The organism is Sneathiella sp. D3-11 (assembly GCF_055809395.1).
This window is the reverse complement of the sequence record NZ_CM147911.1, coordinates 1,846,567-1,959,259: the sequence shown is the minus strand read 5'-3', so window position 1 is coordinate 1,959,259 and position 112,693 is coordinate 1,846,567. Positions and strand designations below refer to the sequence as shown.

General features: G+C 54.2%; 115 protein-coding genes, 1 tRNA gene and 3 pseudogenes (2 of these 119 running past the window's edge). 57 read left to right on the top strand and 62 right to left on the bottom strand.

The annotated features are described in order from the left end of the window. The 3 genes from AC0L73_RS10065 to AC0L73_RS10055 form a co-directional block, all read left to right on the top strand. Nucleotides 1-143, top strand: partial view of a HugZ family pyridoxamine 5'-phosphate oxidase gene (locus tag AC0L73_RS10065; protein WP_473653672.1) — the final stretch only. 580 nt of this gene lie to the left of the window's left edge; the window shows 143 of its 723 coding nt (coding positions 581-723); its start codon lies off the left edge, out of view; the stop codon is at nucleotides 141-143. A 188-nt stretch (nucleotides 144-331) separates the two neighbouring features. Further along, complete coding sequence (locus tag AC0L73_RS10060) at nucleotides 332-1,939, top strand: phosphoenolpyruvate carboxykinase (protein ID WP_227948353.1); 1,608 nt, start codon at nucleotides 332-334, stop codon at nucleotides 1,937-1,939. 275 nt (nucleotides 1,940-2,214) lie between these two features. Then, nucleotides 2,215-3,147 carry an AEC family transporter gene (locus tag AC0L73_RS10055; RefSeq protein WP_227948354.1) on the top strand — a complete coding sequence of 311 codons (933 nt, stop codon included), beginning with the start codon at nucleotides 2,215-2,217 and terminating at the stop codon, nucleotides 3,145-3,147. On the opposite strand, the gene AC0L73_RS10050 is transcribed toward AC0L73_RS10055, so the two are convergent. From AC0L73_RS10050 to ubiE, 8 genes are all read right to left on the bottom strand, one after another. Further along, a complete protein-coding gene (locus AC0L73_RS10050; RefSeq protein ID WP_473653671.1) occupies nucleotides 3,135-3,935 on the bottom strand; it encodes a HesA/MoeB/ThiF family protein in 801 nt (266 codons plus the stop codon). The genes AC0L73_RS10055 and AC0L73_RS10050 overlap by 13 nt on opposite strands. A 4-nt stretch (nucleotides 3,936-3,939) precedes the next feature. Beyond that, nucleotides 3,940-4,893, bottom strand: coding sequence for a cysteine synthase A (gene cysK / locus AC0L73_RS10045; protein WP_473653670.1), 954 nt, complete (start codon nucleotides 4,891-4,893; stop codon nucleotides 3,940-3,942). Between the two features lie 23 nt (nucleotides 4,894-4,916). Then, complete coding sequence (locus AC0L73_RS10040) at nucleotides 4,917-5,366, bottom strand: RrF2 family transcriptional regulator (protein ID WP_227948357.1); 450 nt, start codon at nucleotides 5,364-5,366, stop codon at nucleotides 4,917-4,919. A gap of 3 nt (nucleotides 5,367-5,369) precedes the next feature. Next, nucleotides 5,370-5,840 carry a dUTP diphosphatase gene (gene dut, locus AC0L73_RS10035; protein ID WP_473653669.1) on the bottom strand — a complete coding sequence of 157 codons (471 nt, stop codon included), beginning with the start codon at nucleotides 5,838-5,840 and terminating at the stop codon, nucleotides 5,370-5,372. Beyond that, complete coding sequence (gene coaBC, locus AC0L73_RS10030) at nucleotides 5,837-7,051, bottom strand: bifunctional phosphopantothenoylcysteine decarboxylase/phosphopantothenate--cysteine ligase CoaBC (RefSeq protein WP_473655440.1); 1,215 nt, start codon at nucleotides 7,049-7,051, stop codon at nucleotides 5,837-5,839. Before coaBC ends, dut begins: the two co-directional genes overlap by 4 nt. Before the next feature lie 123 nt (nucleotides 7,052-7,174). After that, complete coding sequence (locus tag AC0L73_RS10025) at nucleotides 7,175-7,954, bottom strand: AarF/UbiB family protein (protein WP_473655439.1); 780 nt, start codon at nucleotides 7,952-7,954, stop codon at nucleotides 7,175-7,177. Then, complete coding sequence (locus AC0L73_RS10020; RefSeq protein WP_473653668.1) at nucleotides 7,954-8,784, bottom strand: ABC1 kinase family protein; 831 nt, start codon at nucleotides 8,782-8,784, stop codon at nucleotides 7,954-7,956. Before AC0L73_RS10020 ends, AC0L73_RS10025 begins: the two co-directional genes overlap by 1 nt. A 12-nt stretch (nucleotides 8,785-8,796) precedes the next feature. After that, nucleotides 8,797-9,558 (bottom strand): bifunctional demethylmenaquinone methyltransferase/2-methoxy-6-polyprenyl-1,4-benzoquinol methylase UbiE, encoded by a 762-nt coding sequence (ubiE, locus tag AC0L73_RS10015; protein ID WP_227948361.1) that lies wholly within the window; start codon nucleotides 9,556-9,558, stop codon nucleotides 8,797-8,799. Nucleotides 9,559-9,648: 90 nt separating this feature from the next. Here ubiE and mutM point away from each other — a divergent pair, with 90 nt between their 5' ends. The 5 genes from mutM (at nucleotide 9,649) to dnaA (ending at nucleotide 14,093) form a co-directional block, all read left to right on the top strand. Further along, complete coding sequence (gene mutM / locus AC0L73_RS10010; RefSeq protein ID WP_473653667.1) at nucleotides 9,649-10,485, top strand: bifunctional DNA-formamidopyrimidine glycosylase/DNA-(apurinic or apyrimidinic site) lyase; 837 nt, start codon at nucleotides 9,649-9,651, stop codon at nucleotides 10,483-10,485. 70 nt (nucleotides 10,486-10,555) lie between these two features. Further along, complete coding sequence (locus tag AC0L73_RS10005; protein WP_227948363.1) at nucleotides 10,556-11,332, top strand: enoyl-CoA hydratase; 777 nt, start codon at nucleotides 10,556-10,558, stop codon at nucleotides 11,330-11,332. A gap of 156 nt (nucleotides 11,333-11,488) precedes the next feature. After that, the gene (gene rpsT / locus AC0L73_RS10000; RefSeq protein WP_207042404.1) at nucleotides 11,489-11,755 is read left to right on the top strand and encodes a 30S ribosomal protein S20; all 267 of its coding nucleotides are present in this window, start codon (nucleotides 11,489-11,491) and stop codon (nucleotides 11,753-11,755) included. A 479-nt stretch (nucleotides 11,756-12,234) separates the two neighbouring features. Continuing rightward, on the top strand, nucleotides 12,235-12,681 hold the full coding sequence (locus tag AC0L73_RS09995; protein ID WP_227948364.1) for a rhodanese-like domain-containing protein: 447 nt from the start codon (nucleotides 12,235-12,237) through the stop codon (nucleotides 12,679-12,681). After that, the gene (gene dnaA, locus AC0L73_RS09990; protein WP_227948365.1) at nucleotides 12,681-14,093 is read left to right on the top strand and encodes a chromosomal replication initiator protein DnaA; all 1,413 of its coding nucleotides are present in this window, start codon (nucleotides 12,681-12,683) and stop codon (nucleotides 14,091-14,093) included. Before AC0L73_RS09995 ends, dnaA begins: the two co-directional genes overlap by 1 nt. A gap of 16 nt (nucleotides 14,094-14,109) precedes the next feature. On the opposite strand, the gene AC0L73_RS09985 is transcribed toward dnaA, so the two are convergent. Then, nucleotides 14,110-14,736, bottom strand: a complete 627-nt coding sequence (locus AC0L73_RS09985) for a helix-turn-helix transcriptional regulator (RefSeq protein WP_473653666.1) — start codon at nucleotides 14,734-14,736, stop codon at nucleotides 14,110-14,112. A 66-nt stretch (nucleotides 14,737-14,802) separates the two neighbouring features. Between AC0L73_RS09985 and AC0L73_RS09980 the strand changes: the two genes are divergently transcribed. The 6 genes from AC0L73_RS09980 (at nucleotide 14,803) to AC0L73_RS09955 (ending at nucleotide 23,497) form a co-directional block, all read left to right on the top strand. Next, nucleotides 14,803-16,227 carry an MFS transporter gene (locus tag AC0L73_RS09980; RefSeq protein ID WP_473653665.1) on the top strand — a complete coding sequence of 475 codons (1,425 nt, stop codon included), beginning with the start codon at nucleotides 14,803-14,805 and terminating at the stop codon, nucleotides 16,225-16,227. Between the two features lie 251 nt (nucleotides 16,228-16,478). Then, nucleotides 16,479-17,597 (top strand): DNA polymerase III subunit beta, encoded by a 1,119-nt coding sequence (gene dnaN, locus AC0L73_RS09975; RefSeq protein WP_227948368.1) that lies wholly within the window; start codon nucleotides 16,479-16,481, stop codon nucleotides 17,595-17,597. Between the two features lie 21 nt (nucleotides 17,598-17,618). Next, entirely contained in the window at nucleotides 17,619-18,833 is a 1,215-nt protein-coding gene (recF, locus tag AC0L73_RS09970) for a DNA replication/repair protein RecF (protein WP_473653664.1), read from the top strand. A 16-nt stretch (nucleotides 18,834-18,849) separates the two neighbouring features. After that, nucleotides 18,850-21,276: a DNA topoisomerase (ATP-hydrolyzing) subunit B gene (gyrB, locus tag AC0L73_RS09965; RefSeq protein WP_473653663.1), complete on the top strand. Its 2,427-nt coding sequence runs from the start codon at nucleotides 18,850-18,852 to the stop codon at nucleotides 21,274-21,276. A 105-nt stretch (nucleotides 21,277-21,381) separates the two neighbouring features. After that, nucleotides 21,382-21,885 (top strand): transglycosylase domain-containing protein, encoded by a 504-nt coding sequence (locus tag AC0L73_RS09960; RefSeq protein WP_473653662.1) that lies wholly within the window; start codon nucleotides 21,382-21,384, stop codon nucleotides 21,883-21,885. Nucleotides 21,886-21,916: 31 nt separating this feature from the next. Then, nucleotides 21,917-23,497 carry a transglycosylase domain-containing protein gene (locus AC0L73_RS09955; RefSeq protein WP_473655438.1) on the top strand — a complete coding sequence of 527 codons (1,581 nt, stop codon included), beginning with the start codon at nucleotides 21,917-21,919 and terminating at the stop codon, nucleotides 23,495-23,497. A gap of 9 nt (nucleotides 23,498-23,506) precedes the next feature. Here the strand turns inward: AC0L73_RS09955 and AC0L73_RS09950 are convergent, their stop codons facing one another. The 4 genes from AC0L73_RS09950 to phaZ are packed head-to-tail and all read right to left on the bottom strand — an operon-like array spanning nucleotide 23,507 to nucleotide 27,399. After that, nucleotides 23,507-24,718, bottom strand: a complete 1,212-nt coding sequence (locus tag AC0L73_RS09950; RefSeq protein ID WP_473653661.1) for a multidrug effflux MFS transporter — start codon at nucleotides 24,716-24,718, stop codon at nucleotides 23,507-23,509. Nucleotides 24,719-24,746: 28 nt separating this feature from the next. Beyond that, on the bottom strand, nucleotides 24,747-25,493 hold the full coding sequence (locus AC0L73_RS09945; protein ID WP_473653660.1) for a M48 family metallopeptidase: 747 nt from the start codon (nucleotides 25,491-25,493) through the stop codon (nucleotides 24,747-24,749). After that, nucleotides 25,483-25,932 carry a YcgN family cysteine cluster protein gene (locus AC0L73_RS09940; RefSeq protein ID WP_227948373.1) on the bottom strand — a complete coding sequence of 150 codons (450 nt, stop codon included), beginning with the start codon at nucleotides 25,930-25,932 and terminating at the stop codon, nucleotides 25,483-25,485. The genes AC0L73_RS09945 and AC0L73_RS09940 overlap by 11 nt, the downstream gene beginning before the upstream one ends. A gap of 6 nt (nucleotides 25,933-25,938) precedes the next feature. Further along, the gene (gene phaZ / locus AC0L73_RS09935) at nucleotides 25,939-27,399 is read right to left on the bottom strand and encodes a polyhydroxyalkanoate depolymerase (RefSeq protein WP_473655437.1); all 1,461 of its coding nucleotides are present in this window, start codon (nucleotides 27,397-27,399) and stop codon (nucleotides 25,939-25,941) included. A 344-nt stretch (nucleotides 27,400-27,743) separates the two neighbouring features. On the opposite strand from phaZ, the gene AC0L73_RS09930 reads away from it, so the two are divergent. After that, nucleotides 27,744-28,289, top strand: a complete 546-nt coding sequence (locus tag AC0L73_RS09930) for an ankyrin repeat domain-containing protein (RefSeq protein ID WP_473653659.1) — start codon at nucleotides 27,744-27,746, stop codon at nucleotides 28,287-28,289. 11 nt (nucleotides 28,290-28,300) lie between these two features. Here the strand turns inward: AC0L73_RS09930 and AC0L73_RS09925 are convergent, their stop codons facing one another. Beyond that, on the bottom strand, nucleotides 28,301-29,011 hold the full coding sequence (locus AC0L73_RS09925) for a lipid-binding SYLF domain-containing protein (protein WP_473653658.1): 711 nt from the start codon (nucleotides 29,009-29,011) through the stop codon (nucleotides 28,301-28,303). Between the two features lie 125 nt (nucleotides 29,012-29,136). Between AC0L73_RS09925 and AC0L73_RS09920 the strand changes: the two genes are divergently transcribed. The 7 genes from AC0L73_RS09920 (at nucleotide 29,137) to rfaD (ending at nucleotide 36,229) form a co-directional block, all read left to right on the top strand. Next, nucleotides 29,137-30,468 carry an ActS/PrrB/RegB family redox-sensitive histidine kinase gene (locus AC0L73_RS09920; protein WP_473653657.1) on the top strand — a complete coding sequence of 444 codons (1,332 nt, stop codon included), beginning with the start codon at nucleotides 29,137-29,139 and terminating at the stop codon, nucleotides 30,466-30,468. Between the two features lie 59 nt (nucleotides 30,469-30,527). Then, nucleotides 30,528-31,058 (top strand): ActR/PrrA/RegA family redox response regulator transcription factor, encoded by a 531-nt coding sequence (locus AC0L73_RS09915; protein ID WP_227948377.1) that lies wholly within the window; start codon nucleotides 30,528-30,530, stop codon nucleotides 31,056-31,058. A gap of 4 nt (nucleotides 31,059-31,062) precedes the next feature. Further along, complete coding sequence (locus tag AC0L73_RS09910; protein ID WP_473653656.1) at nucleotides 31,063-31,860, top strand: DNA-methyltransferase; 798 nt, start codon at nucleotides 31,063-31,065, stop codon at nucleotides 31,858-31,860. Between the two features lie 5 nt (nucleotides 31,861-31,865). Next, on the top strand, nucleotides 31,866-33,104 hold the full coding sequence (locus AC0L73_RS09905) for a glycosyltransferase (protein ID WP_473653655.1): 1,239 nt from the start codon (nucleotides 31,866-31,868) through the stop codon (nucleotides 33,102-33,104). A gap of 81 nt (nucleotides 33,105-33,185) precedes the next feature. Next, nucleotides 33,186-33,764, top strand: coding sequence for a D-sedoheptulose 7-phosphate isomerase (locus AC0L73_RS09900; protein ID WP_227948380.1), 579 nt, complete (start codon nucleotides 33,186-33,188; stop codon nucleotides 33,762-33,764). A 5-nt stretch (nucleotides 33,765-33,769) separates the two neighbouring features. Then, a complete protein-coding gene (gene rfaE1, locus AC0L73_RS09895) occupies nucleotides 33,770-35,245 on the top strand; it encodes a D-glycero-beta-D-manno-heptose-7-phosphate kinase (protein WP_473653654.1) in 1,476 nt (491 codons plus the stop codon). A gap of 3 nt (nucleotides 35,246-35,248) precedes the next feature. Next, nucleotides 35,249-36,229, top strand: coding sequence for an ADP-glyceromanno-heptose 6-epimerase (gene rfaD, locus AC0L73_RS09890; protein WP_473653653.1), 981 nt, complete (start codon nucleotides 35,249-35,251; stop codon nucleotides 36,227-36,229). 65 nt (nucleotides 36,230-36,294) lie between these two features. Here the strand turns inward: rfaD and AC0L73_RS09885 are convergent, their stop codons facing one another. Then, a complete protein-coding gene (locus tag AC0L73_RS09885; protein WP_473653652.1) occupies nucleotides 36,295-37,044 on the bottom strand; it encodes a tetratricopeptide repeat protein in 750 nt (249 codons plus the stop codon). 248 nt (nucleotides 37,045-37,292) lie between these two features. Here AC0L73_RS09885 and AC0L73_RS09880 point away from each other — a divergent pair, with 248 nt between their 5' ends. Then, the gene (locus tag AC0L73_RS09880) at nucleotides 37,293-37,805 is read left to right on the top strand and encodes a tetratricopeptide repeat protein (RefSeq protein ID WP_473653651.1); all 513 of its coding nucleotides are present in this window, start codon (nucleotides 37,293-37,295) and stop codon (nucleotides 37,803-37,805) included. Nucleotides 37,806-37,826: 21 nt separating this feature from the next. On the opposite strand, the gene AC0L73_RS09875 is transcribed toward AC0L73_RS09880, so the two are convergent. Genes AC0L73_RS09875 through AC0L73_RS09830 form a run of 10 tightly spaced genes read right to left on the bottom strand, consistent with a single transcriptional unit; the run spans nucleotide 37,827 to nucleotide 45,241 of the window. Continuing rightward, nucleotides 37,827-38,150, bottom strand: coding sequence for a cupin domain-containing protein (locus tag AC0L73_RS09875; protein ID WP_473653650.1), 324 nt, complete (start codon nucleotides 38,148-38,150; stop codon nucleotides 37,827-37,829). Then, nucleotides 38,140-38,592 carry an MmcB family DNA repair protein gene (locus AC0L73_RS09870; protein WP_227948384.1) on the bottom strand — a complete coding sequence of 151 codons (453 nt, stop codon included), beginning with the start codon at nucleotides 38,590-38,592 and terminating at the stop codon, nucleotides 38,140-38,142. The genes AC0L73_RS09875 and AC0L73_RS09870 overlap by 11 nt, the downstream gene beginning before the upstream one ends. Beyond that, nucleotides 38,589-38,954: a helix-turn-helix domain-containing protein gene (locus AC0L73_RS09865; protein WP_227948385.1), complete on the bottom strand. Its 366-nt coding sequence runs from the start codon at nucleotides 38,952-38,954 to the stop codon at nucleotides 38,589-38,591. The genes AC0L73_RS09870 and AC0L73_RS09865 overlap by 4 nt, the downstream gene beginning before the upstream one ends. A gap of 24 nt (nucleotides 38,955-38,978) precedes the next feature. Continuing rightward, nucleotides 38,979-39,662, bottom strand: coding sequence for a Smr/MutS family protein (locus AC0L73_RS09860; protein ID WP_227948386.1), 684 nt, complete (start codon nucleotides 39,660-39,662; stop codon nucleotides 38,979-38,981). Next, the gene (locus tag AC0L73_RS09855) at nucleotides 39,646-40,332 is read right to left on the bottom strand and encodes a LutC/YkgG family protein (RefSeq protein ID WP_227948387.1); all 687 of its coding nucleotides are present in this window, start codon (nucleotides 40,330-40,332) and stop codon (nucleotides 39,646-39,648) included. The genes AC0L73_RS09860 and AC0L73_RS09855 overlap by 17 nt, the downstream gene beginning before the upstream one ends. Continuing rightward, nucleotides 40,332-41,756 carry a LutB/LldF family L-lactate oxidation iron-sulfur protein gene (locus AC0L73_RS09850; RefSeq protein ID WP_473653649.1) on the bottom strand — a complete coding sequence of 475 codons (1,425 nt, stop codon included), beginning with the start codon at nucleotides 41,754-41,756 and terminating at the stop codon, nucleotides 40,332-40,334. Before AC0L73_RS09850 ends, AC0L73_RS09855 begins: the two co-directional genes overlap by 1 nt. After that, nucleotides 41,756-42,529, bottom strand: coding sequence for a (Fe-S)-binding protein (locus AC0L73_RS09845; protein ID WP_473653648.1), 774 nt, complete (start codon nucleotides 42,527-42,529; stop codon nucleotides 41,756-41,758). Before AC0L73_RS09845 ends, AC0L73_RS09850 begins: the two co-directional genes overlap by 1 nt. Before the next feature lie 59 nt (nucleotides 42,530-42,588). After that, a complete protein-coding gene (locus AC0L73_RS09840; RefSeq protein WP_227948390.1) occupies nucleotides 42,589-43,302 on the bottom strand; it encodes a TerC family protein in 714 nt (237 codons plus the stop codon). Next, nucleotides 43,302-44,534 (bottom strand): murein transglycosylase A, encoded by a 1,233-nt coding sequence (gene mltA / locus AC0L73_RS09835; protein ID WP_473653647.1) that lies wholly within the window; start codon nucleotides 44,532-44,534, stop codon nucleotides 43,302-43,304. Before mltA ends, AC0L73_RS09840 begins: the two co-directional genes overlap by 1 nt. A 14-nt stretch (nucleotides 44,535-44,548) precedes the next feature. After that, nucleotides 44,549-45,241, bottom strand: a complete 693-nt coding sequence (locus tag AC0L73_RS09830) for a Tim44/TimA family putative adaptor protein (protein WP_227948392.1) — start codon at nucleotides 45,239-45,241, stop codon at nucleotides 44,549-44,551. A 169-nt stretch (nucleotides 45,242-45,410) separates the two neighbouring features. Between AC0L73_RS09830 and AC0L73_RS09825 the strand changes: the two genes are divergently transcribed. Then, nucleotides 45,411-45,908: an FxsA family protein gene (locus tag AC0L73_RS09825; RefSeq protein ID WP_227948393.1), complete on the top strand. Its 498-nt coding sequence runs from the start codon at nucleotides 45,411-45,413 to the stop codon at nucleotides 45,906-45,908. A gap of 96 nt (nucleotides 45,909-46,004) precedes the next feature. Beyond that, nucleotides 46,005-46,496, top strand: a complete 492-nt coding sequence (gene secB / locus AC0L73_RS09820; protein ID WP_227948394.1) for a protein-export chaperone SecB — start codon at nucleotides 46,005-46,007, stop codon at nucleotides 46,494-46,496. Nucleotides 46,497-46,505: 9 nt separating this feature from the next. On the opposite strand, the gene dnaQ is transcribed toward secB, so the two are convergent. From dnaQ to AC0L73_RS09795, 5 genes are read right to left on the bottom strand one after another with little or no spacing between them, the layout of a single operon-like run. Then, on the bottom strand, nucleotides 46,506-47,177 hold the full coding sequence (gene dnaQ / locus AC0L73_RS09815) for a DNA polymerase III subunit epsilon (RefSeq protein WP_227948395.1): 672 nt from the start codon (nucleotides 47,175-47,177) through the stop codon (nucleotides 46,506-46,508). Beyond that, nucleotides 47,170-47,760: a dephospho-CoA kinase gene (coaE, locus tag AC0L73_RS09810; RefSeq protein ID WP_227948396.1), complete on the bottom strand. Its 591-nt coding sequence runs from the start codon at nucleotides 47,758-47,760 to the stop codon at nucleotides 47,170-47,172. Before coaE ends, dnaQ begins: the two co-directional genes overlap by 8 nt. A 1-nt stretch (nucleotide 47,761) precedes the next feature. Beyond that, nucleotides 47,762-48,628 carry a shikimate dehydrogenase gene (locus AC0L73_RS09805; RefSeq protein ID WP_227948397.1) on the bottom strand — a complete coding sequence of 289 codons (867 nt, stop codon included), beginning with the start codon at nucleotides 48,626-48,628 and terminating at the stop codon, nucleotides 47,762-47,764. Then, nucleotides 48,625-49,251, bottom strand: coding sequence for a Maf family protein (locus tag AC0L73_RS09800; protein ID WP_473653646.1), 627 nt, complete (start codon nucleotides 49,249-49,251; stop codon nucleotides 48,625-48,627). Before AC0L73_RS09800 ends, AC0L73_RS09805 begins: the two co-directional genes overlap by 4 nt. After that, nucleotides 49,248-50,081 carry a pyruvate, water dikinase regulatory protein gene (locus AC0L73_RS09795; RefSeq protein WP_227948399.1) on the bottom strand — a complete coding sequence of 278 codons (834 nt, stop codon included), beginning with the start codon at nucleotides 50,079-50,081 and terminating at the stop codon, nucleotides 49,248-49,250. Before AC0L73_RS09795 ends, AC0L73_RS09800 begins: the two co-directional genes overlap by 4 nt. A 395-nt stretch (nucleotides 50,082-50,476) precedes the next feature. On the opposite strand from AC0L73_RS09795, the gene hemE reads away from it, so the two are divergent. The 4 genes and pseudogenes from hemE (at nucleotide 50,477) to rho (ending at nucleotide 54,533) form a co-directional block, all read left to right on the top strand. Continuing rightward, entirely contained in the window at nucleotides 50,477-51,514 is a 1,038-nt protein-coding gene (gene hemE, locus AC0L73_RS09790) for a uroporphyrinogen decarboxylase (protein ID WP_473653645.1), read from the top strand. Between the two features lie 9 nt (nucleotides 51,515-51,523). After that, a complete protein-coding gene (hemH, locus tag AC0L73_RS09785) occupies nucleotides 51,524-52,555 on the top strand; it encodes a ferrochelatase (RefSeq protein WP_473653644.1) in 1,032 nt (343 codons plus the stop codon). A 28-nt stretch (nucleotides 52,556-52,583) separates the two neighbouring features. Next, nucleotides 52,584-53,060: a protoporphyrinogen oxidase HemJ gene (gene hemJ, locus AC0L73_RS09780; RefSeq protein WP_227948402.1), complete on the top strand. Its 477-nt coding sequence runs from the start codon at nucleotides 52,584-52,586 to the stop codon at nucleotides 53,058-53,060. Nucleotides 53,061-53,272: 212 nt separating this feature from the next. Continuing rightward, nucleotides 53,273-54,533 (top strand): annotated as a pseudogene (rho, locus tag AC0L73_RS09775) (transcription termination factor Rho). A gap of 69 nt (nucleotides 54,534-54,602) precedes the next feature. On the opposite strand, the gene AC0L73_RS09770 reads toward rho, so the two are convergent. From AC0L73_RS09770 to AC0L73_RS09760, 3 genes are read right to left on the bottom strand one after another with little or no spacing between them, the layout of a single operon-like run. After that, nucleotides 54,603-55,577 carry a quinone oxidoreductase family protein gene (locus tag AC0L73_RS09770; protein WP_227948404.1) on the bottom strand — a complete coding sequence of 325 codons (975 nt, stop codon included), beginning with the start codon at nucleotides 55,575-55,577 and terminating at the stop codon, nucleotides 54,603-54,605. 37 nt (nucleotides 55,578-55,614) lie between these two features. Further along, nucleotides 55,615-56,094 carry a methylated-DNA--[protein]-cysteine S-methyltransferase gene (locus AC0L73_RS09765; RefSeq protein WP_227948405.1) on the bottom strand — a complete coding sequence of 160 codons (480 nt, stop codon included), beginning with the start codon at nucleotides 56,092-56,094 and terminating at the stop codon, nucleotides 55,615-55,617. Then, nucleotides 56,081-58,123 (bottom strand): thioredoxin domain-containing protein, encoded by a 2,043-nt coding sequence (locus tag AC0L73_RS09760; RefSeq protein WP_227948406.1) that lies wholly within the window; start codon nucleotides 58,121-58,123, stop codon nucleotides 56,081-56,083. Before AC0L73_RS09760 ends, AC0L73_RS09765 begins: the two co-directional genes overlap by 14 nt. Nucleotides 58,124-58,224: 101 nt before the next feature. On the opposite strand from AC0L73_RS09760, the gene AC0L73_RS09755 reads away from it, so the two are divergent. The 8 genes and pseudogenes from AC0L73_RS09755 to AC0L73_RS09720 all read left to right on the top strand — a co-directional run bounded on the left by AC0L73_RS09755 (nucleotide 58,225) and on the right by AC0L73_RS09720 (nucleotide 64,972). Then, nucleotides 58,225-58,470, top strand: a complete 246-nt coding sequence (locus AC0L73_RS09755; RefSeq protein ID WP_227948407.1) for a DUF6489 family protein — start codon at nucleotides 58,225-58,227, stop codon at nucleotides 58,468-58,470. A 27-nt stretch (nucleotides 58,471-58,497) separates the two neighbouring features. After that, nucleotides 58,498-59,829, top strand: coding sequence for a tRNA uridine-5-carboxymethylaminomethyl(34) synthesis GTPase MnmE (gene mnmE, locus AC0L73_RS09750; RefSeq protein WP_473653643.1), 1,332 nt, complete (start codon nucleotides 58,498-58,500; stop codon nucleotides 59,827-59,829). Nucleotides 59,830-59,978: 149 nt separating this feature from the next. Further along, complete coding sequence (gene mnmG / locus AC0L73_RS09745) at nucleotides 59,979-61,841, top strand: tRNA uridine-5-carboxymethylaminomethyl(34) synthesis enzyme MnmG (protein WP_473653642.1); 1,863 nt, start codon at nucleotides 59,979-59,981, stop codon at nucleotides 61,839-61,841. After that, entirely contained in the window at nucleotides 61,834-62,490 is a 657-nt protein-coding gene (gene rsmG, locus AC0L73_RS09740; protein ID WP_473653641.1) for a 16S rRNA (guanine(527)-N(7))-methyltransferase RsmG, read from the top strand. Before mnmG ends, rsmG begins: the two co-directional genes overlap by 8 nt. Next, a complete protein-coding gene (locus AC0L73_RS09735; protein WP_227948411.1) occupies nucleotides 62,483-63,298 on the top strand; it encodes a ParA family protein in 816 nt (271 codons plus the stop codon). The genes rsmG and AC0L73_RS09735 overlap by 8 nt, the downstream gene beginning before the upstream one ends. Nucleotides 63,299-63,320: 22 nt before the next feature. After that, nucleotides 63,321-63,937, top strand: a pseudogene (locus tag AC0L73_RS09730) (ParB/RepB/Spo0J family partition protein); the annotation flags it as partial. 174 nt (nucleotides 63,938-64,111) lie between these two features. Beyond that, the gene (locus AC0L73_RS09725) at nucleotides 64,112-64,447 is read left to right on the top strand and encodes a hypothetical protein (protein ID WP_473655436.1); all 336 of its coding nucleotides are present in this window, start codon (nucleotides 64,112-64,114) and stop codon (nucleotides 64,445-64,447) included. A 48-nt stretch (nucleotides 64,448-64,495) separates the two neighbouring features. Continuing rightward, nucleotides 64,496-64,972, top strand: coding sequence for a VOC family protein (locus AC0L73_RS09720; RefSeq protein ID WP_473653640.1), 477 nt, complete (start codon nucleotides 64,496-64,498; stop codon nucleotides 64,970-64,972). Nucleotides 64,973-65,002: 30 nt separating this feature from the next. On the opposite strand, the gene AC0L73_RS09715 is transcribed toward AC0L73_RS09720, so the two are convergent. Further along, nucleotides 65,003-65,899: a LysR family transcriptional regulator gene (locus AC0L73_RS09715; protein WP_473653639.1), complete on the bottom strand. Its 897-nt coding sequence runs from the start codon at nucleotides 65,897-65,899 to the stop codon at nucleotides 65,003-65,005. Between the two features lie 147 nt (nucleotides 65,900-66,046). On the opposite strand from AC0L73_RS09715, the gene AC0L73_RS09710 reads away from it, so the two are divergent. Next, complete coding sequence (locus AC0L73_RS09710) at nucleotides 66,047-66,292, top strand: hypothetical protein (RefSeq protein ID WP_473653638.1); 246 nt, start codon at nucleotides 66,047-66,049, stop codon at nucleotides 66,290-66,292. Continuing rightward, on the top strand, nucleotides 66,285-66,833 hold the full coding sequence (locus AC0L73_RS09705; RefSeq protein ID WP_473653637.1) for a GNAT family N-acetyltransferase: 549 nt from the start codon (nucleotides 66,285-66,287) through the stop codon (nucleotides 66,831-66,833). The genes AC0L73_RS09710 and AC0L73_RS09705 overlap by 8 nt, the downstream gene beginning before the upstream one ends. 41 nt (nucleotides 66,834-66,874) lie before the next feature. Here AC0L73_RS09705 and AC0L73_RS09700 read toward each other — a convergent pair whose 3' ends face one another. The 7 genes from AC0L73_RS09700 to AC0L73_RS09670 form a co-directional block, all read right to left on the bottom strand. Next, complete coding sequence (locus tag AC0L73_RS09700) at nucleotides 66,875-67,495, bottom strand: pyridoxamine 5'-phosphate oxidase family protein (protein ID WP_473653636.1); 621 nt, start codon at nucleotides 67,493-67,495, stop codon at nucleotides 66,875-66,877. A 17-nt stretch (nucleotides 67,496-67,512) separates the two neighbouring features. Then, the gene (locus tag AC0L73_RS09695; RefSeq protein ID WP_473653635.1) at nucleotides 67,513-68,037 is read right to left on the bottom strand and encodes an HAD-IA family hydrolase; all 525 of its coding nucleotides are present in this window, start codon (nucleotides 68,035-68,037) and stop codon (nucleotides 67,513-67,515) included. After that, the gene (locus tag AC0L73_RS09690; protein WP_473653634.1) at nucleotides 67,950-68,159 is read right to left on the bottom strand and encodes a hypothetical protein; all 210 of its coding nucleotides are present in this window, start codon (nucleotides 68,157-68,159) and stop codon (nucleotides 67,950-67,952) included. Before AC0L73_RS09690 ends, AC0L73_RS09695 begins: the two co-directional genes overlap by 88 nt. A gap of 6 nt (nucleotides 68,160-68,165) precedes the next feature. After that, nucleotides 68,166-69,185, bottom strand: a complete 1,020-nt coding sequence (holA, locus tag AC0L73_RS09685; protein ID WP_473653633.1) for a DNA polymerase III subunit delta — start codon at nucleotides 69,183-69,185, stop codon at nucleotides 68,166-68,168. Between the two features lie 4 nt (nucleotides 69,186-69,189). Further along, complete coding sequence (gene lptE, locus AC0L73_RS09680; protein ID WP_473653632.1) at nucleotides 69,190-69,690, bottom strand: LPS assembly lipoprotein LptE; 501 nt, start codon at nucleotides 69,688-69,690, stop codon at nucleotides 69,190-69,192. Continuing rightward, entirely contained in the window at nucleotides 69,677-72,235 is a 2,559-nt protein-coding gene (leuS, locus tag AC0L73_RS09675) for a leucine--tRNA ligase (protein ID WP_473653631.1), read from the bottom strand. Before leuS ends, lptE begins: the two co-directional genes overlap by 14 nt. 114 nt (nucleotides 72,236-72,349) lie before the next feature. Then, on the bottom strand, nucleotides 72,350-72,895 hold the full coding sequence (locus AC0L73_RS09670) for a DUF3576 domain-containing protein (protein WP_473653630.1): 546 nt from the start codon (nucleotides 72,893-72,895) through the stop codon (nucleotides 72,350-72,352). Between the two features lie 341 nt (nucleotides 72,896-73,236). On the opposite strand from AC0L73_RS09670, the gene AC0L73_RS09665 reads away from it, so the two are divergent. The 5 genes and pseudogenes from AC0L73_RS09665 (at nucleotide 73,237) to AC0L73_RS09645 (ending at nucleotide 78,415) form a co-directional block, all read left to right on the top strand. After that, a complete protein-coding gene (locus AC0L73_RS09665; protein WP_473653629.1) occupies nucleotides 73,237-74,307 on the top strand; it encodes a porin in 1,071 nt (356 codons plus the stop codon). Between the two features lie 414 nt (nucleotides 74,308-74,721). After that, nucleotides 74,722-75,789: a porin gene (locus AC0L73_RS09660; protein ID WP_473653628.1), complete on the top strand. Its 1,068-nt coding sequence runs from the start codon at nucleotides 74,722-74,724 to the stop codon at nucleotides 75,787-75,789. A gap of 111 nt (nucleotides 75,790-75,900) precedes the next feature. Further along, a complete protein-coding gene (locus AC0L73_RS09655) occupies nucleotides 75,901-76,740 on the top strand; it encodes a sulfotransferase domain-containing protein (protein WP_473653627.1) in 840 nt (279 codons plus the stop codon). 36 nt (nucleotides 76,741-76,776) lie between these two features. After that, nucleotides 76,777-77,616 (top strand): sulfotransferase domain-containing protein, encoded by an 840-nt coding sequence (locus AC0L73_RS09650; RefSeq protein WP_473653626.1) that lies wholly within the window; start codon nucleotides 76,777-76,779, stop codon nucleotides 77,614-77,616. A 102-nt stretch (nucleotides 77,617-77,718) separates the two neighbouring features. Then, nucleotides 77,719-78,415: pseudogene (locus tag AC0L73_RS09645) on the top strand (YggS family pyridoxal phosphate-dependent enzyme). Here AC0L73_RS09645 and AC0L73_RS09640 read toward each other — a convergent pair. The 3 genes from AC0L73_RS09640 to ribA all read right to left on the bottom strand — a co-directional run bounded on the left by AC0L73_RS09640 (nucleotide 78,416) and on the right by ribA (nucleotide 81,053). Next, nucleotides 78,416-78,931 carry a L,D-transpeptidase family protein gene (locus AC0L73_RS09640; protein ID WP_473653625.1) on the bottom strand — a complete coding sequence of 172 codons (516 nt, stop codon included), beginning with the start codon at nucleotides 78,929-78,931 and terminating at the stop codon, nucleotides 78,416-78,418. Between the two features lie 47 nt (nucleotides 78,932-78,978). Further along, a complete protein-coding gene (locus AC0L73_RS09635) occupies nucleotides 78,979-79,812 on the bottom strand; it encodes a hypothetical protein (protein ID WP_473653624.1) in 834 nt (277 codons plus the stop codon). A 122-nt stretch (nucleotides 79,813-79,934) separates the two neighbouring features. Continuing rightward, a complete protein-coding gene (gene ribA, locus AC0L73_RS09630; RefSeq protein WP_473653623.1) occupies nucleotides 79,935-81,053 on the bottom strand; it encodes a GTP cyclohydrolase II in 1,119 nt (372 codons plus the stop codon). A gap of 293 nt (nucleotides 81,054-81,346) precedes the next feature. Here ribA and AC0L73_RS09625 point away from each other — a divergent pair, with 293 nt between their 5' ends. Next, entirely contained in the window at nucleotides 81,347-82,036 is a 690-nt protein-coding gene (locus AC0L73_RS09625; protein WP_473653622.1) for a response regulator transcription factor, read from the top strand. A 6-nt stretch (nucleotides 82,037-82,042) separates the two neighbouring features. On the opposite strand, the gene AC0L73_RS09620 is transcribed toward AC0L73_RS09625, so the two are convergent. From AC0L73_RS09620 to aroA, 13 genes are all read right to left on the bottom strand, one after another. Continuing rightward, entirely contained in the window at nucleotides 82,043-83,344 is a 1,302-nt protein-coding gene (locus AC0L73_RS09620) for a bifunctional folylpolyglutamate synthase/dihydrofolate synthase (protein WP_473653621.1), read from the bottom strand. Between the two features lie 12 nt (nucleotides 83,345-83,356). Then, the gene (accD, locus tag AC0L73_RS09615; protein WP_473653620.1) at nucleotides 83,357-84,307 is read right to left on the bottom strand and encodes an acetyl-CoA carboxylase, carboxyltransferase subunit beta; all 951 of its coding nucleotides are present in this window, start codon (nucleotides 84,305-84,307) and stop codon (nucleotides 83,357-83,359) included. 12 nt (nucleotides 84,308-84,319) lie between these two features. Next, nucleotides 84,320-85,138 (bottom strand): tryptophan synthase subunit alpha, encoded by an 819-nt coding sequence (trpA, locus tag AC0L73_RS09610; RefSeq protein ID WP_473653619.1) that lies wholly within the window; start codon nucleotides 85,136-85,138, stop codon nucleotides 84,320-84,322. Continuing rightward, complete coding sequence (gene trpB, locus AC0L73_RS09605) at nucleotides 85,135-86,346, bottom strand: tryptophan synthase subunit beta (protein WP_227948436.1); 1,212 nt, start codon at nucleotides 86,344-86,346, stop codon at nucleotides 85,135-85,137. The genes trpA and trpB overlap by 4 nt, the downstream gene beginning before the upstream one ends. A gap of 23 nt (nucleotides 86,347-86,369) precedes the next feature. After that, nucleotides 86,370-87,026 (bottom strand): phosphoribosylanthranilate isomerase, encoded by a 657-nt coding sequence (locus AC0L73_RS09600; RefSeq protein ID WP_227948437.1) that lies wholly within the window; start codon nucleotides 87,024-87,026, stop codon nucleotides 86,370-86,372. Next, nucleotides 87,027-87,737, bottom strand: coding sequence for an orotidine-5'-phosphate decarboxylase (gene pyrF / locus AC0L73_RS09595; RefSeq protein ID WP_227948438.1), 711 nt, complete (start codon nucleotides 87,735-87,737; stop codon nucleotides 87,027-87,029). 112 nt (nucleotides 87,738-87,849) lie between these two features. After that, nucleotides 87,850-88,788: a bifunctional Delta(1)-pyrroline-2-carboxylate/Delta(1)-piperideine-2-carboxylate reductase gene (gene lhpI, locus AC0L73_RS09590; RefSeq protein WP_473653618.1), complete on the bottom strand. Its 939-nt coding sequence runs from the start codon at nucleotides 88,786-88,788 to the stop codon at nucleotides 87,850-87,852. Nucleotides 88,789-88,793: 5 nt separating this feature from the next. Continuing rightward, nucleotides 88,794-89,174: a lipopolysaccharide assembly protein LapA domain-containing protein gene (locus tag AC0L73_RS09585; RefSeq protein ID WP_473653617.1), complete on the bottom strand. Its 381-nt coding sequence runs from the start codon at nucleotides 89,172-89,174 to the stop codon at nucleotides 88,794-88,796. A gap of 68 nt (nucleotides 89,175-89,242) precedes the next feature. Further along, the gene (ihfB, locus tag AC0L73_RS09580; protein WP_227948441.1) at nucleotides 89,243-89,527 is read right to left on the bottom strand and encodes an integration host factor subunit beta; all 285 of its coding nucleotides are present in this window, start codon (nucleotides 89,525-89,527) and stop codon (nucleotides 89,243-89,245) included. Nucleotides 89,528-89,582: 55 nt separating this feature from the next. Beyond that, a complete protein-coding gene (gene sppA / locus AC0L73_RS09575) occupies nucleotides 89,583-90,488 on the bottom strand; it encodes a signal peptide peptidase SppA (protein WP_473653616.1) in 906 nt (301 codons plus the stop codon). A 55-nt stretch (nucleotides 90,489-90,543) separates the two neighbouring features. Then, entirely contained in the window at nucleotides 90,544-92,283 is a 1,740-nt protein-coding gene (rpsA, locus tag AC0L73_RS09570; RefSeq protein ID WP_473653615.1) for a 30S ribosomal protein S1, read from the bottom strand. Nucleotides 92,284-92,430: 147 nt separating this feature from the next. Then, complete coding sequence (locus tag AC0L73_RS09565) at nucleotides 92,431-93,048, bottom strand: (d)CMP kinase (RefSeq protein ID WP_473653614.1); 618 nt, start codon at nucleotides 93,046-93,048, stop codon at nucleotides 92,431-92,433. Further along, a complete protein-coding gene (aroA, locus tag AC0L73_RS09560) occupies nucleotides 93,045-94,397 on the bottom strand; it encodes a 3-phosphoshikimate 1-carboxyvinyltransferase (RefSeq protein ID WP_473653613.1) in 1,353 nt (450 codons plus the stop codon). The genes AC0L73_RS09565 and aroA overlap by 4 nt, the downstream gene beginning before the upstream one ends. 90 nt (nucleotides 94,398-94,487) lie before the next feature. Here aroA and AC0L73_RS09555 point away from each other — a divergent pair, with 90 nt between their 5' ends. Both AC0L73_RS09555 and AC0L73_RS09550 read left to right on the top strand, forming a co-directional pair. After that, the gene (locus AC0L73_RS09555; protein WP_227948446.1) at nucleotides 94,488-94,946 is read left to right on the top strand and encodes an FYDLN acid domain-containing protein; all 459 of its coding nucleotides are present in this window, start codon (nucleotides 94,488-94,490) and stop codon (nucleotides 94,944-94,946) included. A gap of 84 nt (nucleotides 94,947-95,030) precedes the next feature. After that, a tRNA-Ala gene (locus tag AC0L73_RS09550) sits at nucleotides 95,031-95,106 on the top strand. Nucleotides 95,107-95,293: 187 nt separating this feature from the next. Here AC0L73_RS09550 and AC0L73_RS09545 read toward each other — a convergent pair. The 3 genes from AC0L73_RS09545 to AC0L73_RS09535 form a co-directional block, all read right to left on the bottom strand. Next, the gene (locus AC0L73_RS09545) at nucleotides 95,294-96,643 is read right to left on the bottom strand and encodes a DEAD/DEAH box helicase (protein ID WP_473653612.1); all 1,350 of its coding nucleotides are present in this window, start codon (nucleotides 96,641-96,643) and stop codon (nucleotides 95,294-95,296) included. A gap of 250 nt (nucleotides 96,644-96,893) precedes the next feature. Beyond that, nucleotides 96,894-97,973, bottom strand: a complete 1,080-nt coding sequence (locus AC0L73_RS09540; protein WP_473655435.1) for an NAD(P)H-dependent flavin oxidoreductase — start codon at nucleotides 97,971-97,973, stop codon at nucleotides 96,894-96,896. Nucleotides 97,974-98,078: 105 nt separating this feature from the next. Further along, on the bottom strand, nucleotides 98,079-98,807 hold the full coding sequence (locus tag AC0L73_RS09535) for a TetR/AcrR family transcriptional regulator (RefSeq protein WP_227948448.1): 729 nt from the start codon (nucleotides 98,805-98,807) through the stop codon (nucleotides 98,079-98,081). Between the two features lie 127 nt (nucleotides 98,808-98,934). Here AC0L73_RS09535 and AC0L73_RS09530 point away from each other — a divergent pair, with 127 nt between their 5' ends. Further along, on the top strand, nucleotides 98,935-99,804 hold the full coding sequence (locus AC0L73_RS09530; RefSeq protein WP_227948449.1) for a TauD/TfdA dioxygenase family protein: 870 nt from the start codon (nucleotides 98,935-98,937) through the stop codon (nucleotides 99,802-99,804). A 7-nt stretch (nucleotides 99,805-99,811) separates the two neighbouring features. On the opposite strand, the gene AC0L73_RS09525 is transcribed toward AC0L73_RS09530, so the two are convergent. Next, nucleotides 99,812-100,708 (bottom strand): DMT family transporter, encoded by an 897-nt coding sequence (locus AC0L73_RS09525; RefSeq protein WP_473653611.1) that lies wholly within the window; start codon nucleotides 100,706-100,708, stop codon nucleotides 99,812-99,814. A gap of 322 nt (nucleotides 100,709-101,030) precedes the next feature. Between AC0L73_RS09525 and AC0L73_RS09520 the strand changes: the two genes are divergently transcribed. Both AC0L73_RS09520 and AC0L73_RS09515 read left to right on the top strand, forming a co-directional pair. Then, nucleotides 101,031-101,594: a TMEM165/GDT1 family protein gene (locus tag AC0L73_RS09520; RefSeq protein ID WP_473653610.1), complete on the top strand. Its 564-nt coding sequence runs from the start codon at nucleotides 101,031-101,033 to the stop codon at nucleotides 101,592-101,594. A gap of 105 nt (nucleotides 101,595-101,699) precedes the next feature. Next, the gene (locus tag AC0L73_RS09515) at nucleotides 101,700-102,044 is read left to right on the top strand and encodes a TraR/DksA family transcriptional regulator (RefSeq protein ID WP_473653609.1); all 345 of its coding nucleotides are present in this window, start codon (nucleotides 101,700-101,702) and stop codon (nucleotides 102,042-102,044) included. A gap of 2 nt (nucleotides 102,045-102,046) precedes the next feature. Here the strand turns inward: AC0L73_RS09515 and AC0L73_RS09510 are convergent, their stop codons facing one another. Continuing rightward, complete coding sequence (locus tag AC0L73_RS09510) at nucleotides 102,047-103,051, bottom strand: zinc ABC transporter substrate-binding protein (protein WP_473653608.1); 1,005 nt, start codon at nucleotides 103,049-103,051, stop codon at nucleotides 102,047-102,049. Nucleotides 103,052-103,141: 90 nt separating this feature from the next. Here AC0L73_RS09510 and AC0L73_RS09505 point away from each other — a divergent pair, with 90 nt between their 5' ends. The 7 genes from AC0L73_RS09505 to AC0L73_RS09475 form a co-directional block, all read left to right on the top strand. Then, nucleotides 103,142-103,606, top strand: a complete 465-nt coding sequence (locus AC0L73_RS09505) for a Fur family transcriptional regulator (RefSeq protein ID WP_227948454.1) — start codon at nucleotides 103,142-103,144, stop codon at nucleotides 103,604-103,606. A 3-nt stretch (nucleotides 103,607-103,609) separates the two neighbouring features. After that, on the top strand, nucleotides 103,610-104,395 hold the full coding sequence (locus tag AC0L73_RS09500) for an ATP-binding cassette domain-containing protein (RefSeq protein WP_473653607.1): 786 nt from the start codon (nucleotides 103,610-103,612) through the stop codon (nucleotides 104,393-104,395). Further along, nucleotides 104,388-105,185, top strand: a complete 798-nt coding sequence (locus AC0L73_RS09495) for a metal ABC transporter permease (protein ID WP_227948456.1) — start codon at nucleotides 104,388-104,390, stop codon at nucleotides 105,183-105,185. Before AC0L73_RS09500 ends, AC0L73_RS09495 begins: the two co-directional genes overlap by 8 nt. Before the next feature lie 100 nt (nucleotides 105,186-105,285). Then, on the top strand, nucleotides 105,286-106,977 hold the full coding sequence (locus AC0L73_RS09490) for a thiamine pyrophosphate-binding protein (RefSeq protein WP_473653606.1): 1,692 nt from the start codon (nucleotides 105,286-105,288) through the stop codon (nucleotides 106,975-106,977). A gap of 16 nt (nucleotides 106,978-106,993) precedes the next feature. Beyond that, entirely contained in the window at nucleotides 106,994-107,629 is a 636-nt protein-coding gene (locus AC0L73_RS09485) for a glutathione S-transferase family protein (protein ID WP_473653605.1), read from the top strand. 123 nt (nucleotides 107,630-107,752) lie between these two features. Then, the gene (locus tag AC0L73_RS09480; protein WP_473653604.1) at nucleotides 107,753-112,261 is read left to right on the top strand and encodes a MupA/Atu3671 family FMN-dependent luciferase-like monooxygenase; all 4,509 of its coding nucleotides are present in this window, start codon (nucleotides 107,753-107,755) and stop codon (nucleotides 112,259-112,261) included. Between the two features lie 72 nt (nucleotides 112,262-112,333). Next, nucleotides 112,334-112,693, top strand: partial view of an SDR family NAD(P)-dependent oxidoreductase gene (locus AC0L73_RS09475; RefSeq protein ID WP_473653603.1) — the 5' end (the start) only. The gene runs 4,200 nt beyond the window's last position; the window shows 360 of its 4,560 coding nt (coding positions 1-360); its start codon is at nucleotides 112,334-112,336; its stop codon lies beyond the right edge, outside the window.

The window sequence follows — 112,693 nt, the reverse complement described above, 5'->3', positions numbered from 1 at the left end:
GGGAAATATCCGGCATCGATGTGGAGGGAATGGATCTACGTCAGGGCTGGCAATATGAACGGATTCTTTTCCCGTCGCCCGTCGTGAGCGCAGAGGACGCCCGCAGGGGAATTATCAAGCTTTTACAAAACGCAAGAAATTAACAGAAAATTCAGCGATTCTGTTTTAAGCGGAATAAATTCAAGGGAAAAAAGAAACAGGCGCAAAAATTGATGACCATTAAGTTGCTTTTTTGGTGATACTTGTATTGCGCGCCTTATACATGCGCCCTATTCTGAAATGAAATGCCCGGAACAGGGCAACTCTGAAAAGACAGCACTGGAGAAAGATTGTGGAGCAAATTGGACCCCGTAAGAGTAGTTATGGGCTGGAAAAGAACGGCCTTGGCAACCTGGGCAAGGCATATTGGAATTTATCAACGCCGGCTTTGTACCGCGAATCCCTCCTGCGCGGAGAAGCCTCGCTTGCTGCTGGTGGCCCGATTGTCGCCCTGACCGGCCAGCATACGGGTCGTTCTGCGAATGACAAATTCATCGTGAAAGAGCCCGGCAGCGAAAAGAACATCTGGTGGGGCGCCGTCAACAAGCCGATTGAGGCCGACAAATTCTCCGCTCTGCACGGAAAAATGTGCGATTATCTTTCCGGCAAAGAAGTGTTCGTGCAGGATTGTTATGCCGGTGCTGACGTCAATAATCGACTGCGGGTCCGGATTATTACCGAATGTGCCTGGCACAATCTGTTTGCCCGCAACATGTTTATCCAGCCTGCGCCGAATGAACTTGATAATTTCGAACCTGACTTCACCATATTGCAGGTCCCTTCTTTCGAAGCTGACCCTGCTGTTGACGGTACGCGCTCCGAAGTATTCGTTCTCCCCAATTTTGCCGAGAAACTGGTGATTATCGGCGGTACGTCTTATGCCGGTGAAATCAAGAAGTCGGTATTCTCCATTCTCAACTATCTCCTGCCGGAAAAAAATATCCTGCCGATGCATTGCTCCGTCAATGTCAGCGAGGAAGGTAACCCCAGTGTCTTTTTCGGGCTGTCCGGCACCGGCAAGACCACTCTTTCCGCTGACGCCAGTAAAATGCTGATCGGTGATGACGAGCATGGTTGGTCGGATGATGGCGTTTTCAACTTCGAAGGCGGTTGCTACGCCAAGGTGATTAATCTCTCCAAGGAGGCTGAGCCAGAAATTTACGAGACTACTCGCCGCTTCGGCACAGTTCTCGAAAATGTGGTGATGGACCCGGACACAGGGGAACTTGACCTCGATGATAACAGCCTGACCGAAAACACCCGGGCCTCCTACCCGATCGAGTTTATCCCGAATGCGTCCGAAACGGGCGTTGCGGGCTTTCCGACCAACGTAGTGATGTTGACCGCAGATGCCTTCGGTGTTCTGCCTCCTATTTCCAAAATGACCCCGGAACAGGCGATGTATCATTTCCTCTCCGGTTACACCGCGAAGCTTGCTGGTACAGAAAAAGGCCTCGGCAACGAACCGCAGGCGACCTTCTCCACCTGCTTCGGTGCGCCTTTCATGCCGCGCCACCCGGCCGTATATGCAAAGCTGCTCGGTGAGAAAATCGCCAAGCACGGCGTCAACTGCTGGCTGGTCAACACCGGCTGGACCGGCGGTGAGTACGGCACCGGCCACCGCATGCCGATTGGCCATACGCGCGCACTCGTCAATGCCGCACTTGATGGCACATTGGCAAATGTCGAAACTGTAAAAGATCCGTTCTTCGGTCTCGCCATGCCAACCTCCTGCGCCGGCGTTCCATCGGACATTCTGAACCCGCGCAATACCTGGGCGGACAAGGATGCGTATGACGCGAAGGCGAAAGATCTGGTGACCCGGTTTATCAATAATTTTGAGCAGTTCACAGACTATGTTGAGGATGATGTGCTGCAATCCGCACCAAAAATTGCGTAAAGATCCGCCTTAACAGGAATAAATATCACCGGCCGGGATCAGAGTGTTCCGGCCGGTTTTTTGTTGCCGTCACCAAACTGGCAAATGTTGCATTGACCTTCGTCCCCGGATATTATCCCAACCCCGAGCTTTTGATCCTGACGAGACTATCTTCGTAAGACCAAAGTATACAAAACAATACGACCAGAATTCTTTCTGCTGGCCAAATGGCTCGCTATCGACCACAAAACAGGCTGACCCCGGACCTGTTCCAACAATAAAAAGGATTTTCGAACATGTGGGCGATATCGCTTTCCGTGCTGCCGATCTTCTTGTTGTTGGTGCTGGGAAATTTATTGAGACGGAACGGCTTTCCGGGCGGTGATTTCTGGCACAATGCAGACCGGGTCGTCTATTGGGTCCTGTTCCCGGCCCTGCTTTTCTATAACACCACTACCGCGCCCTTCAGCAACGACCTCGTCGGCAGCTATTCCCTTGCCCTTCTGGGCGGACTTGCGGTAACGGGACTGTTGTCCCTGCTGATTGTCCGGATACTTAAGATTGACCCTCGCATCGGCGGGTCCGTCTTTCAGGGTGCGGCGCGGCATAACACCTTTATCGCCTTCGCAGTTGCCGACTATCTCTACGGAGCGGAGGGGCTTCTTCTTGCTGCTGTCGCCACGGCTGTCCTTGTGCCTGTCACCAATTTATTTTGCGTTTCTGTTCTCGTCGGCTATCAGGGGCGGTCGAACACCCAATCGCTCAAGCGGCGGCTGATAGGGGAAATTGCCCGAAACCCCTTGATTATGGCCATTGCCGTCGGTGCCTTCCTTAATTTTTCCGGGATCGGGCCCCTGCCCGTCATTAACAATTTCGCCGGGCTGCTCTCCAAGGCTGCCCTGCCCTTCGCACTTCTTTGCGTCGGTGCTGGTCTTAAAATTAAGTCCATCCATACCGGCGCGCCCTATGTCCTGATCGCAACAGTGTTGAAACTGGTTCTTTTCCCTCTTGTGATCGCGGGGGCGGCTATCGCCACAGGGTTGGAGGGTGTTGCCGCCATGATCCTGATCATCTACGGAACCATCCCGACGGCGAGTTCCGGCTATGCGCTTGCCAAACTCCTGGGGGCGGACGCCGAGGTGATGGCGGGGATTATCACCGTGCAGACCATGATTTCCATGATCACCCTGCCGCTCTCCCTTACCCTCGCCGCCGCCTATTTCATGTGACGATGGCGGGATAAGTCTGTGATTGTCGGAGTTTCACCGCAAAGAGGGCAAGCAGGATCGCGAGGAACTTTAATTTTGCGAAATTCGGCCGCAAGTGCATCGTAGAGAAGCAACCGGCCCGAGAGTCCCTCCCCGATATCGAGCAGTTCCTTTACCACTTCGACCGCCTGGAGCGTGCCGACCACACCGGCAAGCGCGCCCAGGACCCCTGCCTCGCCGCAGGTCTGCGCCACATCGGGCGGTGGCGGCGCAGGAAACAAGCAACGATAGCAAGGATTCGACCCTTCTTCATAGGGTTTGAAGGTGGTGATTTGCCCATCAAACTGCAAAATTGCTCCCGAAACGAGGGGTTTTTGTGCTAAATAGCAAGCATCATTAAGTAGAAAACGAATCTCAAAATTATCAGTGCCGTCGGCCACAAGATCATAGCCCGTGATAATCTCCTCGATATTGTCCACGGTCAGACGCTCATGATATTGGATTACGTCAATATCCGGGTTGATCTTCGCGACCGCCTCAGCCGCACTTTTCACCTTCGCCGAGCCAATATCGGCGGTACCATGGGCGATTTGCCGCTGCAAATTGGAAAGATCCACCGCATCATCATCGATAATACCGAGGGTGCCGACCCCGGCTGCGGCAAGATAGAGAGCCAAGGGAGAGCCCAGCCCCCCTGCCCCGACAAGCAGGACTTTTGAGCGCAGCAGTTTCTGTTGGCCCGCGCCACCAATTTCCCGCAGGATGATATGGCGAGCATAACGGTCAAGCTGGTCGTCGCTGAGCACCATGACGTCAGAGACCGTCAAACAGAGCGGTTGTGAGATATCTCTCGGCAAAGGACGGAATGATAACGACGATTGTTTTACCGTCCATGTCGGGCCGATCCGCTATCTCCAGCGCCGCTGCCACTGCCGCACCGGAGGAAATACCGACAGGAATCCCCTCAAGCCGGGCCACTTCACGAGCCGTCTCGAACGCTGTTTCATTGCCGATGGTCAGCACTTCGTCAATCAGGCTCTCATCAAGGTTTTTTGGTGAAAAGCCCGCGCCGATGCCCTGAATCTTGTGCGGACCCGGTTGGCCACCGGAAAGAACGGGGCTGTCTTCGGGCTCCACCGCGACAATACGGATATCAGGGTTTTTCGCTTTCAAAACAGTGCCCACGCCGGTCAGGGTGCCGCCAGTGCCGACACCCATTACCACCACATCGACCTTGCCGCCTGTATCCGCGAGTATTTCCTTCGCCGTAGTTGCCTTGTGAACCACAGGATTGGCCGGGTTTTCGAACTGCTGCGGGATGACCGCATCCCCGATTTCGGCCTTCATTTCCTCCGCACGGGCGATGGCGCCATTCATCCCCTTTGCCGCGTCGGTCAGCTCAAGATTGGCACCGAGGAGTTTCAGCATCTTGCGCCGCTCCATCGACATGCTTTCCGGCATCACCAGTGTCAGATGATATCCCTTCGCCGCGCAAACGAAGGCAAGGCCGATGCCGGTATTTCCCGATGTCGGCTCGATAATCGCCGTATTTTCACGGATCAGGCCTGCCTCTTCCATAGATTCAATCATCGCAGCAGCAATGCGATCTTTGACGGACGCCAATGGATTAAAAAATTCAAGCTTGAGCAGGATATCGACCTTACTACGGCAATCTTTTGCAATCCGTCGGGCCCGAACGAGCGGGGTCGATCCGATCGTATCAACTATAGACTCATAGACCTTACCGCGCGGTGCATCATTTTTCATTCTTCAACCTATTATTTTTTATCCTATATTTCGAAATACGATCCGGCGGTCGGTGCCTCAACCTCACCCTTCTCCACGGCCCTCTGACAGAGATCTTCAAGCGTGACGCTGTCCAGCTCCGACAACAGGCAGGCCTGCGCCTCATTCCAAAGCGGCCCGACCACATTTTGCCCGATTTCGGAAGTGAAAATCTGCGCATCCTCTTCCGCTTCGGCCGCACTGATTACCCGGATAACATCACCCGCCGTGATCCGCCGCCGCTCTCGCGCAAGACGATAGCCGCCACGCGGGCCCCGCACCCCTTTCAGGATGCCGCCATGGACAAGCTGTTGCATGACCTGCTCTAGATAACGAAGCGGAATGCCCTGTCGCTTGGTGATTTCCTTCGATTGCACCGGATCGGGACGCGCATTAAACGCGATGTCGACCACCGCTTCCAGCGCATAGAGCATTTTCTTTGGCAGATGTAACATCGCTTAACCCACCTCCTCGACTTCGGCAACGCCTGTGGAGCCGAACCCGCCTTCGCCGCGTGCCGTCTCATCAAGTGTTTCAACCTCTCGCCAGCCGGCCTGTATCACAGGTACGATCACCATCTGTGCAATCCGGTCGCCGCGCTCAATAACAAAGGTTTCCTTGCCCGCATTCATCAGGATAATGCCAACTTCCCCACGATAGTCCGCGTCAATGGTGCCGGGGCTATTGGGTAGGGTGATCCCTTTCTTCAGCGCTAGACCGGAGCGAGGGCGGACTTGTGCCTCATACCCGCGCGGCAGGGCCATTTTAAAGCCCGTCGGTACCAAAGCGCGTCCGCCATGAGGAATTTCCATTGCCGTTTCCACTGCCGCGCGAACATCCATGCCCGCGCTATCCTCAGTTTCATAGGACGGTAGCGGCAGGCTTTCGCCATGGGGCAGGCGAGTGATAGAAATAGTTACGTCGGTCATGCATCAACCTCTTGAAAAAATTTGGCAATTCTGGCCGCCAATGTGCGTGCCACGGATTCCTTGCTTTGCTTTGGCCAGTCCTCGACCGAACTGCTCGTCAACAAGAACACCTGGTTTTCATCGCCGCCGAAGGTACCGGTATCGGTCCCAACGTCATTGGCAATAATCCAGTCGCAGCCCTTTTTGGCGAGCTTCGCCTTGCCATTTTCGATAATTGTTTCCGTCTCTGCGGCGAAACCAACCACCAGCGCGGGCCGACCGGATTGACGCGCGCTGACAGTCGCCAGAATATCCGGGTTTTCGGCCAGCGACAGACTGGGCAGCACGCCGGCGCGTTTCTTGATTTTCTGGTTCGCCTCCGTCTCGACGCGCCAGTCAGCGACAGCGGCGGCAAAAATGGCGCCATCGACGGGAAGGGCACTCTCACAGGCGGTGAGCATGTCTTTCGCGGATTCGACAGATTTACGCGTCACCCCGCGTGGGGCGTCCAACCGGGTCGGGCCGGAGACAAGGGTCACTTCCGCCCCCAAATCGGCAAGCGCACCGGCAATGGCGTAACCCTGCTTGCCGGAAGAACGGTTCGCGATATAACGCACCGGATCGATCGGCTCGTGAGTTGGGCCCGCCGTCACAAGCATTTTTCGCCCCCGGAGGGGCTTTTCGGCGCTATTTTGAAAAAAATCGGTGACCGCGCCGCATATTGCCTCAGGTTCCGCCATTCGGCCCGGACCATATTCACCGCAGGCCATATCGCCCTCATCCGGGCCAATGGTCATTATCCCGTCATTTTTTAGGGTGGCAAGATTACGTTTCGTCGCCGGATGGTCCCACATGCGGACATTCATCGCAGGTGCAATCAACACCGGCTTATCCGTTGCGAGCAGGGCAGTTGTCGCTAGGTCGGTCGCTTGACCTGTCGCCATTTTTGCCATCAAATCTGCCGTTGCCGGGGCAACAACCAGCAGGTCAGCACTGCGCGAAAGCTGGATATGGCCCATCTCAGCCTCTTCAGTGAGGGAGAAGAGCTCATCATAGACTTTCTCGCCCGTAAGGGAGGCAACGGAGAGAGGGGTTACAAACTCTTTTGCCGCCTTGGTCAGGATCGCACGGGTGCGAATGCCCTGCTTCGAGAGCAGCCGAATAAGCTCCAGCGATTTATAAGCGGCGATACCGCCGCCAATGATTAGCAGAACTGATTTATTCATCAAAATTGCGCCCGAATCCACCCATGTTCAATATTTTACTGATCTTTTATGTAAAATATAAATATTCCCCCGGCGTCTCGCAAGTCATTTCTTGCGTGTGCCAGGAATTAGACGGGAATTGCCGGTAGATCAGATCGCAAACGTCAGGAGATAGACTGCAAGGGCACCAAGAAATACACCGCCCACGAGATAACCAGCGCGATAACGGCGCTCAGTTACCGCATTATCGGCTTCGGTTTCCTGCTGCAACGCCCTTTCGCGCGCCTCCATCTCAATGAGCAAATCATCGGCCTTGGTAACGATTGCCGGAATTTTACGAAGAAGCGCGATGCCGTCCTTCACCACATTGGCGGCCTGTGCCTCTACGCCCATATTTTCCCGCATCCAATGCTCAACAGTAGGGGAAGCGGATTCCCAGAAATTAATTTCCGTATTCAGGCTCTGGGCCACACCCTCGGCAGTGACCATTGTCTTCTGCAGCAAGAGAAGCTGCGGCTGGGTTTCCATCTCGAAGGTTTCTGTGATCTGGAAAAGCTGCACCAGCAGCCGCGCAATGGAGATTTCATTGACCGGCCGGCCGAGAATGGGCTCCCCGATAGACCGGCAGGCCTGAGCGAAATTGGCCAGCGACTTGTGCTTTGGCACATAGCCTGCCTCGAAATGGATTTCCGCCGCCCGCAGATAGTTGCGTGTCAGGAAGGCATGCAGCATTTCCGCCATAAACAGCCGGGTCTCGCGGCTCATACGGCCCATAATGCCGAAATCAACAGCGACCAACCGCCCGTCATCTGTCACGAACAGGTTACCATGATGCATATCCGCATGGAAAAAACCATCGCGAAGCACCTGATGCAGGAAAACACGAATGACATTATCTGCAAGCGCATTAAGGTCATGCCCGGCAGCGATCAGTTCGTCTTTTTTGAAATACTGATCCCGACGATACGGCTCTGGGTCATCACCCGCTGGGCGGTACGCTGCCAGTCAATCTCGGGCACATCGAATTCCGGGTCTTCGGCGAAATTCTCCGCCATTTCGGAGGCCGCCGCCGCTTCCAGCCGTAAATCCATCTCCAGTTCGACGGAATCGGCCATAATGTCAACGATCTTGGTCAATCGTAGGCGGCGCATATTCGGCTGATACCGCTCCACCAACTCAGCCAACCAATAAAAAAGACGTAAATCCCGCTCGAACGCATCCTCGATATTGGGGCGCAGGATCTTAACTGCCACATCACGAAGAACCTCTTCGGTCGCCGTGGAGTCTTCTTCCGTCGGGGCAGGGACCGTCTCGCGCACCTTTGCGAAATGCACCTGCGCGATGGAAGCGGCGGCGACAGGCTCAGGGTTAAACTCCGCGAATAATACGTCAAGCGGCGTCTGAAGTTCGTATTCTATGGTTTCACGCGCTTTCTCGAATGAGAAGGGCGGCAAACGATCCCGCAGATTAGCGAGATCCATAACCATGTCTTCGCCGATAAGGTCCGCCCGCACGGACAGAGCCTGACCCAGCTTGATAAAGCTTGGACCGAGCTCCTGCAACGCACCCGCGAGCCGCTCCCCATCCCGCAGACCCTTGTTGCGCTTTGCACCGACGGCAAATAGCGGCATGATCTTGCGGAGCAACACAAGATAAATCGGCAGACGTTCAAAATTATCGAGGAAAAAGAGGGCGTCATGGCGCGCCAGCGTCCGGGCAACGAAGAGTAACCGCAGGGAATTATTGATAATCCGGATCACTGAATGTCGCTCCTAAAGCCGCCAGCCAGAGTGCAATGCCGCGATACCACCGGAAAGGCGGCGATATTTGACCTGACCGAAGCCCGCCTCCCTCAGCATATCGGCGAAACGATCAGCATCCGGAAACTGTCGGATACTTTCCACCAGATATTGGTATGACGGTTTGTCCTTCGCCACAATGCCGCCGATCTCTGGCAACAACTTGAAAGAATAGAAATCGTAAAATTCCTTGAGGACCGGCGCCTCCACCTTGCTGAACTCCAGACAGAGAAACCGCCCACCCGGTTTCAGCACGCGATACGCCTCCCGGAGTGCTTTCGGGATATCCGTCACATTGCGAATACCGAAGGCAATCGTATAGGCATCGACCGATTTATCAGGAAGGGGGAGGGACTGCGCATCACCATTCGTCCAGTCGAGCCCCTTGAGACGCCCCTGATCGATGGCACGGTCCTGCCCAACGCTCAGCATCGCGTGATTGATGTCCAGCACCGTGACCCGACCATCACCCTCCACCGCGTCAAGAAAGCGAAAGGCGATATCGCCAGTGCCGCCCGCCACGTCCAGAAGATGCTGCCCTTTCCGCGGCATCAGCCAGTCAATCATCGCCGATTTCCATAAGCGATGAACCCCGCCGCTCATCAGGTCATTCATCAGGTCGTAATTCCCGGCAACGCTGTCAAAAACGCCGCGCACAAGCCCGGCCTTGTCGTCCGCCGGGACCTCACGAAACCCGAAATGGGTGCTGTCCGATGAATTGTCCGAAACTGCCATCGCACTTTCCGTTTGCTGGATGAGTTGATCGCCTTGTTTGGTCGAAATAAGAGCATAGCGCAAGGCATAAAATAAGGCTACTGTCCCGCCATGCCCGAATTACCCGAAGTCGAAACCGTCTGCCGCGGCCTGGAGCAGGCCCTGATTGGCGATCAGTTCACCTCCGTCACGCTGCGGCGTGCAAACCTGCGCTTCCCCTTTGCCGACGGCTTTGCAAAGACGCTTACGGGCCGGAAGATCGAAGCGATCCGTCGCCGCGCCAAATATATCCTGATGACACTGGAGGGCGGGGAGGTGATGATCGGACACCTTGGCATGTCGGGCAGCTTTCGTATTGAGCTAGAACCTGACCCTGCCAGCCCCTTCGACAAGCATGATCATGTGATTTTCGAAACCGAGCGAGGGCTTCGCGTGCGCTATCACGATCCGCGCCGGTTCGGCTTTATGCTGCTAACAAAAACGGACATGCTGGACACACATCCGCAACTCGCCGGCATCGGGCCGGAACCGCTTGGCAATGAATTCAGCGGTCCGGTGCTGGCCGAACGGCTTAAGGGACGCAAGACACCGATAAAGATTGCGCTGCTTGACCAAAGGGTCGTGGCCGGGGTCGGCAATATATATGCCTGCGAAGCGCTCCACCGGAGCGGGATATCGCCCACGCGCCAAGCCATGAACGTCAAAGGCCAGCGCGCGGACAAACTTGCCGCCGCCATTCGCGCCGTGCTGGAGGAAGCGATTCAATCCGGCGGATCGACTTTACGCAATTACAGCCATACGGACGGGGAGCTTGGCTATTTCCAGCATCGATTCCTCGCCTATGACAAGGAAGGCACTCCCTGCCCGACCGAGGAATGCAGTGGCACCATCAACAGAATCACGCAATCCGGCCGCTCCACATTCTATTGCCCGAAATGTCAGCGCTAGGCTGGACAAAGAATTTTCCATGAAGATAATGGGCGCCAATTACGCAACGCAACAAAAACAGGAAATTCCCATGGCCTACAATAATATTGTCACCGATACAAAAGGCGCCGTCGGCATCATCCGCCTTGACCGGCCGAAAGCGCTCAACGCCCTTTGCGCCGAGCTGTTCGAAGAACTGGCCGACGCCCTTGATAAGTTCGAGGCCGATGAGAATATCGGCGCCGTCGTCCTCACCGGTTCGGATAAGGCGTTCGCCGCAGGTGCGGATATTCTCGAAATGCAGCCCAAAACTTATATGGATGTCTATAAGAGCGACTTCCTGAGCCAGAATTCCGAGCGCCTGTCCACCTTCCGCAAACCCGTGATCGCAGCGGTGGCAGGCTACGCTCTTGGCGGCGGATGTGAACTGGCGATGATGTGCGATTTTATCCTCGCCGCCGACAATGCGCAATTCGGCCAACCCGAAATCAAGCTCGGAACCATTCCCGGTCTTGGCGGCACCCAGCGTTTGACCCGTGCCGTCGGCAAGGCGAAGGCCATGGAAATGTGTCTGACCGGCCGGATGATGGGCGCGGAAGAAGCAGAAAGCTCTGGGCTGGTCAGCCGCATTGTTCCGCTCAACGATCTGATGGATGAGGCGATCAAGGTCGCCGGTGAAATCGCTGATCTCTCGCAGCCCATCGTCATGATGTGCAAGGAAAGCGTCAACAAGGCCTATGAGACGACACTGCGCGAAGGAATCATGTTCGAACGGCGGCTCTTCCATTCAACATTTTCAACAGAAGACCAGAAAGAGGGAATGTCTGCCTTCGCCGAAAAACGCACCCCTGAGTTCAAGAACCGCTAAATCAAGGTGCTTTTCTCCCGGATTTCACGGCGACAACCTCAATATGGGCGGAATTTTACGAATTCCCGCCCATTATCCCCATTCTTCTGTTGACGCCGTATTTCCCGCTGGTTATAACCCGGCTTCCGAATTTCGAAGCTAAAAGACAGGATTGTCATGGCGCATCATAAATCTGCATTGAAACGCATCCGACAGACAGACGTCCGGACCGAACGTAACCGGGCCCGCCGCAGCCGCATCCGCACCTATGTGAAAAAGGTCGAGCTGGCTGTTACGGAAGGGGATCAGGCGAAAGCCAACGAGGCGCTGCGCGCCGCCCAGTCTGAACTTACTCGCGGTGTCGTTAAGGGTGTGTATAAAAAGAACACAGCCTCCCGCAAGATTTCACGTCTGAACGCGAAAGTAAAAGCGCTCTCCGCTTAAGACGAGAATCATCCAAGAATCAAGCCGCGGTCCGGAAATGGATCGCGGCTTTTTTTATGCGTCATTGCGCTTTATAGGCGTGCCACTGATTACGATTTCGCGCGGGTTTTTACCAGTTAACCTCGCTGCTGTGGAACCGTTAACAACATCTTGTAGGTCAAGAATTTGTTCAGTCAATTTGCAAAATAAATATCGAATTTCATGCCAGCCATCCCTTGCGTAGGGGGTGTGGATAAGTTTAGTCTTGCCGATCTTATAAGAGCACTCCCAATCCTTAAATCACATAGATTGTCGAAGTGAGAAAGGGGCTAAATGCCACTTGGGAAGTGCTGTATCTAGTTGCGTGTTAGTTGTAAAGTTCTGCGTTGCGTACCAGTTTGAAAGCGGCTCCTTAGGGGGAACCGCCGGGAAGTCTTTTTAGCTGATGTCCGGACATCTTCGGGCAGTCTTCAGCACAATGGAACGAAGGAAATTTGTGGATGACTAATGGGGGAACACCCGGCACCAACGCAACTTATGCCGGTGACAAGACAGTTCAGGAAACGTGGGAAATACTGGCAAGCGACCCGAATGCGGTCCTGATAGATGTCAGAACAACGGCAGAATGGGCCTATGTAGGGTTACCTGATCTTTCATCCGTTGGCAAAACGGTTCAGCCTGTCTCCTGGGTTATGTTTCCCGATATGGCGAAGAACATGAACTTCATTGACGAGATTTCTGCGATTCAGCCGAACAAGGACGCCCCCATGATTTTTCTCTGCCGTTCGGGCGTTCGCTCTATCGCGGCCGCTGAAGCCGCGACACATGCCGGGTATACTCAGGCGTATAACGTCTTGGAGGGATTCGAAGGGGGACCGGACCAAAGCGGCCATCGGGGGACTGTTGGCGGCTGGAAGGTTGCCGGACTCGACTGGAAACAGAGCTGATGACAGCGCAGACGGAATTTGAGGCTTCTGGAATGACAAGAAATACGCAGTGGGAACAGATTAGAGGAAAGCTTCGCAGCGAATATGGCGAAGCGACCTTTAACTCATGGCTGAAGAATATCGAATTGGAAAAAATTGACGGCAGCAAGGCGTCGATGACGCTGCCAACGCGCTTTTTACGCGACTGGGTCCTTAACAACTATGCCAACCGGATCCGCCAACTATGGAACACGGAAGATAATTCAATCACCACCGTCGATATCCGGGTCAAACCGCTAGACAAGAAAAACACCTCCTCCCACAAGCCAACCTTTGGTCTTGCCGATATGAGCGAGCCGTTCAAAGGGAAAAAGCCGCTTTATGCGGAGACGACCAGCCCGGACCCATCCCTGATGGCGCCTTTGGATCCGCGCTTCACTTTTGAGAATTTCGTTGTCGGCAAATCAAACGAGTTGGCCCACGCCGCCGCCCGCCGTGTGGCGGAGGCAAAAGATTCTGTGCCGTTCAATCCGCTCTATCTCTATGGCGGGGTCGGACTTGGTAAAACCCATTTAATGCACGCCATCGGTCACGGCATTGCCGCGAACAGCCCGGAGAAGAAAGTTCTCTATCTTTCTGCGGAAAAATTCATGTATCGCTTTATCCGGGCGCTGCGTTTCAAGGACACGATGAACTTCAAGGATCAATTCCGCTCCGTTGATGTGCTGATGATTGACGATGTGCAGTTCATCTCCGGGAAAGACAGCACGCAGGAAGAGTTTTTCCATACTTTCAACGCGCTGGTCGATCAGAACCATCAAATTATCATTTCCGGCGACCGATCACCCACTGACCTTGAGGAAATGGAGGAACGGATGCGTTCCCGACTCGGCTGGGGACTGGTGGCTGATATTCATCCAACTGATTATGAGCTCCGCCTTGGCATTCTGCAATCGAAGGTCGAGCAGGGGAAAATTGATATCGATCCGCGTATCCTGGAATTCCTCGCCCACCGCATCACATCGAATGTGCGGGAGCTGGAAGGCGCGCTCAATCGCGTGCTCGCCTATTCCGACCTTGTTGGGCGCGCTGTGACACTGGAAAGCACACAGGAAGTGCTACGTGATCTCCTGCGCGCCAACGATCGGCGGATCACGATCGAGGAAATCCAGAAGAAAGTGGCGGAACATTTCAACATCCGCATGTCGGATATGCATTCCGCCCGCCGCGCCCGCGCCGTCGCCCGACCGCGTCAGGTGGCGATGTATCTTGCCAAGCATCTGACCTCTCGTTCCTTACCGGAAATCGGCCGGAAATTCGGCGGCCGTGATCATACGACCGTAATGCATGCTCTGAAGAAAATCGACGAGTTGCGACAGGAGGATATCGCCCTGTCGGAAGATATCGATCTGTTAATGCGAATGCTTGAATAAAAGCGGGTGAGAGCACTTATCTCGCTTTAATGCGATAGGCGCAGCGCCGTGCCCCCGAGAGAATATGATCTGTTCGCTCGACTGTTGCGTCTCCACCAAAGGCTTTTTGGAAAATCTCAAGCTCCGAGCGGCAAAGCCCTTGGCAGAGGGCTGCCGCCGCGCAGATCGGGCAGTGATTTTCTATAAGTATGTATTCCCCATCATCTATCCCTTGCCAGTCCGCCATATAGCCTTCTCCATTTCGAAACGCCGCAAGGGCGGCAACCTTTCCTTCAAGGCTCACCTCTTTATCCAGTTTTTGGCAATATTTTGTGATCGTTTCCGCTTCCCGATGCTGGATCAGCTTTTCAAGGCCCGCCGTACCGAAGAGTGCCTCCGTCGATTTCAACAGCTCCACCGACAGATCGGAATGACGGTCGGGAAAACGGGCATGACCTTTTTCTGTCAGATGCCAATAGCGGCGGGGACGACCGCGCCCTTTGGCCCTATCCTCAAAGGAGATTAAACCCTCTCGCGCCGCCTTGGCGAGATCCTGCTGCGCGCCCGGCTTCGTTATGTCAAGAATTACGCCGATATCGCCGGCGGTCAGATCCCCGCGGCTCTTCAAAAGATATAAAATTTGATCTTGAGGTGTTTTTTTCATTGCCAGAATAATATATAAAGTTTTTACTTAATAAAATAGAAAAATGAACAACGTGAGCTGCTCGACATGACCCAGGCGGAAAATACAGACACAGTTCGCTGGCGAGAAGTCCTGAACCGTCAATATGGCCTTGCCATGGCCCTCGTAAGCCTTGGCATTTGGCTTCATGCTGCCGACAGCCTGTTGGTCGCCACCATGGTGCCACAGATCGTCGCCGAGATTGGCGGGGCGGAGTTGATCTCCTGGACGGTTGCACTGTATGGCATCGGTTCCATCGTTGCCGGGGCAGCCAGTGGCCTGATGGCCCTGCAATACGGTTTGCGCGGGCCGATGACGCTGGCGGCGCTTCTTTTCGCGCTTGGTTGCGCCATAAGTGCACTCGCGCCTCAAATGTGGGTGGTCTTGGTCGGTCGTTTGTTTCAAGGCTTGGGCGGTGGCGGGCTTATGGCCATGGCCTTTGTTGCTGTCAGCATATTGTTTCCCCGCCGATTGACGGCCCGCGCTCTCGGCGCGATCAGCACATTATGGGGAGTCTCTGCCTTTATCGGGCCGCTTGTAGGCGGGCTCTTTGTCGAATATGGCACCTGGCAGGGCGGGTTCTGGTTTTTTGCCGTGCAGGCCCTTCTCATGGCGGTGTGGATACAATTTACGCTGCGCAAGAACAAAAAGCCCGCAACAGAGGAAACCATTATCCGCTTTCCCCTTTGGCGGCTTTTCTGGCTGTCTCTCGGTGTGTTCCTGATTGCCTATGGCGGAATCGAGGTTTCCGTGCTTCAGACCAGCCTCTTCGTCGCCCTCGGTGTCATTGCGCTAATGATCTTCCTTTTTCTCGATGGCAAGAAAGCGTCCAATCGCTTGATGCCTTACAAGCCGCTTAACCTAGTTACGCCGCTTGGGGCCGCACTGATCCTCGTCCTGTCCTTCTCCACGACGACGATTGCCATAACCGTCTATGGCCCCTATCTAATCACCGAGCTTCATCATGAGCCTCCCATCGTCGGCGGTTATGTCATGGCCTGTATGTCCATTGGCTGGTCGGTTGTCGCCTTCCTGGCGTCGGGGTTTGCAGAGAAATACGATACCCGGCTGATCGTCATCGGTATGCTGATCATTACCGCCAGCCTTCCGGGCTATGCCTATAGCCTGCCCTATGGCCCGGTCTGGCTGATTGCTGTCTTCGCGGCAATGCAGGGCGGAGGGTTCGGGATGGCCTGGACGTTTATCCTCCGCCGTGCCATCCGCGTCGCGCCGACGGACGAACATGAACGGGTTGCCAGCGCCATTCCGACGCTTCAGAGGTTGGGTTTCGCCCTCGGGGCGGCCTATGCCGGTATTCTTGCCAACGCCGCAGGCCTGACAGAACAGGCGGACAGTTCCGTCATGATTGTGGTTGCCTGGTTGCTCCCGCTGGCCAGCCTCCCCGCGGCAGCAATTGGCCTTGTGGCAACCTATCAGTTCACCCGGCGGCGGCGGAACCATGCAACCTCCTGATATTACAGGTAATTTCGAACTGCTTTTCGCCCCGGCGGATGGGGCGAAAAGCCTAGGTTTCCAGGGCTCTCTCTGCTATAGTGGCGGCTGTTCTCCCATATCGGCTTGAAATTCGATTCAAGGTTATGAATCAAATTCTTAAGGTCGAACGGAATTGCTGGTCCCGGGGAGAATTATATTGATGTAACCGGCCTTTATCGGGCATAATGACAGCCCTTTTTGAGTAACCTATTTGAAGCCTGATTGAGCCAATGAAACTGACAATAGAACGTACCGCTTTGCTGACGTCCTTGAGCCATGTGCAAAGCGTCGTCGAGCGCCGCAACACAATCCCGATCCTCGCTAATATACTGATAGATGCGCGGGACGGATTTCTTGGCCTGACGGCAACCGATCTTGATATTGCAATCAATGAAAAAGTCGCTGCCAATATCGGAACAGATGGGGCAACAACCGTACCAGCCCACCTTCTCTATGACATCATCCGCAAGCTGCCCGAAGGCAGTCAGGTAGAGCTTGACCACAACGCGGCGGAAGAACGGATCTATGTGCGCTGTGGCCAGTCGAAATTCGCGCTGGCCTGCCTGCCGCAGGATGACTTCCCGGTCATGGAAACCAATCAGCTTCCGCATAATTTTGTGCTGGCCGCGAATATCCTGAAACGGCTGATCGACAAGACGCGCTTCGCGATCTCAACAGAAGAGACCCGCTATTACCTGAACGGTATCTATCTGCATGCAGCGGAGACGGATGGCGTGCCTATGCTGCGCGCGGTGGCGACAGACGGTCATCGGCTCGCCCGCGTCGAAACCCCGATCCCTTCCGATGCGGAAAGTATGCCGGGTGTGATTGTTCCGCGCAAAGCCGTGAGCGAGGTTCTCCGCCTGATTGACGAGCGGGACGAACCGGTCTCGATTTCCCTTTCGGATACGAAAATCTGCTTTTCCTTCGGTGATACGATCCTGACGTCAAAACTGATCGACGGGACTTTCCCGGACTATGAGCGGGTAATCCCGGAAGGCAACGACAAAGTGCTTGAGCTGGATGGCAAGTCCTTCGCGCAGGCCGTTGATCGCGTCTCCACGGTCGCGACCGAGAAAACCCGCGCTATCAAGCTCTCTTTGAGTAATGATTTGATCACCCTCTCCGCAACCGGCGCAGATGCGGGCAGTGCGACAGAAGAAGTCGCGGCTTCCTACGGGTCGGATGAAATGGAAATCGGCTTCAACTCGAAATATCTGCTGGATATCACCGGCCAGATTGACGGCGAGAATGCCCGCTTCCTGTTTGCCGACGCGGGATCGCCGACAATCGTTCGGGACAGCGCCGATGAAGGGGCGCTCTATGTCCTGATGCCGATGCGGGTGTAATTTGGCGGCCCAGACAACATCGTGAGTTATCGGCCCGTGCCGATGGGTGTCGCCATAGAGGAGCCATTTGTGTCGGCCTATGCCATTACGCGCCTGATTTTGACTGATTTTCGCAATTATACGCATTTGAAGGTTGAAGCGGATAATCGTCCTGTTGTTCTGACGGGCGCAAATGGTAGCGGCAAGACCAACCTTCTGGAGGCAATCTCCTTCCTCACGCCGGGGCGGGGACTGCGCCGGGCGAAACTGACAGAGGCCGCGAATATAGGCGGCAGAGGTGGCTGGGCGGTGGCCGCAGATGTGGCGTCGAATGTGGGAACGAGCACCCTCGGCACCGGCGTAATCTCTCCCGTAGGGGAGGCCGAAAATAAAGAGACGGCGGAGCGTCGATCGGTTAAAATAGACGGACAGAATATGAGCGGATCGACGGCCCTCTCAGACTATGTAAAAGTCAGTTGGCTGACCCCGCAGATGGACCGCCTGTTTCAGGAAGGGGCCAGCGGCAGACGGCGGTTTCTGGATCGGTTGACTTTTGGCTTTGATCCGGCCCATGGCAAACGAATGACAGCATTCGAGAAAGTCATGCGGGACCGGAACCGGCTGTTGAAGGACGGACGGTATGACCGTCATTGGCTCGCGTCGCTGGAACGGTCCCTCGCGGAAACCGGAACGGCCATCGCGGCGGCACGTCGGGAAACAGCGGAACGGCTGAACGGGGCCATGACCGCGGCAGAAGGCGAAGCCCGGGCAAGCGCCTTTCCGAAGGCGGAATTGACCTCTCAAGGTCTGCTGGAAGAATGGCTTGAAGAAATGAGCGCGCTGGCGGTGGAAGATAGATACCGTGCGGAGCTGGAAACGGCACGGCGCCTGGATGCGCAAGCGGGAAGTACGCGGCTCGGCCCGCACCGAAGCGATTTGGCGGTGCTGCACAAGGACAAAGGCGTTCCGGCCGGTCTCTGCTCGACGGGTGAACAGAAAGCGCTGCTGATCTCGATCATCCTTGGGGATGCACGGTTGCAGACCGGAATGCAGGGTCAGGCGCCGATCCTGCTGCTGGACGAGATCACGGCTCATCTCGATGAAAAGCGGCGCATCGCGCTGTTTAACGAGATTGAGGATATGAAGACACAGGCCTGGATGACAGGCACCGATTATGCCCTGTTTTCCGAACTCGGAAGCCGGGCGCAGTTTTTAACGGTCGACGATGGCACTATACGCCAGACGGCTGTCCGCTAGAAGGAAAGACGACGTAATGAGTAACACGGAAAGTCCTATGGAAACAGAGGAATATGGCGCGGAATCGATCAAGGTCCTGAAAGGCCTCGATGCGGTGCGCAAACGCCCCGGCATGTATATCGGTGATACGGATGATGGCTCGGGTCTGCACCACATGGTCTATGAGGTTGTAGACAACGCCATTGATGAGGCACTGGCCGGTCATTGCGACCTGATCTATGTCTCGCTCAACCCCGAAGGCTCGGTCACGGTGCGCGATAACGGCCGTGGTATCCCGGTTGATATGCATGAGGAAGGAGTCTCCGCTGCCGAGGTGATCATGACCCAACTTCATGCGGGCGGTAAGTTCGACCAAAATTCCTATAAGGTCTCCGGCGGCCTGCATGGTGTGGGCGTCTCCGTGGTGAACGCGCTCTCCACCCGCCTTGACATGACCATCTGGCGCAATGACAAGGAACATCGCCTCAGTTTCGAGCATGGGGAGCCCGTCGGTGCCCTTGAAATTGTCGGCGATGCCGCGGGCAAGAGCGGAACGGAAATCACCTTCATTCCGTCGCCCGAAACCTTTACCAACATCAAGTTTGAATTCTCGACGCTGGAACATCGGCTGCGGGAGCTCGCCTTCCTCAATTCCGGCGTTTACATTCAAATCAATGACTTACGCTCTGCTGAACCCGTAACGGTCGATCTGCATTATGAGGGCGGCATCTCCGCTTTCGTCAAGTATCTCGACCGGTCAAAAACTCCGATGATCACGGAAACCATCGATCTTGTCGGGGAAAAGGATGGGGTGACGGTTGAGGCGTCGCTGGAGTGGAACGACAGCTATCATGAAAATGTGCTCTGCTTCACTAATAACATCCCGCAGCGCGACGGCGGCACTCATCTTGCCGGTTTCCGCGCGGCGCTAACCCGTTGCATCAACCAATATGCAACCTCGAGCGGGACCGCCAAGAAGGAAAAGGTCGTCGTTACCGGTGATGACGCTCGCGAGGGGCTGACCTGCGTCGTCTCTGTCAAGGTGCCGGACCCGAAATTCTCGTCGCAAACCAAGGACAAACTGGTCTCCAGTGAAGTGCGGCCTATCGTTGAGAGCTCGGTCTATGATGCCCTCACCCAGTGGTTTGAAGAGCATCCAAACGACGCCAAAATCGTTATCACGAAAGTCTTCGAGGCCGCCGCCGCCCGTGAGGCCGCCCGCAAGGCGCGCGAACTCACCCGCCGCAAGGGTGCACTGGATATTTCCAGCCTGCCCGGCAAACTAGCCGACTGCCAATCGAAAGATCCCGCCGTTTCCGAGCTTTTCCTCGTCGAGGGTGACAGTGCCGGTGGCTCCGCCAAGCAGGGGCGGGACCGTCATAATCAGGCCGTTCTGCCGCTGCGTGGTAAAATCCTCAATGTGGAGCGGGCGCGGTTTGACCGCATGCTCTCCTCCAACGAGATCGGCACCATGATCACAGCGCTCGGAACAGGAATCGGGCCGGAAGAGTTCGATATCGAGAAGGCGCGCTATCACAAGATCATCATCATGACTGACGCCGATGTCGACGGATCCCATATCCGCACACTTCTGCTCACTTTCTTTTATCGGCAGATGCCGGAACTGGTCGAAAGGGGCTACCTCTATATTGCCCAGCCGCCGCTTTACAAGGTAACCAAGGGTAAATCGTCCGTTTACCTGAAAGACCAGAAGGCAATGGATGATTATCTGATCGATCAGGGCATGGAAGAGGTGATCTTGGAACTTGCCTCCGGCGAACAACGAAACGGTGAGGATTTGCGGGCGATGGTCAGCCGTGCGCGGCAGGCCCGCGACCTCATTGAATCAATTGCCCGAATTCAGAACCGCCCCGTCGTGGAACAAGTTGCCATCGTCGGCGCGCTGAGTGACGAACTCCTGAGCGATTCCATCCGTGGCCCCGAAGCAGTCGCCACGGTTGCCAAGAGGCTCGACGCCATTTCCTCCGAAACCGAGCGGGGGTGGACCGGCGAAATATTGCCTGATTTCAGCCTGAAATTCAGCCGCGAGGTGCGGGGCGTGACGGAGGTCCAGATCGTCGACAGCAACCTGATCCACTCCGCCGAAGCGCGGCAGCTGGATTCCATGAAGGATGAATTACAGACGATTTACGCGCAGTCCTCGGTTTTTATCCATAAGGACAAACGTCTGACCATCAATTCCCCCATTGACCTAATGGAAGCCATCACGACCCTTGGAAAGCGCGGGCTGTCCATTCAGCGCTATAAAGGACTGGGTGAGATGAACCCGGAACAGCTCTGGGAGACCACCCTTGATCATGAGGCGCGGACGCTGCTTCAAGTGAAGATCAACCACGGGGATGAGGCCGATGAGGTTTTCTCCACCCTGATGGGCGATGTAGTGGAGCCACGACGCATCTTTATTCAGGACAATGCACTGAAAGTCAGCTTCCTGGACGCCTGATGTCGGAAAATGCGGTTTAAAAACGCAATTTTGCCTTATATGTGAGAGATAAGACACCCTTTGGCCCGCATTTTGAGTAATGCAAAGTAGCAATCGAGTTCGATTATGAAGAAGGCATCCAAAGGATCAGGTAGACGAAAGCCGGCCGCAGGGCCGGGCTCAAAAGCTTATCCGCAGCGCCCGAAGCCAGCGCGAAACAAGAAAAGCGCAAAAGCGACATCGAAGCGGAGTCCAAAAAAGTCGGCGGCACGCCGCCCGCGTAAAGGTGCGCAGAAATCCAGCGGCCTCTGGGGCCCGATTGTTAATTGGGGCGGGGCGGCTGTTCTCTGGGGCCTTTTGATTGGCGGGATTTTTATCGGCTATTTTGCCTATACCCTGCCCGACATTTCTGGCATCGGCGAGATCGAGAAACGTCCCTCCATGGTGCTGCAAACCCGCGATGGTATCCGTTATTCGACCTATGGCGATCTTTATGGCGATATGCTCCCCATCGGAGCAATCCCGGAAAACATAAAGCAAGCCGTCCTTGCGACCGAGGACAGCCATTTCTACAATCATTTCGGCCTGAACCCGATCAGCCTTATCCGCGCGGCCATGGCGCAATTATGAAGCTGGGCGTGTTGTCCAAGGCGGCAGCACGATAACGCAGCAGCTCGCAAAAAACCTGTTTCTGACACCGGAGCGGACAATAGGGCGGAAAATCCGCGAAACCTTGCTCGCCTTCTGGCTTGAGGCGGAATATACGAAAGATGAAATTCTCGCGCTCTATCTTAACCGCATGTATTTCGGGTCCGGTACCTATGGCATCGATGCGGCCTCCCGAAAGTATTTCTCCCACCCGGCAACGGAACTGACCACGGCTGAGGCGGCAATGCTCGCGGGTCTTTTAAAGGCGCCAAGCTATTACGCCCCGACCCGCAACCTTGAACGGGCGCAGGATCGGGCCAGCATTGTTCTCGCCCGCATGGTGGATGAAGACTATCTCACCCCTGCAGAGGCGAAAAAACTTCGTGCCAAACCGGCGGTTCTTGTCAATGCCAGCCAGGATTTTCGCAATGTACGATATTTTGCGGACTGGGTGGTCAGCGAGGTGCAGGCCTATATCGGCAGGACGGACAAAGACCTGATAATCACCACGACGCTGGACCTTGGCATGCAGGGCAATGCGGAACGCGCGATCGAGACTCGGCTAAAAGCCGAAGGCGTGAAAATGGCCGTAAATCAGGGTGCTTTCGTTGCCATGACGCCGGATGGAGCCGTGAGTGCCATGGTCGGCGGACGGTCTTACGCCAAGTCTGTCTATAACCGGGCGACGGTTGCGCGGCGGCAGCCCGGATCGGTCTTCAAAACGATTGTTTATGCGGCTGCCTTTGAAAATGGCTTGTCACCTGACGATATTTTTAATGATGGGCCGATAAATATCGACGGCTGGACCCCGAAAAACTATACCAAGCGCTATAACGGCGACATGAGCCTGCGGGAGGCCTACGCCCGGTCCATCAATACGGTCGCGGTGCGGGTGACGGAACGGGTTGGCCGCGACAAGGTTGCCGGAATGGCGAAAAACCTTGGCCTCACCGGCAATTTCCCGCTGCATCCCTCCATTTCGCTCGGCACGTATGAAGTCTCCCTCCTTGAGATGACAGCCGCAAACGCGGTTATTGCGAACGGTGGGCGGGCAGTGCTGCCCTATGGTGTGCTTGAAATTCGCGAAAAAGACGGCCCCGTGCTGTATCAACGGCAAACCTCCGGTCAGGGGCGGATCATCAGTGCAGGAACCATCAACAGAATGCGGGATGTCATGACCGCAACCATAAAATGGGGTACCGGCAAGGCCGCCAACCCGGGCTTTGCGGCGGCAGGCAAGACCGGCACGACACAGGACTACCGCGATGCCTGGTTTATCGGCTTTACGCCAGATCTGGTTGCCGGTGTCTGGTTTGGCAATGATGACGGATCGGCCACCAAGCGGGTGAACGGCAGCAACCTTCCCGCCGTAACCTGGAAAGATTTCATTACCCATTCGGAGACAAGTCAGGCAATTGCCTTCAGCAGGCAGGAGGAACAAAACTCCAGTTCGAGCATTTGGGACAAGATCGTTCGGGCCTTTTCCAGCAAGAACGCCCCGGCGGCGGGTGGTGAGAGCCCCGCCAGCGACCCGAATACATCCGAAAAGAAGAATTCATTCGACTATATGGATAAACAACGGCAGCAACCCTGAGGGATTGGATTATTCCTCGTCAAATGTCTCTTGTCTTGTGCCATAAACCGTCAGACGGAAGACCAGAGCCGAACTTACCCCCATCAGGCCGATGGAATAAACCATCGAAAACTGCGTCTGATCATAGAAAAGCGCGATCATAAAGCCAAGGAAGGCCGCGAAACCAAGCATTAAAAAGCCCATCAAGGCCGAGGCGGAACCTGCTTTTTCGGGAAATGGCGCCATGGCGCCCGCCTGTGATTGGGGCAGGACGACCCCCATCCCGACCGTATAAATGATCATCGGCAAGACGATGGCACTCACTGTGTTAAACCCCGCCCAAGCCGCCAGCACCATACTGCCGCCGCCAATGGCGCAAATCACTGTTCCCACTCCAACCGAGAAGGAAAGACCCTTCGCATGGGTCATCTTGGGGCCAAGCAGTGTCCCGCTCATAAATCCAAGTACGACGGCCCCGAAAAAATAGCCAAAGTTCTCGGCACGCACACCAAGTACTTCAATGAGAACGAGGGGAGAGCCGGAAATAAAGGAGAAAAGCCCGCCAAAGCACAGTCCGCCCGTCAACGCATACCCCAAAAATTCGCGATGCCGGAGCAGTTCGAAATAGTTCCGGGCAATATGGCTGGGCCTTAGCGCGTTAGGGTTCTTCTCGGCAAGGGACTCATCGACAAGCAGCAAAGTCACCAGCCCGACAATCAAGGACACGAGGCCAAGCACGAAAAACACCGACTGCCAACCGTAAAAAGCGGCAATATATCCGCCCAAAACCGGCGCAATGGCGGGCGCAAGGCCCATAATCGTCCCCATTCGGGAAAGCTGCTGCGCCGCCTGTTCCCGCTTGAACAGATCGCGTACCATGGCGCGCGGTACGACAATCGCCGCACATACGCCGAGCGCCTGAACAAAGCGCAATATCACCAACTGGTCGATATGCACGGCAAATAAACAAGCGATGCTTGCCAAAACATAGATAAAAAGCCCAATGACAATGACCGGCTTGCGCCCGAACCGATCCGTCAATGGCCCGTAAATAAGCTGACACCCGCCAATACCGAAGGTAAAAATACTAAGCGTGAGCTGCACTTCCGCCGCGGTTGCGCTGAAAAATTCCGCCAGCTGCGGGAAGGTTGGCAGATACATGTCCGTCGACAACGGCCCAAGAGCTACCGCTGCCGCAAGATATAACGTAAAGGGAACAGAAGAAGGGGCAAGGCGTTTCATGAAAGGCTTTCGAAAGAGAACGGAAATGTCATACTCCCTCTACTCTTTCAACGCCATACTTATGTAGATCCGCACCGTGCCTTTTCAGCCATTTTTTGGCTTGATCAACGCGCGGATGAATTTCGTCAACAAGCGCCCAAAAGGCGGCGGAATGGTTCATATGCCGTAAATGCGCCACCTCATGGGCGACGATGTAGGTCATGACCTCCTCCGGCATCAGCAGTAAGCGCCAGGAAAAATTAAGGCGCCCGGTTGAGGAACAACTCCCCCAGCGTGACACCTGATCGCGGAGTGTAATGGCGCTATAACTCACGTCAATTTTCTCGGCATAGTCAGCGGCCCAGACGCTGATTTCAGTTTTTGCCATCTTGCGGGTCCAGTCCTTCATCCGGCGCGGTAGATGCTCTTCCCCGCCAGCAACATAGATATGCCCACCCTCTGCCCAGACAAATCCGCGTTGATCCGGAGCGTGAGTGATCCGGTGAGGGCGACCCAGAAGAGGCAGCATGACGCCATCCCGAAATGGCACCGTTTCTGGTATCCTGTTGATATTGCTGGCAACCCAGTCAATTTCCTGACGTAGGAACGTCATGCCTGCCGCAAGCGAAGCGCGCTTCGGGAGAAGTAGGACAACGCCCCGCCGCGGATCGATCCGGAGCTTGATCCGTGCCGCACGGGGAGATCGTTTTACTTCAATGGGAATTTTCCGTCCGTCATAGACGAGATGCGGCGGGCTGCCCGCCACCAGTTGCAGATTGCGGCCGTTAGCCGACATCTTCATCGGGCCAGTCGACGATATGATCTTCTAAATCACCCGCGCGCCGCTCTGAAATGGCGCGACCGCGCACCGATATACCTGCCTGATGGACAGTATCAGGGTCATCGGAGACAAGCGGGTGCCACCAAGGCAGCGGTTTCCCCTCAGAGACCAACCGATATCCGCAGGTTTTCGGCATCCAGCGCAATTTCGGGATGATATCAGGAGTCAGGGTAATACAATCCGGTACAAGGCGGGAGCGTTCCGGATAACGGGTACATTTGCAACTTCCAAGATCAAGCAACCGGCAAACAACGTCGGTATAGGCCAGCTCAAGCGTATCTTCGTCTTCCAGCTTCAGCAGGCAGCATTTACCGCAGCCGTCGCAGAGGGATTCCCACTGCGACGCCGTCATGTCTTCAAGCGCAACGGTCTCCCAGAATGGTTTTTCGCTCACGCCACCTCAGACCTTTTTCGCTGGTTTACGCTGTGTCCGCGTTGCCGGTTTGGCCGCAGCCCGGGATTTCCGGGCGACCGGGGCCTTTGCAGACTTTACCGTTGCCGACACGGACGCCGCCTTTGCGGGCGTGGCCTTTTGAGGCGTCGATGTGTCAGCTGTTACCTTTACCGAAGAGGCTTTGGCCGTGGGCGTTTTAGCGCGAGACGGTTTTGCCGCTGTTTTCTGGGCGGTTGGCTTCGCACCATTCAATGTTTTGGATGGTGCGGCCTTTTTCGCAACCGGTTTTTTCACTGGTGCTTTTTTCACGGCTGGTTTTGCAACTGCAGGCTTTTCCGCAACGTTGGAGGCCGCCTCTGCCGAACCAGCCGTGATCCGGGCGCGGTTGCGTGGCTCATTATTGAGGATAAAGTCACTTATTCGCGGTGCAATCTCACTTCGGAACTTGCTGCCATTGAACACACCGTAGTGACCGACACCTTTTTGTTCATAATGGGCTTTCATGCTGTCTGGCAGATTACTACAGATATCATGGGCGGCAACGGTCTGGCCGATACCGGAAATATCATCAAGTTCGCCTTCAACTGTCATCAGTGCCGTTTTCTTGATCAGATCCGTGCGAACTGGTCGTTCGCCGCGATACATCATCTCACCCTTGGCCAGCGCCTGCTTCTGGAACACAGTCTCGATCGTTTGAAGGTAATATTCTGCCGTTAGATCCATCACCGCATTATATTCGGAATAAAAGGCGCGATGCTTGTCCGCACTGTCGCCATCGCCTTCGACCAGATGATCGAACTGTTTCATATGGGCTTCCATATGGCGACCGAAATTCATGCTGACAAAACCGCTGAGCTGCAGAAAACCGGGATAAACACGCCGGAATGCACCGGGATAGCCGAGCGGAACATGGTTGATCACCGTATGTTCAAACCATTCGATGGAGTGGTTCATCGCAAGCTTGCAAGGATCCGTCGGGTGACGGCGAGTGTCAATCGGACTACCCATCAAAGTCATGGATAGGGGTGCGTTCGGATTATTGTCCTCCGACATCAGCGCGATCGCGGCCAAAACGGGCACGCCCGGCTGACACACGGCCATCACATGGGTATCGGGGCCAAGGATGTTGAGATAGTCGATCACATAATCGATATAATCGTCGAGATCGAACTCTCCCTCATAGAGAGGGACATTCGCTGCATCCCGCCAGTCGGTGATATAGACATCATGATTTGGCATCATTGTCTCGACCGTGCCGCGCAACAATGTAGAAAAATGGCCCGACATGGGCGCGACGATCAACAATTTGGGATCCTTACGGGTCGTATCCCGCTTGAAATGCTTAAGCTGGCAGAATGTCTTGCGATGCAGAATTTCCTCGGTCACGGCGACGGTTCGCATGTCGATCTTGGTTTCGGTCAGGCCAAAGGCCGGCTTGCCATGATATTGTGTGGTTTCTGAAAACAGGTCGAAGCCTGCGGCCAGTGGTCTGCGCCTGTGGCGTTTCGGAAATCGGATTAAATGGACTCTTCAAAACTTGAGAGTAAATTTGTGCGGCCATCCGTACAGGTGAAAGCGCCAATTTTTGCATTTCATTGAACTGGTAAAGCACGTCGTACTCTCCTAAATTAACAGAAAACATATGTTGGTTTCTGTCGGGTTTCTCTGCGCCTAGTTTCGCTGCAGTGCAACATAATATATGAATAATCAGCAGAATGTCAGCATTTTTTGCAATATTACGGATAATTGATTAATAATCTGTTGCCGTTCTATGGGGATTGCAACACGGTTTTTTTTGTGAGGGATGACTGATGCGTTTCTACTGGCTTGTTTTCTTATTGGTTTTTCTGGTTATCCCGCCCGCTCCTGCCCAATCTATTTTGGGTGAAAACGAGGTTTTTCAAAGTGCTGATAGAGGCGATACCGCCGCAGTAGAAGAGTATCTGCTGACCGGGAATAACCCCAATATCCGTGATTTGAAGAAGATTCCGCTGTTACATCATGCCGCCATTGCCGGCGTGCCCAAAACGGTCAGCGTCCTGATCCGCAATGGTGCTCAGGTCGACATCCCTGATCCATTTGGCAATACCGCCCTGATTCAGGTTGCCGCCTATGGATCAACCGCGGCGGCAGAGATCCTGATTGAGGGGAAGGCAAAAATTGATGAGGAAAACCGGCAAGGAGAGACTGCGCTGATAAAGGCAGCCAAAAGCGGGCATGCCCATGTTACGAAGTTACTGCTTGCAAAGGGCGCGACGCTGGATCTTACGGATTTCACCGGACGGACGGCTCTGGATCATGCGAGACAGAACCGCCATTCCGATGTTGTGCGTCTGCTTTCAGACGCGGCAGAATAAACAGCTTGGCTTTACTTGGCCTCTGCCGCCGTTAAGGCTGCCTTTAAGCCATCAGCCTGTGCATTATTGACCGTTCTGTCGAGAACGATTTGCTGCGAAGTTACCGGCTTGCCATAGTATGACTCGTTGGAATCCGAGTTCGATGACAGGATCGACCCTTCCACGGATGCCCCGATAAAGAGTCCCTTCGAAATAGCGAAAGAAAAGACGTCAACTTTAAGGTTTGTGGTGGTCGAGGCACCAACTGTCGTGCCCACCGGACCAACAGCGGCACTCAAATCCCCGCCGAGTTTGACCTGATTGTCGATGATGGCTTTCAGGCCCTTCTCTGTCATGATCACCAGTACCAGCTCATTCGCTTGCGCGCCAAACTGCAACCCGATGCTGCCCTGACCCATACTGTAAAAGGCGGGCGAAGACCATTCCCCGGCTTCATTTTTGCCCAAAAGAAGGCCGCTTCCACCCGCACCGCCCACAAAGAAGCCGGCTTTCAGAACCTGCGGAAAGACAACTACGCCCTTGGCAACAGCGAGAAGTTTGCGAAACTCCTCCATTTCTGATCGACCCGCAACATTGGTAATGGTGAATTTCGCTTTTTCGACCAGCTGATCCTGAGCTTCACCGGCAAGCGCAAGATTACCAGCCCCGGCCCCGAAGAGGAGCGCGCTTGCACCTACGAGAGAGAGGAATTTTCGACGGCTTGCCCTGAATGTCATCTGCATCTTCTTAATCCTTTTTGACTCATCGTTGGAAAACAGGATACTTCTATTAGATAAGGCATCAATGATGGCATTAATATGTCTAATATTCTTGAGAAAAATAAACTGGTGCGCGTGAAATAGTGAATATGGCAGAAAATACGCCCCTGACGTCCGTCCCCCACATTGAATCTGATGCCATTCACCTTGCCGCGAGTGGGATGCGGCTGCAAACTCTGGTCTATATCCGCTGGCTGGCCGTGCTGGGGCAAGCCCTGACCGTCGTTATTGTGTATTTCGTCTTCGGCTATGATTTGCCACTACTGCCCATCGCCCTTCTGATCAGTGCAAGTGCCATTCTCAACCTGCTGGTCAGCCTCAACCGTAAGCCGTCGGCGCGATTGCCAAATCGCGGTGCGATCCTCTATCTGTTTTATGATATTCTACAGCTTGCGGGTCTACTCTATTTTACCGGCGGCCTTTCCAATCCCTTTTCGGTGCTGTTTCTGGTGCCTGTTACCATTTCCGCAACCAACCTCACGCGGCAGGGGACCTTTTTTCTCGGTTTGACGACGCTCGCCTGCATTTCCGTTCTGGCGCTTTTTTATGAGCCGCTACCGCTACCCGAAGGATCACTGATCCTCTCTAATACCTATATTCTAGCAATTTGGGCCGCACTGGTGCTGGGCACCGCGTTTCTTTCCGGCTATGCTTGGTTAATCGCGGCGGACTCGCGGAAAATGTCAGATGCGTTGACCATCGCCCGTGCGGAACTTGCGCGGGAGCAACAGCTTTCCGCCGTGGGCGGGATTGCCGTTGCCGCTGCCCATGAACTTGGCACCCCACTCAACACAATTTTGCTGGTATCGGAGGAATTGCGACAGGCCCTGCCCGAAGGAAGTGACTCAGCCGAAGACGCCGCATTGCTTCACGATCAGGCGAAAAAATGCGCCGAAGTGCTGGCGCAGCTCTCCAAGGGGCCACAAACAGAGCGCTTTATCACGGATTCAGCCCATCATAACTTCCTTTCGCTGGACAACCTCTTTTCTCTGATAGCAGAGAAATACAAGGACAGCGACAAGAGCTTCGCAATTCAAACACATGGAGATACCGCGGATATCCCCCGGCTGTTCTTGACGGCGGAGTTACGCCACGGCCTCGGCAATCTTATCAGCAACGCCGCCGAATTCGCCGCCAGCAAAGTGACCATTGATCTATACTGGAACGATAAGCTGGTGCGGGCGGAAATCCGTGATGACGGACCGGGCTTTTCGGAAGAAATTCTCGACCGGCTGGGAGAACCCTATATGTCCACCCGGCGCGGGCGCGGCGGCATGGGCCTTGGCGTCTTTATCGCCAACATGCTAATCAAACGGAGCGGTGGAGAGGTTAATTTCCGCAACCAGAAAGACAGCGGCGCGATTGTGGAAATTCTCTGGTCACGGCGCGCACTTGAGAAATCTGATCCTTTCAGTAATTAGAAAATATGCTAATCTGCCCAAGGCAGCTTGATTAACGGTGTAGAAGTAAAGAGCGGGAAATGGACGACAAGAAATCATTGCTCATCGTGGATGACGATGAGATTTTTCTGAACCGGCTTGGCCGCTCGATGGAGCGAAAGGGCTTTACGCCGTTGCTTGCCAATTCAGTGGCGGAAGGCAAGAGATACGCCGCGCAGAACGCGCCTGATTACGCCGTTGTCGACCTTCGGCTTCAGGATGGTAATGGCCTTGAAGTGGTGGAGGCCATCCGCAAGATGAATGAGGATGCCAGCATTGTCATGCTGACCGGCTATGGAAATATCGCCTCCGCCGTCGCCGCCGTGAAGGCCGGCGCCATCGACTATCTTGCCAAGCCCGCCAATGTCGAGGATATCGTCAACGCCCTGCTGGCGGATAAGGACGCCATGCCGACACCGCCGGAAAACCCGATGTCCGCAGACCGTGTCCGCTGGGAACATATCCAGCGTGTCTATGAACTCTGCGATCATAATGTTTCGGAAACCGCCCGCCGTCTGAATATGCACCGACGCACGTTACAGCGCATCATGGCGAAGCGCTCCCCGCAATAACCGGATGGATCAGATTGTCTCAAAAAGAAGCACCCTGATCTGCGGCGATGCCGCAACCGAAATGGCGAAACTCAAAGCAGAGAGCGTCGATCTGATCATCGCTGACCCACCCTATAATTTGGGAAAGAACTACGGCAACAATATCGACCTGAAAGACAGCGCCGACTATCGGTCCTTCACCGAAGGCTGGCTCAGGGAGGCTGTCCGCCTGTTAAAACCCGGCGGATCGCTCTATTGCTTTATGGGTGTGAAATTCATTGCCCGGCTCTATTTGATGCTGGAAGAAGAGTTCAACCTCACGCCTCAGGGATGGATCACCTGGCATTACACACAAGGCATGGGCCGAAAAAAGGGCTTTTCCTCGCGCCATGAGGATATTCTCTGGTTCTCGAAGGGAGAAGACGCACGTTTTAATCTCGATGACGTACGGGTTCCGCAAAAATATTACCGCAAGCGCAACAATATGGCCGGGGCCAATCCGGGCGATGTCTGGCAGTTTAGCCATGTGCATTATTGCGCGGCAGAACGGTTACCTCATCCCACGCAAAAGCCCGAAGCATTGCTTGAACGGATAGTAAAAGCTTCCTCCAACCCTGGAGATGTGGTGCTGGACCCGTTTCTGGGGAGCGGAACGACTGTACGTGTCGCCTCTGTACTCGGACGGGCAGCGGCGGGCATCGAGATCAACCCCGATTATATCGAAATGGCCCAGGCCCGCCTGAAAGAACCTTTTGAGGCCTTCGACAGCACCGATCCCCGCGCCGCCCGCACTTCAAAAGACCTCCCGAAGACGCAGAATTAGGCCCGATGGACATTTTGTTTCTGCACAATAACTTTCCGGCACAGTATAGGCATGTCGCACGCCATCTTGCCGCTGACAAGAATAACAAAGTTGTGTTTGCATCCCACCGGGTGCCCCATAACATTCCCGGCGTCACCAACGTCATATATAAGCCGCATCGCGGGACAAAGGCAGATACCCATCATTATCTTCGGCCGACCGAAATCGCCGTCCTGAACGCGCAGGCTGTCTTCCGAACCTGTCTCGATCTCAAGAAAAGTGGTTTTGAGCCCGACATCATTTGCGCCCATTCTGGTTGGGGCAACAGCCTCTATGTGAAGGAGGCCTTTCCGAGAGCGCGCTTACTCAATTATTTCGAATGGTACTACCACGCGCACGGATCGGATGCAGATTTTCTCGATCCGGAAGCCCTGGGCTACGATGACGCCGCGCGAATACACAGCAAGAACATGCCGCTCCTGATGGATCTTGCCACGTCTGATTGGGGTCAGGTGCCAACCCGGTTTCAACTTTCCCAAATACCAGAGATTTTTCACTCCAAACTATCGCTCCTGCATGACGGTGTGGATACGGATTTCTTCAAACCCGATCCGAAGGCGACAGCAAAAATCGGCAATATCGACCTTTCCGGAGCGGCGGAAATTTTAACCTATGCAACAAGGGGAATGGAACCTTATCGAGGCTTTCCCGAGTTTATGCGCGCGGCGGCATTGTTGATGAAGCGCCGTCCCGGCCTGCATGTCTTGGTGGTGGGAGAAGATCGAGTTGCCTATGGCAAAAAACTCCCCGAGGGTGACGGTTGGGGCAAGCGGATGGTGGCAGAACTAAACCCTGACCCGAAGCGCCTGCATTTCACGGGCCCGCTTTCTTATGCTGAATATTTGAAAGTCTTGCAGTTTTCAACTGTACGCGCCTATCTTACCGTGCCATTCGTGCTTAGCTGGTCACTGATTGAAAGTCTGGCCTGCGGCGGCTTGATTGTCGGATCCGATACTGCTCCGGTACGCGAGGTAATCCGGCACGGGGAGAATGGTTTTCTTGCTCCTTTTAACGATGTTGAGGCTTTCGCCGAAGAGATTGAAAAAGTGCTCGACACAGTGGACGACCTGCAGGACATCCGCGACGCCGCAAGGAAATCGGCTATCGAAAAATATGCACATAGCAAACTATTGCCTCGCCAACTTCGACTGATCGAAGACGTTGCGGCAGGCCGTCTTCCGCCACGCGAAAAGGCGGCGAATTAGGCAAAGAGCAACTCCGTGTTTGCAGGGGCAGTGAGATTATATTATGACCAATACACTCTATTCTATTCAAAGCGAGGCATTTTGGATCCGCTAGATTATTTTAACCGCGAGTTGGAAGACCATGGCGAGGTGCTGGCAAAATGCCACGCAGCGCTCGCAGAGCCATTTCAGGAGATGCTCGCGCTCTGGGTTACTGCCATTCAGAACGGCAACAAAATTTTCTTCTTCGGCAATGGTGGCAGCGCGGCGGATGCCCAGCACCTCGCGGCCGAACTCGTTATCCGTTTTATCGAGGATCGCAAGCCCATCGCCGCCATCGCGCTCAATACAGACACCTCCGCGCTGACCGCCGGGGCCAACGACCTTGGCTTTGAAGACGTATTTGCCCGCCAAATCGACGCGCTTGGCAAGCCTGGCGACGTTGCCGTTGGCATCACGACGTCAGGCACCAGCCCAAATGTGGTGAAGGCCCTTGAAATGGCACGGAAAAAAGGTCTGGTTACAACCGCGTTTACCGGGCGGGATGGGGGGCGGATGCCGGAACTTACAGATATCTCGCTGATCGTACCGGCGCAGTCCACCCGGCGGATACAGGAAATGCATATCACTTTCGGCCATATGCTCTGCGGCGCCCTTGAACAATCGTTGAAACTGGTCTGAATCAAATGGAAAATCGTTCCACCCTTCTTGATATTCTTGATAAAGCCGCCTCAATCGATGCACTGGTGATCGGTGATGTGATGCTGGACCGATTTGTTTATGGCAGCACCACACGCATTTCACCCGAAGCGCCAATCCCTATCCTCAGCATCACCCATCAGTCGCAAATGCTCGGCGGCGCGGGGAATGTGGTGCGCAATGTCGCCTCTCTTGGTGGAAAAGCGCAGCTCATCTCTGTTGTTGGGGAAGATCCGGAAGGGCGCGAAATTGAGCAGATATTCAGCACCCAGGGCGCCACGACACCCCGTCTGGTAAGATCGGTCGGACGGCCGACTACGGTAAAAACACGCTTCATCGCCGATGGCCAGCAGCTCTTGCGCAGTGATCATGAGGCGACCCACCAGCTGCAGCCTCAAACCGCCGGAAATGTCATCAAGGCCTTTCAGGCGGCCGTAAAAGGCACCGATATCATCGTTCTTTCTGATTATGCGAAGGGGGTCCTCTCCGATACGGTGCTGCGCCATGTTATCGCTTACGCGAAAGAGCATGACATCGCGATTATCGCTGACCCGAAATCAAGAAATTTCAGCCGCTATGCAGGCGTCACTCTGCTGACCCCAAACCGTAAAGAGATGATTGCGGCGAGTGGCATGCCCTGCGGCACCAACCATGAGGTGGAGCAGGCGGCAAGGGATGTCATGCGCAAATCCGGGGTTTCAGCCATTCTCGTCACCCGGTCGGAGGCAGGCATGAGCCTGGTTACCAAGGACGAGGCGCATCATATCGCCGCGGAGGCGCAGGAAGTGTTCGATGTTTCCGGTGCAGGCGATAGCGTGATTGCGGCGCTCTCCTTGGCGTTGGCCGCCGGGGCAAGCCTGGCCGATGCGGCGCGGATCGCCAATCTGGCGGGCGGGATCGCAGTCTCAAAGTCCGGGACAGCGGCAGTGACCAAAGCGGAGATCCGACAGGCCCTGCACAGCCTGGAAATTGGCGATATGGATGCGAAGATCGTCAGTCTCGACATGGCGCTGGAACGGGTATCGAACTGGCGCTCCCGCAGGCTTAAAGTCGGCTTTACCAACGGCTGCTTCGATCTGGTGCATCCGGGGCATATCTCGCTCATGCGGCAGGCCCGCGCCGAATGCGACCGGCTGATCGTCGGGCTCAATACAGATGACAGCATCCGCCGCCTGAAAGGCGAGGGGCGGCCCGTCACGAACGAAAACTCCCGCGCCATTGTGATCGCGGGCCTTTCCGATGTAGACCTTGTCGTTCCTTTCAGTGAAGACACCCCGATCAAGCTGATCGAGGCGATCAAGCCCGATGTTCTCACCAAGGGTGCGGATTACACCAAGGAAACAGTTGTCGGCGCGGATATTGTCGAAGCCTACGGCGGGCGGGTGCATCTGGCGAACCTCAAAGAGGGGTTCAGCACCACCGGCACGATCGAGCGGCTTCTCGCATCGAAGAAAGAGGCGTAAAACATGGGGAATTTGATCCTGGTGACCGGCGGCGCGGGCTTTATCGGCTCCAATATTGTCGCGGCGCTCTCGGAACGCGGCGAGAAGATCATCGTCTGCGACTGGCTGGAACAAGGCGATAAATGGAAAAACATCGCAAAATCAACGGTTGCCGACTTTATTGATCCGGATAATCTAGAAAGCTGGCTGCATAAGAATGACAGCCGCCTGCGCGCCATTATCCATATGGGCGCGATCTCCGCCACCACCGAGACAGACGGCGATTTGATCCTGAAACGTAACTTCCGCCCGACGAAGATGCTCTGGCGCTTCGCAACCGATAACAAGATCCCGTTTATCTATGCCTCCTCCGCCGCGACCTATGGCGACGGGGCGGCCGGGTTTGATGATGATATGAGCGAGGCCGCGCTCGCCAAACTGCAACCGCTCAATCTTTATGGATGGAGCAAACATGCCTTCGACAAGTTCGTCGCGCGCGAGATTTCCCGTGGCGCCATGACGCCACCGCAATGGGTGGGGCTCAAGTTTTTCAACGTTTATGGCCCGAATGAGTATCACAAGGGCAGCATGAAAAGCGTCATTGCCCAGAGTTACCCGAGAGTCGCCGCAGGGGAGGCCGTGACCCTGTTTAAGTCCCACAACCCGGATTATGAGGATGGCGGACAGCTCCGTGATTTTGTCTATGTGAAGGACTGCGTCGATGTGGTTCTCTGGCTGCTCGATAACGGATCAGCCTCCGGCCTCTTTAACCTCGGGACCGGAAAGGCGCGCAGCTTCAAGGATCTCGCGCGCGCCGTTTTTGCCGCTGCGGACAAGCCCTCGCAAATACTATATGTCGATACTCCGGTCGAAATCCGCGATAAATACCAGTATTTCACCGAAGCCAATATGCAAAAACTCCGCATCGCCGGTTTCGGCGGCAACTTCCGAAGCACTGGAAGACGGCATCAGCGACTACGTCACCAATTATCTTGCGAAGGATGACCCGTACCGGTGAGATAAAAAATTACCTATAAAACAGCAGAATAGGTTATTTGAGGCCGCTCGATTCAGTTTTTATTTAATATTTTCTGACAAAGCGCTGTTCTAGGATTCAATTTACAAGACTTATCATAATATTTTCGTCCGGCTTCTCCATCCCGACTGACTCCCATGCCACCTGTCGAATAAAGTACTCCGAGCTTGGTACACGCGAGATCATCTCTCCAAGTACAGGCCTTTTGAAACAAAGATATGGCCCGATCAGTATTCGTATAGCCATTGTTTTCGTTAATATAAATGGTCGCTACATTCGTACAGGCCTTCGCCATATTAGCGGTGCATGCTTTCTCAAAGTTAGGAATAGCTTGCGACAAGTCTTTATTAGTTTTTTGGCCTAGTTGATACATTACGCCCAAATTGTAACAAGAAATAGCTTCTCCAGCTTTACATTCCATTTCGTAATAGTTCATAGCCGCAATATACAATCCAGCCGCTTCATTTTTATCCGTGCCATACCACCCGTCGATTTCTTTGATTCCCGCCAAATTGTAACAACCTAAACCAGACCCCAAATTACACGCGGTTTGCAACGCTTTTTCAATTTTGCTGACGTTCTGAATAGGGTTTTTCGTTTTTAAGTAGTCATTCGCAAGTTCTAGGCAACTGTTTACAATACCTCCATAACAATATTGTTCTTTAAACATCAAGGAGACGTCTCTTTCCCCTTTGTTTGAAGTATTTTCGCAACCAGCAAGCCCTACTAAAAACAGAATTAAAACTGTTAAAGGCACAATTTTCGTCACTATGGTACCCGGCATAAGTCCAACGTCTCCTTGGCATGTTTGTTTCGGACAAGCAAATAGCCGTGCTCAATTATCACTGGTTACTGCAATCAACTAACGTCCCATTATACTAGACATTAATGTGCTGAAAATATAGATTTAAACACCTTTAAATTGTTTTTAGTTCGTCTGTGTGTTTCATGATCAAAATTTTTATATTTGTATCCCTCACTCTTTTTGTCAGCGCCTGCGTCACGCCGGCCCCTTCGGAGTTTGGAAAAGAAGTGTCAGTAAAAACACCGCCCGAACGGACTGCGGGACCTGAAAAAATCCGCCAATGTCTGTTGGGTTGGAAGGCGACATCACAAGGCCAGTATTCAACAGCCCTAAATCTCTATGACAGTTGCATAGAAACGGGAAACCTCACCAAGCCGTCTCTTGCAAGAACCTACCGCAATATCGGAATTACCTATCGACGAATGAAAGGCTATGAAACATCCATCAACTATTTCAATACGGCAATGACCTTAGAGCCAGCAGACATCTATTACGATTATACGAATCGAGGGAACAGTTGGTCAGACCTGCAACAATATGACAAGGCGCTCGCTGATTACAAAAAAGCCCTTGAACTAAAACCAAACGATGGCGGTACCATTTTCAACCGAGGAATAGTCTATGAACGGCTTGGCGATATAAACGCCGCAAAAAGAGATTTTGAAACAGCCCATAAACTCGGATATTTTTCGCCAGAAATTCTCGACCGTTTGATTTTTTACGGAATAGGAAAATCGTAACAAGTGAGCCTTTTTCCCTCCTTAGAACCCCTTCGGTTCCGCCGTCATAAATTCCACCTCGATAAAGGCGCATTCGAAGTCGTTGCCGTTGAGGACGTTATGTTCGACGCCGGTCTCGCGGAAATAGGGGACGCCGGTTTTGAGCTCGGCGCGGGTGATTTCTCCGCCCGGCAGCTCGATTTCGAGAAATCCGTCAAACAGCGGGACGACAACATAATCATATTCATGGGTATGCCATCCGGTGGCGTCGCCGCGCTCTTTGAAACGCCATTCGGTCACGCGGGTGCGGGGGTTATCGATAAAAACGCTCGGGATAGCGGTTCCTTCGGGGGTGTTAGAGCACATGATATTTCTCCTGTAGGGGGTTTTCGGTTTCAAGAAGCCGCCGGGCGGCGATCCGCGCAAAACGGAGGGTGACATTGCGCCGCCGCGCGGCGTTGAGATTAAAATCAGTGGAGGGGCGGGCAACTGCACCACCAAAGTTATCCGCAATGATCAGGCCGTGGCTCTCGGGCAGGAGGCCTTGCGGGAATTCCGCATCGACGGCGAAATAGAATTCATCACAAAAATCGAGATATTCACTCCATTTCTCATCCACGCGGAAGTCGGCGGGGCCTGATTTCACCTCGACAATGATAATCCGGCCCCTGTCATTGATGCCCATCACATCGACGCGGCGGCGAATGCGGAGTTTTACCTCCATCAGGCTGTCATACCCCATGTCATGGAGAAGTTTTTGCACCCCGCGCGCGAGTTTGACCCCTTTATCGGAGCGGGCGTCGCTCATTTTTCTGACCTGTTGCTATTAAGATAGGCGAGCATTTCCTTCAGCCGCGCCTCCGGCAGGGCGCGGATCTCATTCGCCAGCAGGTTAGCATATTCCGTGGCTGTCGAGGTTAATCCGCTGGTATCCACTGTCACCTTCGGATGGGAGAGGGAGGCGAGGCGCTGCAATTCCTCCGCATCGTCCCAGATGATGTTGAAGTAATCGCAGATCTGCGCGACGAGGGACCAGGACGGGCGGCCGCGATGGCCATGCTCCAGCGCGGAAAGATAAGCAGCGCTGATATCCAGATCGGCGGCCATTTTTTTAAGCGTAATCCCACGGCTTTTGCGAAGAGTCCGCACGCGAAGGCCAAAGGGGGTCATGGAACTGTCCTTATTCTCTCAAAATCAGGGGCGGCTGCGCCGGAGCAAAACATAAAGCGCGCCGCTGCCCCCATGTTTCGGCTGTGCGTTGCGGATGTCAATAACCAGATGGCGCAAATCCGGCGCGGTCAGCCATTTTGGGACAGCTTCGCGCAGAACGCCTATTCTTTCCGGTGCCATAAAGGGAGCGTCATCCGTTTTTTGGCGGGAGGAGCCCTTGCCTGTAATGACAAGTACGCAGCGTTTTCCCTGAATCTGCTGCGCGGTAATGAAACTTCTGAGGCGCCGGTGCGCTTCCGCGCGGGTGAGGCCATGCAGATCGAGCTTTCCATCGATGTCCATTTTACCCTTGCGGAGCCGTTCCGCCGTGCGTTTATCCAGCCCCGGCACATTCTGGCGGAGCGACGGCTTAACCTCTGTCAATTTTCGGTCAATATGGGCGTTTGGCCAGCTTTCCATCGCTTTTTTGAGCGCCTCCGGGTCGAGAGAACGGCGAGCTGATGGTGTATTTGGGTCTGTTCTTGCCGATTTTGACACCATTGTGGTGGCGTTTTTCTTAGGGCTTGCTGACAACGGCACCTTTATGGTGTCATTTTCCGTTCCGCTATAGCGGTTCGACTTAATCGGGTTGATACCGCGGGCAACATGATCCCATAGATCGCGGTCGGCTCTCGACAGGCCTTTCGGTCGGTTAGTCTTGCGGGCCATCGTCAACAATCAGGATATGCACGCGACGCGGCCCATGCGCGCCCATAATCAGAGTCTGTTCGATATCCCCAGTACGAGATGGGCCGGAAATGAAATTGACGGTGCGCGGCAGGTTGCCCGCACCGAACTTTTTGCGGAGGCGCGCCCAGCTTTCTTCCATCGTGCCGGAAATCTGGCTCGCCTTGATCACCACCACATGGTTTTCAGGCAGGAAATTAAGGGTTGAGGGTGTATCCGGCCCCGACGCCATACAAAGCGTGCCCGTCTCGGCAATCCCCGAGAAGGCAGGGGTCAGACTGACTTCATCGCTTGGCGCCGCCGCGCCGCGCGTGATTTCCAGCATCGGGGTTTTGTCGAACGGCAGGTCATCAAGTGCCGGATCGGGCGCCATCTTGATCCGGGGCGGCAGATTATGGGCCGTGAGATAATCACGGAGCGCTTCCGGCACCTCCTCCAAATTTGAGAGGCGCGCGACAGTCGCGTCGAGGGCTTCGGCCTTCGCCTGGAACAGATCAACCTGTTCCTTATGGGGAATATCGGTGCGTTTTGGGATGGTGTGAGGCACGTGCCCCTCAATCCGGGCCTTTAACAGCTTTGCGGCATCTTCTTTAACCGGCCCGCGGCCCAGATTATGGCGAATACGGGCGAAAATCCTGTCGCGGGATGGCATTATTTCCCCTCCCGCTGTTGTTTTTTCCATTGTTCCATGAAAGTCGCACCCTCCGGTGCCGGGAAATCACGCACAGAACTCCAACCCTTCATCAGCGGCAGTTTTCGGATCACACCCTTTTTTCCGGCCATTAATTTCAATGCGCGAGCGCTTATTCGGGTCATCAAACGGTAAAGCTTGGGTCTTTTTGCGAAATAGGCCCACACACCAATCCCCCAACGCTCCGGCTTCGGGGTGATCTGCGTCTCGAACGCCTGTTCGCGCCAGTGCCGCATAATCTTCGGCAAGGGAATACGCACCGGGCAGACTTCCTCACATCGTCCGCAGAAAGTGGAGGCGTTGGGCAAATGCCGCGCCTCTTCCAGGCCCACCATATGCGGATTAAGAGCCGCGCCGATCGGCCCGGGATAAACCCAACCGTAAGTATGGCCGCCAACAGCCTGATAAACCGGGCAATGGTTCATGCAGGCCCCGCATTTAAGACAGCGGAGCAAATCCTGCTTGTCACTCCCCAGAAGGTCGCTGCGCCCGCTATCGACAAGTACCACATGGAAATTTGCCGGGCCGTCGATATCCTCCATCCGCTTGGGGCCGGTGGAAAGGGTGGTATAGACGGACATTTCCTGTCCCGTTGCAGACCGCGCCAGCAAACGGAGGAAAAGGCTCGCATCCTCCAGCGTCGGGACAACTTTTTCAATACTGGAAACGGCGATATGAGTTTTCGGCAAGCTTTGGGTAAGATCGCCGTTGCCCTCATTGGTGACGATCACGGTCGATCCCGTCTCGGCGATGAGGAAATTTGCACCCGTGATGCCAACGTCGGCGGCGACATATTTATCGCGAAGGACACTCCGCGCCTCGTTCACCAGCGCCTGTGGGTCGGTAATTCGCTCATTTAACCCGTATTTCGCGTGATTTTCGTGGAAAAGCTCTGTTACCTGATCTTTTGTCTTATGCAGTGCCGGGGCAATAATATGGCTGGGATGTTCATCGGCGAGCTGGATGATATATTCGCCAAGGTCCGTCTCGATCGGCTCTATCCCATGCTCGGAGAGGTAATCATTCAGGCCCATCTCCTCAGTGATCATGGATTTGCCCTTGGTCACTGTCTTCGCCTTGGCCTCCCGGCAGATATGAAGCACAACTTCCCGCGCTTCGGTGTAAGAGCTGCACCAATGCACACGCCCACCCTGAAGCAGGACCTGATCCTCAAAATATTCGAGATAATAGTCGAGATTTTCAAGGATATGATTCTTGAGATCGCGGGCTTCATCGCGCAGCCCCTCAAATTCCGGGAGTTCGCTGGCCGATTTCGCACGGGCCAGCGGAAATCCGCTCTTTACCTTGGAAAAAGCCTCCTGGATATTTTTATCATGAAGCGCGTCATGAGCGCCTTCCTTGAAACGGCGGCTGGTAACCTGCATCAGTTATCGCCCTCCCCAAGGCCCGGTTTATCCCCCATCCCGGCGAGAATCTCTGCGACATGCATCACTTTCATGTCGGAGCCACGGCGTTTTAAGCGCCCCGCGATATTCATCAGACAACCCAAATCACCGGCGGCGAGAGTGTCTGCGCCGCTTGCGAGCAAATTATCGATCTTGGTATCGACCATAGATTCCGAAATTTCGGAATATTTCAAACAAAAGGTCCCTCCGAAACCACAGCAAGCTTCCCGATCCTCCGCCTCCTTTATTTCCAGCCCCTTAACGCCGCTCAGAAGCGCACGCGGCTGATCCCGCACCTTCATTTCCCGCAAAGAGCTGCAGCTATCATGATAGGTGAGGGTACTGTCAAGTTGGACATCCTCGGGTTTGTAGCCGCAAACATCATGCAGGAAGGACATCAGCTCATAGGTCCGGCTGGAAAGCTCCTCGACCGCCATCATAATGGTGTCGTCACCGTCGAATAGCTCTTTATAGTGATGACGGATCATCCCGGCACAGGAGCCGGAGGGCGCAACCACATAGTCAAAGCCCTCAAACGCACGGATGACGGCCTTTGCGATGGTTTTCGTACTTTCTTTATCCCCGGAATTATAGGCGATCTGGCCACAGCATGTTTGTACTTCTGGCACCACAATGGTGCACCCTGCCGCCTCTAGCAGTTTGACTGCAGCGAAACCAATGGAGGGACGGTTCAAATCGACTAGGCAGGTGACGAAAAGCGCCACATTTTTCTTCTCATTCGGAGCGGACATGTACTTCTCCCGATTACTCAAAAAACTATACCGTCTGCTCACTGATTTCGCCAGTAATCTTAGCGTGGGGTTTTCCGACGCTTGACCAACATATTGAGGATTTCCACCCCGAGGGAAAAGGCCATGCCGAAATAGATATACCCTCTCGGTACATGAAACCCGAGACCCTCCGCAACGAGAAAAACACCAATCATCATAATGAAGGAAAGGGCCAGCATTTTAAGGGTTGGATGTTCGTCGATAAATTCTGCTATGAATTTTGATGAAAACAGCATCACCAGCATCGCAACAACCATTGCCGCGATAATCACCCAGATATTGTTAGTCAGGCCGACAGCCGTGATGATGGAATCGAACGAAAAGATGAAATCTATAAAAATGACCTGCAGAATAGTCATTTGAAAGCCCGCAGAATAACTTTTGTAGTTCTCTTTCGGATCTTCGGAAATTTCATCATGGATGCTTGTCGTTCCCTTCGCGATCAGGAACAGCCCGCCCCCTATCATGAGAAAATCCTTGCCGGAAAAGGGATGTCCAAAAAACTCGACCCAGGGTTCTTTCAGGCCAATTAGCCAGATGGCGCAGAACAATAACGCAATCCGCATGAACAACGCGAGCAAGATCCCGATAACCCGCGCTTTTTGGCGTTTCTCTTCTGGCAGGTGATTGACCAGCAGAGCAATAAAAACAACATTATCGATGCCAAGCACAACTTCCAGTGCGGTAAGCGACAGAAAACTTGCCCAAAGCGCATAGTCGGTCAGGAATTCCATTAGCCTTCTGTGCCCGCTACCGCCGCGGCCAGCGCGTTCGGCAGCAAGATCCAGAGTTCGCCTTCGCTCTTCATGCCGCCGGACATATCATAAGCATAGTCGCCATGGCCCCAAAAGACATCACCGCGCACCGGGCCGACAATGGCCCCGCCCGTATCCTGCGCCATCATCAATCGTTCGAATTTTTCAACTTCCGCACTGCTGGATGCAGGAGCAACTTCGGTTGCGAGCCAGAGCGGTACACCAAGCGGCAACCATTTGCGATCCACGGCGAGGCTACGCTCAGGCGTCAGCTCCACCCCTTGCGCGCCGATAGGGCCACCCGTTTCAAGCTCGCGGAAAAACACAAAGGACGCGTTCTTCTGCATCAGTTCCGTTGCTTTATCGGGGTTTTCCTCAAGCCAAGTCCTGATTGCCTGCATCGACATTTCTTCGCGCGGGACATAGCCATTTTCGATCAGGTCGCGACCAATGGCGAAATAGGGATGGCCGTTCTGCGCGGCGTAACCAACACGGAGTTCGCTGCCATCTGCCATCTCGACCAGCCCAGACCCCTGGATATGCAGGAAGAAGGCGTCGATATCGCTATCCACCCAGACAAGTTCCAACTCCCGGTCAGCAAGGGCTCCGCTTTCAATGTCCGTGCGGTCCGGATAGGGGAGCAAGTTTCCACCCTCTACCTTGCCGGCGATGCGCTGCCCTTTAAGTTCGTCACGAAACCGACCAAGATCAACCATCACCAACTCGGGTGGGCGCAAGTAAAGCGGCGTAAGATAAGGGGGCTCTTTTTCGCGGCTACCTTTCAGGCTCGCTTCGTAATAGCCGGTGAAAAGGCCGGATTTTTGCTCATTATTAAGGATCTGAAAGGGCGTGAAGTTATTTTCAAAAAATTGTCGCCGGACACTATTTTCGGGCGGTAGCGCCATGGCGTCAGCGCAGAGCGGTTGCCAATCCCCGGCGGTGCCCGCCAAGCCAATGCCGCCCATTCCGCGGGTTTCGGGTAAACGATTTATTTTTTCGCAGGATTTCAGGAGAGCAGGAAAGAAGCCTGTAAAGTCCTCTTTATCCCAGCCGGGAAGGGAGGAAAAATCCGCTTTTTCAAGGGTAAGGTTATCTTCCGCTGGTGGTTTTACCTGAAAATACCAGATAGCAATCGCCACAAGAAGAACTGTAATCAGAATCAGCCCGGCGCCGGTTTTTCGATTGATGGAAAAGAACGGACGCAACAGCATTTTTAAGCAGAGACCTAGTTTGCGCGGCGGGTGGTAATCAACAGCCAGTTCGGATTGCGGGATTTAAGGTTGCGCGCGAACGTCCAGAGCTCATTCACCGTATGCGGCTGCGGATCCCCTGCGACGACGACACCTTCCTCATCCTTGGTCATGCTGATCATCTCAGCCTCGAACGTGACAGTGATCTCGGCTTCCTTGCCTTCCAGCGTAGCGTCCGTGATTTCAGCGGAATGAACCGCGATGATATCCGTCGACATGACTTCATTGCGATCTTCACGTTCCTGAATGGAGCGTTCGAAATTCTCATACACTGTCTCGGAAAGCAGCATTTTCAGCGTGTCTCGGTCACCTTTGGCAAACGCCACAACAATCGCCTCATAGGCGGCCTGGGCCCCTTCAACGAATGTTCGCTGATCAAATGTCTTGTCGAGCTGCCGTATTTTACTAAGCGTCATCATCAGGGGCGCGCCCGCAAACGGGCTTGGCTCCACGTTTCGGGCATTGTCACCCAAAAGGACAACATTATCCTCCTTCGGCTTATCTTCTAAGTCGCCTTTGTGCCCTTCAACCGGGCGGCGTGGCTTCTCCTCGCGTGGGGATTGTTCATGGCCCATGCGTCGGCCCAGCACACTGCGAAGCCGTAGGAAAATAAATCCGGCAACTGCCGCGAGCAAAATAATGTCCAGGAACTGAAAGCCGTTGTCCATAATGATATCTTCAAATTGGGTTTGGTAAAATGTCCAATAACCCTTATGTAAAGGATAGGTCTGTATAAGAAGTTAAAGGGTTAGTTGGTCAAGGTCCAGTATCTTATCAACCGCTCCACTTCCTGCACGCCTGTCTGTTACATAGAAACTTTGTTAGGGATAAACAAGTTTGGCTTTATTGTTTTTAGCGGCCCTGATCGGTATTCCCCTGATCGAAATCCTGGTCTTCGTGCAAGTCGGTAGCGAAATCGGGGCGCTCAACACCGTCATCATCACCATCGTCACGGCTCTTATCGGCGTTTTCCTGATCCGAATACAGGGTCTTGGCGTGCTTATGCGCGCACGCGCGGCGCTCGATCGACAGGAAACGCCGGTCAATGAAATCTTTGAAGGAATATTTCTGGCGCTGGCCGGTCTGTTCCTGATTATACCGGGCTTCGTGACTGATGCGATCGGCTTTTTGTTGCTGATTCCGCCTCTCCGTCGGGCGCTCGCCGCCTATATGGCGCAGCATTCAAATTTTGTCGCCGCCGGCATGCATCAAACCCGGCGTAAAAGCGGCGGCACCGTTATCGATGGCGAATATGAAGTGATTGAGGATGATCCCGCATCGATCGAGAATCGCAGTGAACCCAACCCCGACAGTCCCTGGAATAAAGAAAAATAATCGCTCCGGACTTGCCGGTCCGACGCATCCATGATAGCCACTTTGGCAAATCCCGCAGGCCGAGACGGCCCATATATTTATAGGAGTGACCCGTTCATGTCAGATGAAGGAACCGCCCCCGGCGGAACAGAAGGCCAGACGCAGCCTTCCCTTGCGATTGTTCGCCAGTATGTAAAAGATATTTCCTTCGAGAACCCGAATGCACCCGCCAGCCTCGATCCCGACAAAGGTCAGCCGCAGGTCGAGCTTGCGGTCAATATTCAGGCGCGTGCAGGCGGCAATGACCTCTATGAGGTGGAACTCCGCATTGAAGCAAAAGGCAATCATGGCGAAGAAGCGGCTTTCGTGGTCGAGCTGGTCTATGGCGGTTTGTTCATGCTCAAGGATTTCCCGGCGGACACCCTCGAAATGGTGTGCATGATCGAATGCCCACGGCTTCTTTTCCCGTTTGCCCGGCGTGTTATTGCCGATGCCACACGGGACGGCGGCTATTCCCCATTGATGCTTGATCCAATTGACTTCAACCGGCTGTATCAGGACCATAAAAACCAGATCGCCGCGCAACAGCAGCCCGCCGGTCACGCCTAAAGACGTCTTTTACGACGATTGCCGCCAGAGGGGGTCCTTGATCTTCTCTAAAAAGGCGGCATGGGCGGCGCGCTCCGCATCGCTCGCGTTATGCGGGCGGGGCGGGCGGACTTCCTTCGCAACATTGGAGACCACACCAGCGCCGCTATCCTCAAGCGATAGCCCGCGCTGCCGCCCGCCGATCAGCTCCAGATAGACTTCTGCCAGCAATTCCGCATCAAGAAGCGCGCCATGCTTGGTTCGCGCCGAGTTATCGATGCCGAAACGGCGACAAAGCGCATCAAGATTGGCCTGTGCGCCAGGAAATTTCTTCCGCGCCATAGTGACAGTATCAATACTCTGGGTCATGGGAAGGGTCGGACGACCAAGAAGGGCCAGCTCCGCGTTCAGAAACTTCATATCGAACGACGCGTTGTGAATAACGAGCTTGTCATCGCCAATAAAGTCGAGGAAACCATCGATTTCCTCCGCGATCACTTTATGGCCCTTTAGAAATTCCGCGCTGAGGCCATGCACCTTGAAGGCCGCCTCAGGCATATCGCGTTCCGGATTGATATATCGATGATAGGTCTCTCCCGTCGGGATATGATTGTAGAGCTCGATACAGCCGATTTCGACGATCCGATCCCCGTCCGCGGGCTCAAATCCCGTTGTTTCCGTATCCAGGACGATTTCACGCATCTTTTAAATGTTCCACCAGTTCCTTGATCTGCATAAAAGTTTCTTCCATGCTGCGATGGGTGTCGATAACAAAATCCGCCTTTTCGCGCTTTTCCGCATCATCAACCTGACGGGCGAGGATCGCCTCGAACTTATCCTCCGTCATTTCAGGCCGGTCCAGCACCCGCGACCGCTGCACATGGGCAGGGGCGGAGACAACAACAATCTTATGTACCCGGTCTTCACCGCCCGTTTCAAATATCAGCGGAATATCAAGCACGACAAGAGTATGGCCCTCTTTCTGCGCCTGCTCAAAAAAGGCCGCGCGGCCATCGGATAGAAGCGGATGAATAACCTTCTCCAGCCGCTCAATCTCTGCGTCATTGCCAACGACTAGCTTGCTGAGCCGTTGGCGGTCCACCTGATCATCGACCACCGCATCGGGAAAGGCCGACCGGATCGGCTCTACGCCGGCGCCCCCCTTGGCATAAAGCTTGTGAATTTCCGCATCCGCATCATAAACGGGAATGCCGAGTTTGCGAAACATCCCGGCCACGGTTGATTTTCCCATGCCGATAGATCCGGTCAGGCCCACGAGCAACATGTTAATTCCCTTTCAATCCATCCAGCACATGACGGCGCAACCCGTTGTCCACTTCGGGTGTTACACCGAACCAGGCCTCAAACCCCGCCTTTGCCTGATGCAGCAGCATGCCGAGGCCATCCACTCCGATATTTCCCTGTCGCCGCGTCCTTTTCAACAGGTCCGTTTCCAGCGGGACATAAACAATATCGCTGACAACTGCCGTCTTTTTCAATCCCCCAAGCGAGATTTCGAGCGGTGGCTGACCGGTCATGCCAAGACTGGTGCAATTGACAAGGATATCCGCCCCCTCCAATAGGGAGGAACGACGATCCCATGGGCCAGCGCGGGCAATGTCACCGATATGCCCCGCGAGAATTTCCGCCCGCGCCTCCGACCGGTTACAGATGATAATTTTCTCAAGGCCGAGATCACTCAACGCGACGGCAATCGCGCGCGACGCACCTCCCGCGCCCAGAATAAGCGCCGTTCCGCCCGAAAGCGTCGTGACGTCCATTTCCTCACCAAGCGAGTCCGTGAAGCCGACCCCGTCTGTATTCCGCCCCGTAAGGGCGCCATCTTCACCCACAACAACTGTATTGACCGCGCCGATGCGTTTTGCGGACGGATCGAGGATATCAACCACCTCAAACGCCGTTTCCTTAAGCGGGATGGTGAGATTTGTGCCGCGAAAAATGCCACCTTCCGCCGCGCAGTCTTCTTTTAACTGCGAAAACGTCTCACGAAGGTCTTCGGGCTTCACTGGCCAGGCACGATAATCCGCATTAAGGCCGTATTTTTCAATCCAGTAGCCATGCAGTCGGGGGGAAAGGGAATGGCTGATCGGCCACCCCATCACACCAGCGATTTTTTTCTTGTCATCCATCATGCAGATATCCCGATTTTATGACCGCGCAAGAAGTCAAGCAATGGCAGGAGTGGCAGCCCGAGAATGGAGAAGAAATCCCCCTCCACCTTCGCAAAAAGATGCGCACCCAACCCTTCGAGCTGATAAGCTCCGACGGAGGAGAGGATATCTTCTCCCGCCCCTGCGAGGTAGCGGTCGAGAAAATCTTCGTCGAAATTGCGCATGGTCAGGCGTGCTTCATCCACATGCCGCCAAAGAACGGCCCCGCCCTTGGCAACGCAGACCGCATTGGCGAGACGATGCGTTTTCCCTCGCAAACTGAGCAAATGCGCCCGCGCATGATCCATATCCACCGGTTTGTCGAACCAGATGTCGTTGCAATCAAGGATCTGGTCTGCGCCAATGACAAACGCTTCCGGTATTTGCCGGGACACGCGGGATGCTTTGAGTTCAGCCAATGCCACTGCCGTGTCTGACGCGGGCGCCTTGGCGCCCCGCATGGCGTGTTTGACCTCATCCTCATCTACATTTGCCGGTAAGATATTAAAACTAAGGCCCGCGCGCTCCAATATCCGGGCGCGAGACATACTCTGCGATGCCAGGACAAGTTCTGGCCCAGAATTCTCCAATTTTTCCCCACTCACAGCATTCTGTCCCTGGTTTCTTCCGTGCGGCGGTTAAAAAGGGTGATGATCTGGGCTGCTGTTTCCTCCACCGAGCGGCGGGAAACATCAATGACCGGCCATCCTTCCCGGGTGCAGAGTTTACGCGCAAAAATCACCTCTTCCTTGATCCGTTCGCGGTCTACATAGTCCGTATCGACCTTCTGGTTGAGGCTAAGCAAGCGGTTCTTGCGGATCTGCGAGAGGCGGTCCGGGCTAGTTGTCAGGCCAACGACCATTGTCCTTTTATTGAGGTTAAAAAGGGACTCCGGCAAGGGTATACTGGGCACGATCGGGATATTCGCCGTCTTATAGCCGCGATGGGCAAGATAGAAGGACGTTGGCGTTTTCGACGTACGCGACACCCCGACAAGAACGATCTGCGCCTCATACAAATCATCCGTCATCTGGCCATCATCATGAGCCATGGTGAAGTTCAAAGCCTCGATCCGGCCGAAATAATTCTTGTCCAGCATATGCTGCCGACCGGGCAGGCGACGAATTTCCTGACCCAGAAAATTGGAGAAGGCCGCCAACACGGGATCCAGCACAGAGACGCAAGGTACGCCGACCCTCTGGCAACCCAGCTCCAGCACATCGCGCATTTCCTTATTGACCAGCGTATAGAGCACGAGCCCCGGTTTTTTTACAATGGATTCAAGGATATCATCCAATTGACGTACAGTCCGTGTTAATGTCCAGACATGCTCGACAGGTGAAATCCCCTCAAACTGAACCAAGGCGGCTTTGGTCATGGATTGCAAGGTTTCCCCGGTTGAATCCGACACCAGATGAAGATGAAATTGATCCATATTGCTGCGTGGCTATCCTGTGAGTAATGTGAATAACAGGGATAACATGGCTATCTGGGAAAACCCAAAATTTTTCTCCCCGCTAGAGCTTTTTTTAGGTGCCTACTTGTCCGTCTGTGGGAAAAGAAAAATCGCGTTATCGAAAAACGGGTATATTTTTGATGTTTGATAAACGAAAATGACTTATCCCCGTTATCCCCGATTTTTATGTGAGCCAAAACTGCCTTTATCACGTAGATATCAACGACTATGTGAAAAACTGGATTTTATCCCCAGAATTTCTATAAAGGGCGGGGATAAAATTTAATCCCCGTTACCCACGGCATACAACAACAACTACTACCTTTTATTTAAATATATTATTTAAAGGGATAAGATTCCGGGAAGGAAGAAGCGTGAAAGTTTCATCAAACAAGCCCCTGCTGAAAAGCCTGTCAGGAGACGTACAAGCAAGACCACCTTTCTGGCTAATGCGTCAGGCAGGACGCTATCTTCCCGAATATCGTGCAACCCGCGCGGATGCAGGTAACTTTCTCGATCTTTGCTATAACCCGAAACTTGCGGAAGAAGTTACATTGCAGCCCCTCCGTCGTTATGGCATGGACGCCGCTATCCTTTTTGCTGATATCCTGCTCATCCCTCATGCACTCGGTCAACCGCTTGCGTACAAGGAAGGCGAGGGACCGGTGCTTGATCCCATCCGTTCAGCCAAAGAGCTTGGCAAGCTGGATGTAACGGCAATTCATAAAACCCTCGATCCTGTTTATGAGACTGTTGGACGTTTGAGCCAGTCAATTCCGAAAGATTGCACGCTTATCGGCTTTGCCGGATCTCCCTGGACTGTGGCAACCTATATGGTTGAAGGTCGGGGATCGAAGGATTATGCCAATATCAAGAACTGGGCCTACAGTGATCCGCAAGGTTTCGGCGCCTTGATGGATATTCTTGTTGAGTCGACAACAGAGTATCTTCTCAAGCAAGTGGCCGCCGGGGCAGAGGTCATCCAGCTTTTTGATACCTGGGCTGGCGTACTACCCGATAATGAATTTAAGAAATGGGCCATAGAGCCGACAAAACGCATTGTGGAGGGTCTGCGTACCCAACATCCGGAATTACCCGTCATTGGCTTTCCCAAGGGCGTGGGCGGTAACATTATCGACTTCGTGAGAGAGACAGGTGTCACCGCGGTCAGCCTTGATACGGGTACACCGCTCGACTGGGCGGCACGCGAAGTTCAATCCTTGGTGCCGGTACAGGGAAACCTCGATCCGATGCTGCTGGTTTCTGGTGGTTCGGCGATGGAAGACCGCATCAATCAAATCCTTGAAACCCTTGGGAAAAAACCTTTTATCTTCAATCTCGGTCACGGGATTGTCCCGCAAACGCCGCCAGAGCATGTTGCCCGGTTGGCCGAAATTGTTCGGGGGGATTAAGGAAAAGCCATGGCAAAAAAAGCGGTTGTCCTGTTCAATCTTGGCGGTCCCGATAAGCCGGAGGCGGTGGAACCTTTCCTGTTCAACCTCTTTTATGATCCGGCGATCATCCGTTTGCCGACACCGCTTCGCTGGTTGGTGGCAAAGCTGATTTCCCGTCGGCGCGCGCCCGTCGCGCAGGAAATTTATGCTTTTCTGGGTGGATCTTCGCCAATCCTTCCCCAAACAGTGGCGCAGGCCGACACCCTCGAAGCCAAGCTCAATGAGGGATCAAGCGATATATATAAGACTTTTATCTGCATGCGCTATTGGCATCCCTTTGCCGACGAAGTTACGCGGGAGGTCAAAGACTGGAACCCGGACGAGGTAATATTGCTACCGCTTTATCCGCAGTTTTCTTCGACAACCAGCGCCTCTTCCCTTAAAGATTGGCAGGAAACGGCCAGCAAGGTGGGTCTTGATGCGCCAACTGGCGGTCTTTGTTGTTATCCGACTGAAAAAGGGCTGATTTCTGCCTATGCGGAGTTGATTGCGCCAAAACTCGCTGAATTAGAGGGTAAACCGTTCCGGTTGCTCTTTTCTGCGCATGGATTGCCGCAAAAGATCGTTGACGAAGGTGATCCGTATCAATGGCAGGTGGAGCAAACGGCGGACAAGGTCGCCCAAAAACTGGGTGCGGAAAATATTGACTGGAAAGTCTGCTACCAAAGCCGTGTCGGGCCGATGAAATGGCTGGAACCCTCGACAGAAACTGAAATCCATCGCGCAGGCGAAGAAGGGATCAGTCTCGTGATCGTTCCCATCGCTTTTGTGTCAGAGCATTCGGAAACCCTGGTCGAGTTGGATATCGAATATGCCAAACTTGCCAAGAAAGTTGGGGTTGACGAATATCTCCGGGTAAATACGGTCGGGGTTCATACGGATTTTATTGATGGTTTGGCCGGAATGGTAAAACGCGTGTCAGGCCCGGGTATTGGCAGTGAAAGTGGTGCCCGGATATGTCCCTCCGGATTTAAAGATTGTTTGATGCTGGCGTCATGACGCATAATCCCGTAAATAGCGGATGTGATTGACGGTTTATCAAGAGGGGCCGACCTTGGACGACATTCTGGCTGATATTTACCCGTGGGTGAAATCCCTGCATATCATCTCGGTCATTGCCTGGATGGCGGGGATGTTTTATCTGCCGCGCCTTTTTGTCTATCATGCGGATGCGGCGCCGGGATCTGAGATGTCGGAAACTTTCAAGATCATGGAACGGCGGCTTTTGCGCGGGATTATCAATCCGGCGATGATATTTACGTTCATTTTTGGCAGTTTACTGTTGTTCACGCCCGGCATTGTTGACTGGAGTGAGCCCTGGATATGGCTCAAGCTAACTCTTGTCTTTCTGATGGCCGGTTTTCACGGAAATTTGTCAAAATGGCGAAAAGAGTTTGAGAGGGATGAGAATACTCGCCCCGCGAAATTCTACCGTCTCGTCAATGAGATACCGACCGTTCTGGTAATCGGGATTGTGATTTTGGTGGTTGTTAAACCTTTCTGACGACCGCCGAATTTCGCATATTTCATTTGACTAATTCCGATAAAACTGGCAATAGAGGCTTAACTTCACTGGACAATCTCTGTTCCACGGTCTCATTGCATTACGAATACATAAGCAATTTTCATAAGACCCAACCTCATCGGTTTCCGACATTCTCGTCATATTCTGATCCTTTAATCCCTTTATCTTCCATATACAGCGTAGTAAAATAGATGAATCTTCAAGAGCTTAAGAAAAAATCCCCAGCAGAAATCCTTGAACTGGCGGAAACGCGTGAAATTGAAAACGCCTCCACCCTGCGTAAGCAGGAACAGCTTTTCGCCATTCTTAAATATGAGGCCGAAAATGGCGCCGAAATTACCGGCGGCGGGGTGCTTGAAATTTTGCAGGATGGATCTCGGTTTCTTGCGCTCACCCGATGCGAACTATCTCGCCGGACCGGATGATATCTATGTCAGCCCAAGCCAGATACGACGTTTTTCACTTCGAACAGGCGATACGGTGGAAGGGCAGATTAGAAGCCCGAAAGATGGCGAACGTTATTTCGCCCTCCTCAAAGTGCAGAAGATTAATTTCGAAGATCCCGAAAAAGCCCGTCACAAGATCAATTTCGATAACCTGACCCCGCTTTATCCAGATGAGCGTATCAAACTGGAAACCCCTGATCCCACTGATAACAATATCAATTCCGCCCGCGTGATCGACCTCGTCTCACCGCAGGGCAAGGGCCAGCGCGCCTTGATCGTGGCGCCGCCGCGGACTGGTAAAACTGTTCTGTTGCAGAATATTGCCAATTCCATCACCACCAACAATCCGGAAGTTTATCTCATCGTTCTTCTCATCGACGAACGGCCCGAGGAAGTGACGGATATGAAGCGCTCCGTAAACGGCGAAGTGGTGAGTTCCACCTTTGATGAGCCAGCCTCGCGCCACGTACAGGTTGCCGAAATGGTGATTGAAAAGGCGAAGCGCCTGGTTGAGCATAAACGCGATGTCGTGATCCTGCTCGATAGTATCACGCGTCTCGCACGCGCCTATAACACGGTTGTGCCATCAAGTGGTAAAGTCTTGACTGGTGGTGTAGATGCCAATGCCCTGCAGCGCCCAAAACGTTTCTTCGGTGCCGCCCGTAATATCGAGGAGGGGGGATCGCTGACCATCGTCGCCACCGCCCTGATCGAGACTGGTTCACGCATGGACGAAGTTATTTTCGAGGAATTCAAGGGCACGGGTAACTCTGAAATTATCCTTGATCGGAAACTTTCCGACAAGCGCGTCTTCCCGGCCATCGATATCACCAAATCCGGTACGCGTAAGGAAGAGCTGCTGGTTGATAAGGCCACCTTGCAGAAAATGTGGGTTCTCCGCCGTATTCTCAACCCGATGGGCACGACAGACGCCATGGAATTCCTGCTCGATAAACTTAAATCCAGCAAGACCAATGACGACTTCTTCGATTCCATGAATACGTAATAAAATCATACTGTTACATTAAAAAAGGCGCCCGATTGAGGCGCCTTTTTTGTTGGGAAGTAAAATGGATCAGACGGTGAAGACGGTTGATCCTGTTGTTCTGCGTCCTTCAAGGTCTTCATGGGCCTTGCGGGCCTCGCTCAAGGGATAGGTCTGGCCGATATTGACCTTGATTGCGCCGCTGCCGACCAGTTTCATCATGTCGCCTGCAGATTTTTCAAGTTCCGGGCGGGTCGCGTTATAGGTCATCAGCGAGGGGCGCGTGACATAGAGGGAGCCTTTTGCGCCTAAAATACCCAGATCAACACCAGTAACCGGCCCCGACGAATTCCCGAAGGAGACCATCAGGCCGCGCGGGGACAGACAATCGAGGGATTTTTCGAAGGTATCCTTGCCAATGGAATCGTAAACCACGGGAACGCCTTTGCCGTCGGTGATTTCCATGACTTTTTCATGAAAATCTTCTTCCCGGTACAAAATTGTATGGGTGCAGCCATGGGCCTTGGCGAGTTCCGCTTTTTCTTCCGATCCGACTGTGCCGATGATGGTCGCGCCGATATGCTTCGCCCATTGACAGGCAAAGAGACCAACACCGCCCGCCGCCGCGTGAAACAGGATCGTATCGCCTTGTTTCACGTGAAACGTTCGCTGCAGTAGATATTCCGTTGTCATCCCCTGGAGCATCATCGCCGCGGCCGTCTGATCATCAATACTATCGGGCAGGACAATCAGGTTATCAACGGGCATAATCCGTTCTTCTGAATAGGCCCCGATCGGCCGACCCGCATAGGCCACACGATCCCCAACCTTGAAATTTGTAACTCCGTCGCCCAGCTCCTCAATCACGCCGGCAGCTTCCATTCCTGTCGTAATGGGGAGAGGGGCGGGATAAAGACCCGTGCGGAAATATACATCTATGAAATTAAGGCCAACAGCTGTATGACGGACGCGTGCCTCTCCAGGACCTGGACTACCAACGGTCACATCCTCCCATTTCATGGTTTCCGGACCGCCATGTTCATGCTGTACGATTGCTTTTGTCATTTTCTTGTCCTTTATCTATCGCGCCCGCGAATTTCTATTATATATCAAGCGATTGTTGCTCAGTTGGCAAGGCTTTTTCGAGCCGAAGCAACGCTTCCTTCGTGTCCAGACCTCCATCACCGGAATATCCGCCCATCTTGCCACCCGCTGCCAATATCCGGTGGCAGGGAATGATAATAGGGATGGGGTTCGCGCCACAGGCAGTCCCCACCGGCTGCGCCGCGGATTTCAGGATTTTGGCGATGTCCCCATAGCTTTTGGTTTCCCCCGCCGGGATTTTCAGCATCTCTGCCCAGACTTTTTTCTGGAATTCTGTACCCGGTGGATCAAGCGGGAGATCGAAATCGCCAATTTCCCCATCAAAATAGAGATTTAGCTGCGCCACAGCCTTTTCAAGTAGCGGTGTTGTGCGTTGCCATTCTGTTGGCACCCATCCCCAATCGAGTGAGATGATCTTCCCGTCTTCCTCGGTCACGGTGAGATCTCCAATAGGGCTATGCAAACTAAGTTGCGCCATGCGCGGTGGTCTCCTTCAAAAGGGCGGCAAAGGCAGCAACATTATTTGCTGGTGGAGAGCAAGTTGGCCCGGTGCAGAGATAAACAGTTGGCTTCCCGTCGAGTTTCCCTTTTCCCTTTGCCGGGTGGTCGAAGGGTAGGTTTTCCGTATCTTCCAGTATATTCACAACTTTGGAGGGGAGGCTAATATCCTTTAAAACATTAATTATATCAATAACTTCCGCATCACTCCGACGGCCAACAATAACCACTTGTCGAGCGTTGACCAGCGTCTCAAAATTATTGAGAAGGGTCGCGAGCGGGAAGAAATTGCGGGCGAGCTCGACCGAGAAACAGCGCAAGAGATTGGTCGCCTTCTCGAATGGCTCCCGCGCACCGGAGAGTAAATGCAGCTTCGCCAGAACTTCCAGCATCGTGCCATTGCCGGAGGGCACTGCATTATCCTGCGCATTCTTGCTCCGGACGATTAATGCCTCTGCGTCATCCGCCGTATAGAAATATCCGCCACCTTTCTCGTCCCAGAAATGCTCATTCAGGATTTCTGTCCATTGTTCGGCGCGCTCCAGATAGAAGGCTTTGCCAGTGATCTCACGGAGGGTGAGCGCCGCGCGCGCCATATTGGCATAATCATCCAGCAGGCCCGTATGCATCGCCCGTCCAAGTCGGTAACTATGGTAAAGCCGACCATTTGGTTCCATGGAATGAGTTGTGAGGGCGACGAAGGCGCGCTCCGCCGCATCAATCCAGTGCACCTCCTCAAAATATTGTCCCGCGCGGGCGAGGGCGGCAATCATCAGGCCGTTCCAGTCGGTCAGGACTTTATCATCCAGCCCCGGACGGATGCGGTTTTCACGATGGTCGAATAACGCCTGGCGCCATGGCGCCATTGTCGCTTCGGTTTCCTCATCCAGCCGTTCCGGATATTTTAACCGATTGATAATATTAGTATTTTCCCAATTCCCTTCAGGAAGAATGCCATAAACTTCATTGAAATGCGGCGCATGTTCCCCGAGAATCTCATCAATTTCCGTCTTTGACCAGGTATAGAATTTTCCCTCAACGCCTTCTGAATCGGCATCGATTGTCGCCGCAAAGCCGCCTTCCTCCGTCACCATCTCACGGAGCAACCATCCTACGGTCTCGCGGATACGCTCCTCAAACAGCTCTGATTTTGTTTCATGGTGAACGGTCAGGAGTAGATCAAGAATTTGCGCATTATCATAGAGCATCTTCTCGAAATGCGGTGCGAGCCACTCTGCATCAGTGGAATAGCGCGCGAAACCTCCGCCCAGATGATCATATATCCCGCCTTGCGACATGCCGGTGAGCGCCTTTATCACGGCTTCGGAGAGTGCCGCATTGCCTGTGCGGAGATAGCTCCGCCAGATATTTTCCAATACATAGGTTTGGGGGAATTTGGGCGCCGATCCGATTCCGCCATGAACCGGGTCCGCTTCGTCAGCATATCGGGCGGCAATCCGCTCCAGCACCTCTAATGTGAGCTTAGGCCGCTCTCCCTCTTGCGTGTCATTGAGGCTCTTAAGCGCCGTTTTTAGCGCATCGCGGTTCTTGGTGACTTTCTCCGGCTCATTCTTGAAGATGTCCGAAACTGTCTGTAGAACATTGCGAAAGCCGGGCCGGCCATATGAGTTCTCAGGTGGAAAATATGTCCCGCCCCAGAAAGGCTCTCCATTGGAATTGAGGAACATGGTGAGAGGCCAGCCGCCTTGTTCACCCAAAAGAGCGAGGGCACTTTGGTAGATTTGGTCGATATCCGGCCGTTCTTCGCGATCCACCTTGATATTGATAAACAAATCATTCATCAGCGCGGCGGTTTCCTCATTCTCGAAACTCTCATGGGCCATTACATGGCACCAATGACAGGCCGCGTAACCAACACTGAGCAGGATTGGTTTCCCCTCTTTTTTGGCGAGCGCGAGCGTTTCCGCGCTCCAGGGCTGCCAATGCACGGGATTGTCTTTATGCTGAAGCAGATAGGGACTGGTCTCAAACTTCAGTAAATTTTTCATCTATAATCCTGTTCTTGGCCCCCAATTCCGGTATATAGGAGGCTATTGTCGTTTGTTGTAGCAGAGCAACCACCGCCGGATCAATGAGGAGTAAGCCGCTCATGAAGATAACTGTTGATATTGACTGTACGCCGCAGGAAGCAAGATCTTTTCTCGGGCTTCCCGAAGTTGAGAAAATGCAGGAGGCGGTGATGAAAGAGCTTCAGGCGAAGATGCTCGAAAATATCGCCAATCTCGATCCGGAAAATATGATGAAAACCTGGTTACCCGCGGGTGTACAAGGGTTGGAGCAGATGCAAAAGATGTTCTGGTCTCAATTTAACAACGGTGATAATGGCAGTAAATAGCCGCGCCATTCTGGATTGGTTACTTCGATGAGTTTTTCCGAAACGATCTTCGCGCTCGCCAGCGGGAGAGGGCGTGCCGGTGTGGCGGTGGTGCGGATCTCCGGTCCCGGCTCTGTTGACGCGCTGGAGACGTTGAGCGGGAAATCTCGGCCAGAACCACGCCGCGCTGTCCTTTGTCCTCTCTTCAGGATGATTGATAAATCTCTTATAGATCAGTCACTTGCTATATTATTTCCGGGCCCAAACAGTTTCACTGGTGAGGATGTTGTGGAGCTGCATTTACATGGGGGCCCGGCTATCCTGACCGCGCTGTTTGAGGAACTATCAGGATTTCCAAATTTCCGCCCCGCGGAGCCTGGTGAGTTTACTCGTCGCGCATTCGAGCATGGAAAGATGGACTTGACTGAGGCAGAGGGGCTCGGCGATCTTGTGAATGCCGAGACGGACGCGCAGGCCCGACAAGCCCTTCGTCAGATGCAGGGGGAACTCGGGCGGCTCTATGATGGCTGGCGGGAGCAATTGATTGGGGCGCTTGCGCATCTGGAGGCTGACATTGATTTCCCGGATGAAGATTTGCCTGACGGGGTTGCGACAGCAATAGCGCCGAAAATAGTGGCTTTGCGAGGGGAAATTGAAACGCATCTTGCCGATGGGCATCGGGGAGAAAAAATTCGGGAGGGACTGGATGTTGTCATTCTCGGTGAACCGAATGTCGGAAAATCCAGTCTTCTTAACTTACTCGCCCGCCGGGACGCGGCGATTGTTTCTGATGAAGCGGGAACGACCCGTGATATTATTGAAGTACCTATGGATCTTGCGGGTTTTCCTGTAACCATCGCGGATACAGCGGGATTGCGGGAATCCGATAGTATGATTGAGCGAGAGGGTGTTAGACGGGCAAGAGAACGGGCAAAAGCAGCAGATATACGCCTTTTCATGACAACGGCTGATGCGCCTGAAATTCCTGCGGAGTTTGCAGATCTGTTTCAGAAGACTGATTATCGTTTGATAAATAAGACGGACCTCGCGGAGAATAGGGCTATATCAGACTCGGCCTGCCATGTTTTCTCCCTCTCCGTGAAAATGGGGCAGGGAATCGATGATTTAATCTCCGCATTGGAGGCGGATATAATAAACCGCCTCGATCTCTCTGGCGCGCCCGCACTCACACGGCTCCGTCATCGTCAAGCATTGGAAGAATGTGTCTCTGCTCTTAACCGATTTGAATCGGCGCGGGAGCCTGAGCTAGCGGCCGAAGATGCACGGCTTGCCGTCCGGGCCTTGGGTCGGATTACCGGCCGGGTAGATGTCGAAGACATCCTCGATGTTATCTTCGGTGATTTTTGCATCGGAAAATAGGGAACTGAAGAGATGTTTCACGTGAAACATTGACCAAAATGCCATTTACGATGTTTCACGTGAAACATTTCGAAATCGCGATACTTTCCCTGCTTGTCTTAAACCAGGCAACTCTATATGTAGGGTGACTTATTCATTAGGGTCTGACTATGAGCAAATATGATGTGATTGTCATTGGCGGGGGGCATGCGGGCTGCGAGGCGGCGGCGGCTTCTGCGCGTCTTGGGGCGGCCACTCTCCTGATCACGCACAAACTCGAGACCATTGGCGAAATGTCCTGTAATCCTGCCATCGGCGGGTTGGGCAAGGGCCATCTGGTGCGAGAGATTGACGCGTTGGATGGGGTGATGGGGCGGGTTGCCGATGCGGCCGGTATTCAATTCCGTCTTCTTAATCGCCGAAAAGGTCCCGCAGTAAGAGGCCCGCGCGCGCAATCCGATCGGAAACTCTATCGGGAGGCTATGCAGGCGGCCCTTCATAATCAACAGAATCTGACTATTCATGCGACCTCGGTCGAGGATTTGATTGTTAATAATGGATGCGTTTCCGGAGTAATCACAGCAGACGGAAAGGAAATTCCAGCCGGTAACGTGATTCTGACCACCGGGACGTTTCTCCGTGGCCTTATCCATATGGGAGAAGCAAAAATCCCGGCGGGCCGAATTGGCGATGCACCGTCGAACGGCTTATCTATCACGCTTGAGCGCGCTGGCTTTGAACTCGGGCGTCTTAAAACCGGTACACCCGCCCGGTTGGACGGGAAAACAATTAATTGGTCCGTGTTGGAGGAACAAGCCGGGGATGATGTGCCTGTGCCTTTTTCCTTTCTTACCAAAGAAATTTCAACACCGCAGGTCAATTGTCATATTACGGGCACCAGCGAGGAAACCCACCGGATTATCCGTGACAACCTGCATCGCGCCCCGATGTATTCGGGCCAGATAGAAGGGACGGGGCCGCGTTACTGTCCCTCCATTGAGGATAAAGTCGTCCGTTTCGCGGATAAATCAAGCCATCAGATTTTTCTGGAGCCCGAAGGGCTTGATGACGATACGATTTACCCGAATGGCATTTCGACATCATTGCCTGAGGATGTTCAAATGGCGTTTCTCCGCTCCATTCCGGGATTGGAGAAAGTCGAATGGTATCGTCCCGGCTACGCCATTGAATATGATTTTGTTGATCCGCGCGAATTAAAGCCAACATTGGAGACGCGCCGCCTGAAGAACCTTTTTCTTGCCGGACAGATAAACGGCACAACGGGATATGAAGAGGCAGCAGCCCAAGGCCTGATGGCAGGCCTCAATGCTGCGCGGCAGGCCGGCGGTGGAACGGACTTCATTCTCGATCGCGCCGATGCCTATATTGGTGTGATGATCGATGACCTGGTCACGCGCGGGACGAAAGAACCGTATCGCATGTTTACATCTCGTGCGGAATACCGGTTGATTTTGCGCGCGGATAATGCGGATCAACGTTTGACCGGCATAGGGATGGAGGTCGGATGTGTTGGATCCGAGCGAGCTGGTCAATTTACAGAAAAACGAGAGGATCTCAGGACAGCGCGGGCCCTATTTGATGATCTTAACCTCACACCCAACGAAGCGCGTAAATACGGGCTCAATGTGAATCAGGATGGGGTGCGCCGTTCCGCGCGTGATTTGTTGGCCTATCCGGACATTGGGGTTGAGGATATTTCCCGCATTTGGCCAGAAGTTTCGGAGATCAAGGCGGATATTTTGGAACAACTTGCCATTGACGCTCAGTATAGCGGCTATTTGGAACGACAAAAATCTGATATTCAGGATTTTCGCAAAGATGAATCTCTTCAGTTTCCTGACTCGCTGCGCTTTGAACAGGTGGCGGGTCTCTCGAATGAAGTTCGGCAGAAACTTTCTGATGTCAGGCCAACAACCCTCGGGCAGGCGGCGCGTATTTCAGGGGTAACTCCGGCGGCACTTACGGCACTTTTGTCTCACGTTAAGCGCGGCGCGCATCGCCATCATGGCTGATCAAACAAAGGCTCTTGAATCAGGCGGATTTCAGAATGTCAGCAATGTTTCACGTGAAACATTGGACAAGTTGATTATTTATGGCGGCTTGCTTGAAAAATGGCAAAAGGCGATCAATCTCGTTGGAAAATCTACTCTCAAGGATCTTTGGCGCCGGCACATGCTGGATAGTTATCAACTTCTCGATCTGGCGTCGAAAAAAAGTGGAAGCTGGATTGATCTAGGGAGCGGGGCAGGCTTTCCGGCCTTGGTAGTGGCAATTTGTAGTGAGTTCGATGTGCACGCCATTGAAAGCGATCAACGCAAATGCCTGTTCATGAGCAATGTTTCACGTGAAACATCGGCCAATCTTACCCTTCATCGCGGTCGGATTGAAGAGATTTCGGCCTTTTCGGCCGATGTAATTTCGGCCCGGGCGTTGGCGCCCCTCGATAAATTGCTCGATCTTGCGGCACCCTTTGCTCATAAGGAAACAGAATTTCTCTTTTTAAAGGGACAAGATGTAGATGAGGAATTGACCAAAGCCTCTAAATGTTGGATTATGGACGTCGAAAAACGTTGTAGTTTAACAAGTGAAGACGGTCACATCCTGAAAATTACGGGATTACGCCGCCGATCATCGTCAAGAGAGGCAGAAAATCATGAGTAAGGATGTTGCAGGTCTTCGAAATTCGGCAACGGCGCGTATTCTGGCCATTGCAAACCAAAAAGGCGGTGTCGGCAAAACCACCACAACTATCAATCTGGCAACGGCCCTTGCCGCAATTGGGCAACGCGTCCTGATTATTGATATCGATCCGCAGGGAAATGCCAGCACGGGATTCGGAATCGGCCGGGAAGACCGGGAACACAATGTTTACGGCGTTCTGATGGGAACAACGCTGATCCAGACGGCTATCCATAAGACAAATATCCCCCAGCTTGACCTGGTGCCCTCCACCGCCGATCTTTCCGGCGCGGAATTGGAGCTGATTGAGCTTCCGCGTCGAAGCCATCGCCTTTATGACGCGGTGTCTGAAGTCCGCGGCGACTATGATTATATCCTGATTGACTGTCCGCCATCGCTAAACCTGTTGACACTCAACGCCATGGTGGCCGTCCATGCGGTGGTCGTGCCGCTACAGTGCGAGTTTTTCGCTCTTGAAGGACTCAGCATGCTGATAAAAACGATTGAGCGGGTGCGTCTGACTCTCAATCCGGCGCTGGAGATCCAGGGTGTTGTTTTGACCATGTTCGATAAGCGGAATAATCTTTCCCTGCAGGTCGCACAGGATGTTCGGGATTTCCTCGGCGAAAAGGTTTACCGGACTGTAATCCCTCGCAACGTACGGATTTCGGAAGCGCCCAGCCATGGCAAGCCCGTGCTGATCTATGATCATCGCTGTGCCGGAAGTCAGGCCTATATCCGCCTTGCCAGTGAAGTGATCCGGCGGGAACGCCATCTGAACGCAGCCTGACGGGCTGGAATGTGAATAAGTGATGTCTGACGATAATTCAAAAAAGAAACTGGGGCGGGGATTGTCCGCCCTTCTTGGCGATGATGCCGCCACGGATTATGCCGATCTGGATAAAGTCCGCTCGGCCAAGGAAGTTCCGGTGGAGCAACTCCGTGCGAACAAGTATCAGCCGCGTCTCGACTGGGATCTGGAGGCGCTCGAGAGCCTGTCTGCCTCTATCGCGGAAAAGGGGGTTCTACAACCTATTCTAGTGCGACGAAATCCTGGCAGCTATAGCGAATATGAAATTGTTGCGGGCGAGCGGCGTTGGCGCGCGGCGCAGCAGGCACAGCTTCACACGGTGCCGGTCATCATCAAGGAGCTGACCGACGCGGAATCGATGGAAATCGCGCTGATCGAGAATATTCAGCGTGAAGATCTCTCCTCAATCGAGGAAGCGGAAGCCTATAAGCGGTTGATGGGTGAATTTGACCATACCCAGGAAAGTCTGTCGCAGCATGTTGGCAAAAGCCGGACACATGTCGCAAATATGATGCGCCTTCTAACCCTGCCCGCGTCGGTTCAGACGATGGTGAGGAGGGAAGCCTCTCCGCCGGTGCGGCGCGTACATTGATTAATCATGACAATGCGGAGAAGCTGGCGAAAAAGATCGTCGCAGAAGGATTAAGTGTAAGAGCCGCAGAAAAGCTGGCAAAAAGGGGCGATCAGGAGCCGCGCACAGAGACAAAAAGCGCTCGTGTCCCCAAGGCGGCCAAGGTTGAGAAGAGCCCGGATGTACGGGAACTTGAAGACGATCTTACAAATGCAATCGGCATGGCGGTGGAGATTGATCATTTCGCCGACGGTCGCGGCACGGTGACCATTAATTACGGAAATCTCGACCAGCTTGACGATGCGTGCCGGCGTTTGACCCGTGAACCCCTTCCGACGCTCAATGAAAGCAAGGAGGAAGACCCCATCGAAGAAGGGGATGACCTCCGCGATGAGTTCGCGGCCTTTAAAAAAGACGCCGAAGCCGATGTAAACGCGGCGGAAGATGCCTCCGAAGAGACTACGGCTGAAGAAACGGACGAAATAGAAGACGCCGGTTCCGAATATGATTACGACGATGAAATCAAGGACGCTCTTGGCGACGCATTGAAAGAATAATTCAATTTAAAATTGTTCCGAAAGCGATTGATCGTCAATATATTCCATATGACTGCAGGAAACCACAGCGATGATAAGGGCGGGCCGCTATCTTCCGGCTGGCATGCATTGGTCTGTGAGCTTTTGGTGGAAGAAATTTCGAAAAGCCAGGCGTTCTGGTGCGATGTTTTAGGATTTCGTGTCGCATATGAGCGTGAATCCGAAAAATTCGTATATCTTGAACGACAGCTTAAAGATGGCCGCGGAGCACAGGTTATGCTGTGTCAGCGCTCTAGCCGTTGGGAAACAGGGCCAATGACACCCCCTTTGGGTCAAGGGGTGATGTTTCAGATCTGCGTTGACGATATTTCTAGTCTTCAGGATGCTCTTGCGTGCGCAAATTGGCCAATACATAGCTCGCTTCGTGACATTTGGCGAACCGTTGGTGACAGGGAACAGGGCCAACGTGAAATATTTGTTCTCGACCCTGATGGTTACCTTTTAATGCTCTATCAGGCACTTGGTGAGAGACCGGCCCAAAATTAGAAGTAAAACCAGGTAGTTATCTCAAAAAAATTAGTGCGGCTGAATGCGAAAGTGCTCTACCATATAGTCGATAAAGACGCGGACCTTGGGGGAGAGATTTCTTTTGTCGGAATAGACGGCAAAAATGTCCGTTGGGTCTTCCTCATAGTCGGGGAGGAGGGTGATTAGATTACCTGAGGCAATATCCGCCTCAACAAGGTAAGACGAAAGCTGCGCGATACCAAGCCCGGCAAGAGTCGCATGATAAACGGCATCGGCACTGTTGGCATTGAAATTGCCGCTCGCGGCATAAGTCCAGGTCTCATCTCCGCGTTTAAAATGCCAGTCATTCCAATGAGATACCGTAGAAATCCTGAGGCAATTATGGTTTTTAAGGTCTGCGGGGGACTTGGGCGTTCCATGGGCGGCGATGTAGGAAGGTGCGGCGCAGAGGAGACGTTTACTACTCCCAAGCTTGCAGGCAACCAGGGACGTATCGGTGATTTGCTCCGGAAAGCGGATGGCGAGATCAAATTCAGAATCAGAAAGATCTATATGCCGGTCGGTAAGTTCCAATTCCACCTTTAAGGCGGGGTAACTGGCGGTAAAGGCTGGCATAAGTGGCATCAGACGCGCTTTTCCGAAGGCAACCGTCGCAGCAATTCGCAAATTCCCCTGCGGACGGCCGCTAAATGACTGCGCCAATTCCTCGGCGCGATGCACTTCCGCGGAAATTTGTGCGCAGCGTTCGTAAAAGCTGCGCCCCTCCAACGTGGTGGTGACATGCCGGGTTGAACGGTTGAGAAGCCGCACGCCGAGCTTATCCTCAAGCTGGCTGATCTGCTTGCTCACCGCGGACGGTGTGAGGCCAAGGCTGCGGGCCGTAGCAGAAAAGCTGCCGTGATCCACCACATTGGCGAACAGGATCATCTGACTGGCAATATCCATGGGCTATTCTCTATCTATTCCTCTCAGGCACAGCAGCTATGACCAAAGTCGGCCTTTTCAAATACCGCAATGCAACATATGTATTGCAGTGCAGCATAAATATGGCTGCAGACGATTTCTTTCGCAAGAGTAAAAGAGGAAATTTCGATGAATGATTTGTTTCAAGGCAAAACGGACGGAAATATCACACTTGCGGACATCAACAGCGGCATTCGGGAGGCACGACGGCTTAGAAGTGAAGAAGTTCACCGGCTGTCTGGAGTTGCCATGATGTGGGTCCGCAAAGAAATTCACCAGTTTGCGCAAGCGAGCAAACACGCCGGTGTATGGATAATCCGTAAAATGGAGACCATGACGGAACGGCATCAGCAAACCAGGGTGCATTATGACTAACCCTGTAAAAGCGGCACTATTACAGCCCCAACACGGCATTCTCACCCCGATTTACCGGGAACTACGCCCAATGGAGCATTATATGCTGCAGGATCACCTGATCCGCCTAAGCCCGGAAACCAGGGCGTGGCGTTTTGGTGGGCCCGTTTCTGAGCGGATAATTGTCAATTACGCCCGCAATGAAGGGCAACCAATGCCAATTATCTGCGGTGCCTTTATCGGAGATACACTTCGTGGGGTGGTGGAACTCCGGTTTGATCGGGATAAGCCACGCCATACGGCCGAATTGGCCATTAGTGTCGAAGACGACTGGCAGGATATTGGTATCGGCACGCGCCTGATGGCGCTCGCGTTACGGTGTGCTCGGGACAACGGGATTGCCCGGCTTGAGGTGAATTTTCTGCCTCATAATGCGGCCATGCGCCGCCTTGCCTGGAAATTTGGTGCAAGTTTCTCCCACCAGACGGGTCTAACAAAGGGTATTTTCTCTCTGTCAGGCCGAAACTTTGCGGATGTTGCCGGGTCCAAGCGACCGCAATAGTTTGCTCTGGTGACCCCGCCCGCCGCTCAACCTGTCAGCCCTTAATATAGGGTGGACTTTTGGCGGGCGGGGAGCTCTGCATCATATGCCTTGGCGTCGAAGTCGGGTTTGGCAGCCTTCGTCATCTGACCGGCCGTCGGCACGTCTTTTTTGTCAATTTGTGCGGCCGGATCCCAGAGTTTCGAGCGTTTCAGTGCCCGCGCGCACTGGAAATAGACAGCGTCTATCTCAACCAGAACAACCGACCGTGGCGTCGTGGCGCCAACCTTCAAGCTTTGAATTAATTGAGGTTCCGTTGTTATGACGGCGTGTCCGTTGATGCGCAAGCATTCCTCAATCCCCGGGATCAGGAAGAGAAGCGCGACGCGCGGATCATGGACAATATTGCGCAATGTATCGATGCGGTTATTGCCGCGCCGGTCCGGAATGGCGATATGCCGGTCATCCAGAACGTGAAAAAGCTGGCCCACTGCGTCGCCGCGCGGCGAACAATCAAGCCCGTCCGGCCCGCAGCTTGCCAAAGCAAAGAACGGCGATTTCTCGATCCATTGCCGGTATTCCGGTGTGAGCGACGGTGTCTCCTTCGCAAGTGAAATGGGATTAACGGCGTCATAAAGCGCCTCTAACGCCTCAATTGACGTAATTTCATGCGAATCCGGCATTGTCGTATATTCCAAAATCAAATTTTCAATAGCTCTGCTAACTCACACATGTCCTTAAATACTCTCGCCCCGGTGGCGGCGAGGTCGGCACCGTTGTGATGGGGGGCGAAGCCATAGCAGGGGATGTCGGCGCGGGCGGCGCCGGTCGAGCCGAGGACGCTATCCTCAATCACCACGGCACGGGCGGGTCCCACCTTGAAGGCAGCGAGTGCCGCCTGAAACAGCGCCGGATCGGGTTTCGAGGTTTTGAGCGTATGGGCGGAGAACATCGCCCCCTCAAATCGCGGGAGAAGGCCGGTCTGGCCGAGGGTAATAGCCATTTTTTCCTCACTCCCGTTGGAGGCAACGCAAAAGGGAAGGCGGATCGCATCGAGACGGTCCAGTATGTCGTGGATTCCCGCCATGGCGGGCACGCCTTGCTTCAACGCAGCAAATTCTTCGGCGTAGACTTCCTTTATCCACCCCTCCGGGAGCGAGGCGCCAAGCTTTTTGCTTCCTTTTCCACATTCACCATGCTCCACCCGGTGAATAGGGCCGTGCATTCCTCAGCGGAGAGGGAAAGGCCATGGCGAGTGAGATTTTCAGCAAGGACAGCGTTGGATGTGGGTTCCGTATCCACCAGGACGCCGTCGCAATCGAAAATAATCAGATCAGGGCGCGCCATGACTCGTTATCTCCTCCGGTTGGCCATGGCGATGCGCATAAGCGCCCGGCGGCAGATCGCTTCATCCGGATAACCTGTTGATTTGCATTTAATTTCCGCATCAAGCGTGATGTCGAGGCAGGTCGCGAAATGCGCACTCGACTTGCCGCCAATCTCCGCCGCCGCCTTTTTCTGATTGAAAAACGGAATGCCCGCCTTGCGGATCGCATCCTCTGCGCGGGCCCCGGCATCGCGGATTGCGGCGGCCTTGTGCAGCTGTTTCAGCTGGTTCTGGATCATGCGAAGAAAGCCGATGGGGCTTTCCCCCGCAGAAAAGGCCTTGTTGAGGTATTTCTCCAGTCCGTTCAGATCGCCCAGCAAGGTCGCATCAATCACATCGAAGATACTTTGCGCGCTGGAATCACCGATATTGGCCCGCACATCGGCAAGGGTCATCGGATCTGTCCGCCCGCGCATATACAGCACCAGTTTTTCAAGCTCTCCCCGGGAAATTGCCCGGTCCCCGCCGAGATTTTCGCGCAAATACTCGATGACATCCCGCGACGGAGTGAGGTTCGCCGCGCCCAATACCTCGTTGATAAGGCTAAGGATATCCTGCGACTTGTCATGAAAACAGGGCGTCACGGCACCATTCGGCGCCTTGCTGATCATTTTAACGAGGGCACTGTCTTTACGAATGTCTCCCGCCTCGATCACCAGTACGCTGTCGGTGAGGTCCAGTTCCAACACAGGCTCGATATAGCCTTTGGCGTTGTTATTCGCGCTACGCAGGCGGACAACGCGTTCCCCGCCCATCATGGAGATGGCCGTCACCTCATCCAACAGCCGCGCAGGGTCCGAGCTGAGATCGCTGGCCTCCATCTCTATATAGCGGAACGGATCATCGAGGCTTTCAACGATACTCACGCAAATCGCGCGGGAAAGCTCTCGCACAAGGCCCTCATCGGGCCCAAACAGGAGAAAAATGCGGTATTTCGGGTCGCGGGACTTGAGAAAGGCGGGAATTTGGTTGCTTTTCAGCTCCACCGGATCATCGCCCTGCGAAGAAGACGGAAAGCTGTTGATTGATCTGTTCGGCGGCGACCAGGGCGGCGCGCTTTTCCGCGTTATTCGCGGCGGCGAGGTTGGCAAATTCCGACTGCACCACGTTGTAGGAGGCAATATTTTGTGTTGAGCCGGAGTAAATTGCCTCTTTCCCGGTGGCATCGGTCAGGCGAAATTTGCTGTTGAGCGTCAGGTTATAGCGGGTCTTGGTGTCGTCATTCTGGATGGCGAGGCCCTCGGACAGAACCTCGATAACGACGGCAAGGCGATAGGTTGGCGTTCTCGGAATGCCGCCCGGATTGGCAAGATCAAGTAATTCATTGCGAAGGATCTGGCCCGTCCGTCCGCCGATCGGCTCCACATAGATTTGAGCGAGCTTTTCCTGTACCCCGGCGTTTCGCGTCGCGCTGCCATAGAGCGGCTGAAAACCGCAGGCAGCCGCGAGGCTCATAATGAGGAATACAAGACTGACTCTAAATAACGACATTGACGATCCGGTTCGGTACAACGATGACTTTGCGAATGGTATTTTCGCCAATTGCATTCTGGACTGATTTTTGCGCGAGCGCAATTTCTTCCACTTTTGCCGCGTCCTCATCGAGTGCCACCTCTATGGTGCCGCGCAGCTTGCCTTTTACCTGCACAGCCATGGTAATCTGATCCTCTTTGATAAGCGCTGGATCAGCTTGCGGCCAGCGCGTCTCCACCAACATGGTGTCATGATCCAATGTCTGCCAGAGTTCCTCTGCAAGGTGAGGCATCATCGGCGCGACGAGCTGGACCATGATCTCCATACTCTCGCGCAGAGCCCACTTTCCGCTGGCATCTTCTTCGAATTTATAATCGCTCAGGGCCTTCATAAACTCATAAATACGCGCGATGGCATTGTTGAAATGCAAATTCTCGATATTGTCCGTGACCTGTGCCACCGTTTTATGCGCGGCCTTGCGGAGCTTGATCGCTTCTTCGGAAAATTTTTCAGGCATTGCCGTGCCGGAGGCGGCAGCCATTTCCTGATTTTCGAGGATATAACGATGGAGACGCTGGACGAAGCGCCAGGCACCGGTTGCGCCCGCATCGGTCCATTCCATGTCGCGATCAGGCGGGCTGTCGGAGAGGACATACCAACGCGCGGCATCGGCGCCGAATTTTTCGATAATCGCGCCGGGATCAACAACATTTTTCTTCGATTTCGACATCTTCTCGACGCCGCCAACGGTGACGGCGTTGCCGGTTGAGAGTTCGATCAGTTCCCCGGCGTCATTATGATCCACCTCATCGGGCAGCAGCCATTCGCCGGTCGTGGATTTATAGGTCTCATGGGTCACCATGCCCTGCGTGAACAGCCCGGCAAAGGGTTCCTCCACATCGGACCAGCCGGTTTGCATCATCGCGCGTGAATAAAAGCGAGAATAGAGCAAATGCAGGATCGCATGTTCGATCCCGCCGATATACTGATCAACGGGCAGCCAGTAGTCGACTTTCTCGCGCTCCACCGGCTGATCGGCGCGCGGGGAACAGAAGCGTGCGAAATACCATGATGAATCCACGAAGGTATCCATTGTGTCCGTCTCGCGCGTTGCCTCACCGCCGCATTCCGGGCAATCGACATGCTTCCACGTCGGATGATGGTCGAGCGGATTGCCCGGCTTATCAAATGTCACGTCATCAGGGAGCTTAACAGGGAGATTTTCTTCAGCTTCGGCCACTGTGCCGCATTTAGCGCAATGGATCATCGGGATAGGGCAGCCCCAGTAGCGCTGCCGCGAGAGGCCCCAGTCACGCAGCCGGTAATTGATCTTTTCCGTGCCTTTGTCCATTTCCTCAAGTCGGCGGATAATCTCAGACTTTGCGGCCTCAACCTCCATGCCGTTCAGGAAATCGGAATTGATGATTTTTCCGGGGCCGGTATACGCCTCGTCACCAATTTCCGGGTCCGCACCGTCCTGCGCCACAACAGGAGTGACCTCCAGGCCGTATTTTCGCGCGAAATCAAGGTCGCGCTGATCATGGGCAGGACAGCCGAAAATTGCGCCGGTGCCATAATCCATCAGGACGAAGTTGGCGACATAAATAGGCAGTGTTTTGCCGGAAATAAAAGGGTGGGCGACTTCAAGGCCCGTGTTGACGCCCCGCTTTTCCGCCTTTTCAATGGCTTCTTCGCTGGTGCCCATCTGATGGCATTCGGCGACGAAGGCGGCAATCTCGGGGTTGTCTTTCGCCAGCCGCTGGGTCAGCGGATGATCGGCGGACACCGCCATGAAACTCGCGCCGAACAGGGTGTCGGGGCGCGTTGTATAGATATTGAGCGGGTCATCCTCGCCAATGATATCAAACGCGATATGTGCGCCCTGTGAGCGACCGATCCAGTTCTGCTGCATCAGGCGGACGCGGTCAGGCCAGCGGTCGAGTGTGTCGAGGGCAGTTAAGAGCTCCTCGCTATAGTCGGAAATGCGGAACATCCATTGATCCAGTTTCCGTTTCTCGACCACGGCGCCGGAACGCCAGCCCTTGCCGTCGATCACCTGCTCATTGGCGAGCACGGTCATATCGATAGGATCCCAGTTGACCCAGGTTTCTTTGCGGTAGACGAGGCCTTTCTTGAAGAAATCAAGGAAGAGCTTTTGCTGATGCCCGTAATAACCCGGATGGCAGGTCGCGATTTCCTTGCTCCAGTCGAGGGAAAGGCCCATGCCCTTCAACTCGTCGCGCATATGGGCGATATTGGCGTAAGTCCAGTCGGCGGGATGGACGCCCTTGTCGCGGGCGGCGTTCTCGGCGGGCAGGCCGAAGGCATCCCAACCCATGGGATGAAGCACGTTAAAGCCTTGCGCCGTTTTGTAACGCGCGACGACGTCGCCCATGGTGTAATTGCGGACATGGCCGATATGAATGCGCCCCGACGGATAGGGAAACATCTCCAGCACGTAGTATTTGGGCTTGGCCGGATCGGCCTCTACCTCGAAACTTTTATGCTCGGCCCAGCTGGCCTGCCATTTGGCTTCTACTTCTTTCGCATTATAGCGGGACATAGGCTGTTTCCCGTTCCATCCTGATCTTAAGTGTCTAAAAGGCGCCTGTGCCCGCCTTCCTCATTCTCATAAAAGATTGGGGTGCGAACTCTTATGGGCCCGGTTCTTATAAGGTTATTCGCCTTCGCGCGCTACCCTAAGGCTGCGTGCCTTGGAAAGAATGGCATTTTCAAGATCCGCCGTAACCTTGGGTGCAAGCGGGACAGCGATCCACTGGTTGACGGTATCGAGGTTCTGCTTGAAGGCGGTGACGCGTACCCCGTCCGCGCGCAGACGCCGATCGAGAATATAAACGGTTACCTTGAAACGCTCATTTGGGGAATCGGGGGAGGAATACCAGTCTGTGATAATCACGCCACCGAAAGGATCTGCCGAGGAAAGCGGCATAAAGGAGAGAGTGTCGAGCGAGGCGCGCCACAGATAGGCATTAACCCCAAGACCACCGCCGGACCCGACGCCATCCTGCAGATCTTTATCATCGTCGCCAAAAATTCCGCCCTTGCCGAAGATCGTCTGTTCATCTTTAACGCCGTCCTGATAAACGACGCCGCGGCTGGATTCCGGGAAGTTGGATTTTGCGCTCAAATCAGATTCACAACCCGCCAGCAATAATGCCAAGCAACAGCCGGCTGCTAATGCATATAATTTTTGTCGTGTCATATCTGTCTGAATCCTTATTTCCTCTGGCCACTAAACGCTCAAAATTGGGCGAAATCAAGAAAAGGTGAGTTTATGCCAGCTTTCCGCTTTTGAGAACAGGAGAAAATGGCCGTGAACCAATATATCCCCTGAACCGGGGGTCCGCCATCAGGTCAGCGATAAAAACGCTCATCACAAAAACTTCATGGGAAAGTTTGTGATGCTAGTCACAAGTGATCCCGGATCGCTTGACGTGCCACAGTTCATTGCTCATTAATTCCGCCGGACCGCTGGGGCGCCTCGGTCATTCGCTTTTATTATCAATCTATTATGCAGCTGTTGCTCGGCTGCCAGGAGTCAAAATGAAAAAGGCAATTTTGGGTACGACAGCGCTTGTTGCCGCTGGCGCATTCGCGACCTCACCGGCCTCCGCGTCTGATAAAATTCAGCTAGGAGTTGGTGGTTACATGCAGTCCACTTACTTCTACCAAGACAGCGATGAGCCAGCAGGCACGGCATCACGTATTTCCGACCGGGTAACTCAAGAAGGTGAAATTCATTTCACCGGTGAAACAACACTCGACAATGGCTTGAAGTTTGGCGTCAACGTTCAGCTCGAAGCTTATCAGGCGACTGACCAGATCGACGAAACTTACATTTATGTTGAAGGTTCTTTCGGCCGCGTTCTTCTCGGTTCTGAAAACAGTGCATCATACCTGATGCATTACACCAGCCCGTCGCCGGTTCCGATGTATTCAGCGGATTCGAATAACATTGCACCGACAGGTCAGGCCAACACGACCTATAACAATATGTTCTCCGATGCCGACAAAATCACATACTTTTCGCCTCGGTTTGCTGGCTTCCAGTTTGGTGCGTCCTATGTTCCCGACGGAAATGCTGAAACAGGCTCAAGCGGCAACACTCAGTTCCAAGCGCCTGCGTTGAAAACCGGTCTTGATCGTGGTTACTCTGTCGCCGTCAACTATATCAACAAGTTCGGAGACGTCGACCTAGGCGTTTCTGCAGGGTTTGAACAGGCAGAAGTTGCTGCTGCATCCGAAGATCAAAGCGCATACAGCTTTGGTGCATCTGTTGGTGTTGCCGGCTTTACGGTTGGTGCAGGTTATGCAATCGATAAAGATCTTGCCGGTATTTCCGATAGCGACAGAAAAGCCTGGTCCGCAGGTGTTAAATACGGCATGGGCCCTTGGGCGGTTGGCGTACAGTATTCCAAAACGACGGATGAACCTGCAGCCGGAGCAGATTCAGACGCGACGACATGGATCATCGGCGGTCAATACGTACTCGGCCCGGGAATCACCGCATTCGGTGGTGTTGAAATCGATGACAACGACCTGACAGCAAGTACGGCGACTCGTATGGCCGGAAAAACAAATACGTTCTTTGTGGGTACAGCCGTAAACTTCTAAACCCCACTCAATTTGAATGATGTATTAAAGAGGGCAAAGATTCTGCCCTCTTTTTTATTGGATTCTGACATGGCGGCAGGATTCTGCACTTGCCGCAGTTTTGGCATGAAAATAGCAGAAATATTGATATAACCGGGCGTCGATACTGTTTTTGCTGGCGACCTTTAAAAACGACGAAAATAAAATAGGTTATGCCTCATTCCTGATGTGCCAATGCAAACATGATTAACGAAGTATGACCTAATTGTGACTTTTTGAGCACAGTCATTCGAATTTGGATAAAAGGCTAACGTCTTGCGCTTGACCAGATGGCCGTTAACCTTCTTTACTCCCTCTTGACTTACGGGCCCTTCGGCCTTGCGTCTGTATTTTAATCTTAGTTCTCTAGCTTGTTGTGAGCAGAGGGGAGACAAAATGAAAAAAGCAATCTTGGGTACGACAGCGCTCGTTGCCGTTGGTGCACTCGCTGCAGCACCGGCTTCCGCGTCTGAAAAAATTGCTCTGGGTGTTGGTGGTTACATGCAATCCACTTACTTCTACCAGAGTGCCGATGAACCTACAGGTACTGCATCACGTATTTCTGATCGTGTAACGCAGGAAGGTGAAATCTTCTTCACCGGTTCAACAACTTTGGACAACGGCTTGAAAGTTGGCGTCAACGTTCAGCTCGAAGCTTATCAGGCAACTGACCAGGTCGACGAAACATACATCTTCATCGAAGGTTCTTTCGGTCGCGTTCTTCTCGGTTCTGAAGACTCTGCTGCATATCTGATGCATTACACGAGCCCATCACCGGTTCCAATGTACTCTGCTGACTCAGCTAACATCTATCCTACGGGTCAAGGCAACACGACTCGTCCGAACATGTTCTCTGACTCAGACAAGATCACCTACTTCACGCCGCGTTTCGCTGGCTTCCAGTTGGGTGCTTCTTATGTTCCTGACGCAACCAACCAGACCGGTTCTCCGGATGGCCAGTATCAGGCTCCTGCTTTCAAAACTGGCCTTGATCGTGGTTGGTCGGTAGCAGCCAACTATGTCAACAAGCTTGGCCCGGTTGATCTTGCTGTTTCTGGTGCTTACCAGGAAGCTTCCGTAGCTGCCGCATCTGAAGATCAGAGCGAATACAGCTTGGGTGCTTCTGTTGGTATCGCTGGCTTCACCATTGGTGGTGGCTACGGTGTTGACAAAGATATCGCAGGCGTTGCTAACAGCGACAGTAAAGCATGGTCCGCTGGCGTTAAATACGGCATGGGCCCATGGGGTGTTGGTGTTCAGTACTCCAAAACTACTTTTGAACCTGCTGCTGGTGCTGACACAGACCAGACAACTTGGATCGTCGGTGGTCAGTACACACTCGGCCCGGGAATCACCGCATTCGGTGGTTGGCAGTATGATGACAACGATCTGACTGCTTCTACAGCTACTCGTATGGCTGGCGACACAAGCACGTTCTTCATTGGTACAGCTCTCTCCTTCTAATCTGAAGGAAGATCAAATTAGAGGAGGGCAGGTTTTCCTGCCCTCCTTTTTTGTTGTCTGCTGTTGGCGGGTTGACTATTTTACTCGTGAATATCTTCTTTTTCGGGATAAATGATGGGTAAAATAATCTGGTTGGCCTCCTACCCAAAGTCGGGCAACACGTGGACGCGAACTTTCATAAATAATCTACTGCTTGATCCGGAAGAACCGGTAGATATCAATATCCTTTCCGATCTGACGCCGGGCGATGCCCGAAAATCCTGGTATGAAAAAGCGGCCGGGATGCCGTATCATCGCCTTTCCATGGGTCAGGTGATCACCTTGCGACCCAAGGTTCATCAGTTGATTGCTGATTTGCAGGAAGACAAGGTTTTTGTAAAGACGCATTCAATTTACGGTCAGTTGCACGGGGTACCGCAGATCAACATGGATTGCACTGCGGGTGCCATCTATGTTATCCGCAATCCTCTGGATGTGGTGATTTCCGTTTCTTCTCATTTTGGGCTTCCGATCGACGGGGCGATCAAATTGATGGGTGACCCAAATGCCTTCCTCGATGAAGCTCCGGCACTTGGAAATATACGGCAGTATTTCGGCTCCTGGTCGGGACACGCCAACAGCTGGACACATTTTGACCGGGAAAAAATGCATGTCATGCGGTATGAAGATATGCAGGACAAACCTGAGGAAACCTTTGGCGAGATGGTAAAATTCCTTAACCTGGACCTGCCGGAGGAGCGGATCGCAAAGGCGATTGAATTTTCCTCTTTTGATGTTGCGCGCAAACAGGAAGATGAAAAAGGCTTTAAAGAGCAGTCGGAAAAGAATGACAAATTCTTCCGCGTGGGCAAGGCTGGTCAATGGAAGGACAAACTCACGGATGCGCAGATCGATCAGATCACCAATACGCATCAGGTGACGATGAAATATTTCGGATATCTGCCTGAATAAGGTAGCAATTTTAAACTTCAAAGCGAAAGCTGACTTATGGGCGGAATAATCTGGCTGGCCTCCTATCCGAAATCGGGAAATACCTGGGTGCGGACTTTTCTGCACAATTTGCTGCTCAACGCCGACCGACCGGCGGATATTAACGAACTCACCAGATTTACCATCGGCGATGGGGAGAAGGTTTGGTATGAGCAGGTGACAGGTAAACCGTTCAGCAGCTTTACGGACGAAGAAAGTGCGGCGCTGATACCGAGGGTTCATCAGGCATATGCCCGCACACGTCCCGATTCCGTCTTTGTAAAAACCCATAACTGGCTTGGTAAAAAACATGGGATTTCATTGATAACGCCGGAATTCACGGCCGGCGCGATTTATATTGTCCGCAATCCGCTGGATGTGGTGATTTCCCTCTCGGATCACTACGGGCTGGAAATTGATCAGGGCATTGAAATGATGAATGATGACAAAGCCTATAGTGGAGAAACGAACCGTAAACTCCCGGATTTCCTGAGTTCCTGGTCAAACCATGTCACCTCCTGGCAAGGGATGGATAAGTCCGCCCGTCATATCTTGCGATACGAGGATATGCTTTATAAGCCGGAGAAAACATTCAGCGAATTGGCAAAGTTTCTAGGCCTTAAGCCCCCAAAGGAACGGCTTAAACGGGCAATTAAATTTTCCTCCTTTGAAACCTCGCGAAAGCTGGAGGCGGAAAAAGGGTTTAACGAACGATCTGATAAGGCAGAAAAGTTCTTCAGGGTTGGGAAAGCCGGGCAGTGGAAAACGGCTCTTTCGCCGGAGCAGGTTGAGAAAATTGTTGCTGCTCATCAAGACGTAATGAAAGAATTCAAATATCTGCCGCCGGGATATAAGTAGGAAATTTACCAATGTTTAACCATAATTGGCAGATTGAGACTATTTTGTCCTCTTAAAGGCAACATTTTACAGGATTTAGGATTTTAAAGTCCGGAGAGAAAAATGGATACCGCATCGTCAAGTTCCACGAGTGATATCGCCGATAATTTCGAAGAAATTACGGGCCGTATTCATAAAGCGGCCGAAACATGGGCGCGGGTTCCGGGCGACGTTGACCTGATCGCGGTCAGCAAACGCCAGCCCGTTGAGGCGATTGAAGTGGCGCTCTCTCTTGGACATCGGCATTTTGGGGAAAACAGGGTGCAAGAGGCTCAGGAAAAATGGCCTGACCTGAAAGCCCGCTATCCCGATATCGAGCTACATTTAATCGGCCCCTTGCAAACTAACAAAGCAAAAGACGCCGTGGCACTTTTTGATGTTATTCAAACAGTCGACCGACCAAAGCTTGCGCGGGTCCTTGCCAAGGAAATGACAGCGGCGGGGCGCCATCTTCCGGTCTATATCCAGCGTCAATACCGGCAAGGAAGAACAGAAAGCCGGTATTTTTCCGGAAGATGCAGACAATTTCATCATCGAATGTCGGGAGGGGCTCGGCCTAAATGTCATCGGGCTGATGTGCATTCCTCCGGTGGAGGAGCAACCCGCGCCGCATTTCGCGCTACTTGGGAAAATTGCTGCGCGCAATAATCTTGCCCGCCTCAGTATGGGAATGAGTGCGGACTTTGAGACAGCGGTGCAGTTCGGGGCGACCTCGGTTCGGGTCGGAACGGCGCTTTTCGGTGCCCGCAGCGCGCCGTAACTATGGGGCCGGGATCACGATTTCGGTTGATGGCTCGATTGCCGCAAGAAGTGTCAGAAGATCATCCTGCGCCAGTGCGATACACCCTTCCGTCGGTGCATAATTATCTCGTGCCACATGCATAAAAATGCAGCTACCCGCGTCCGCTACAGGCGGATCATCGTTATATCCGATCACAACAATGAGGTTATACACCTCATCTGTCCGCCAGAGCTGTTCATGGCTTGCCTTGAACGGTAAGCGGACATACTGATTATAGAGCGGATCATCCGGCGCATCGCACCAGCCGTCATGGTTGTTCAGTTCTTGTGTGGAAAGCGTACATTCGGGAGGGTTTGGGAATTTGTCGGGCCGGTAATATAACTGACGAAGCGGGAACCGTCCGGCGGGGGTCGCGTGATCCCCTTCCCGTTTGGCCAAGGTGATGCCAGCCTTGCCAAGGGCACAGTCAAAAGTGAGAGTACCGTAGCGCAGGTGTGCGCGGGCACCGTCTATATCCGTGATTTCGATATTCATGGGAGAAGTCTAGGGCGCCAAAGCACCAAAGTCATCCGCGGAATGCATTAGGGAGACTGCCGCTCAGCGGGTTCGATCGGTCTTGCAACGGGCCTTGCGCTATTTTCCATGGCGGTGGTGGTTTTCTGATAGGCAATACTGGCTGCTTTGGCATCTATCGCGGGGTTAGCCAAGGCGGCGGGCGCAGTATTAAAGCTTCTGAACACGGCATGGAGCTGCTCTTCGCTCAGATCCTGTGTTTTTGCTGTCTCAAGCTGTTGCAGAAGGGCGGGTTTGTTGCCTTTCCATTCCAGTCCGATGGGAGAGGCCATAGGCATTTTCTCCTCTATCGTCATTTTTGGCAGATCCTGCGGCACGATGGGAGCTGCGAGTGGTGCGCTATCAATTGGCGCCACAGCGCCAGGAGCTTTTGCCACATTTGCAACGGCCTCTTCCGGAGCAGGTGATATTTCTGCTGCGGGCGGCGCGGTGGCGATCATTTCTTCGGGCGCAGCCTCGTCCTCGTCGGTGGAGAACAGGCTGAGTACGTGGCCGCCAACATCCTTGCCGGTTATTTCTTCAATCGTGGAGTTGACGACGGAAACTGCCAGTCCAATCGCCCCGCCATAAATAGTGCCGCCAATATTGCGGGCGCCGGGGCTGATTTCGTCGCCGGTAACTTCCCGATAGAGGGATGAAATGCCGGGGATATGCTGCAAGGGGTTGATGATATCGAGAAAATCGTCGAAACCGAAACCGTCCTCACCAAAGCCATCCTCGTCGGATACTTTGTTGCCATAGGTATCGACCCGCTCCTTCGGCACATACATTGCGACCTGCTCGTTCGGCAGGGCCCGATCGAGATAGGCGTATGGGTCATGGGTGACGGCGTTAATCGACATATTGTACTCCTTGCTCAGATTATCAGCAAAGAGCGTGCCAGTATTACTCGCTGGAATCTGCGGGCTGCGGGGCGGGAAGTGTTAATGTTGCGGCAAAAATTGCCGCCTAACTCTGCCCACGCCTATAAATAATGCCCACTACGCTTCTTTTTGGTCGCGAGATACAGCTCGTTATGGGTGTTGGATGGGAATTTATGTGAGACACGCTCGGTTACCGTGATGCCATGCCGCTCCAATCCCTCAACCTTTTCCGGATTGTTGGTCATCAGGCGGGTTTTCTTGAAGCCGAGCAGTTTCAGCATCTCGGCGGCGGGGCGAAACACCCGCTCATCCGCATCAAAGCCGAGCCGTTCATTGGCATCGACTGTATCAAAACCCTGCGCTTGCAGTTTATAGGCGCGGAGTTTGTTGATGAGCCCGATGCCGCGCCCCTCCTGTGCGAGATAGAGGAGGACACCGCCGCCTTCCTCAGCTATTGCCTTCAGTGCGCCGCGCAGTTGCTCCCCGCAGTCACATTTGAGAGAGCCGATGAGATCGCCGGTAAAACATTCCGAATGCAGCCGCGCCAGCACGGGCTCCCGCCGGTTGGGCTCACCAACAACAATTGCCAGATGCTCAATCCCCCCGTCTTCGGGGCGAAAAGCGTGAAAGGTGCTGTCTTCCGCCGCCTGAAGTGGTACGCGGGCCGAGGCAACGGCTTTCAGTTTAAGCGCAGCGGTATCCTCAAACGCAAGAATATCCTCCAGACTGACAATCGATAAATCATGTTCGGTTGCAACGGCTTCCACCCTGTTAATCGACAGCGGGGCCGCCAGAACAGAAGGCAGCAGCCGGCCCAGCTTGGCAATTTTGATCGCGCCAGAAACAGTGGGTGGCAACCCCTCTTTTATTCGGGTGAAGGGGCCACGAAAGGGCTGATCGAGATCATGAACCGCATCGGCGAGTGCACGCATCAATGGCGCATCCATCCAATCCTCGATCACCAGGCGGACCGTGTCATCTCCTGTCGGCTGGATATGCAGGACATTTGCGCGATGGGCCGTAAGGGCGAGCACGGGTTCCGCATCGCTGCGCGCAGCGAGAGTTTCAAGCTCCGTATCATAGGCCATCTCGGTCGAGAGTATAAGGGAGGCTTCTTCTTTTCCCGTCACCACCACACTCAGTCCGCGGCGCAAGTCTGCAATGGCGCGGTCGACGGTGCGCAGCCGTTTGAGCTCTGTCTTGTTCTTGTTGTTACTCATATTATTCTGGTTTCCGGTTCGCGAATTCAGCGATGTATCAAGACTATTAGCAGGCGGAGGTGGCGGGCTGCAAATGTTATATTATCACATTTGATTTGGAGCCAGCATTTTTCCAATTCGCGACCCAAAAAACCGCCCCGACCTTTGGCTTTTGTATCACCAACCTTCACTTTAACGTGAAAACCATCGTCCATCTGTCCTACTTGCCCTTGAATACCCCCATATGATACCAATTTTTAAGGCAGCGGAACGTATGAAAGCGTCCCGTTGCATAATAACAGTGGGGAAAACATATGACGGGCGGTAAAAAGATTCTTCTGGTCGATGATGATAATGCCTTACGGGAAACGTTGGCGGAACAACTCGACCTGCATGAGGAATTCCTGACCCAGCAGGCAGAAACCGCGTGCGATGCGCTGGACAAGATCAAGAAGAGCCATTTCGACCTGATCCTGCTGGATGTGGGCCTACCCGATATGGACGGTCGAGAGGCCTGCAAATTGATCCGCAAAATCGGCAACAAAGCGCCGATCATCATGCTTACCGCGCAGGACAGCGACAGTGATCAGATTCTCGGCCTTGAAAGCGGGGCGAATGACTATGTCTCCAAGCCCTTCCGCATTGGGGTGCTGCTCGCCCGTATTCGTGCGCAGTTGCGCCAGCATGAACAGAGTGAAGATGCCGTTTTCAATATTGGTCCCTACAGCTTCCGCCCGGCGGCGAAGCTGATGCTGCATAAGGAAACGGCCCAAAAGGTCCGCCTGACCGAGAAGGAAACGGCGATCCTGAAATATCTCTATCGCGCTGGCAACAAGGTGGTGACCCGCGATATCCTCTTAAATGAGGTCTGGGGTTATAATGCCGGGGTGACGACACATACCTTGGAAACCCATATCTATCGGCTGCGGCAGAAAATAGAGGCAGAACCGTCAGATGCGAGGATTTTGATTACAGAACCGGGCGGTTATCGTCTCGTTCCGTAACATATTTCAGCCGTTATCGCGTAAAATCTGTCCGGCAAGATAAAGGCTGCCCGCTATCAGCAGGCGGCAGGGCTTCTCACTGAGTGTGGGTTTCAAATCCTCTACCGCCGCTTTCAGGGATGGCTTTTCCGTCATTTCGAGACCGGCCCCTCGCGCCATATTCGCCAGATCCGCTGCTGGTGTTGCCGCCGCTTCCTCCGGTATGGTGATGCAATGTCCCTTTTCGATTATGGGTGTAAGTTGGCTGAAGAAGGCTTTCTGGTCCTTGGTGTTTAGCATTCCAGCAATCAGATAGGTCGGTTTCGGGTCGGTTTCATTCCAGCTTATAAAGCTTTTTGCGATTTGTACCGCCGCTGCCGGATTATGCCCACCGTCCAGCCAAACCTCGACCTTATCGGGCAAAGCCTCCACAATGGGCCCTGTTGAGAGCCGTTGCATGCGTGCGGGCCAGTTAACTTTTTGCAACCCCTCACGAATTGCCGCGTCGGAGACTGTAAATCCACCAAGATGGTGGAGGCAGGCCACCGCTGTTCCCGCATTTTCAATCTGATGAACTCCGTGAAGGGCGGGCAGGGGAAAGACGCGGGCATCTTGCATTCCGTCATACTGCCAACCATCCGCGACTTTATGGCAGGACCAGTCTCTGTTATATATATGCGCCGGAGATCCCAGGGTTTCTGCGGTTTCTTGTAAGACTTTGAGAGCGATAGGATCCTGAGGGCCGATGACGACCGGCACATTTGGCTTAATAATCCCCGCCTTTTCCCCGGCAATTCCAGCGAGATCGGTGCCCAAAAATTCCGCGTGATCCTGGGAAATCGGCGTAATCGCGGTTAGCGCTGGTCGTGCCACCACGTTGGTGGCGTCATAGCGCCCGCCAAGCCCGGTTTCCAGCAAAAGAATATCACCGGGCGTGTCGGCGAAAGCTTTGAACGCGGCAATAGTGGTAATCTCGAAATAAGTGATGTGGGTGTCGCCATTGGCGGCTTCACACGCAAGGAGAAGCTCGCTCAATGCCTCTTCGTCGATAATTTTTCCGGCGAGGCGAATGCGTTCAGCAAAGCGAACCAGATGCGGGGACGTATAGACATGCACCCGATATCCCGCCGCTTCCAGCATCGCCCGGAGATAGGCCAGCAGGGATCCTTTACCGTTCGTACCCGCCACATGGATCACGGGGGGTAAGCGCCGCTCCGGATGGTCGAGTTTTGCGAGTAGCGGGAGCATCCGATCGAGTGTCAGGTCAATGATCTTCGGGTGCAGCGTCATCAGCCGCGCGAGAATTTGATCGCTATGAGTTCCGGTCACGAGGGAACCAGTCTATTTTTTGGAACTGCTGGCTGCCGCGCTTTCCTCTTTCGCCACAGAAGGCTTGGCGACGGTCTTCTTGTCGCTATTCTTCATCACAGCAGGCGGAAGTTTCAGCTTTGTACCCAGCAAATCGATAATCCGGCAGAGGGTTTCGCGCATATCCTTGCGATGGACGACCATATCCAGCATGCCATGCTCCAACAGGAATTCCGCGCGTTGGAATCCGTCGGGTAGGGTTTCGCGGATCGTTTCCTCAATCACCCGGGGGCCAGCAAAACAAATAAGCGCGCTAGGTTCCGCAATCTGGATATCACCCAGCATCGCATAGGAGGCCGTGACCCCGCCCGTCGTTGGATCGGTAAGGACGACAATAAAAGGCAGGCGGTTCTCTTTCAGGCGCTGAATTGCAACGGTTGTGCGCGGCATCTGCATGAGGGAGAGAATGCCTTCCTGCATCCGCGCGCCCCCGGCGGCGGAAAAGAGGATCAGTGGCGCTTTCTGTAAAATTGCAAGTTTGGAGGCGGCAACAATGGCCTCCCCCACTGCGAGGCCCAGGGATCCACCCATAAAGTCGAAATTCTGCACGGCGATAACGGCAGCGTTGCCGTTCATCTTGCCGTGGGCAACCTTCATCGCGTCGATATCACCTGTTTTATGGCGCGCATCCTTCAGCCGCTCGGTATAGCGCTTGGAATCACGGAATTTCAGGGGATCGACCGGTACTTCCGGTAGCTCAATCAGATCATACTTTGCCTCATCGAACAGCGGTTCGAACCGTTCCACTGGCGAAATACGGAGATGATAGTCGCAATGGGCGCAGACATTCTGGTTGGCTTGCAGGTCGTTATGGAACAGCATCTGGCCACAATCGGGGCATTTCACCCAGAGATTATCGGGAGTATCCTGTTTTGTTGTCAGTTGCCGGAATTTCGGCAGGACCTTGTTCGTCAACCAGTTCATATTTGCGTCCTGTTACGTCTTTTTTACGCTGCGGATACCCGCTGAAATCTCGCGCGCCAGATCGAGCACCCGTTTTACTTTGTCTTCATCACCATCACCGAGCGCGACTTGCTCCACCAGCGCCGTGCCGACAACTGCGCCATCAGCGATCTTCGCAATTTCCGCCGCCTGTGCTCCGGTCCGAAGCCCGAAGCCTACCGCAATCGGCAGATCGGTCGTTTTGCGGAACCGGGTGAGAGCGATCGCCACATCACTTGGCTTTGGCGCCGCGGCGCCCGTCGTTCCGGCAATCGAGACATAATAAAGGAAGCCCGACGAATTGGCGAGAACCTTCGGCAAGCGCTTGTCATCTGTGGTCGGCGTGGCGAGGCGAATGAAGTTAAGCCCGGCCTCGCGCGCGGGAAGGCAAAGTTCCTTGTCTTCCTCGGACGGCAGATCAACAACGATCAGGCCATCGACCCCGGCGGCTTTCGCATCGATCAGGAATTGATCGACGCCGTAGCTGTAGATCGGGTTGTAATAGCCCATGAGCACGATTGGCGTCTCGTCATCACCGATGCGGAACTCCGAAATCAGCTTGAGCGTCTTTTTGAGTGTGGTGCCCGCGGCGAGCGCACGAAGCCCCGCCTGCTGGATCGCGGGTCCGTCAGCCATCGGGTCGGTGAAAGGCAGGCCGACCTCAATAATATCTGCGCCCACGCCGGGCAGACCTTTTACAATCTTCAGCGCGGTCTCAAGGTTCGGGTCGCCGGCCATCACATAGGTGACAAAGGCGGCGCGCCCCTCAGCCTTCAGGGCTTTGAAACGGCGGTCAATACGGGTTTCGCTCACAACTCAACTCCCAACGCATCGGCAACGGTGAAAATGTCCTTGTCGCCGCGCCCGGAAAGGTTAACGACGATAATATGCTCCTTCGGCAGGTCCGGGGCGAGCTTTTCCAGATAGGCGAGGGCATGGGCGCTCTCCAGCGCGGGGATAATTCCCTCCAGCTTGCAGCAGAGCTGGAACGCCTCCAGCGCCTCGGCATCCGTCGCATTTACATATTTGACCCGCCCGATATCGTTGAGCCAGGAATGCTCCGGCCCGATGCCGGGATAATCGAGGCCAGCGGAGATGGAATGCGCCTCCAAAATCTGGCCATCGTCATCCTGAAGTAAATAGGTACGGTTGCCATGCAGCACGCCCGGCCGTCCGCCTTTAAGCGACGCGGCGTGCTTATCCGTATCGATGCCGTGGCCCGCGGCCTCAACGCCGATAATGTCGATACTCTCGTCATCAAGGAAGGGATGGAACAGGCCCATGGCGTTCGATCCGCCACCAATACAGGCAAGCAAGGTATCGGGCAGGCGGCCTTCGGCCTCCATGATCTGGCGGCGGGTTTCTTCCCCGATCACGCATTGAAAATCGCGGACAAGCTCAGGATAGGGGTGAGGCCCGGCGACGGTGCCGATGATGTAGAAGGTATCCTCCACGTTCGTCACCCAGTCGCGCAATGCCTCGTTCATCGCGTCCTTCAAGGTCCGCGCGCCGGATTTCACCGGGACAACCTCTGCCCCCAGCAGTTTCATGCGGAAAACGTTGGGTTTCTGCCGTTCGATATCCGTCTCGCCCATATAGATCGCGCATTCAAGACCAAACCGCGCGGCGACGGTGGCGGTGGCAACCCCGTGCTGGCCTGCGCCGGTCTCGGCGATAATGCGTTTCTTGCCCATACGGCGGGCGAGCAGGATCTGTCCCATGCAATTGTTGATCTTGTGCGCGCCGGTGTGGTTCAAATCCTCGCGCTTGAGATAAATCTTCGCGCCGCCATAATGCTCGGTCAGTCGTTCGGCGAAATAAAGCGGGGATTCCCGTCCCACAAAATGCTTGAGCAATCCGGAAAGCTCTTTCGCGAATTCCGGATCCTTCTTCGATGCCTCATAGGCGGCATCCAGCTCCAGAATAAGCGGCATCAGCGTCTCGGCGACAAATTGCCCGCCGAAAATGCCGAAATGACCGGTTTCATCCGGTCCGGTGCGATAGCTGTTCAGTTTCACCATGTCGTATTACGCCTTAAATTTCTTCATTCTATCTCGATGGCGGCAACTGCCACCAGAAAGGCCTCAATCGCGGCGGGGTTTTTGCGCCCGGGCTCGAATTCGACGCCAGAGGAGGTATCGACGATCGTCGCGCCCGATATGCGCACTGCCTCGGCGATATTTTCTGCATCAAGCCCACCCGCCAGCATCCACGGGGTGGTGATTTTCGCGTCCGCCAGCAATTCCCAATCAAACGCCAGTCCATTGCCACCCGGAAGCGCGTTTTCCATGTTTTTAGGCTCTTTTGCATCAAACAGCAACATGTCGGCCACGCCGTCATAGCGGTCAACTTCTTCAAGTGATGCCGCACTGTCAACCTTGATCGCCTTGATCACGGGCAGGCTATAGGCTTCCTTGATCTCGCGCACCCGATCAGGCGATTCCGTTCCATGCAACTGTATCCAATCTAATGATACGGTGGTGAGAACGTCGTGGATCAACTGATCGTCCGGATTAACGAACAGGCCGACCTTCTTTACATGAATAGGCACCTTCGAGGCGAGCAAGGCGGCCTCATCCGCCGAGATATTACGCGGGCTTGGGCCATAAAAGACAAAACCCACGAAGGCGGCCCCGTTTAAAATGGCGGCCTCAAGCGCGGCGGCGTCATTGAGGCCGCATATTTTTGCTGATACAGGCATTTATGCGGCGATGTCCCCGACGATGGCACTTGCGGCGGCGGCGGGGTCTTCTGCGCCCGTGATCGGCCGACCGATTACCAGATAGCTTGCGCCGTCAGTCATCGCCTCAATCGGGGTTTTTACCCGTTTCTGATCGCCATGATCGGAACCCAAAGGGCGAATGCCGGGAACAACCAGCTTGAAATCGGGCCCGCATGTCTGACGGAGTGCCTGAATCTCGCGCGGGGAACAGATCACGCCATCGGCACCATTCTTTTGCGCCAGTTCGGCAAGGCGGAGGACCTGTTCTTCCGCCGGGCTATCCACACCGACCGCTTTCAAGTCTGCGTCATCCATGCTGGTGAGCACGGTAACGCCAAGGATCAGGGGCCGGCCTTCGCCAAATTCAGCGGAGGCATCAGCAGCGGCGCGGATCATGGCGGGGCCGCCGCTTGCGTGGATGGTCAGCATCGTCGGCTTGATAAACTTTGCCGCCGCGCGTACGCCGCCCGCAACGGTGTTGGGAATATCGTGGAACTTGAGATCGAGGAAGAGCGGTGTTGTCTCGCCTGCGACGGCCATGACGCCCTGCGGTCCGTGGGAGGTGAAAAACTCCTTGCCGAGCTTTATGCCGCCCGAAATCGGCGCGAGCGCACGTCCAAGCGCGACGGCGGCGTCGAGGTTGGTTGTGTCAATTGCGGTGAAAACGGCATTTTGCGGCGTCAATCTCATGGCAAGGCCTCCTATTTTCTGAGATATAGGTGAAATCTGCGGCGATAATAGAGGCTTTTGGCAAAATGAAAAGTGATAGCGGCAGAATTATCGAAAAAGTGGGGCTATAGCCCTATCCGTTTGCCTCATAGGCGAGAATGGCAGCGGCGAGATCCTCAAGGGCAGCACCGGTCGACTTGAAGAGGGTGATTTCATCATCCAACGCGCGACCGGCATGCGTTCCCTTGCAGAGATCATAAAGATCGGCCTGAATATCGCTTTCCCTGATGACGCCAGTTTGCAGCGGTTGGACAATATCGCCTGCCTCTTTCAGGCCGCCTTCGCGCGTATCCACGAACAGCGTCGCGATTTTCACGGCATCATCATTGCTTTCGCGCATGGCTGGGGTAAAGGCGCCGACCAGATCGAGGTGTGCGCCCGGCTTCAGCCACTCGCCTTTGATCAGCGGTTCGGTGGAAAGTGTCGCGCAGGAAATGAGGTCGGCGTGCCGGGCGGCGTCTTCTAAATTTGTGACAACCTGGGCGGAAAACCCCTCTCGCGTGAGGTCGTCGGCGAGCTTTTCCGCCTTTTCCGGGCGGTGGTTCCAAATCGATATCTCTTTAAGGTCCCGCACCGCAGAATGCGCCCGGATAAGGCAGGGCGCCATGGCGCCAGCCCCGACCATCAGCATGGTAGATGCATCCTTTCGGACAAGATAGGAGGCGGCGAGCGCAGAGGCAGCCGCTGTTCGGCGGATTGTCAGTTCGCCCGCATCCATCAGGGCGAGCGCGCGGCCATCAACAGCATCGAACAGCATATAGGTTCCCTGAACAGAGGGCAGGCCCTTTGCGCCGTTTTCCGGCATCACCGTTACGGTCTTGAGGCCGAGAAACCCGCCTGATTGCCAGGCAGGCATGATGAGGAGGGTGCCTTTTTTCTCATCTTCGGGGTCCAGCCCGTGATGATGACGAAGCGGCTGGGTACAGCCATCGATAAACATTCGGCGAAGGGCATCGATCAGCGCCGGGTATTGAAGCGCGTCAGCGATTTTAGCATTGTTGATAATCTGCATTTGGGTCAATCAGCCGACATGATGCTCAAGCTGTTGTTTCCCGTGATAGGCGGCGCCAGTGCATCGGGCGCCGGGCCTTTGCTCTCTCGCGCATGGGCTTCTTCCAGTTCGCGGGTGAGGCGGACGTTTTTGCCTTTAAGTTCCTCCACCTCCCGCTTGTAAAGGCGGTTTTCATGGCGCGTGGTATGTCCACGCAGCCAGGTCACAACGGCACCGGCGATCAGGCCGACAAACCCCGCGGCCAGCAGTAGGGCATAGAGCGGTAAATCAAACGCAAAGGGGAACGGATCGAGGGAAAAAGTCACCACTTCCCGATTGGCGATGCTTAGCGCCGCCACGACAAGGGCGATGACAAGGAAAAGTATCCAGAAAAATAATTTCAGCATGGACGTCCTTCTGGTTCAGACAACTGTTGCCGCCAGATTAACGGTATTTTGGGCCGATGGCGAACCCTTTAAGCGTCGGTGTTAAGCCGATCGCGCAGATCTTTGCCACATTTGAAATAGGGCACATATTTTTTATCCACCTGCACAGCCTCCCCGGTGCGCGGATTGCGACCGACACGTGCGGCCCGCTCCTTGGTGGAAAACGCCCCAAAACCGCGCAGTTCGACCCGGTCGCCGCGCGCAAGGGCGTCGGAAATCTCGTCAAATATGGTGGTAACGATACGCTCCACATCGCGCTGGTACAGATGGGGATTATTTTCCGCGATAATCGCAATAAGTTCAGATTTTATCATTCGACACTCCCCGTCAGTGATAATTTTTTATCGTTTGTCTAGCCTTTTCCCAATATCAGTCAGGTTGCCAAAGGGAGAGCAGTCCGTCAAGTGTAAGTCTTTCTGATAAAACGCTTTTCCCCATCATTTCCCCCAAAAGCCTTGCAATCAGAGGTTTTGGCTCGCTGTAATCGACGGTACGGAGTGGTAGGCCGGACGGAATCTGCTGTTCCGATTCCAGCCAGCTTTGCGCTTCGGTGATGCCGCCGATCTCGTCAATCAGGCCATTTTTCACGGCGACGAGGCCAATGACGACCCGTCCATCCGCGAGAGCGCGGACCTGTGTTTCATCCAGCGGACGGCGCTGGGTCACCATGGAGACGAACCAGTCATAAGTCGCTGTCACCATTTCCTGAAGGTTTTCGCGTCCCGCCTCAGATATCGGTTTGAATGGGGAGGGTTCGCCTTTTAACGCGCCCGAGGTAATGGCGGTAGCGCTGACGCCGACCTTTTTCATCAATTCGGAGATTTCTGTTAGCTGCACAATTACGCCGATGGAGCCGACAATGGAGGATTCGCCCGCAAAAATACGGTCCCCGGCAAGTGCCGTCATGTATCCGCCTGACGCGCCAACTGTGCCGATCACAGTTGTGACGGGTTTCGTTTCCGCGACGCGGCGCAGCGCTTTGAAAAGTCGTTCGTTGCCGTATGTAGAGCCGCCGGGGCTGTTGATATAAACGATCAACGCCTTTGCAGACGGGTCTTTGATAATGTCGTCGATGGCCTCCTCGCGGCGGTCATTCTCGACAATGATTTCGGTAACATCAAGGCGAGCGATATGGTCTCTGACCTCTTCTTCGCTCATCTCGTTGAAAATCCAGACGCCGAGGACAATGACCAGCAAAATTGCCAGCAGGCGCCAAAGAGACAGGCGCCGCTTGAGGCGGCGCCTGATATCGTAGTTTTCGCTATCGACAGACATTTTCAGCCTTTCGAATAAAGGAATGACGATCGATAGCGGCTATCAACATGGGTGTTTACCCGTCTGCTTTGTCGTCGGAACCCGCGTCGTCATCCTTGTTGGCACTGCGCATGGCAGCCCCGAGGATATCGCCAAGAGACGCACCGGCATCGGAAGAACCATACTGTGCAACAGCCTGTTTTTCTTCTGCAACTTCGCGTGCCTTGATCGACAGAGTGACTTTACGGGTCTTGTTGTCGATGGCCGTGATCTTGGCATCGATCTTGTCGCCAACGGCAAAACGGTCCGGACGCTGCTCGGCACGATCGCGGCTGAGTTCACCCTTACGGATGAAGCCAACAACACCTTCGCTGATTTCAACGTCAAGGCCGGCGTCCTGAGTCTTGGAAACCGTACAAGTGACGACGGCGCCCTTCTTCATTTCTGCGGCACCGGCAAACGGATCTTCGCTCAACTGCTTGATGCCGAGGCTGACGCGTTCTTTCTCAACATCGATGTCGAGAACCTTCGCCTTTACCGTATCGCCCTTCTTATATTCCTGGATCGCCTGCTCACCTGGCTGGCTCCAGTCGATGTCTGACATGTGAACCATGCCGTCGACGTCGTTTTCAAGACCGACAAACAGACCAAATTCGGTGATGTTCTTGACCACACCCTCGATCTCGGTACCAACTGGCGTTGTCTGCGCGAAGCTATCCCATGGGTTATCCATGCATTGCTTCAGGCCAAGGCTGATACGGCGGCGTGCCTGATCGACTTCCAGAACCATGACTTCCACTTCCTGAGAGGTGGAGACAATCTTGCCTGGATGAACGTTCTTCTTCGTCCAGCTCATTTCGGAAACATGGACGAGGCCTTCAACACCGGCTTCAAGTTCAACAAACGCACCGTAATCGGTGATATTAGTGACACGGCCCGTGAATTTGGCGCCAACCGGGTATTTCGCTTCAAGAGCTTCCCAAGGATCTTCCTCAAGCTGTTTCATGCCGAGGCTGATGCGCTGGGTTTCCTTGTTCAGGCGAATAACCTGTACCTTGACGGTCTCACCGATGGTGAGCGCTTCTGACGGATGGTTGACCCGGCGCCATGCAATATCGGTGACATGGAGCAGGCCATCAACACCACCCAGATCGACGAAGGCGCCGTAATCGGTGATGTTCTTGACCACACCTTCCAGTGTCTGGCCTTCTTCGAGGGTACCGATCAGCTCGGAGCGGGCTTCGGCGCGGCTTTCTTCCAGAACGGCGCGGCGGGAAACAACGATGTTACCACGGCGGCGATCCATTTTCAGGATCTGGAAAGGCTGCGGAATACCACGGAGCGGGCCGATGTCGCGCACGGGGCGAACGTCCACCTGGTTGCCGGGCAGGAAGGCCACAGCGCCGGAGAGATCGACCGTAAAGCCGCCTTTCACGCGACCGAAGATGATACCATCGACGCGTTCGTTCTCGCCAAAGGCAACTTCGAGTTTTTCCCAAGCTTCTTCGCGGCGGGCTTTGTCACGAGACAGAACGGCTTCACCAGCGGAGTTTTCAATTCTTTCAAGGAAGACTTCGACCGTATCGCCAATTTTCAGGTCTGAATCCTGACCGGGCGCGGCAAATTCTTTGAGCGGAATACGGCCTTCGGACTTCAGTCCGACATCAATGATGGCAAGGTCGTTTTCGATATTGATAACGGTGCCCTTGATGACGGTGCCTTCAAGGCTGTCACTGGCGCCGTAGGATTCATCGAGAAGTGCTGCGAAATCCTCGACAGCAGGCATGCCTTCTTCAGCAAGAGATGTATCTGACATATTTGATTTCCTTCAAGATCCTCGTATCAGGCCAAACCGGTCTTCCGGCGGATCGATGGCCACTGGCTTCTCCAAATCAGGATACGCACGCAAGAGAAGCGCTGTTAATGTAATGTTCCGGCGTGGTCGGAACGGTCTCCTTTATATTCAGGCGGCATCAATAATCATGCAAGCCGCCGTAACTGCCGCTTCTATATCCAATTTTGAGGTATCAAGCAAGTGCGCATCGTCAGCTTTTTTAAGTGGCGCCGCGCCCCGGCCGATATCGCGGGCGTCACGAGCGTGCAAATCTTCCAGCACGGCCTCAAAGGTTGTATCTACACCCTTGGCGACAAGTTCGTCGAAACGGCGGCGCGCCCGCACCTCGGCACTTGCGGTCACAAACAGCTTTACATCCGCGTCGGGGCAGACAACTGTGCCGATGTCACGCCCGTCCAGCACCGCGCCACCCTTAATTTTTGCAAAGTCCCGCTGATATTGGAGAAGCGCCGCGCGGACCCCCTGATTGGCCGCGACGATAGACGCTGCTTCCCCCGTTGCCTCATCGCGAAGCGCGGGATCATCGAGCGGGACCTCTCCCACATGACGTGCCGCATTAACCGCAGCCTCCTCGTCATGCGGATCATGTCCGTCGCGGAGAAGTTTTAATCCGACGGCGCGGTAAAGCGCCCCGGTATCAAGATATTCAAGACGATAATGCGCGGCGATCTGCCGGGCGAGGGTGCCTTTGCCGGCAGCAACGGGGCCATCGACCGCAATAATCATGGCTGATTGTCCGGTGTAATCTGGCCGCCAAGCGTGCCCATCAAATCGACAAATCCCGGAAAGCTTGTCTCCATCACCCGGCCATCATCGACGGTGACGGGTTCTTGTGTCGCCAGACCCATAATCAGGAAGGACATGGCGATGCGGTGATCGAGATGAGTCTCGATATGCCCGCCACCCTTCGGCGCGTTGCCGTTGCCTTCAATGATGAGGCCGTCGTCCAGTTCCTCAAAGGTAACGCCGCAGGCTTTAAGGCCCGCCGCCATCGCCGTAATTCGGTCTGATTCCTTGACGCGAAGTTCATGCAGGCCACGCATCACCGTTGTTCCCTTGGCGAAGGAGGCTGCCACAAAGAGGACAGGAAACTCATCGATCATCGTCGGCGCGCGTTCTGGCGGGACTTCAATTCCCTGAAGTTCACCGCCTTTAATACGAATGTCGCCGACCTTCTCACCGCCTTGTTCGCGTGGGTTCATAATTTCGATATTCGCGCCCATTTCCTCCAGGGTAATAAAGATACCATCGCGTAGCGGGTTTAGCCCGACATTGGTAATGGTCACGTCAGAGTCTGGCAGGACCGCCGCCGCCACCGCAATAAAGGCGGCGGAAGACGGATCGCCCGGAACGACGATATCGGCGGCAGTGAGTTCCTGCTGTCCCTGATACTCAATAAGGCGGCCGCCTGTCTCAAGGTCGGTCACCGTTACGTCTGCGCCAAAATGGCGGAGCATGTTTTCGGTGTGATCGCGGGTCGGCTTAGGCTCTGTCACGCGGGTGAGGCCCGGCGTATCCAACGCGGCGAGCAGGATGGCAGACTTTACCTGAGCTGAGGCAACAGGCAGTTCATACTCAATCGGCATCAGCGTCCGGCCGGTTACCGCAAGGGGGAATCGCCCGCCAGATCGACTTATAATAAGCGCGCCCATTTTCTCAAGCGGGATACTCACGCGGCTCATCGGGCGCTTATGCAGGCTGGCATCGCCCATAAAGAAAGTGGTGAAGGCGCTGTTTGATACCAGTCCCATCAGGAGGCGCGCCGCCGTGCCCGAATTTCCCATGTCGAGAACGTCGTCCGGTTCGGCAAGGGCGCCGACGCCATTGCCAGTGACCTGCCAGCTGCCATTGGTATCCTTCACAACTTCTGCACCGAGTTGACGGAGTGCGGCGGCGGTACGAAGCACATCCTCCCCCTCCAGCAGGCCGGAAATATGGGTTGTCCCGGTTGCAAGCCCCCCAAAAATAAGGGCGCGATGGGAAATCGACTTGTCGCCCGGCACCGTGACGGTTCCGGTCAGGGGCGGCGAATGCCGTCCAGTTACGGGGCGGGGGGCGGAAGAAAGGGACGTCATAAATATCTGGCCAGAATTTTCTATACAGGCTTAAAAATCCGTTCGGTTTTAGCAAGCTTTTCCACACATGTCACATAAAGCTGCGGCCAAATGAAAGAAACTTTTGACAGCGATCCTTTATTCTGGCACTTCACCTCCTTCAATGGTGAGTTTGGGCGCCTTTGCATAAATTGGCGCTCTGGTGAGAATGAGGTGACAATGGCAAAACCGGAATGGGGCGAAAAGCATCGTTGCAGTGCTTGCGGCAAGCCTTTTTACGACATGAAGAAAACGCCGATTATCTGTCCGTCCTGCGGAGCGGAGAATAAACCGGAGCGGTTGCTGAAACCACGACGGTCGGCACCAACCACGCCGTCGGAGGCCGAAAAGAAGGCCGCCGCCGCTAAGAAGAAGGCTGCGGAGGCATTGGAGAAAGGCGATACGGATCGCGAAGACGATATCGATGATGATCTAATCGATCCGGATACAGTTGATCTTGCAGATGATGACGATGATGACGACGATCTTTCCGGCGTCGTAATCAAGCCGAAAAGCGACGACGAAAGCTGATTTCAGCGGGTCTGCATTTTTGACTTGAAACTAAGCGGGCTTCGGCATAGGTTCCGAACCCGCGGCGGGATTACTCGCCAATATGGGGCCATAGCTCAGTTGGGAGAGCGCTTGGATGGCATTCAAGAGGTCGTCGGTTCGATCCCGTCTGGCTCCACCATTATTCCAAAAGCTCAACCGGAAACGGTTGGGCTTTTTTGTTGTACCTGAAGCTTTGACGAGCGAATGTTTCCGTGCATTAGGCGGTAGCAATTACTTCGCGCGGCGCTAATGCCGAAATTGTTCATTAAAAAAGGCCCCACCAATTCGGCAGGGCCTTTTTAGTTTCGCGTTATGCGTTGACTAGCTTACGCAGCGGTTCGTTGGGAGCGGCGGTTACGTTGGCGGCCTCCGCCAGCACCAGCACCGGCGCGTTGGGCTTTCGGTGCGCCAGAGCGGCCGCCACCATTATTCTGCCTGTTGCCGGACCCTGACCCCGGGCGTCCATTTCCACCGCCACGGCGCCCACGTCCGTTGTTCGAAGGCTTGCTTTCCTCGCCCGCCGGGGCATTAGCGATGCCTTCCGCATGAAAAGGGTGGTCCTCCAGCACCGGGACGGGCTGGCGGATGCTTTTTTCGATATCCTTCAGATACGCGCGTTCCTCATGATCACAGAAGGAGAGGCTTGCGCCTGCCGCACCGGCGCGGGCCGTGCGGCCAATCCGGTGGACATAGCTTTCAGGCTCGTTCGGAATCTCGAAATTGATCACGTGGGTGACGCCATCGACATCGATTCCGCGCGCCGCCACATCGGTCGCCACCATGGCGCGTGTGTCGCCGGCGCGGAAATCATTAAGTGCTTTCTGGCGGGCATTCTGCGACTTGTTGCCGTGAATGGCGGCAGAGGAGATGCCCAGCTGTTCGAGCTGACGTGAGACACGGTTCGCACCATGCTTGGTGCGCGTGAAGATCAGTACACGGCTCAGACTTTCGTCTTTCAGCACATGGGCGAGCAGTTCGCGCTTGCGGCCTTTCGGCACCATCAGCACATGCTGGTCGACCTTTTCCGCTGTTGTCGCCGCCGGGGCAACCTCGATCCGGAGGGGATTCCGAAGAATGCTGTTCGCGAGCTTTTCAACCGATGTCGGCATGGTCGCAGAGAAGAGCAGGGTCTGCCGCGCTTTTGGCAATTGCGCGATGATCTTCTGGATATCGCGGATAAAGCCCATATCGAGCATCCGGTCGGCTTCGTCCAATACCAGATATTCAACATTGGAGAGGCTGACATGCCGCTGGTTCATCAAATCGAGCAGGCGACCCGGCGTTGCGATCAGGATATCGACACCGGCGGCCATGGCCTTAATTTGCGGCTTGGCGCCTGCGCCGCCATAGATCAACGTAGTCTTCAGGTGCAGATATTTGGAATAAGCCTGGATATTTTCGGAAATCTGTATCGCCAGTTCGCGTGTCGGGGCGAGGATCAGGGCGCGGGCGGCTTTCGGCGTCCGCTTGCCTTCGCCGCTCAGCAGCTTCTGGATCAGGGGAAGCGCGAAAGCAGCGGTTTTGCCGGTGCCTGTCTGCGCAATGGCGATCAGGTCCTTGCCATCCATAACGGCGGGAATTGCCTGTTTCTGAATGGGTGTCATGGTTTCATAACCGCCCTCTTCGACTGCGCGAAGGACGGATTGGTTCAGACCGAGGTCTGTAAATTTTGTCATTACTTTAGTTACTTTCCAGTTTTTATAAGGCCTGTTGCAGCGCAGACGCTCCAAGATTCAGACAAAACAAACGGCCGGTCGAATTTCTCGATCGATGCAGATGTATTGCTGTTTCGGGGATGGTTTCGACGGACTAATTATTAGAGATCGAAATTAGCGCCATGCGAAAAGCTGCAACGCGACACTCTACTGGTATCGCTTCGGCAATGAGGCGACTCATACGCTAATATAACGGAATGTCAATCTTTCTCTATTTACCGGCCAGCTGTTGCAAACGCTGTAAGGCGTCCGATGCGAGGGTTCGGGTAAGCTCGCTGGCATCCATATCGCGCGCAAGCGATGCCGCCTGTCCTGACCAGAGCGAGGTGAAATCGCCCGACCCGGCCTCTTCCGCTTTTGCTTTCAGGGGCGCAAGCGCGACACCGGCCGTCGGGAAGGGCGGTACATCTTCCGACATCGGCCCGACCTCCCGAATAATCCGGTTGATTAATCCGCGTGCGGGCTTACCGGAAAACACATTGGTGATGACGGTTTGATCATCTGTCGCTTGATGAAGGGCAGCGCGATGGAGATCGCTGATTAGGGATTGCGGCGTAAACAGATAAGCGGTGCCAATTTGCACACCGGAAGCGCCCAAGGCAAAGGCCGCCGCGATACCCCGCCCATCGGCAATGCCGCCGGCCGCGATGACCGGTACTTTCACGGCATCGACCACTTGCGGTAACAGCGCCATGGTGCCCGCCTGCGCCGTAATATCCTTTGTCAGGAACATGCCGCGATGACCGCCCGCCTCATAACCCTGCGCAATGATCGCATCACATCCGTTTGCTTCGAGCCAGCGGGCCTCGTTAACTGTTGTCGCGCTGGAAATAACCCGCGTGCCGACGGCCTTGACCCGCGCCAGCAGAGGGGCGTCAGGCAGGCCGAAGTGAAAGCTAACCACATTAGGCTTGATATCCTCGACCAGTTCACACATGCCTTCATCAAAGGCGCGGCGGATGGAGGCGGGCGCAATGTCGGACGGGTCAAGTCCGTATTCCGTATAGAAAGGTGTGAGCTGTGCTGTCCATGCCGCCTGCTGCTCCGGTGTTGGTGCAACGGCGGTATGGCAGAAGAAATTCATGCTGAACGGATTTGCGGTTTGCTGGCGAATATTGCCCGCTTCGGCGCGCATCTTGTCCTCGTTCAACATGGCGCAGGGAAGAGACCCCAGACCGCCCGCCTCACTTACCGAAATCGCTAGCGCTGAGCCGTTCGCACCGGCCATGGGCGCCTGAATAATCGGTACCTCGATTTGCAGAAGATCAAGTAGTCTTTCGTTCGGCCACATCACACACCCTCCCATTTCTTATATTCCGATAATTTGTTGTAGCAATTCAGGACGACGAGGTCAGGCTTTTTTGTTTGTGCAACAGAGTGAGAGTTCGCCTGTCGATCAGGGTGAGAGTGTCAGCTGCTTTCTGGTCTCAAGGGACATCGGGGCGATGAAGGCGGCGCTGGCCATATCGATCAGGTTCTCGACCGCGCGATCAAAATTGAATTCGCCTTTTTCCTTCAGCTTGCGGGAGCGCACGGCCTCGATATCCGCAACGGCGAAGATAAGCATCGATCTTAATGTCGCGATTCTGGTCATGCGCAATTCGGCGGGGATATTCTCAAGCTGTCCCAGCAATAGCTCATTCATTCGTTTGATTCCCCGGTCGGCCTTACCGGCGATGATGTCGTCAAAACTGACAGTTGGACTGCGATGCACTTCCAGCAAAAATCGGTTGTAATAGCTTGGCTGCACCGATTCCTCTATCGGTCGGATGAAAGGAATGACGGCCGTCTCCACAATCCCGCGGATATCATTGCCGCGGCCCTCTGCCAGCAGATTATCAATCATTTGGTTGCGATGGGTATCAATCTTGGTGACCCGCCACATGAGAATGGCCTCGATCAACGCATCGCGGGTGCCAAAATGATAATGCATGGCAGAGGAATTACGCTGCCCTGCCCCTTTTAAAATTTGCTGGAGGGTAACCCCATCAATACCGTGAAGGGCGAATAACCTCTCCGCGGCGGTGACAATTCTGAGTTTTGTCCCGTCAAGCGGAGGTGACGGTTCGCCTATTGCGTCCGGAGAATCAATTGCTCGCTTTTCAAGGATATTCCTGTTTGTCATGGGAGCCGTTTTTCCAAAATAAGGTCTATATCTAATCCCATATTATCGTCTTGACAAGATAATCACAACCGATTAATTAATATCAATTAATGAAGATCCATTAACACATAAAAACAAGGAGAGGGAAATGGTGATGTTGAATATTGTCGCGGACAAATTGCATTTTGAACCTATGACGGTGAGATTGGGCGCGGTCGTATCGGGCGTGGATTTGCGTGAATCCCTCGATCAGGAGGTTATCGACCTGCTTTCTGATGCTCTGGTTAAATATAAGGTTCTGTTCTTCCGGGATCAGGATATTACGCGCGAGCAGCATCTCGCCTTCGGCCGACGGTTTGGCGAGTTGGAAATTCACCCTCTCACCCAGCATAAGGAAGGGTTCAAGACACAGGATATCGCGCCGGAAATCATGGTTGTGGAAAGCACTGCTAAGTCCCAGATAACTGCGGATGAATGGCATAGCGATGTGACCTGGCGGAAGGACCCGTCGCTTGGGTCAATCCTGAGATGCATCATTTCACCCAGAGTCGGCGGCGATACGCTATGGGCGGATATGGAGGCGGCCTATGAAGGTCTCGATGATGAAACCAAGGAGGAGATTGAAGGGCTGACCGCCATGCATGACTGGAAACCCTTCCGTCAGGCGATGTATGCCCAGCCGGGAACCGAGGATCTGGTTAAGGAACTGAAAGCCAAATACCCGCCGTCGGAGCATCCCATTGTCCGCACGCATCCCGTTTCCGGTCGCAAGTCACTCTATGTGAACAATCCTTTCACGACGAATATTAAAGGCAAGACCAGGGAAGAGAGTATGGAATTACTGACCAAACTCTACCGGACCGCGTCGACGCCAGATTATCAGGTGCGTTTCCGTTGGGAGCCTCATTCTATTGCCTTTTGGGACAATCGGAGCACCCAGCATTATGCGGTTGGCGACTTTTTTCCGGAGCATCGTTTGTTGGAACGGGTGACGGTTGTGGGCGACCGCCCCTTCTGAAGTCGCGTCAGACCCTCTTTGGTTTGCGGAACAGGGTGAGAATACGGCCGTCGATCAGGGCGAGGCCCGCGAAGATGATGGCGGTCCCGACTAGAGAAAGGGGGTGGATCGCTTCACTGAGGATACCCACTCCGAGGAGGAGTGCGGTCACCGGGATCAGGAAGGTGACCAGCAGAAGATTGACGGCGCCGGCCAGCGCGAGAAGCTGAAAATAGAATATATAGGCAAGCGCGGTTCCAAAAATCGCGAGCGCGACGACGGCGGAGAGACTGGTCCAGTCGGGGCTGGCCGCGAAAGGCTCATCGACAATCAGCGCCACCGGCAGCATGATCACGCTGGAACAGGCGAGCATCCCAAAAGCGTTGACCAATGCTGATGTCCCCTTCAGGCGCTTGCCCCAGATCCCGGCGAATCCGTATGAGAGCGCCGCGCCAAGAATGGCAATCTGCCCGATGCTTTCGAAATTGAACCCCTCCGCCAGGCTCGGTTGCATCATCACCACCACGCCGCCAAAACCAATCAGCACGCCCAGAAACTTATGACGGTTGAGTTTCTCGTCCGCCGTAAGGAAATGCGCGAGGATGACCGCAAAGAGCGGCGTTGTGGCATTCAGGATTGAGGCGACGTTGCCGGTAATATGGGTTTGGCCCCAGACGATCAGGCTGAACGGAATGATATTGTTCAGCAGTCCCATCACCATAAAGATTCCCCAGAGTGACAGGTCGCGCGGGATCGCCTCGCCTTTTAGCTTAAGATAAGTAAAAAGGGCGAGCGCGGCGAGCAGCACCCGGAGACAGACAATGGTAAGGGGCGTGAAATCAACAAGCGCCAGCTCGATAAAGAAGAAAGTGCCACCCCAAAGGACAGATAGCGTCAGCAATATAAGCCAGGCACGCGACGACATTCCTAACCCTCATATCCGAAACATTCGATGCGCCTACAATGTCACTTCCCGCCCGCTAAAACTATCCGAAATCAGGTATGATATTCGAATTTGGCTTTCCCATGGACAAGGGAGTCGAAGATTGATAGCTTTTGCGCCGTCATAGGGGAGTAGTCCGCTCAATTTCGGTTGTGTGAGCCTGTCAACATACTCGAGCCCTCAAGGCTTGTGGCAGGTTCGTATTGCAAACAAATGCAGTATCGACAAGACCTAAGGCAAATAACGGCCCATTTGCGGGAGGCCGCTGTTTGTCTTTGGTTTATTGTCCCGCCGGTAGAGATTTATGGAAGCCTTTATTACCTCTGTTGTTACTGTCGCGCTCGCAGAGATCGGCGACAAGACCCAGCTTCTCTCCCTCTTTCTGATTGCCCGTTTCAACAAGCCATGGAGCATTATCGCCGGGATACTGATTGCAACGGTTCTTAATCATGCGGCATCGGCCTGGGCGGGGGTGTGGCTTGGACAATTTCTTCAAAGTGACTTTGGGGTATGGATCATCGGCGGTAGTTTTATCGCGGTCGGACTCTGGCTGCTCTTCCCTGATAGGGAGGAGTCGCCGACATCACGGTGGGATACCTATGGCGCCCTTATTGTTTCCCTGATACTGTTTTTTCTGGCCGAGATCGGCGACAAGACGCAAATCGCGACGGTCTTGTTGGGTGCACAGTTTGGCGCTCCGGTTCTTGTCACTCTTGGCACGACCCTTGGTATGCTTCTTGCCAATGTACCGCTCGTCCTATTTGGCGCGGGTCTTATGAGATATGTACCTTTGCGCGCCGCGCGGGTCATCGCGGCTGTGGTATTTATAGTGACGGGTGTCTATTCGCTCATGACAGAACTTGCCTGATCTTCATTGATACGGCGGTCGCAGGGGGTTTGATCCGTATCAATGCCTTTACCCCCAAGATAAGGGATTATCTATCAACTAAATGGTCTTTCAGGAGAATACATCGTGGATACAAAAGCAGTCGAAAAGCAATTACGGGACAAGCTCGCCGAGGAGGTCAATCGGCTGGAATCGATTGAGCAGCGGCTTCGCGGCACTCACAGTGCCTCCTTCGGGGAACAGGTCATCGAGCGGGAGGGCGATGAGGTTGATGAGCGTCTGGAGGAAAGCATTATCCATGAGATTGAGATGATCAAGGCGGCGCTTGATCGGATCGAGGCTGGCAACTACGAAATCTGTTCTGCTTGCGGGGAGCAGATCAATGAGGCCCGGTTGGAAGCGCTTCCCTATACGACACTTTGTATTACTTGCGCGCGGGAAAGAAGCGGGAAGATCCTCCGGGCCTCATAAGGTCAGGACGGATCCTGCATACAATCTGCGAGGCCATCCGCCAATGTGTTCATCATCGTAAAGTAAAGCTCCGTGCCGGGTTCGAGTTCCGCACCAAGAGGGTCGAGGGCGCCGAGCCTGACCGGGAGCCCTTCTGCGGCGGTTTGTAACAGTCGGTCATCAAACTGAGGTTCCCGGAAGATGCAGACAGCGTTGGTTTTCTGTATTTTTTCCCGGATTTCCTTCAGTCGCTTCGCCGAGACGGGTGTGTCCGGTTCCAGCGTGAGAGAGCCAACTGCCATCAAGTCGTAGCGCGCCTCTAAATAGGGGTAGGCATCATGCAATACGATATAGGCCTTCCCCTTTAACGGGGCGAGGCGGGTGCGCAATGTCGCGTCAAGATCGTTAAGCCGGGCGATCTGTTTTAGTGCATTTTCTTTATAAACCGTCCGGTTTTCCGGATAGAGGCGACCCAACTCGTAAGCAACGGCACGGGTTATATATATGGCGTTTTCCGGATCCAGCCAAAGATGTAGATTATCCGCCTCAGTGCCATGGCCTTCATGATTTTCATGACCCTTGTGATCCTCATGACCCTCTTTTTTGTGGTCCTCATGGTCGTCGTGGTCATCACTATGCGCATGGCTGTGACCATGATCATGCTCGTCCCAAGCGCCCCCTTCGCGCTGTTCCAGGAGTTTTACGCCCTCCGCGTGGGAAAGTGATACCTTGCGTACATCTTCGGGCAGGGATTCCAGCGCGTTCTTCAGGAAGCTTTCGAATGCTTCGTCGATGTAAAAGATGGCTCCGGCATCCTGCATGTCGCGCACCTGTGACGGTTTAAGGGAGAACCCATGCGGCGAGGAGATGCCGGTGATGAGAAGCTTAGCATCCCCCGTCTCGCCCATGACGCCCTGAACCAGAGAATGCAGTGGCTTGATTGTGGTCACAACGGTCACTTTTTCAGCGGCAAGAGCGGTTGCGGGAAATAGGAATAGAATGAGAAGGCGGAAGAAAAAACGCGTCATGGAAGTCCAAATTTCAAGTTAGAGGTTGCGAAGAACCGTAAATGTTATATTATAACATAACCATGTCAACCTGCCTTTTGGAAAAAAGAAATGCATAACTGTACAACCCATAGCGACTGTATTGCGGAGGCGCTCCAGCGGGCAGAGGATATCTGTGACGCGCGTGGTTTACGCTTTACGGATGTGCGGCGCAAGGTTCTGGAACTGGTCTGGCAAAGCCATGGGCCGATCAAAGCCTATGATATTCTTGATCAATTGGATCAACGGATTGCGTCAATCAAACCGCCGACAGTCTATCGTGCGCTGGATTTTCTCACCGAAAACGGCCTCGTGCACAAGATCAACAGTCTCAATGCTTTTGTTGGCTGCGGTCATCCTTTAAAACATCGCGAATGTTATTTCCTGATCTGCTCCGATTGTGGGGAGGCGAAGGAATGCTGCAATCTCGATATCGTAGACGCGGTGGCGAAGACCAGTTGGCGCAACCAGTTTGAAATAAAAAATGTCACACTTGAGATCACCGGCGAATGCAGTGACTGCCGCGGAGTCCACTAATACATGACTGAATTGCTCTCCGCCCGTCAGATCAGCGTGTATCGCGACGGAAAAACCATCCTTGAGGATGTATCGCTCAGCATTGGCGAAAAGGATTTCATCACCATTATCGGGCCAAATGGCGCAGGTAAATCCATGCTGCTGAAATGCATGATGGGATTCTATGCGCCGTCCAAGGGAGAAGTCGTGCGTCGTGCCGGCCTAAAAATCGGGTATGTGCCGCAGCGGTTGGTGGCGGATCATACGGTGCCAATCCGGGTACGGCGGTTTCTCACCCTGCGCAAGAGGGCGCCGAAGGATGTTTTGCTGAATGTGGCGCGGGAAACGGCGATAGAAGAGATACTCGATCAGCCGATCCATGTGCTCTCTGGCGGGGAGCTGCAACGGGTATTGTTGGCACGCGCACTTCTGGATGATCCGGACCTTTTGGTGCTGGATGAACCGGCGCAGAATCTCGATGTGACGGGCCAGCTCGCTTTCTACAAGCTGATTGAGAAAATTTACGCTGAGCGAGATGTCAGCATCCTGATGGTATCGCATGACCTGCATCTGGTGATGTCGAGCACGCGGGAGGTGGTTTGCCTCTATCATCATATTTGTTGCCATGGGGAGCCGAACGTGGTGACGCGCGATCCGGAATTTATTTCGCTGTTCGGCAATGATATGGCACGGCTTATGGCGGTTTATAACCACAGCCATGATCATAACCACAACCATGATGAGGCGTCCCACCCTCACGACCACTCCCAATCCCATACCCACGAACACCTGGAAAAACTTGATGGTTGATGATTTTATCCTCCGCGCGCTTGCGGCGGGGATCGGCGTTGCGCTGATTGCTGGACCGCTGGGCTGCTTCGTGGTATGGCGGCGGATGGCATATTTCGGCGATTCGCTCGCCCATAGCGCCCTTCTCGGCATTGCGCTCGGCCTGCTTTACGGCATTAATATCAATCTTGGTACAGTCATCGTCTGCACTGTGTTTGCGCTTCTGCTCGTTTGGCTGCAGCAACGCCGGGTGCTGGCGACGGATACCTTGCTGGGTATTCTTGCCCATGCTGCGCTCTCCATCGGGATGGTGGCCTTGAGTTTCCTCAATAATGTCAGTTTCGATCTCTACAGCTATTTGTTTGGCGATATTCTGACCGTCCGGATCAGCGATCTTTACTGGATCTATGGCGGAGGCCTTCTCGTAATAGGCTTGCTGGTTTTCAACTGGTCGTCGCTGACCCTGATGACCCTGCATGAGGACCTCGCCCGCGCCGAAGGCGTGAATACAGTCTGGGCGAATATCCTTCTCATGTTGTTGATGACCATTGTCGTTGCGGTGTCCATTCGTATCGTTGGCATCCTTCTGATTACTTCGATGCTGATCATTCCGGCGGCGACGGCGCGTCAGCTTGTCTCCTCCCCGGAGAGTATGGCGATCTGGGCGGCTGTCTTCGGGCTGATCGCGGTAGTCGCCGGGATTTCCGGCTCTGTTGAGTTTGACACGCCCTCCGGTCCGAGTATTGTCACCGCGGCGGCGATCATCTTCGCGCTTCTTTCCATCGTAGCGGCGATGCGCCGACGTTCTTGATTGCCGTCAATGCGATGAAAAGTTGAATCTTGTCATTGGCTTGCCCGGGCAATCTGTTAGGATCACGCATCCATATAACAGGCATGATCAAGGGATGGAAATGACAGGGTCGATGAAAGCCAGAACGGGCGGGCAAATCCTCGCCGATCAACTTGCAATTCAGGGAGCGGATACAGTTTTCTGTGTACCGGGGGAGAGCTATCTCGCCGTGATCGACGGCCTCTATAACCATGCCAACAGCATCCGGATGATCAACACACGACATGAAGGCGGCGCGGCCAACATGGCGGAAGCATATGGTAAGTTCACCGGTCGGCCCGGCATCTGTATGGTGACACGCGGGCCCGGCGCGACCAATGCCTCGATTGGGCTGCACACCGCCTTTCAGGACAGTACGCCGATGATCCTTTTCGTCGGGCAGGTCGGGCGCGACGCCATTGATCGGGAGGCATTTCAGGAAATGGATTACCGCCGTGTCTTCGGCGAAATGGCGAAATGGGTCGCCGAAATCGACGATGCCCGCCGCATTCCGGAATATGTCAGCCGTGCCTTTCATACAGCATTGTCAGGGAGGCCGGGGCCTGTCGTGCTTGCCTTGCCTGAAGATATGCTGACCGATGTGGTGGAAGTGTCGGACATCGCGCACCCCGCAAAAGCCCCAAACATTGCGCCGGCCGCTGCGGATATGATGGCGCTGGAGGCGCGACTTGGTGCGGCGGAGCGCCCCTTTATGATTGTTGGCGGCGCGACATGGACCCAGGCGGCGGTGAAAGATATTGAGGCGTTTGCCGAAAGCCACGGCATACCGGTTGGCGCATCGCTCCGCTCACAGGATTGTTTCGATAATCGTCATCCAAATTACGCGGGCGACGTAGGCATTGGTATCAATCCAAAACTTGCAAAACGTATTAAGGAGAGCGACCTTCTTCTTGTCGTCGGGCCGCGCCTTGGGGAGATGACGACACAGGGCTATACCCTAATCGATGTGCCGAACCCGGCAATGCCGTTGGTCCATGTCCATCCTGGGGCGTCAGAGCTGGGGCGTGTTTATCTTCCCGATATTGCGATCAACGCCCGAATGCCGGAGTTTGCATCCGCTGCGCGCGCCATGGCGCCAGGGGGTGTGAAGGCGCGCGAAGGCTGGGTCATGAATGCCCGCGCCGACTATCTGGAGCGGATCAAGCCGACCGAGGTGCCGGGTCCGGTCAATCTTGGCAAGATCGTCGCTTACCTGAATGACACCTTACCCGAAGATGCGATCATCACCGCCGGGGCCGGGAACTATGCCGTTTGGGCGCATCGCTTTTTCCAACATAAAAAATATCGCACCCAGCTTGCACCGACCAGCGGGGCGATGGGCTATAGCGTGCCCGCTGCGATCAGCGCCAAACTTACAGCACCCGAGCGGACCGTGGTCAGCTTCAATGGCGACGGCTGTTTCATGATGCTGGGCCAGGAGCTGGCGACGGCAATGCAGTTTAACGCCGCCGTCATCTTTATTATCGTCAATAACGGTATGCTCGGGACTATTCGTATGCATCAGGAGCGGACATATCCGGCCCGCGTGCACGCAACCACTCTCGCCAATCCGGATTTTGCGGCGCTCGCCCGAGCCTATGGGGCCTTCGGGGAGAAAGTCACCCGGACGGAAGATTTTGCGGATGTTTTTGCAGCGGCGCAGGCCTCCGGCAAGGCAGCGGTAATTGAGATCATTGTTGATCCGGAGGTATTAACCCCGGAACAGAGCCTCTCGGCCGCGCGCGAACAGGGGCAGAAAACAACAGCATCTTAAGGAAGGAACAGGAAATATGATCGATCTCTATACATGGGGTACGCCGAATGGCCGGAAAGTCTCCATCCTGCTGGAAGAACTGGGCCTGCCCTATGAGGTGAAACCCATTGATATCACAGCCGGGGATCAGAAAACGCCCGAATTTCTGGCGATTTCACCCAATGGCCGCATTCCGGCGATTGTCGATCATGACACCGGTGTTCGGATGATGGAATCCGGCGCAATCATGCTCTATCTCGCAAAGAAGGCGGGCGGCAAGCTGATTCCGTCGGACGACGTCGGTTATTGGCAGATGATGGAATGGCTGATGTGGCAGATGGGCGGTCTCGGGCCGATGGCGGGGCAGACGCATCACTTCGTCCGCTTTAATCCGGGCAAGGCACCCTATGCGGAGGAACGCTACCTCAATGAGGCAAAACGGCTTTACGGTGTGCTGGATACCGCGCTATCTGAACGTGACTATGTCGCCGGAGAGTATAGCGTTGCGGATATTGCGATCTGGCCTTGGATATCAAGATTTGAGTGGCAGACAATTGATCTCAATCAGTATCCGAATGTAAAAGATTGGTATAACCGCATAGCGGGTCGTCCGGCAGTGCAGAAGGGTTATCACATCCCTCATTATGTATCTGACGTTCCCGTTCCGGAATGATAACGAGAATAAGTTAGAAATATTTCCGACCGTTAAGGGTTAATAAACAGGTTATTTCTATGTTGAGTTCAAGGAGTTCAGTACAACAACAAAAATACGAAGGCGAAGGACCTGGTTTGAAAAATGAACGGGCTATTCATTGGTGAAGGAACGCTTCTTGTTCAATGTGCCGAAGAGTTTCGGCGTGCCGGCGGTGAAATCACCGCGATAATGACCCGTGAACCGCGTGTTCGCGCTTGGGCCGAGGCGGAAGGTCTAACTCTTTTCGGCGACCCACAGGATGAAGGGCTCAAGGATCTAACCTACGATTATCTTTTCAGTGTCGTCAATCTGACGATTTTTCCGCAACATCTTCCGGTTCAACCAAATAAATTTGCCATCAACTTCTTTGATGGACCGCTGCCAAAATATGCCGGTATCAATGTCACGTCCTGGGCGCTAATGAATGGCGAGACATCCCACGCCGTCACCTGGCATGAAATGCTCGCCTCCCCGGATGAGGGCCGTATCCTGAAATCACGCGTGGTTGAAATCTCGCCAGATGAAACCTCAATGAGCCTCAATGCAAAATGTTATGAGGCCGGGCTTGCCTCCTTCACTGAGTTGATCGGGGAACTCAAAACCGATACCGTCCGCCCGCAAGAGCAGGACGCAGAGAGAAATCGCTACGAAGCCGAGAAACGGCCTGAAGCTTTGGGCGCACTTGATTTCACAAAAACAGCCAGTGAGCTTAATCGGATTGTCCGCGCGCTTGATTTTGGAGCCTATGCCAACCCGCTGGGCACGGCGAAGCTATGGACGGGAAAATCTGTCTCTCTAGTTGGCTCGCTCGCCATAAAGGATGGTCCTGCCTCCAACGCGCCGGGACAAGTTGTTGCGCTGGACAACGATGGAATCACGATATCCGCAAGCGATCATGATGTCACAGTCGGGGCGTTTCGCTGCCTCGCCGGAGAACCACGCCACCCAAACGCTGTCGGGCTGCAGGTAGGGGCGCAAATCCCACTGGTTCCAGTCCTTTCCGATGAAGACCTCACGACAATCGCAAAGGCAGAACTTTATTGGCAGGACGCGCTCGCGGTCGCGCAGCCATTACAATCACCCTATCCGTCGAACCGGGATACAGCAGCAGGTGTCATTTCTGCGCCCATGCCGCTCGATCAACCGCTTGACTTGGACGAAGGGGCTGCCGGTTTTCTCGTCTGGCATTCCCTGTTGATGGGGGCGAAGACAGTTTCCTGCGGTGTTGATGGTGGCACTATGGCGCATCCGCTGATCGCGGAGAGCCAGCTTGTCACTATGCCGGTCGAGGCATCGGCCAGTGTGAAGGATACACTTCAGTCATTTGCCAAAATCAAAACGGAAGGGGAAAATAAAGGCCCCCGAAGTATCGATCTGATTGCCCGCCTGCCCGATACGGCGACGCGCGATATAGCTTTGCGGGCGTTGAACGTCGCGGTCACCGCGAATGACAGAACGGATGCGGAGCTATTAGGCGACCGTCTGCTCGTTCTTGCGCTTGGGGATACCCCGCGCCTGATCGCCAAGACAGGGCTTTACGCGCGCGATATCCTCGCTGCCATGGGGCGTGACCTTGCCTTCTTCCTGAATGCTTTTGCGTCACAGAAGGACACAGGGTTAAAAGACCTGCCGCTGACTGATCCGAATGAGAAGCAGGCGGGCATGAATGCCATGGGCATCGACTATCCGCGTGATAAACGTATTCACGATGTAATTCGCGAACAGGCGGCGAAAACCCCTGATGCCATTGCACTGAAAGCTGATGATGATGTGCTCACTTATGAGGAGTTGGAGGCGCGCACCGATCTGCTCGCTGCCGCTCTTGCGGCGCGCGGTGCGAAACGGGGCGTAATCGTTGGATTATGTCTGGAACGATCGACCGATTTAATCGTTTCCCTGCTTGCCATTTTGAAGACCGGTGCGGCGTATCTGCCGCTTGACCCGGCCTATCCGGCAGAACGTGTTGCCTTCATGATTGAGGACAGCAATGCGCCGTTGATCGTCGCCAGCCCGACGACCGAGTTCAAATTCCGGCTCGATCCAAAGAAAATTGTTTACCCGGATGCTACCGATGGTGACTTCACGGCTCCAACCGGAGAGCCGTCTGACCTCGCCTATATGATGTATACGTCGGGCTCAACCGGCACGCCGAAAGGTGTGATGCTGACCCATCAGAATATCGTCAACTTCTTTACTGGCACCGACCTGACCGTCCCCCATGACGGAGAGGTACGGTTGCTTGCTATCACATCGGTTTCTTTTGATATCTCGGTGTTGGAGATTTTCTGGACGCTGGCGCGTGGCTTTACCATCGTGCTGCAGACGGACGGCGTTTCCTCGGCGACGGTTCCGGGTTTCAGCCTGTTCTACTTTGCGTCCGAAGCGTCTGGAAGCGGGCCGGAGGCGTATCGTCTCTTGCTGCAGGGCGCGAAATTTGCCGATGACAACGGGTTCGAGGCGGTCTGGACGCCGGAGCGGCATTTCCATGCCTTTGGCGGTTTGTATCCCAATCCGGCGGTGAGTTCCGCCGCCGTGGCCTCGATGACCAAGAATGTCGGCATTCGCGCAGGCTCCTGCGTGTTGCCGCTGCATAATCCGGTTCGGCTGGCTGAAGACTGGGCACTGGTGGATAATATTTCCGCCGGGCGCGCCGGGATCGCCCTTGCTAGCGGTTGGCAGCCTAATGACTTTGTGCTGCAACCGGAAAATTTTGAAAACCGTAAAGATGTGATGCTGGATGGTGTCGATACCCTGCGCAAATTATGGCGCGGCGAGAGCATCAAATTACCGAACCACAAGGGCGAAGAGATTGAAGTTTCCACCCTGCCGCATCCGGTAAACGGAGATATCCCGCTCTGGCTAACGGCGGCGGGCAACCCGGAAACCTTCGCCGCAGCAGCCACAAAGGGTTGTTATGTGCTGACCCATCTGTTGGGCCAGAAATTCGAGGATGTGGCCGAGAAAATCCGCGCCTACCGCATGGCCTGGCGTGAGGCCGGGCATCCCGGTAACGGAAAAGTCTCTCTCATGTTGCATACGTTTGTGGGGGAGGATGAGGATCAGGTGCGCGAAACAGTACGCGGGCCGATGAAGGGCTATCTCAAAAGCTCGGTCGATCTACTCCGCCGGGCGTCGTGGAGTTCTCCTACCTTCAAGCAAAAGGCCGATGCAAGCGGCGTGACGCCGCAGGAAGTCTTTGAAAAGCAAGAGCTTACCGACGAAGAGACGGATGCTCTCCTTGATCACGCGTTTGAACGCTACTACCAGACCAGTGGCTTGTTTGGCACACCGGACAGCTGTCAGGAGCTGGTGCGCGAGATTGCCCGCATGGGTGTGGACGAGATTGCCTGCCTGATCGATTTTGGTGTTGATACGGATCTCGTGCTGAAACATCTCACCTATATCAACGATCTGAAGAATAATCTGCTTGCCGAAGGCGGGGTTGCACGTCAGGCCTCTGTCGCGGAACAGATTGTCGAGCATGACATCACTCATTTCCAATGTACCCCATCGATGGCCTCCTTCCTGGTGGCGGAAGAGGCAGGGCGGACGGCGCTTGGCCGGCTCAAGGTGATGATGGTTGGCGGCGAAGGCTTTCCACCCGATCTCGCGCGAAATTTACGCTCCCACTTAAAGGGGTCGCTTCTGAACATGTATGGCACGACGGAGACGGCCGTTTGGTCGTCGGTCGCCAATCTTGAAACAGTGGAAGAAACGATTCCGTTGGGTGAGGCGATTGCCAACACGATCTATTCCGTCCGCAATGAATTTGGTCAGGCACTACCGAGTGGTGTTGCCGGGGAACTTTGGATTGGTGGCGATGGCGTCGCCGATGGTTACTGGAAGCGTGAGGAGTTGACGGCGGAACGCTTTCTCGATACCGCTGAAGGTCGCTTCTATCGGACCGGTGATTTGGTCCGCCATATGCCGAACGGTAATCTTGAATTCCATGGTCGCATGGATAATCAGGTTAAGGTGCGTGGTCACCGGATTGAGCTTGGCGAGATTGAGGCAAAGCTTGGTGCGCTGGATGAAGTCAAAGATGCGGCGGTCACGGTTTTTGAGACGGGCGAGAGTGACAAACGTCTTGTTGCGTTTGCGACGGCCGCACCGGGTCACAAGATAGACCCACAAGACGTACGCAAAAAACTGGGAGAGCGGCTACCCGAATTCATGACGCCATCGCAAGTGATCGTGCTGGATGTTATGCCGCAAACGCCAAACGGCAAGATTGACCGTAAGGCGCTGCCAAAACCGCAAGGACAGACAAACACAGCAACGGAAGCAGCCCAGAGTGACACAGAAACAGCTATTGCGAAAATCTGGTGCGAGGCGCTGGGCCTTGCTGAAGTGGGCGTAACCGATAATTTCTTTGATCTTGGCGGGCATTCCCTGCTGGTAGTGCAGGTGCAGCGGCGGTTGAAGGAACTGTTCGACAAGGAAGTGGCCATTACGGACATGTTCCGTTTTTCAACCATTCAGGCACTGGCCGGTCATCTCGATGGTGACGGCAAGGCGGATGGAGAGTCGTCGGCGGCCAAGCGCGGGGCAGAGCGCGCCGCGGCGCGGCGCGCCCGGATGGCGAGAAGAACAGGGGCAACTGTACAATAAATGTGACTTTTGGCAGGATGAGAACTTGTCAAGGTAAACAAACCGCCGGTTACGGTGGAAATGAGCGAGAAAATGACAGACAGCATTGAGGGAATTCAGGCTTCTGAAAGGATTGCTATTGTCGGCATGGCCGGCCGGTTTCCGTCTGCGCGCAGCGTATCGCAACTTTGGAACCTGCTGGTGAATGAGCGGATCGGTACGCGCTGGTTCACTGATGAGGAAATGCTTGCCAATGGCGTCAGCCCGAGAGAATTGGCGGATCCGAACTATGTCCGCGCGGCAAACTATTTGCCCGATATGGAATGCTTCGATGCCGGTTTCTTCGGCTTTTCCCCGCGAGAGGCGTCGATCCTCGATCCGCAGCACCGCCATTTCCTTGAATGTGCGTGGGAGGCGCTCGAAGATGCGGGCCATATGCCCGAGAATTTCGAT

Bases quoted from the DNA above. Each gene is read 5' to 3' on its own strand.
- AC0L73_RS10055 (WP_227948354.1), top strand. From the start codon at position 2,215: ATGTGGGCGATATCGCTTTCCGTGCTGCCGATCTTCTTGTTGTTGGTG.
- AC0L73_RS10050 (WP_473653671.1), bottom strand. From the start codon at position 3,935: ATGGTGCTCAGCGACGACCAGCTTGACCGTTATGCTCGCCATATCATC.
- cysK (WP_473653670.1), bottom strand. From the start codon at position 4,893: ATGAAAAATGATGCACCGCGCGGTAAGGTCTATGAGTCTATAGTTGAT.
- AC0L73_RS10040 (WP_227948357.1), bottom strand. From the start codon at position 5,366: ATGTTACATCTGCCAAAGAAAATGCTCTATGCGCTGGAAGCGGTGGTC.
- dut (WP_473653669.1), bottom strand. From the start codon at position 5,840: ATGACCGACGTAACTATTTCTATCACTCGCCTGCCCCATGGCGAAAGC.
- ubiE (WP_227948361.1), bottom strand. From the start codon at position 9,558: ATGGCAGTTTCGGACAATTCATCGGACAGCACCCATTTCGGGTTTCGT.
- mutM (WP_473653667.1), top strand. From the start codon at position 9,649: ATGCCCGAATTACCCGAAGTCGAAACCGTCTGCCGCGGCCTGGAGCAG.
- AC0L73_RS10005 (WP_227948363.1), top strand. From the start codon at position 10,556: ATGGCCTACAATAATATTGTCACCGATACAAAAGGCGCCGTCGGCATC.
- rpsT (WP_207042404.1), top strand. From the start codon at position 11,489: ATGGCGCATCATAAATCTGCATTGAAACGCATCCGACAGACAGACGTC.
- AC0L73_RS09995 (WP_227948364.1), top strand. From the start codon at position 12,235: ATGACTAATGGGGGAACACCCGGCACCAACGCAACTTATGCCGGTGAC.
- dnaA (WP_227948365.1), top strand. From the start codon at position 12,681: ATGACAGCGCAGACGGAATTTGAGGCTTCTGGAATGACAAGAAATACG.
- AC0L73_RS09985 (WP_473653666.1), bottom strand. From the start codon at position 14,736: ATGAAAAAAACACCTCAAGATCAAATTTTATATCTTTTGAAGAGCCGC.
- AC0L73_RS09980 (WP_473653665.1), top strand. From the start codon at position 14,803: ATGACCCAGGCGGAAAATACAGACACAGTTCGCTGGCGAGAAGTCCTG.
- dnaN (WP_227948368.1), top strand. From the start codon at position 16,479: ATGAAACTGACAATAGAACGTACCGCTTTGCTGACGTCCTTGAGCCAT.
- gyrB (WP_473653663.1), top strand. From the start codon at position 18,850: ATGAGTAACACGGAAAGTCCTATGGAAACAGAGGAATATGGCGCGGAA.
- AC0L73_RS09960 (WP_473653662.1), top strand. From the start codon at position 21,382: ATGAAGAAGGCATCCAAAGGATCAGGTAGACGAAAGCCGGCCGCAGGG.
- AC0L73_RS09950 (WP_473653661.1), bottom strand. From the start codon at position 24,718: ATGAAACGCCTTGCCCCTTCTTCTGTTCCCTTTACGTTATATCTTGCG.
- AC0L73_RS09945 (WP_473653660.1), bottom strand. From the start codon at position 25,493: ATGTCGGCTAACGGCCGCAATCTGCAACTGGTGGCGGGCAGCCCGCCG.
- AC0L73_RS09930 (WP_473653659.1), top strand. From the start codon at position 27,744: ATGCGTTTCTACTGGCTTGTTTTCTTATTGGTTTTTCTGGTTATCCCG.
- AC0L73_RS09925 (WP_473653658.1), bottom strand. From the start codon at position 29,011: ATGCAGATGACATTCAGGGCAAGCCGTCGAAAATTCCTCTCTCTCGTA.
- AC0L73_RS09920 (WP_473653657.1), top strand. From the start codon at position 29,137: ATGGCAGAAAATACGCCCCTGACGTCCGTCCCCCACATTGAATCTGAT.
- AC0L73_RS09915 (WP_227948377.1), top strand. From the start codon at position 30,528: ATGGACGACAAGAAATCATTGCTCATCGTGGATGACGATGAGATTTTT.
- AC0L73_RS09910 (WP_473653656.1), top strand. From the start codon at position 31,063: ATGGATCAGATTGTCTCAAAAAGAAGCACCCTGATCTGCGGCGATGCC.
- AC0L73_RS09905 (WP_473653655.1), top strand. From the start codon at position 31,866: ATGGACATTTTGTTTCTGCACAATAACTTTCCGGCACAGTATAGGCAT.
- rfaE1 (WP_473653654.1), top strand. From the start codon at position 33,770: ATGGAAAATCGTTCCACCCTTCTTGATATTCTTGATAAAGCCGCCTCA.
- rfaD (WP_473653653.1), top strand. From the start codon at position 35,249: ATGGGGAATTTGATCCTGGTGACCGGCGGCGCGGGCTTTATCGGCTCC.
- AC0L73_RS09885 (WP_473653652.1), bottom strand. From the start codon at position 37,044: ATGCCGGGTACCATAGTGACGAAAATTGTGCCTTTAACAGTTTTAATT.
- AC0L73_RS09875 (WP_473653650.1), bottom strand. From the start codon at position 38,150: ATGTGCTCTAACACCCCCGAAGGAACCGCTATCCCGAGCGTTTTTATC.
- AC0L73_RS09870 (WP_227948384.1), bottom strand. From the start codon at position 38,592: ATGAGCGACGCCCGCTCCGATAAAGGGGTCAAACTCGCGCGCGGGGTG.
- AC0L73_RS09865 (WP_227948385.1), bottom strand. From the start codon at position 38,954: ATGACCCCCTTTGGCCTTCGCGTGCGGACTCTTCGCAAAAGCCGTGGG.
- AC0L73_RS09860 (WP_227948386.1), bottom strand. From the start codon at position 39,662: ATGGCCCGCAAGACTAACCGACCGAAAGGCCTGTCGAGAGCCGACCGC.
- AC0L73_RS09855 (WP_227948387.1), bottom strand. From the start codon at position 40,332: ATGCCATCCCGCGACAGGATTTTCGCCCGTATTCGCCATAATCTGGGC.
- AC0L73_RS09850 (WP_473653649.1), bottom strand. From the start codon at position 41,756: ATGCAGGTTACCAGCCGCCGTTTCAAGGAAGGCGCTCATGACGCGCTT.
- AC0L73_RS09845 (WP_473653648.1), bottom strand. From the start codon at position 42,529: ATGTCCGCTCCGAATGAGAAGAAAAATGTGGCGCTTTTCGTCACCTGC.
- AC0L73_RS09840 (WP_227948390.1), bottom strand. From the start codon at position 43,302: ATGGAATTCCTGACCGACTATGCGCTTTGGGCAAGTTTTCTGTCGCTT.
- mltA (WP_473653647.1), bottom strand. From the start codon at position 44,534: ATGCTGTTGCGTCCGTTCTTTTCCATCAATCGAAAAACCGGCGCCGGG.
- AC0L73_RS09830 (WP_227948392.1), bottom strand. From the start codon at position 45,241: ATGGACAACGGCTTTCAGTTCCTGGACATTATTTTGCTCGCGGCAGTT.
- secB (WP_227948394.1), top strand. From the start codon at position 46,005: ATGTCAGATGAAGGAACCGCCCCCGGCGGAACAGAAGGCCAGACGCAG.
- dnaQ (WP_227948395.1), bottom strand. From the start codon at position 47,177: ATGCGTGAAATCGTCCTGGATACGGAAACAACGGGATTTGAGCCCGCG.
- coaE (WP_227948396.1), bottom strand. From the start codon at position 47,760: ATGTTGCTCGTGGGCCTGACCGGATCTATCGGCATGGGAAAATCAACC.
- AC0L73_RS09805 (WP_227948397.1), bottom strand. From the start codon at position 48,628: ATGATGGATGACAAGAAAAAAATCGCTGGTGTGATGGGGTGGCCGATC.
- AC0L73_RS09795 (WP_227948399.1), bottom strand. From the start codon at position 50,081: ATGGATCAATTTCATCTTCATCTGGTGTCGGATTCAACCGGGGAAACC.
- hemH (WP_473653644.1), top strand. From the start codon at position 51,524: ATGGCAAAAAAAGCGGTTGTCCTGTTCAATCTTGGCGGTCCCGATAAG.
- AC0L73_RS09770 (WP_227948404.1), bottom strand. From the start codon at position 55,577: ATGACAAAAGCAATCGTACAGCATGAACATGGCGGTCCGGAAACCATG.
- AC0L73_RS09765 (WP_227948405.1), bottom strand. From the start codon at position 56,094: ATGGCGCAACTTAGTTTGCATAGCCCTATTGGAGATCTCACCGTGACC.
- AC0L73_RS09760 (WP_227948406.1), bottom strand. From the start codon at position 58,123: ATGAAAAATTTACTGAAGTTTGAGACCAGTCCCTATCTGCTTCAGCAT.
- AC0L73_RS09755 (WP_227948407.1), top strand. From the start codon at position 58,225: ATGAAGATAACTGTTGATATTGACTGTACGCCGCAGGAAGCAAGATCT.
- mnmE (WP_473653643.1), top strand. From the start codon at position 58,498: ATGAGTTTTTCCGAAACGATCTTCGCGCTCGCCAGCGGGAGAGGGCGT.
- mnmG (WP_473653642.1), top strand. From the start codon at position 59,979: ATGAGCAAATATGATGTGATTGTCATTGGCGGGGGGCATGCGGGCTGC.
- rsmG (WP_473653641.1), top strand. From the start codon at position 61,834: ATGGCTGATCAAACAAAGGCTCTTGAATCAGGCGGATTTCAGAATGTC.
- AC0L73_RS09735 (WP_227948411.1), top strand. From the start codon at position 62,483: ATGAGTAAGGATGTTGCAGGTCTTCGAAATTCGGCAACGGCGCGTATT.
- AC0L73_RS09725 (WP_473655436.1), top strand. From the start codon at position 64,112: ATGGCGGTGGAGATTGATCATTTCGCCGACGGTCGCGGCACGGTGACC.
- AC0L73_RS09720 (WP_473653640.1), top strand. From the start codon at position 64,496: ATGACTGCAGGAAACCACAGCGATGATAAGGGCGGGCCGCTATCTTCC.
- AC0L73_RS09715 (WP_473653639.1), bottom strand. From the start codon at position 65,899: ATGGATATTGCCAGTCAGATGATCCTGTTCGCCAATGTGGTGGATCAC.
- AC0L73_RS09710 (WP_473653638.1), top strand. From the start codon at position 66,047: ATGAATGATTTGTTTCAAGGCAAAACGGACGGAAATATCACACTTGCG.
- AC0L73_RS09705 (WP_473653637.1), top strand. From the start codon at position 66,285: ATGACTAACCCTGTAAAAGCGGCACTATTACAGCCCCAACACGGCATT.
- AC0L73_RS09700 (WP_473653636.1), bottom strand. From the start codon at position 67,495: ATGCCGGATTCGCATGAAATTACGTCAATTGAGGCGTTAGAGGCGCTT.
- AC0L73_RS09695 (WP_473653635.1), bottom strand. From the start codon at position 68,037: ATGCACGGCCCTATTCACCGGGTGGAGCATGGTGAATGTGGAAAAGGA.
- AC0L73_RS09690 (WP_473653634.1), bottom strand. From the start codon at position 68,159: ATGGCGCGCCCTGATCTGATTATTTTCGATTGCGACGGCGTCCTGGTG.
- lptE (WP_473653632.1), bottom strand. From the start codon at position 69,690: ATGTCGTTATTTAGAGTCAGTCTTGTATTCCTCATTATGAGCCTCGCG.
- leuS (WP_473653631.1), bottom strand. From the start codon at position 72,235: ATGTCCCGCTATAATGCGAAAGAAGTAGAAGCCAAATGGCAGGCCAGC.
- AC0L73_RS09670 (WP_473653630.1), bottom strand. From the start codon at position 72,895: ATGACACGACAAAAATTATATGCATTAGCAGCCGGCTGTTGCTTGGCA.
- AC0L73_RS09665 (WP_473653629.1), top strand. From the start codon at position 73,237: ATGAAAAAGGCAATTTTGGGTACGACAGCGCTTGTTGCCGCTGGCGCA.
- AC0L73_RS09660 (WP_473653628.1), top strand. From the start codon at position 74,722: ATGAAAAAAGCAATCTTGGGTACGACAGCGCTCGTTGCCGTTGGTGCA.
- AC0L73_RS09655 (WP_473653627.1), top strand. From the start codon at position 75,901: ATGATGGGTAAAATAATCTGGTTGGCCTCCTACCCAAAGTCGGGCAAC.
- AC0L73_RS09650 (WP_473653626.1), top strand. From the start codon at position 76,777: ATGGGCGGAATAATCTGGCTGGCCTCCTATCCGAAATCGGGAAATACC.
- AC0L73_RS09640 (WP_473653625.1), bottom strand. From the start codon at position 78,931: ATGAATATCGAAATCACGGATATAGACGGTGCCCGCGCACACCTGCGC.
- AC0L73_RS09635 (WP_473653624.1), bottom strand. From the start codon at position 79,812: ATGTCGATTAACGCCGTCACCCATGACCCATACGCCTATCTCGATCGG.
- ribA (WP_473653623.1), bottom strand. From the start codon at position 81,053: ATGAGTAACAACAAGAACAAGACAGAGCTCAAACGGCTGCGCACCGTC.
- AC0L73_RS09625 (WP_473653622.1), top strand. From the start codon at position 81,347: ATGACGGGCGGTAAAAAGATTCTTCTGGTCGATGATGATAATGCCTTA.
- accD (WP_473653620.1), bottom strand. From the start codon at position 84,307: ATGAACTGGTTGACGAACAAGGTCCTGCCGAAATTCCGGCAACTGACA.
- trpB (WP_227948436.1), bottom strand. From the start codon at position 86,346: ATGGTGAAACTGAACAGCTATCGCACCGGACCGGATGAAACCGGTCAT.
- AC0L73_RS09600 (WP_227948437.1), bottom strand. From the start codon at position 87,026: ATGCCTGTATCAGCAAAAATATGCGGCCTCAATGACGCCGCCGCGCTT.
- pyrF (WP_227948438.1), bottom strand. From the start codon at position 87,737: ATGAGATTGACGCCGCAAAATGCCGTTTTCACCGCAATTGACACAACC.
- lhpI (WP_473653618.1), bottom strand. From the start codon at position 88,788: ATGCAGATTATCAACAATGCTAAAATCGCTGACGCGCTTCAATACCCG.
- AC0L73_RS09585 (WP_473653617.1), bottom strand. From the start codon at position 89,174: ATGCTGAAATTATTTTTCTGGATACTTTTCCTTGTCATCGCCCTTGTC.
- ihfB (WP_227948441.1), bottom strand. From the start codon at position 89,527: ATGATAAAATCTGAACTTATTGCGATTATCGCGGAAAATAATCCCCAT.
- sppA (WP_473653616.1), bottom strand. From the start codon at position 90,488: ATGTCTGTCGATAGCGAAAACTACGATATCAGGCGCCGCCTCAAGCGG.
- rpsA (WP_473653615.1), bottom strand. From the start codon at position 92,283: ATGTCAGATACATCTCTTGCTGAAGAAGGCATGCCTGCTGTCGAGGAT.
- AC0L73_RS09565 (WP_473653614.1), bottom strand. From the start codon at position 93,048: ATGATTATTGCGGTCGATGGCCCCGTTGCTGCCGGCAAAGGCACCCTC.
- aroA (WP_473653613.1), bottom strand. From the start codon at position 94,397: ATGACGTCCCTTTCTTCCGCCCCCCGCCCCGTAACTGGACGGCATTCG.
- AC0L73_RS09555 (WP_227948446.1), top strand. From the start codon at position 94,488: ATGAAAGAAACTTTTGACAGCGATCCTTTATTCTGGCACTTCACCTCC.
- AC0L73_RS09545 (WP_473653612.1), bottom strand. From the start codon at position 96,643: ATGACAAAATTTACAGACCTCGGTCTGAACCAATCCGTCCTTCGCGCA.
- AC0L73_RS09540 (WP_473655435.1), bottom strand. From the start codon at position 97,973: ATGTGGCCGAACGAAAGACTACTTGATCTTCTGCAAATCGAGGTACCG.
- AC0L73_RS09535 (WP_227948448.1), bottom strand. From the start codon at position 98,807: ATGACAAACAGGAATATCCTTGAAAAGCGAGCAATTGATTCTCCGGAC.
- AC0L73_RS09530 (WP_227948449.1), top strand. From the start codon at position 98,935: ATGGTGATGTTGAATATTGTCGCGGACAAATTGCATTTTGAACCTATG.
- AC0L73_RS09525 (WP_473653611.1), bottom strand. From the start codon at position 100,708: ATGTCGTCGCGTGCCTGGCTTATATTGCTGACGCTATCTGTCCTTTGG.
- AC0L73_RS09520 (WP_473653610.1), top strand. From the start codon at position 101,031: ATGGAAGCCTTTATTACCTCTGTTGTTACTGTCGCGCTCGCAGAGATC.
- AC0L73_RS09510 (WP_473653608.1), bottom strand. From the start codon at position 103,051: ATGACGCGTTTTTTCTTCCGCCTTCTCATTCTATTCCTATTTCCCGCA.
- AC0L73_RS09505 (WP_227948454.1), top strand. From the start codon at position 103,142: ATGCATAACTGTACAACCCATAGCGACTGTATTGCGGAGGCGCTCCAG.
- AC0L73_RS09500 (WP_473653607.1), top strand. From the start codon at position 103,610: ATGACTGAATTGCTCTCCGCCCGTCAGATCAGCGTGTATCGCGACGGA.
- AC0L73_RS09495 (WP_227948456.1), top strand. From the start codon at position 104,388: ATGGTTGATGATTTTATCCTCCGCGCGCTTGCGGCGGGGATCGGCGTT.
- AC0L73_RS09490 (WP_473653606.1), top strand. From the start codon at position 105,286: ATGACAGGGTCGATGAAAGCCAGAACGGGCGGGCAAATCCTCGCCGAT.
- AC0L73_RS09485 (WP_473653605.1), top strand. From the start codon at position 106,994: ATGATCGATCTCTATACATGGGGTACGCCGAATGGCCGGAAAGTCTCC.
- AC0L73_RS09480 (WP_473653604.1), top strand. From the start codon at position 107,753: ATGAACGGGCTATTCATTGGTGAAGGAACGCTTCTTGTTCAATGTGCC.